94 protein-coding genes and 3 rRNA genes (1 of these 97 running past the window's edge) are annotated in these 115343 nt (G+C 59.7%); 73 read left to right on the forward strand and 24 right to left on the reverse strand.

The annotated features are described in order from the left end of the window. The first annotated feature begins 356 nt into the window (after positions 1-356). The 3 genes from LG373_RS10920 (at position 357) to LG373_RS10930 (ending at position 3931) form a co-directional block, all read left to right on the forward strand. Positions 357-1757, forward strand: a complete 1401-nt coding sequence (locus LG373_RS10920; protein ID WP_216529209.1) for a cytochrome ubiquinol oxidase subunit I — start codon at positions 357-359, stop codon at positions 1755-1757. Positions 1758-1759: 2 nt separating this feature from the next. Then, positions 1760-2797, forward strand: a complete 1038-nt coding sequence (cydB, locus tag LG373_RS10925) for a cytochrome d ubiquinol oxidase subunit II (RefSeq protein WP_216529210.1) — start codon at positions 1760-1762, stop codon at positions 2795-2797. Positions 2798-3004: 207 nt separating this feature from the next. Then, positions 3005-3931: a DUF4190 domain-containing protein gene (locus tag LG373_RS10930; protein ID WP_216529211.1), complete on the forward strand. Its 927-nt coding sequence runs from the start codon at positions 3005-3007 to the stop codon at positions 3929-3931. 58 nt (positions 3932-3989) lie between these two features. Here the strand turns inward: LG373_RS10930 and LG373_RS10935 are convergent, their stop codons facing one another. Next, positions 3990-4433 (reverse strand): GatB/YqeY domain-containing protein, encoded by a 444-nt coding sequence (locus tag LG373_RS10935; protein WP_216529212.1) that lies wholly within the window; start codon positions 4431-4433, stop codon positions 3990-3992. A 46-nt stretch (positions 4434-4479) separates the two neighbouring features. Then, positions 4480-5277, reverse strand: coding sequence for a prepilin-type N-terminal cleavage/methylation domain-containing protein (locus LG373_RS10940; RefSeq protein ID WP_216529213.1), 798 nt, complete (start codon positions 5275-5277; stop codon positions 4480-4482). Positions 5278-5589: 312 nt separating this feature from the next. Between LG373_RS10940 and LG373_RS10945 the strand changes: the two genes are divergently transcribed. The 11 genes from LG373_RS10945 (at position 5590) to LG373_RS10995 (ending at position 17346) form a co-directional block, all read left to right on the forward strand. Continuing rightward, positions 5590-6078 carry a PH domain-containing protein gene (locus tag LG373_RS10945; RefSeq protein ID WP_114567850.1) on the forward strand — a complete coding sequence of 163 codons (489 nt, stop codon included), beginning with the start codon at positions 5590-5592 and terminating at the stop codon, positions 6076-6078. Further along, entirely contained in the window at positions 6078-7916 is a 1839-nt protein-coding gene (locus LG373_RS10950; protein WP_216529238.1) for a PH domain-containing protein, read from the forward strand. Before LG373_RS10945 ends, LG373_RS10950 begins: the two co-directional genes overlap by 1 nt. Positions 7917-8073: 157 nt before the next feature. Beyond that, on the forward strand, positions 8074-8766 hold the full coding sequence (locus tag LG373_RS10955) for a hemolysin III family protein (protein ID WP_216529239.1): 693 nt from the start codon (positions 8074-8076) through the stop codon (positions 8764-8766). A gap of 12 nt (positions 8767-8778) precedes the next feature. Further along, a complete protein-coding gene (locus LG373_RS10960) occupies positions 8779-10119 on the forward strand; it encodes a hemolysin family protein (protein WP_114567848.1) in 1341 nt (446 codons plus the stop codon). Beyond that, complete coding sequence (locus LG373_RS10965; RefSeq protein WP_225749792.1) at positions 10116-11108, forward strand: PspC domain-containing protein; 993 nt, start codon at positions 10116-10118, stop codon at positions 11106-11108. The genes LG373_RS10960 and LG373_RS10965 overlap by 4 nt, the downstream gene beginning before the upstream one ends. A 297-nt stretch (positions 11109-11405) precedes the next feature. Then, positions 11406-12218 (forward strand): CMP-2-keto-3-deoxyoctulosonic acid synthetase, encoded by an 813-nt coding sequence (locus tag LG373_RS10970; protein WP_225749880.1) that lies wholly within the window; start codon positions 11406-11408, stop codon positions 12216-12218. 214 nt (positions 12219-12432) lie between these two features. Then, positions 12433-13092 (forward strand): TrkA family potassium uptake protein, encoded by a 660-nt coding sequence (locus LG373_RS10975; RefSeq protein ID WP_114567857.1) that lies wholly within the window; start codon positions 12433-12435, stop codon positions 13090-13092. A 62-nt stretch (positions 13093-13154) separates the two neighbouring features. Continuing rightward, positions 13155-13832 carry a TrkA family potassium uptake protein gene (locus LG373_RS10980; RefSeq protein ID WP_114567845.1) on the forward strand — a complete coding sequence of 226 codons (678 nt, stop codon included), beginning with the start codon at positions 13155-13157 and terminating at the stop codon, positions 13830-13832. Positions 13833-14041: 209 nt separating this feature from the next. After that, entirely contained in the window at positions 14042-15901 is a 1860-nt protein-coding gene (locus tag LG373_RS10985) for an FAD-dependent oxidoreductase (RefSeq protein WP_114567844.1), read from the forward strand. Between the two features lie 35 nt (positions 15902-15936). After that, entirely contained in the window at positions 15937-16641 is a 705-nt protein-coding gene (locus tag LG373_RS10990) for a succinate dehydrogenase/fumarate reductase iron-sulfur subunit (RefSeq protein ID WP_225749793.1), read from the forward strand. 132 nt (positions 16642-16773) lie between these two features. Next, entirely contained in the window at positions 16774-17346 is a 573-nt protein-coding gene (locus LG373_RS10995) for a TetR/AcrR family transcriptional regulator (RefSeq protein WP_114567856.1), read from the forward strand. Between the two features lie 11 nt (positions 17347-17357). On the opposite strand, the gene LG373_RS11000 is transcribed toward LG373_RS10995, so the two are convergent. Then, the gene (locus tag LG373_RS11000) at positions 17358-17891 is read right to left on the reverse strand and encodes an MOSC domain-containing protein (RefSeq protein WP_216529217.1); all 534 of its coding nucleotides are present in this window, start codon (positions 17889-17891) and stop codon (positions 17358-17360) included. A gap of 199 nt (positions 17892-18090) precedes the next feature. Here LG373_RS11000 and purB point away from each other — a divergent pair, with 199 nt between their 5' ends. After that, the gene (purB, locus tag LG373_RS11005) at positions 18091-19434 is read left to right on the forward strand and encodes an adenylosuccinate lyase (protein ID WP_114567841.1); all 1344 of its coding nucleotides are present in this window, start codon (positions 18091-18093) and stop codon (positions 19432-19434) included. 473 nt (positions 19435-19907) lie between these two features. On the opposite strand, the gene LG373_RS11010 is transcribed toward purB, so the two are convergent. Next, a complete protein-coding gene (locus LG373_RS11010; protein ID WP_225749794.1) occupies positions 19908-21497 on the reverse strand; it encodes a Tat pathway signal protein in 1590 nt (529 codons plus the stop codon). 150 nt (positions 21498-21647) lie between these two features. On the opposite strand from LG373_RS11010, the gene LG373_RS11015 reads away from it, so the two are divergent. The 5 genes from LG373_RS11015 (at position 21648) to LG373_RS11035 (ending at position 29395) form a co-directional block, all read left to right on the forward strand. Next, a complete protein-coding gene (locus LG373_RS11015; protein ID WP_103264709.1) occupies positions 21648-22358 on the forward strand; it encodes a response regulator transcription factor in 711 nt (236 codons plus the stop codon). Positions 22359-22440: 82 nt separating this feature from the next. Further along, entirely contained in the window at positions 22441-24009 is a 1569-nt protein-coding gene (locus LG373_RS11020) for a cell wall metabolism sensor histidine kinase WalK (protein ID WP_225749795.1), read from the forward strand. 98 nt (positions 24010-24107) lie between these two features. Then, positions 24108-24980, forward strand: a complete 873-nt coding sequence (locus LG373_RS11025; RefSeq protein WP_216529220.1) for a phosphoribosylaminoimidazolesuccinocarboxamide synthase — start codon at positions 24108-24110, stop codon at positions 24978-24980. A 50-nt stretch (positions 24981-25030) separates the two neighbouring features. Continuing rightward, positions 25031-25666, forward strand: a complete 636-nt coding sequence (locus LG373_RS11030; RefSeq protein ID WP_114567838.1) for a hypothetical protein — start codon at positions 25031-25033, stop codon at positions 25664-25666. 9 nt (positions 25667-25675) lie between these two features. Next, the gene (locus LG373_RS11035; RefSeq protein WP_225749796.1) at positions 25676-29395 is read left to right on the forward strand and encodes a phosphoribosylformylglycinamidine synthase; all 3720 of its coding nucleotides are present in this window, start codon (positions 25676-25678) and stop codon (positions 29393-29395) included. Between the two features lie 126 nt (positions 29396-29521). On the opposite strand, the gene LG373_RS11040 is transcribed toward LG373_RS11035, so the two are convergent. Together LG373_RS11040 and LG373_RS11045 are read right to left on the reverse strand one after the other, a co-directional pair. Next, the gene (locus tag LG373_RS11040) at positions 29522-30694 is read right to left on the reverse strand and encodes an Mbeg1-like protein (RefSeq protein ID WP_225749797.1); all 1173 of its coding nucleotides are present in this window, start codon (positions 30692-30694) and stop codon (positions 29522-29524) included. Between the two features lie 156 nt (positions 30695-30850). Further along, entirely contained in the window at positions 30851-31246 is a 396-nt protein-coding gene (locus tag LG373_RS11045; RefSeq protein ID WP_114567835.1) for a molybdenum cofactor biosynthesis protein MoaE, read from the reverse strand. A gap of 417 nt (positions 31247-31663) precedes the next feature. Here LG373_RS11045 and lysA point away from each other — a divergent pair, with 417 nt between their 5' ends. From lysA to LG373_RS11065, 4 genes are all read left to right on the forward strand, one after another. Continuing rightward, the gene (gene lysA / locus LG373_RS11050) at positions 31664-33019 is read left to right on the forward strand and encodes a diaminopimelate decarboxylase (protein ID WP_114567834.1); all 1356 of its coding nucleotides are present in this window, start codon (positions 31664-31666) and stop codon (positions 33017-33019) included. Between the two features lie 15 nt (positions 33020-33034). Beyond that, positions 33035-34321 (forward strand): homoserine dehydrogenase, encoded by a 1287-nt coding sequence (locus tag LG373_RS11055; protein WP_114567833.1) that lies wholly within the window; start codon positions 33035-33037, stop codon positions 34319-34321. 213 nt (positions 34322-34534) lie between these two features. Then, positions 34535-35215 (forward strand): orotate phosphoribosyltransferase, encoded by a 681-nt coding sequence (gene pyrE, locus LG373_RS11060; RefSeq protein WP_114567832.1) that lies wholly within the window; start codon positions 34535-34537, stop codon positions 35213-35215. 569 nt (positions 35216-35784) lie between these two features. Next, entirely contained in the window at positions 35785-36462 is a 678-nt protein-coding gene (locus LG373_RS11065) for an HAD family phosphatase (RefSeq protein ID WP_216529225.1), read from the forward strand. 19 nt (positions 36463-36481) lie between these two features. Here the strand turns inward: LG373_RS11065 and LG373_RS11070 are convergent, their stop codons facing one another. Next, on the reverse strand, positions 36482-36700 hold the full coding sequence (locus LG373_RS11070; protein ID WP_225749798.1) for a hypothetical protein: 219 nt from the start codon (positions 36698-36700) through the stop codon (positions 36482-36484). Further along, positions 36693-37634 (reverse strand): homoserine O-succinyltransferase, encoded by a 942-nt coding sequence (gene metA / locus LG373_RS11075; protein WP_114567829.1) that lies wholly within the window; start codon positions 37632-37634, stop codon positions 36693-36695. The genes LG373_RS11070 and metA overlap by 8 nt, the downstream gene beginning before the upstream one ends. A 289-nt stretch (positions 37635-37923) precedes the next feature. Here metA and LG373_RS11080 point away from each other — a divergent pair, with 289 nt between their 5' ends. From LG373_RS11080 to LG373_RS11105, 6 genes are all read left to right on the forward strand, one after another. Further along, the gene (locus LG373_RS11080) at positions 37924-38442 is read left to right on the forward strand and encodes a hypothetical protein (RefSeq protein ID WP_114567828.1); all 519 of its coding nucleotides are present in this window, start codon (positions 37924-37926) and stop codon (positions 38440-38442) included. 135 nt (positions 38443-38577) lie between these two features. After that, positions 38578-40068, forward strand: coding sequence for a hypothetical protein (locus tag LG373_RS11085; RefSeq protein WP_225749799.1), 1491 nt, complete (start codon positions 38578-38580; stop codon positions 40066-40068). A 131-nt stretch (positions 40069-40199) separates the two neighbouring features. After that, positions 40200-41840 carry a molybdopterin-dependent oxidoreductase gene (locus tag LG373_RS11090; RefSeq protein ID WP_225749800.1) on the forward strand — a complete coding sequence of 547 codons (1641 nt, stop codon included), beginning with the start codon at positions 40200-40202 and terminating at the stop codon, positions 41838-41840. Between the two features lie 12 nt (positions 41841-41852). Further along, a complete protein-coding gene (locus LG373_RS11095) occupies positions 41853-42662 on the forward strand; it encodes a molybdopterin-dependent oxidoreductase (RefSeq protein WP_225749801.1) in 810 nt (269 codons plus the stop codon). Between the two features lie 8 nt (positions 42663-42670). Further along, positions 42671-42949 (forward strand): Ig-like domain-containing protein, encoded by a 279-nt coding sequence (locus tag LG373_RS11100; RefSeq protein WP_216529230.1) that lies wholly within the window; start codon positions 42671-42673, stop codon positions 42947-42949. Between the two features lie 192 nt (positions 42950-43141). Continuing rightward, a complete protein-coding gene (locus tag LG373_RS11105; protein ID WP_216529231.1) occupies positions 43142-44422 on the forward strand; it encodes an O-acetylhomoserine aminocarboxypropyltransferase/cysteine synthase family protein in 1281 nt (426 codons plus the stop codon). A 12-nt stretch (positions 44423-44434) separates the two neighbouring features. Here the strand turns inward: LG373_RS11105 and LG373_RS11110 are convergent, their stop codons facing one another. Next, positions 44435-44845, reverse strand: a complete 411-nt coding sequence (locus tag LG373_RS11110) for a hypothetical protein (protein ID WP_225749802.1) — start codon at positions 44843-44845, stop codon at positions 44435-44437. A 123-nt stretch (positions 44846-44968) separates the two neighbouring features. On the opposite strand from LG373_RS11110, the gene LG373_RS11115 reads away from it, so the two are divergent. Next, a complete protein-coding gene (locus LG373_RS11115) occupies positions 44969-45856 on the forward strand; it encodes a GGDEF domain-containing protein (protein WP_225749803.1) in 888 nt (295 codons plus the stop codon). Positions 45857-45893: 37 nt separating this feature from the next. Here the strand turns inward: LG373_RS11115 and LG373_RS11120 are convergent, their stop codons facing one another. Further along, positions 45894-47327, reverse strand: coding sequence for a LuxR C-terminal-related transcriptional regulator (locus LG373_RS11120; protein ID WP_225749804.1), 1434 nt, complete (start codon positions 47325-47327; stop codon positions 45894-45896). Between the two features lie 220 nt (positions 47328-47547). On the opposite strand from LG373_RS11120, the gene LG373_RS11125 reads away from it, so the two are divergent. The 8 genes from LG373_RS11125 to LG373_RS11160 all read left to right on the forward strand — a co-directional run bounded on the left by LG373_RS11125 (position 47548) and on the right by LG373_RS11160 (position 59614). Further along, positions 47548-49215, forward strand: a complete 1668-nt coding sequence (locus tag LG373_RS11125; protein ID WP_225749805.1) for an FAD-dependent oxidoreductase — start codon at positions 47548-47550, stop codon at positions 49213-49215. A 434-nt stretch (positions 49216-49649) separates the two neighbouring features. Continuing rightward, complete coding sequence (gene rplM / locus LG373_RS11130) at positions 49650-50084, forward strand: 50S ribosomal protein L13 (RefSeq protein WP_114567819.1); 435 nt, start codon at positions 49650-49652, stop codon at positions 50082-50084. Positions 50085-50087: 3 nt separating this feature from the next. Beyond that, positions 50088-50480 (forward strand): 30S ribosomal protein S9, encoded by a 393-nt coding sequence (gene rpsI, locus LG373_RS11135; protein WP_114567818.1) that lies wholly within the window; start codon positions 50088-50090, stop codon positions 50478-50480. 483 nt (positions 50481-50963) lie between these two features. Then, a 16S ribosomal RNA gene (locus LG373_RS11140) occupies positions 50964-52474 on the forward strand. Positions 52475-52813: 339 nt separating this feature from the next. After that, positions 52814-55782 (forward strand): 23S ribosomal RNA (locus LG373_RS11145). Positions 55783-55897: 115 nt separating this feature from the next. After that, positions 55898-56012 (forward strand): 5S ribosomal RNA (gene rrf / locus LG373_RS11150). Together the 16S, 23S and 5S rRNA genes form the textbook arrangement of a ribosomal RNA operon. A 147-nt stretch (positions 56013-56159) precedes the next feature. Beyond that, positions 56160-56690, forward strand: coding sequence for a GNAT family N-acetyltransferase (locus LG373_RS11155; protein ID WP_114566139.1), 531 nt, complete (start codon positions 56160-56162; stop codon positions 56688-56690). A gap of 146 nt (positions 56691-56836) precedes the next feature. Then, on the forward strand, positions 56837-59614 hold the full coding sequence (locus LG373_RS11160; RefSeq protein ID WP_225749806.1) for an ATP-binding protein: 2778 nt from the start codon (positions 56837-56839) through the stop codon (positions 59612-59614). A 61-nt stretch (positions 59615-59675) separates the two neighbouring features. On the opposite strand, the gene LG373_RS11165 is transcribed toward LG373_RS11160, so the two are convergent. Further along, the gene (locus tag LG373_RS11165; protein WP_225749807.1) at positions 59676-60029 is read right to left on the reverse strand and encodes an Hpt domain-containing protein; all 354 of its coding nucleotides are present in this window, start codon (positions 60027-60029) and stop codon (positions 59676-59678) included. A gap of 8 nt (positions 60030-60037) precedes the next feature. Continuing rightward, the gene (locus tag LG373_RS11170; RefSeq protein WP_225749808.1) at positions 60038-61777 is read right to left on the reverse strand and encodes a bifunctional diguanylate cyclase/phosphodiesterase; all 1740 of its coding nucleotides are present in this window, start codon (positions 61775-61777) and stop codon (positions 60038-60040) included. Positions 61778-62289: 512 nt separating this feature from the next. Between LG373_RS11170 and LG373_RS11175 the strand changes: the two genes are divergently transcribed. Next, entirely contained in the window at positions 62290-64380 is a 2091-nt protein-coding gene (locus LG373_RS11175; protein ID WP_225749809.1) for a glutamine synthetase III, read from the forward strand. Between the two features lie 87 nt (positions 64381-64467). Here LG373_RS11175 and LG373_RS11180 read toward each other — a convergent pair whose 3' ends face one another. Together LG373_RS11180 and LG373_RS11185 are read right to left on the reverse strand one after the other, a co-directional pair. Beyond that, a complete protein-coding gene (locus tag LG373_RS11180) occupies positions 64468-64842 on the reverse strand; it encodes a multidrug efflux SMR transporter (RefSeq protein ID WP_114566143.1) in 375 nt (124 codons plus the stop codon). 2 nt (positions 64843-64844) lie between these two features. Then, positions 64845-65162, reverse strand: coding sequence for a multidrug efflux SMR transporter (locus LG373_RS11185; RefSeq protein ID WP_114566144.1), 318 nt, complete (start codon positions 65160-65162; stop codon positions 64845-64847). A gap of 104 nt (positions 65163-65266) precedes the next feature. On the opposite strand from LG373_RS11185, the gene LG373_RS11190 reads away from it, so the two are divergent. The 4 genes from LG373_RS11190 (at position 65267) to LG373_RS11205 (ending at position 69277) form a co-directional block, all read left to right on the forward strand. After that, positions 65267-66103, forward strand: a complete 837-nt coding sequence (locus LG373_RS11190) for a MerR family transcriptional regulator (RefSeq protein WP_181792516.1) — start codon at positions 65267-65269, stop codon at positions 66101-66103. A 365-nt stretch (positions 66104-66468) separates the two neighbouring features. Beyond that, positions 66469-67392, forward strand: coding sequence for a branched-chain amino acid transaminase (locus tag LG373_RS11195; protein ID WP_114566146.1), 924 nt, complete (start codon positions 66469-66471; stop codon positions 67390-67392). A gap of 3 nt (positions 67393-67395) precedes the next feature. After that, the gene (gene cimA / locus LG373_RS11200; RefSeq protein ID WP_114566147.1) at positions 67396-68976 is read left to right on the forward strand and encodes a citramalate synthase; all 1581 of its coding nucleotides are present in this window, start codon (positions 67396-67398) and stop codon (positions 68974-68976) included. Position 68977: 1 nt separating this feature from the next. Continuing rightward, entirely contained in the window at positions 68978-69277 is a 300-nt protein-coding gene (locus LG373_RS11205; protein ID WP_114566148.1) for a YerC/YecD family TrpR-related protein, read from the forward strand. Between the two features lie 407 nt (positions 69278-69684). Here LG373_RS11205 and LG373_RS11210 read toward each other — a convergent pair whose 3' ends face one another. Further along, positions 69685-70599, reverse strand: a complete 915-nt coding sequence (locus LG373_RS11210; protein ID WP_114566149.1) for a hypothetical protein — start codon at positions 70597-70599, stop codon at positions 69685-69687. 229 nt (positions 70600-70828) lie between these two features. Here LG373_RS11210 and LG373_RS11215 point away from each other — a divergent pair, with 229 nt between their 5' ends. From LG373_RS11215 to LG373_RS11265, 11 genes are all read left to right on the forward strand, one after another. Next, on the forward strand, positions 70829-71791 hold the full coding sequence (locus LG373_RS11215; protein ID WP_114566150.1) for a DUF5692 family protein: 963 nt from the start codon (positions 70829-70831) through the stop codon (positions 71789-71791). A 259-nt stretch (positions 71792-72050) separates the two neighbouring features. Further along, positions 72051-72602 carry a TetR/AcrR family transcriptional regulator gene (locus tag LG373_RS11220; protein WP_225749810.1) on the forward strand — a complete coding sequence of 184 codons (552 nt, stop codon included), beginning with the start codon at positions 72051-72053 and terminating at the stop codon, positions 72600-72602. 43 nt (positions 72603-72645) lie between these two features. Continuing rightward, positions 72646-73206 (forward strand): NAD(P)H-dependent oxidoreductase, encoded by a 561-nt coding sequence (locus LG373_RS11225; RefSeq protein ID WP_225749811.1) that lies wholly within the window; start codon positions 72646-72648, stop codon positions 73204-73206. Positions 73207-73229: 23 nt separating this feature from the next. Beyond that, on the forward strand, positions 73230-73793 hold the full coding sequence (locus LG373_RS11230) for a cysteine hydrolase family protein (RefSeq protein WP_225749812.1): 564 nt from the start codon (positions 73230-73232) through the stop codon (positions 73791-73793). Further along, positions 73793-74263, forward strand: coding sequence for a VanZ family protein (locus LG373_RS11235; RefSeq protein ID WP_225749813.1), 471 nt, complete (start codon positions 73793-73795; stop codon positions 74261-74263). Before LG373_RS11230 ends, LG373_RS11235 begins: the two co-directional genes overlap by 1 nt. A 623-nt stretch (positions 74264-74886) precedes the next feature. Then, positions 74887-76413 carry an NEAT domain-containing protein gene (locus LG373_RS11240; RefSeq protein WP_225749814.1) on the forward strand — a complete coding sequence of 509 codons (1527 nt, stop codon included), beginning with the start codon at positions 74887-74889 and terminating at the stop codon, positions 76411-76413. A 2-nt stretch (positions 76414-76415) separates the two neighbouring features. After that, entirely contained in the window at positions 76416-77306 is an 891-nt protein-coding gene (locus LG373_RS11245; RefSeq protein ID WP_225749881.1) for a heme-binding Shp domain-containing protein, read from the forward strand. An 11-nt stretch (positions 77307-77317) separates the two neighbouring features. After that, positions 77318-78220: a heme ABC transporter substrate-binding protein IsdE gene (isdE, locus tag LG373_RS11250; RefSeq protein WP_225749815.1), complete on the forward strand. Its 903-nt coding sequence runs from the start codon at positions 77318-77320 to the stop codon at positions 78218-78220. 11 nt (positions 78221-78231) lie between these two features. Then, the gene (locus LG373_RS11255; protein WP_123190988.1) at positions 78232-79224 is read left to right on the forward strand and encodes an iron ABC transporter permease; all 993 of its coding nucleotides are present in this window, start codon (positions 78232-78234) and stop codon (positions 79222-79224) included. Then, complete coding sequence (locus LG373_RS11260; RefSeq protein ID WP_114566158.1) at positions 79214-79999, forward strand: ABC transporter ATP-binding protein; 786 nt, start codon at positions 79214-79216, stop codon at positions 79997-79999. The genes LG373_RS11255 and LG373_RS11260 overlap by 11 nt, the downstream gene beginning before the upstream one ends. A gap of 59 nt (positions 80000-80058) precedes the next feature. Further along, positions 80059-82773, forward strand: a complete 2715-nt coding sequence (locus tag LG373_RS11265; protein WP_225749816.1) for a DUF6273 domain-containing protein — start codon at positions 80059-80061, stop codon at positions 82771-82773. 151 nt (positions 82774-82924) lie between these two features. Here the strand turns inward: LG373_RS11265 and LG373_RS11270 are convergent, their stop codons facing one another. After that, positions 82925-83539: an NUDIX hydrolase gene (locus tag LG373_RS11270; protein ID WP_225749817.1), complete on the reverse strand. Its 615-nt coding sequence runs from the start codon at positions 83537-83539 to the stop codon at positions 82925-82927. A gap of 168 nt (positions 83540-83707) precedes the next feature. Beyond that, the gene (locus LG373_RS11275) at positions 83708-84172 is read right to left on the reverse strand and encodes an Hsp20/alpha crystallin family protein (RefSeq protein ID WP_114566288.1); all 465 of its coding nucleotides are present in this window, start codon (positions 84170-84172) and stop codon (positions 83708-83710) included. A gap of 273 nt (positions 84173-84445) precedes the next feature. On the opposite strand from LG373_RS11275, the gene LG373_RS11280 reads away from it, so the two are divergent. Next, positions 84446-84976, forward strand: coding sequence for a metallophosphoesterase (locus LG373_RS11280; RefSeq protein ID WP_225749818.1), 531 nt, complete (start codon positions 84446-84448; stop codon positions 84974-84976). Positions 84977-85032: 56 nt separating this feature from the next. Further along, on the forward strand, positions 85033-85743 hold the full coding sequence (locus tag LG373_RS11285) for a thermonuclease family protein (RefSeq protein WP_225749819.1): 711 nt from the start codon (positions 85033-85035) through the stop codon (positions 85741-85743). 145 nt (positions 85744-85888) lie between these two features. Here LG373_RS11285 and LG373_RS11290 read toward each other — a convergent pair whose 3' ends face one another. Together LG373_RS11290 and ngr are read right to left on the reverse strand one after the other, a co-directional pair. Further along, the gene (locus LG373_RS11290) at positions 85889-86464 is read right to left on the reverse strand and encodes a carbonic anhydrase (RefSeq protein WP_114566163.1); all 576 of its coding nucleotides are present in this window, start codon (positions 86462-86464) and stop codon (positions 85889-85891) included. 154 nt (positions 86465-86618) lie between these two features. Continuing rightward, positions 86619-87221, reverse strand: a complete 603-nt coding sequence (gene ngr, locus LG373_RS11295) for a nigerythrin (RefSeq protein WP_114566164.1) — start codon at positions 87219-87221, stop codon at positions 86619-86621. A 217-nt stretch (positions 87222-87438) separates the two neighbouring features. Between ngr and LG373_RS11300 the strand changes: the two genes are divergently transcribed. Next, the gene (locus tag LG373_RS11300; protein ID WP_114566165.1) at positions 87439-87804 is read left to right on the forward strand and encodes a delta-aminolevulinic acid dehydratase; all 366 of its coding nucleotides are present in this window, start codon (positions 87439-87441) and stop codon (positions 87802-87804) included. Beyond that, entirely contained in the window at positions 87788-88120 is a 333-nt protein-coding gene (locus LG373_RS12340) for a type II toxin-antitoxin system RelE/ParE family toxin (protein ID WP_216528706.1), read from the forward strand. The genes LG373_RS11300 and LG373_RS12340 overlap by 17 nt, the downstream gene beginning before the upstream one ends. Positions 88121-88306: 186 nt before the next feature. On the opposite strand, the gene LG373_RS11310 is transcribed toward LG373_RS12340, so the two are convergent. Then, positions 88307-91420: an ABC transporter ATP-binding protein/permease gene (locus tag LG373_RS11310; RefSeq protein WP_225749820.1), complete on the reverse strand. Its 3114-nt coding sequence runs from the start codon at positions 91418-91420 to the stop codon at positions 88307-88309. Positions 91421-91669: 249 nt separating this feature from the next. Here LG373_RS11310 and LG373_RS11315 point away from each other — a divergent pair, with 249 nt between their 5' ends. The 3 genes from LG373_RS11315 (at position 91670) to LG373_RS11325 (ending at position 96408) form a co-directional block, all read left to right on the forward strand. After that, complete coding sequence (locus tag LG373_RS11315; RefSeq protein ID WP_216528708.1) at positions 91670-93121, forward strand: aminopeptidase; 1452 nt, start codon at positions 91670-91672, stop codon at positions 93119-93121. Between the two features lie 158 nt (positions 93122-93279). Further along, positions 93280-94671 (forward strand): sodium-dependent transporter, encoded by a 1392-nt coding sequence (locus LG373_RS11320; protein ID WP_114566169.1) that lies wholly within the window; start codon positions 93280-93282, stop codon positions 94669-94671. Between the two features lie 213 nt (positions 94672-94884). Beyond that, a complete protein-coding gene (locus LG373_RS11325; protein WP_225749821.1) occupies positions 94885-96408 on the forward strand; it encodes an IMP dehydrogenase in 1524 nt (507 codons plus the stop codon). Positions 96409-96548: 140 nt separating this feature from the next. Here the strand turns inward: LG373_RS11325 and LG373_RS11330 are convergent, their stop codons facing one another. Next, the gene (locus LG373_RS11330) at positions 96549-97481 is read right to left on the reverse strand and encodes a LysR family transcriptional regulator (RefSeq protein WP_114566171.1); all 933 of its coding nucleotides are present in this window, start codon (positions 97479-97481) and stop codon (positions 96549-96551) included. A 274-nt stretch (positions 97482-97755) separates the two neighbouring features. Here LG373_RS11330 and LG373_RS11335 point away from each other — a divergent pair, with 274 nt between their 5' ends. Then, complete coding sequence (locus tag LG373_RS11335) at positions 97756-99099, forward strand: phenylacetate--CoA ligase family protein (RefSeq protein WP_114566289.1); 1344 nt, start codon at positions 97756-97758, stop codon at positions 99097-99099. 15 nt (positions 99100-99114) lie between these two features. Beyond that, on the forward strand, positions 99115-99768 hold the full coding sequence (locus LG373_RS11340) for a LysR family transcriptional regulator substrate-binding protein (protein ID WP_225749822.1): 654 nt from the start codon (positions 99115-99117) through the stop codon (positions 99766-99768). 87 nt (positions 99769-99855) lie between these two features. Here the strand turns inward: LG373_RS11340 and LG373_RS11345 are convergent, their stop codons facing one another. Next, positions 99856-101571 carry a lipopolysaccharide biosynthesis protein gene (locus LG373_RS11345; RefSeq protein WP_225749823.1) on the reverse strand — a complete coding sequence of 572 codons (1716 nt, stop codon included), beginning with the start codon at positions 101569-101571 and terminating at the stop codon, positions 99856-99858. A 328-nt stretch (positions 101572-101899) separates the two neighbouring features. Between LG373_RS11345 and LG373_RS11350 the strand changes: the two genes are divergently transcribed. From LG373_RS11350 to yaaA, 7 genes are all read left to right on the forward strand, one after another. Continuing rightward, entirely contained in the window at positions 101900-102886 is a 987-nt protein-coding gene (locus LG373_RS11350; RefSeq protein WP_114566173.1) for a 2-oxoacid:acceptor oxidoreductase family protein, read from the forward strand. Continuing rightward, the gene (locus LG373_RS11355; RefSeq protein WP_114566174.1) at positions 102883-104157 is read left to right on the forward strand and encodes a transketolase C-terminal domain-containing protein; all 1275 of its coding nucleotides are present in this window, start codon (positions 102883-102885) and stop codon (positions 104155-104157) included. Before LG373_RS11350 ends, LG373_RS11355 begins: the two co-directional genes overlap by 4 nt. A gap of 2 nt (positions 104158-104159) precedes the next feature. After that, positions 104160-105077, forward strand: coding sequence for a thiamine pyrophosphate-dependent enzyme (locus LG373_RS11360; RefSeq protein WP_114566175.1), 918 nt, complete (start codon positions 104160-104162; stop codon positions 105075-105077). Between the two features lie 178 nt (positions 105078-105255). Further along, the gene (locus LG373_RS11365; protein WP_114566176.1) at positions 105256-105825 is read left to right on the forward strand and encodes a helix-turn-helix domain-containing protein; all 570 of its coding nucleotides are present in this window, start codon (positions 105256-105258) and stop codon (positions 105823-105825) included. Position 105826: 1 nt separating this feature from the next. Continuing rightward, a complete protein-coding gene (locus LG373_RS11370) occupies positions 105827-106597 on the forward strand; it encodes a zeta toxin family protein (RefSeq protein ID WP_225749824.1) in 771 nt (256 codons plus the stop codon). Between the two features lie 106 nt (positions 106598-106703). After that, positions 106704-107918: an amidohydrolase gene (locus tag LG373_RS11375; protein ID WP_114566178.1), complete on the forward strand. Its 1215-nt coding sequence runs from the start codon at positions 106704-106706 to the stop codon at positions 107916-107918. Positions 107919-107923: 5 nt separating this feature from the next. Next, positions 107924-108679 (forward strand): peroxide stress protein YaaA, encoded by a 756-nt coding sequence (yaaA, locus tag LG373_RS11380; RefSeq protein ID WP_114566179.1) that lies wholly within the window; start codon positions 107924-107926, stop codon positions 108677-108679. Positions 108680-108819: 140 nt separating this feature from the next. Here the strand turns inward: yaaA and LG373_RS11385 are convergent, their stop codons facing one another. Next, on the reverse strand, positions 108820-110073 hold the full coding sequence (locus tag LG373_RS11385) for a Fic family protein (protein WP_225749825.1): 1254 nt from the start codon (positions 110071-110073) through the stop codon (positions 108820-108822). A gap of 434 nt (positions 110074-110507) precedes the next feature. Here LG373_RS11385 and leuS point away from each other — a divergent pair, with 434 nt between their 5' ends. Beyond that, a complete protein-coding gene (gene leuS / locus LG373_RS11390; RefSeq protein WP_225749882.1) occupies positions 110508-113081 on the forward strand; it encodes a leucine--tRNA ligase in 2574 nt (857 codons plus the stop codon). Positions 113082-113159: 78 nt separating this feature from the next. On the opposite strand, the gene LG373_RS11395 is transcribed toward leuS, so the two are convergent. After that, complete coding sequence (locus LG373_RS11395; protein ID WP_225749883.1) at positions 113160-114974, reverse strand: flavocytochrome c; 1815 nt, start codon at positions 114972-114974, stop codon at positions 113160-113162. Positions 114975-115212: 238 nt separating this feature from the next. Between LG373_RS11395 and LG373_RS11400 the strand changes: the two genes are divergently transcribed. Then, positions 115213-115343: the beginning of a response regulator transcription factor gene (locus tag LG373_RS11400; protein WP_114566181.1), read on the forward strand. It continues 1273 nt past the right edge of the window; 131 of the gene's 1404 nt are visible here — the first part of the coding sequence; the start codon lies at positions 115213-115215; its stop codon lies beyond the right edge, outside the window.

Below are 115343 nucleotides of genomic sequence, written 5' to 3' on the forward strand. Positions count from 1 at the left end.
GAAGCCGGGGCGGCGCGTCACCATGCCCGCAGATGGATTCGTCATTGCGGAAATCCCGCCAAATACCTACTTGACGGATTCATAGGAACACCCCCCATCCCGCGCCCGCACCCATCCCGCACCCCCCCCCCGAGTTCTACGCTTCCCTTACGAGGTCGAATATCTTACGAAAAGGGGAGTATATTGATGCTGCAAGGCTGTTTCGCCCTCGAAACAAGGCGTCGGCGCGGTATTCCCGTGCAAACGTACTGGCGCTTCTCCGTAAATGATGTTAATATTGTAACAATTAGGGTGTCGGATGGTTTCAGAGGGCGTTCGGCACGAGGGTGCAAGACGAGACAGTAAGGGGGTGTGCGATGGATATCTTCACCGATCCAGCGTTTCTGGCGCGTTTGCAGTTCGCTTGCACGGCGGCCTACCACTTCATTTTCGTGCCGCTGACCATCGGGTTGGGACTTATCCTTGCCATCAACGAAACACGGTACTACCGCTCCGGCAATCAGGCGGATGCGGCGGCTACCAAGTTCTGGGTCAAGATCTTCACCGCGACGTTCGTAGTCGGCGTGGCTACGGGCATCACGATGGAGTTCTCGTTCGGAACGAACTGGGCGGATTACTCGCGCTTCGTGGGCGACATCTTCGGCGCTCCGCTGGCGGCAGAGGCTCTGTTCGCGTTCTTCTTGGAGTCGGTGTTCCTGGGCGTGCTGCTGTTCGGGCGCAATCGCGTGTCGCGTAAGTTCTACCTGGTGTCGGCCTGGCTCGTGTGGTTCGGGTCGTGCCTGAGCGCCCTGTGGATCCTCATCGCCAACTCGTGGATGCAGACGCCTGCCGGAGCCGAGCTTGCTGCGGACGGTTCCAAGGCCGTCATCACGGACTTCTTCGCCGCGGCTTTCAACCCGTCGCTCATGGCGCGCTATTCGCACACGGTGGTCGCGCTGCTTATCGTGGGCGCGTTCGTGGCGATGGCCGTTGCTGCATGGTACCTGCTCAAGGGCAAGCATGCCGACTTCGCCATGAAGACCATGAAAATTGGCGCGGTGGTAGGCATTGTCACTACCGTTGTGATGCTGGGCACGGCCCATTCTTCGGCCGTGGTCGTTTCCGAGGAGCAGCCCACCAAGCTTGCCATGATGGAGGGCATGTACGAGTCCGAGGCTCCCGCATTGTACTTGTTCGGATGGGTCGACGAAGAGAAACAGGAAGTCCTTACCCCGTTCTACATTCCGGGCGGCACTAGCTTCTTGGCAACGGGCACGTGGGACACCGAGTTCCAGGGCCTCAACGATCTTGCCAAGTCCGAGAAGTACGGTGACTTCGACCCGTCGACCGCTCCCGTGAACTTCGTGTTCCAGACGTACCACTTGATGGTGGCCCTGTTCGGCCTGATCGCCATCACGGTTTTCCTGGCGCTGTTCTTCACGCTGCGCGGCGGCAAGATTAAGAACATGAAGTGGCTCCAGCGCTTGATCCTCATTTCCCCGGTGTTTCCGATGCTGGCCATCCAGGCCGGTTGGTTCACGGCTGAGGTCGGGCGTCAGCCCTGGGTAGTCTATCCGTCCGCAACGGGCCCGGATGGCGTGAGCCTGCTGACGAACGAGGGCATCTCCCAGTCGGTTTCCAGCGTCGAACTGCTCATTACCATGGTGCTGTTCCTGGTGGTCTACACGTTCTTGATGGTGGCGTGGGCGCGTGTCCTGGGCCGCTTCATCAAGGAAGGCCCCGTTGTCGAGCCTGCGTTGAAGAAGGAAGGTGAGTAGTCATGGAAATCACGTTCTTCCAGGGGCTGTGGTTCCTGCTGATCTTCGTGCTCATCGCTGGTTATTTCGTGCTCGACGGATTCGACTTGGGCGCCGGCGTGCTGTATCCGTTCGTTGCGAAGAACGATCGCGATAAGGCTATCGTGCGTCGCAGCATCGGGCCGGTGTGGGACGGCAACGAGGTGTGGCTGCTCACGGCGGGCGGCGCGCTGTTCGCGGCGTTCCCTGCGGCGTACGCCACCACGTTCTCCGGATTCTACCTTGCGGTTATGCTGGTGCTGTTCGGTTTGATCGTGCGCGCGGTTTCCCTTGAGTATCGCGGCCACGACCCCCAGTGGGGGAAGGTGTGGGACGGCTGCTTCACGGTGGGCTCGCTGCTTCCCGCGCTGCTTTTGGGCGTGGCCGTGGGCAACATCTACGCTGGCATCCCCATGGACGCCAACGGCGATTACGCGGGTATTCCGCTGCTGGGCCTGATCACGCCGTTCACGCTCCTGTGCGGTCTTTTGGGCTTGGCCATGTTCTTGGCGCAGGGCGCTACGTGGCTGTCGCTGAAGGCTCCCAAGCCAAGCGACCTTCAGGCTCGCGCGGCGAAGCTGCGCCTGCCGTTGCAGGTGGTTGCGCTGGTTCTGTTCGCGGCAGTGTCGGTGTACGGCCACTTCATCATCCAGCCGGCCATGGATCCCGCTCTCGGCGCGCTGCGCTGGATGTTCGCGATTTTGGTTCTGGGCGGCATCGGCGCGTCGATCTTCTTCGCGCTCAAGAAGAACTGCGACCTGGGCGCGTTTCTTGCCCAGTCCGTTTCGGCGGCGATGCTGGTGGGATTGCTGGCTGCTTCCATGTTCCCGAACCTGGTGGTTGCGTCGGCCGGCAGCGTGGGTCCCGCCATCACGGCGATGAGCGCGGCGTCTTCCGAGCTTTCGCTTATGTGGATGACCGGAATCACGTGCGTTGGCTTGCCGCTGGTGCTGGCGTACCACGTTATCATCTACCGCACGTTCCGTGGCCGGGTGACCGAAGAGGATCTGGCACACTACTAGGCAAGCGCCCGCAAGCGGGCATGTTGACCAGGGTGTTCTTGGAGCGGGGCCGTTGCATGCGGCCCCGCTCTTGCTTGTTTGAGAACTGAATCGATCGGTAAAGCATGGCGCGAACCTTCGGCCTGAATCTATTGCATCGGCGGTGCCGTCGGTATAATGCCTAACCAGCCCCTTGGGTTTAACGACACCGAATACGTGAGGACTAGTATGAGTACCGAGAACAATCCCAACCAGCCCCAACAGCCCGTCATGCCGCCAAACCCCGAAGGCAATCAACCTGTTGCGCCGCCGGCTCCTGATCAGCAGCCTGTTCATGCGCCCTCGAACGGCAAAGCGGTAGGTGCGCTTGCATGCGGCATTCTTGCTATCCTGTTCGCTTGGATGCCCTTGCTTGGCGTGGCGCTTGGCGTGGCGGCCATTGTTTTGGCTGGCAAGGCGGTCAGGGAGTCCGGGAAAGACGGCAAGGCTACGGGAGGAAAGGCCTGCGGCATCATCGGAATCGTGCTGGCGGTGCTTTCGCTTGTTCTCTATCTGGTTCTGTTCAGCTTCGGCACCATGGCTTACCTGATGGCGGGATCGACCAGCACCGAGTACCTTTCCTCGCTGTCGACGGGGGACGCCCGCGCGAACGAGGCCGATATGGAGGCCGTTGCCGCGGCTGAATACGATAGGCTCAAGAACAAGGATGCTGCGTTGATTCAGCAGATTGCGGCCAGCGTGGACAAAAGCTTTGCGTCTGCGGCTCATTACGGGCTGGCTGATCTGGGGCTTGATCCTCAAACGTTTGCTGAATGGATGCTGACCGATTTCGATTACAGCCTTGACGGCGCGTACGACAACGGTGACGGAACCGGAACCGTTTACGCGAACGTGACCGTGCGCGATGCGACCGCTTTCGCTAACGCGTTCGTGGCCGACGCCCAGGCGGCGCTCGATTCGGGCCAGCTGGACGGCTTGGACGAGGCTGCCATGAAGGCCAAGCTTGGCGAGATCTACGCTTCCTCCATGGCGAAGTCAACGGGCACTACGACCAGTTACTCCGGGATATCGCTTGTTCAACAGGGCGATGTGTGGAAGGTCGACCAGGATGCCTGGAACATCGAGCTCAAGCGTTTGCTGGGACTGTACTACTAGAACATGAGAAGCGCCGCGGTTCGTTTCAGTACGAACCGCGGCGCTCGATGGTTGCGCGCTAGGACAGCTTCTGGCCCAGCATTTGGGCGGCCGCTGCCTTGTCGAAGTTGCCGCCGGTCTTTCCCGTGAGGGCGCCCATGATGCGCCCCATATCCTTTTTCGACGATGCGCCCGTTTCTGCAAGCACCTCGTCGATCAAAGAGGCCAGCTCGTCGCCTGCCACCTGCTTGGGCAGATAGCTCTCCAGCACGGCGACCTGAGCGGTCAGCGTGTCGGTGCGCTCTTGGTCGTTTCCTGCTTTGATGGATCCGTCGAGCGTTTCCTTCGTCTGCTTGATCAGGCGCTTGAGCATGGCGTCCACATCGGCGTCCGTGATCTCGCGGCGTTCGTTCACCTCGATGTTCTTGATCTCGCCGTGCACTTGGCGCAGGATCGACAGGCGGGGCTTGTCCTTTGCTTTCATGGCTGCTTTGATCTCGTTTTGCAGTTCCTCGTAGTTCATGCGCTTCCTCTTTCGCTTGCGGCCGTCGTTCGTGTCCGAGTATACCTTACTGCGAAACCGCTACGAACTTTTCGTTTTCCAGAGTGACTTTCCTGATGCCCTCTTTTTGCAGAAGATTTCTCAGCGCATTCTCGGCTCCGTTTCCGGACATTGCGATGCTCTCTTCTGCGGGCAGTTCGTACCATTGGCCCTTTTCGCCCACCAGCCCGTTGTTGTCGCAGATGTACTTGGCTTTCCATCGATCTCCTTCGCTTATGCGCTTTTCGGGGCCCGCGTACAGGAACACGTGGGCGGCGGAATTGTCGTAGCTTTTGAACTGCAGGTAGTACGTCTTTTTGTCGTCCGTCGACTGCACCGAAGGCCATTCCGTTATGCCGGCTGCTTTTGCGTAGTTTTGTCGATACTCATCATCCGTCTTTCCGGTCCATGTTTGACCGCCCAGCCAATTGACCATGGCGTCTTCGGAGCTCAGCCCATGCTTGGAGCATTTGACCACCATGTTTCCGGGTTCCTTCCCCAGCGCCAGGCTGTAAGATCCTCCCGCGGGGCACAGATCGTGGTTGCCGTTGCCCTCCTTGAGCTGGGCGACGTATCCGTCCAGCATGCTTTGAGTGGGCGTTTCGTCCGTCAGCAGGTAGTTGTCGGCCACCATGACTTTCAGCGATCGTCGGTTGGCGGCGCAAGCGGCTTCCTCGGCGCTTTGGGTCGCGCCGGTGAACACGGGCACGGCAATGGCCACCAGCACGAGCACGATGGCTACGACTACCAGCAATTCCGCCAGCGTGAAGCCTGCGGTTCCGGCTTGCCGAGAGGCGAAGCGACGTGCGACGGCGTGATTCTCCATGAAGTTCCTTTCCCGATGCGCCCGCGTTCGGCGAGGAACGCGGAGGGAGCAGCGCGATGCAGCGTTCCGAACGAAGATCGCGTAGAGAGATTCCCCAGGCGCATCATAGCTGGTCGAGGTAAAGTTTACAATAAGACGCAGCATTGGCGGCGCCGGCAGCGCTGCCGGTCCTGTCGGCGCTGCATTTCGCGGACGCACCTTGGTGCCTTGTGCAAAAACCTCGTTACAGGGTGGGATATAGCGTCGGAGCCTTTTGACCGCTCTGGTATGATGGATTCCAGTGTTAGAGCTATAACGAGCAAAAGGACCTCCATGAAAGAATTGCCGGTCAATCAACTCAATCCGAAAATCAAGTCGGTGTGGCGGATAAACGACGCAGTGTGGCTTACCGTCGTGTTCCTGTGCTGCTTCGTGCCGTTTGCGATAGCGGCGGTGACGGATGCGTCTCCTTGGATCTTCGTCGTTTTGGCGGCTATCGCCGCCGTGTACGCGGCGTCGCTTATCCTGTGCCTGATCGTCTTGCCGCCCATTCGCTTCATGCGCTGGCGCTACGAGCTGTCGGATGACTATCTGGACATTGCGAAGGGCATCGTCTGGCGCAAGCGCTACATTATTCCGTTCATTCGCGTGCAGAACACCGATACGCGTCAAGGACCCATCCTGCGCGCGTTTGGCTTGGCGAGCGTCACCGTTGCTACGGCTGCGGGGGAACACGAGATTCCCGGCCTTGACGCCGATACGGCCGAGCAGCTGCGCGACAAAGCCGCCGAGCTGGCTCGCTTGGCGCAGGAGGACGTGTGATGTCCGACTTCCAGCAGCAAACGATTCCGTCCGAACCGACGCAACCCCAGCCCCAGGCCGATGAGCCCCAACGCCATCATGTGCACCATAGCTATATCTGGTTGAACAGCATCCAGGTGGCCGTCACGCTGCTCGTAGTCATGGCGTTCACTTCGTTCTCGTCCATTATCGGAGTGCTTGCCGACGGGCAGGCGTTTGGTCCGGGCAGCGTTCCCTTGGTGCTGTTCGTCCTGGGCGCGAGCGTTGTCGGCTTCGTTCTTCTGGTGGGTTTGATAGGGCTTATCCAGTGGTGGTCGTACAAGCATCTGTATTACGAACTGGGGGCCGAGGAATTCAACCTGTATTCGGGCATCTTCAACAAGAAGCGCGTCCACGTTCCTTACCAGCGCATACAGTCCGTCGATCAGCGAGCCACCCTTATGCAGCGCGTTTTCGGCGTGTGCACGGTGAGCATCGATACGGCCGGCGGCGCGGCCAACAAGGCGGTTCAGGTTCCCTACGTGCAGAAAACGCGCGCCGAGGAATTGCGCAGAGAGCTGTTTGCGCGCAAACAGTTCGCGGTTGCCGTGCAGAACGGGGCGGCTCCCGAGGCTGCCGCCCAAGCCGTTGCGGCGGCAACCGGCGTGCTTGTTCCCGGTGCGACGGGAGTTGCTGCGGATCGGCCTGCGTCCAACGTGCTGGATGCTCCTGCCGAGATCTGGCAGGACGTGCGCGGCGTGTTCGGTGGGCAGCACGTCGATACCGGCGCTGTCAGCTACGAATACGGCCTGTCCAACAAAGAGCTTGTTTTCACGGGCCTGTCGAACCACACGGCGTTTTGGGTGGTTGTTCTGGGCGCCTTCGGCGCTGTCAGCCAGCTTGCTTCTTTGTTTTCCGGTGCGGCGGAGCCGATGGTCGATCAAGCGGTCACGCTGGGCACGCATTTGTTCGGGGGCAACTTGATCGCACTGGGCGTTGCTGCGTTCTTCGTAGGGTCCGTTGTGATCTGGGCCATATCGGCGGTTGGTGCTTGCCTTTCGTACGGCGGGTTCCGTGCGTGCCGTCGCGGTAGCCGCATCGAGGTTGAGCGCGGTCTGCTGCAGCATCAGTTCCAGGGCGTTGACGTCGACCGCGTGCAGTCGATCATGGTGAAGCAGAGCTTCATTCGTCGGCTTATCGGCTATTGCGAGATATCGTTGGGCAAGATCGACGCGGCTGCGGAAGGCTCGGACGAGCAGCAGCAGGGGCTTGCCCCGCAGGGCGTCGTCATCCACCCGTTCGTGAAGCTCAACCGCGTGCCGGAGATCTTGGCCGGCATCGCCCCCGAGTTTGCCGACGTGCCGGTTGAGACCACGCCCGTTGCTCCCGTTGCGCTCAGGCGCGCGCTCATCCGACGCTGTCTGTTGCAGGGCACGGGCTTCTGGCTGGCTGTTGTTATTGCTGCCGGACATATCGCCGTCAACATCGCCGCAAATCCGGCGGATCCGGCGCAGGCTGCGTCCCTCGGATTCGTCAACGCGGGTGCGTGGGCGGGCTATGCGCTGTGCGTGGCGCTGTTCGCGTTCGACGTTGCGGGGTCTATCTTGTGGTTCCGCGGCTCGGGATTCGCGTACAACGATCGGTTCATGCAGGTGAGCAACGGCGGTTTGGCGCGCGAGACCATCAGCTTCCCTCGCAAGAAGATCCAGTTCGGCTATACGAAGACGAACCCCTTCCAGCGTCGAGCCGGCACCGCTACGGTTAACGCCCGCACGGCGGCGGGCATCGGAGGGACTACCATTCGCTTGATCGATGCGCGCGTCGAGGATGCGCAAGATTGGCTCGAATGGATCAAGCCCCATGGAAATGTGATACAGTAGAGCCATGGATACCCAAGCGACATCTGACAAACAAAGCCCCCGAAGCACGGAGTCCGGCACTGCCGACGCGCGGCCCGATGCCCCGGGGGACTCTTCCGCGAAGCCTCCGGCTCCCGGTTGGACGCCTTCGCAGTTCAAGCCCGATAATTTCGCCAGCATGCGCCGCGACCGCCACAAGGTTTCGAACACGTCGGCTAGCGCGGTGAACAAGGCTCGCAACGTGCGGGAGTACACGCTTGGCGAGGAAATCGCCAACTCCATCACGCATGGCATCGGCGCTTTGCTGGCCATCGCCGCAATCCCCATCTTGGTGGTGCGCGCGCTCGATGACGGCGGCGGCGTGTATCTGTTCGCCGCCCTTGTGTACACCCTGACCATGCTGCTTGAATACACCATGTCCACGCTCTATCACGCCATTGCGGTCGATCGTGCGAAGAAAGTGTTCAAGATTCTCGACCACAGTTGCATCTACCTGTTTATTGCGGGTTCTTACACGCCGTTCTGCCTGATCTCTCTTGCGGATCACGGTGGCATGTGGCTGTGCTTGTTCGTGTGGGCGGTCGGGTTGGCCGGCGTGGCGTGCGAAGCGTTCTGGGTGTTTCGTCCCCGTTGGATTTCGGCGCTGCTGTATTTGCTCATGGGCTGGTGCGTCGTGTGGTTTTTGCCGGTGCTGGTTTCGGCTATCCCCGCGCAAGGCCTGTGGCTGCTCGTGGGCGGCGGCGTGTGCTATTCCATCGGGTGCATCTTCTACGTCCTGAAGAAGATTCCCTACATGCATTCGATTTTTCATCTATGGGTTCTTGCCGGCAGCGTTTTGCAGTTTTTGGCTATCGCGCTGTACGTCATGTAAACAGGAAGCAGCATGGATATCTGGATAAGCATTATCGTCACATTCTTGCTCGTGCTGGTCAACGGATACTTTTCTATGTCCGAAATGGCGTTGGTGAACGCCAAGTTGGTGCTGCTGCAGCATGAAGCGGAAGCAGGCGACAAACGGGCGGAACGCGCGTACAGCTTGGCGAGCGATTCCAGCCAGTTTTTGGCAACCATCCAAGTGGCCATCACGCTGGTCGGCTTCTTTGCCTCGGCCGCCGCTGCCACGAACCTGTCCGAGCCTTTGGCTTCGTGGTTTGCCAGCTTCAACGTGGCGTGGCTTACGGCTATTGCGCCCGGCTTGGCTCCCGTGGTCATCACGCTGGTGGTGTCGTACCTCAGCATCGTGGTGGGCGAACTTGTCCCGAAGCGCATTGCCCTTGCCGATGCGGAGGGCATGAGCAAAGCGGTGGCGGGCCCGCTTATGGTGTTCGCCAAGATTGCTTCGCCGCTGGTCACGCTCACGTCGGCTTCTGCTAACGGATTGTCCAAGCTGCTGCGCGTCAAGAACGCCGACGAGCGTCAAACCGTGTCCGAAGAAGAGATCAAGTACATGGTCACGGACAACGACGAGCTGCTTGAAGACGAGAAGCGCATGATCCACGACATTCTGAATCTGGGGGACATGAGCGTGCATGAGATCATGCAGCCGCGCGTGGACATGATTCTGGTCGAGGATACGGAAACGGTGCAGCAGGCTCTCGAACGCATGCACGGCACGGGGTACTCGCGCCTTCCCGTGTATCACGAGGACATCGATCACATCGTGGGCATCGTTCATTACAAGGATCTCATGGGTCCGTTCATGGATTCCAAGGGCGCTGATCCGGCCTCTTCTTATGCGTATGAAGCGCTGTTCGTTCCAGAGACGAAAGACATCTACCCGCTGCTTGCGGAAATGCAAACGAACAGGCAACAGATGGCCATTGTCGTGGACGAGTACGGTGGAACGGATGGTTTAATTACCGTAGAGGACATCGTGGAGGAGATCGTCGGCGAGATCATTGACGAGTCGGACCGAGAGAATCCGTTCGTGGAGCAAGCGAGTGGCGACACCTGGGTGGTCGACGGGCGTTTCCCGGTAGAAGATGCCGAAGAGTTGGGGTGGCCGGTCGAGGAGTCCGCAGACTACGAGACCATTGCCGGTTGGTTGATGAACATGCTCGACTCCGTTCCTCAAACCGGCGATGAGTTCGACCACGACGGCTACCGATTCAAGATCTTGTCCATGCGCCGTCGCCGCATCTTGTCGGTGCGCGCTGAACGCCTGAAAGCCCAGCCCGATTCCTCTGAATGCTCATGTGAGGAACTAGGCCGGGAGGAAGCGTGACGCAAGGAAGGCAGCTGTATCGTTCGCGCGATGCGCTTATAGCGGGTGTTTGCGCCGGCGTAGCCGACTATTTTTCCGTGGACCCGCTTGTTGTTCGCATCTTGGCAGCTGCGTTTACGCTCGCTTCCGGGGGCTTGCTTGGCTTGGCGTATCTTGCGATGTGGATCGTGGTTCCCAAGGCTCCTAAAATAGTGAAACCGCTTGAAGTAAAACCCCAATCGGTTCATTCCGACACGTACGGAACGGTGGACTTCGGCAGTCGATACGGTTCGACCGGGCAGGGTCCGTCGCGGTCGAACACGCCGGCCCAGGCAGCGGGTTGGCGCTATTCGGTGCCATCGTATACGGGCGCCGCGCACGTGCCGCCCGAGCCTCCTGCGGCCGCGCCGTTGAAGCGGGTCCCGCAACCGGTGGTCCACCATCCCGTCGATCCTCCGAAGGAGGCGTCTGAAGCGGGCGTTCGAGCCGCTTTGTGGCTGGGCTCGTTTTTGCTGTTTACCGGCATCGTCGCGATGGCGGTGACGTTCGTTCGCGATATCGCGTGGTGGCAATACGCACCGCTCTTCTTTGTCATCTTGGGAATTGTGGGCATGGTTGTTCCGGGAACCCCCGGGCGCCGCATGCGCAAGTTCGTGGAGGGGCTTGCGTGCTTTTGCATAGGCTCGATGGCGTTGACCATGAGTTTGGGCATCGTTGCTTGGGAATCCATTGTTCCCATGCTGGTTTACCTGTGGCCCCTGCTGCTCATGACGCTTGCGTTCGCGGTGTTTTCGGCAACGCTTAAATCTTCCATGATGAATTTGCTTGCGGGCGCTTGCTTCGCGGTGTTCTGCACGGTGGGGGTGCTGTGGTATTCCATCCCCGGCCCTACGACCGAGATCGTGTTCATGGCTCCGTACGGGCGCGAATACCATATTCAGATGCTGTTGAAGGAGCGCGAATTCGATTTGCTCAACGGAGACGTTCTAGAGTGGTCTATTCGGCTTTAGCTAGCAGAGCACTTACCGTTCGCCCGCATCTGCACATTTCGTTCGCTTGTTCGATTTTTCAATCGAACGCATTGCGACCTGCGGTTTTGTAAAGCGAATTTTTGTCAAGCGAACAAATGATGTAGGGTGTCTCCACACTTTTTTGCCCTATAGCCCCCTTGTCCGCTAAAATGTCTTGTACCACAACAGCATATCGCCCTCCAGGCAGCAATCCCTCTTACAATCTACTACGCTGTCAACCGCCTAAGCGGTAAGGGGTCGTGCGCTGTGTAACGAAAGGTTATTGAAGTTTTGACGGTGAAACGCACTAAACAACGGAAGTCGAACATAGCTGCCAAAATCGCTGCGGTTGGCTGCGCATCGTGCGTGCTGGCTGGGTGCATTGGTTTCGGCTTCGCCTCCGCGGGTAGCGGCGCTTCTCATGATATAGATTCGTTCGGGATTGATTCGGTAAGCACGGCTGCGTCTACGACGGACTATGGCTTTTCGTCGGAGGACGCCGATTCTGACGCTCGCGAGTCCACGGTGCTTACCAGCACGGCTTCGCGCGATATATCCCAGGGCATCGCCGCCATAGAGGCGGAAGAGGAGGCTGCTCGCCTTGCCGCCGAAGAGGCCGCTCGGAAGGAAGAGGCGGCTCGCATTGCCGCCGCAGAGGCTGCGAAGGCCGAGCAGCAGGCTCGCGCCGCTCGCGAGGGTGCCGCAGATGCGCTGGCTTCCCTTTCCGACGTTGACTGGTCGGTGGGCCACGAGGCGTTCGTGGCCGAATGGAGCGGCCGCATCGACGCGTATCTGGCCGGTTCTCCCTTGTTTGGGCACGGTGCCACGTTCGCGGAAGCTGCTTGGGTCCATGGCGTTGATCCTCGCTGGTCACCCGCTATCTCCAATACCGAAAGCTCGAAGGGCTCTGCGTGCTTCAAGCCCTACAACGCTTGGGGGTGGATGTCCTCGGTTGCGTGGAGCAGTTGGGAAGAGTCCATCAACGCGCACGTTGCGGGTTTGGCTAGCAACTACGGGTATTCCATCACCGTAGCGAACGCGCAGAAGTATTGTCCTCCTACTTATATGGACTGGTTCAATAAAACGCTTACGCAAATGAAGATGATCTAATCGAAGCGCCGCCGGAAAGGCGGCGTTTCGCTTGTTGCGGGCTCGCGAGCCCGCCCCGTGCGCGAAGCGAGGCAACGATCGAGGCACTGTGCTCGCCCTTCCGTTTCGCTTGCCGCTTCACCTCTTCGCTACCGTTTCGTTCCGTTATCTTGTTATTGCAGTATGCTGGGTGCTTGCAGGAAAGTGCGCCTTGGGCGCAGACGAAAGGACTGGTATGAGCAACGTGATCGTCGTAGGCTGTGGCCGCGTCGGTTCTCAGCTGGCAAACATGCTGTCGGACAACGGCAGCAACGTGTGCGTGATCGATCGCAATGCCGATGCATTTGCGAACCTGGGCCGCAACTTCAACGGTTCCACCGTGCAAGGGGTTGGCTTCGACGAAGAGACGCTGATAAAGGCTGGCGTGGAGGACTGCGACGTTGTGGCGGCGGTTACTCAGTTCGACAACACGAATCTTATGTGCGCCGAGGTGGGCAGCCGTTTGTTCGGCGTGCCTCACGTTATCGCGCGTCTGTACAATCCCGACCACGAACGCGCGTACATGCAGTTGGGCATCGACTACGTGTGCGGCACGTCGCTTGTGGCCGAGGACGTGTTCAGCAAGGTGGTGTCGGGGCACGGCGCGCACCTGGACACGTTCGGGGAATTCGAAGTGCTGCGCTTTTCGCTTGACCTGAGTTGGTCGGATAAACGCACCATTCGCGTGTCCGAGCTGGAGCGCGATCACGACATCCGCATTGTGGCGTTCGAGCGCGGAGACGGATCGGCCAGTTCCATTCCCACGCGCGATTCCATTCTGTATAACGGAGATTCGGTGCTGGCGTGCGTGCGCCATGAGCTAATCGAGTCGTTTTCGAAGTATATTCAAGATTAAGGTGCAGCGTTGGCCTGCAATGAATGCGGGCGGCTTGCAGGGCTGTCGGGAAAGGAAGCTTCATGTACATCGTGATCGCGGGAGGTGGCAAAATTGGCGAGTACCTGGCCACCGTGCTGCTGCAAAGCGGCAACGACGTGGCCATTATAGAGGAGACGCTTTCGACGGCCGACAGGTTGTCGGTGGCGCTGCAGGGCCGGTACCTGGTCATCCACGGCGACGGCTGCGATTCGAAGTATCAGGAAGATGCGGGCATTCGCCGCGCTGACGTGTTCGTGGCCACTACAGGCCAAGACGACGACAATCTGGTGTCGTGCGAGATCGCGCAGCGCGTGTTCAACGTGCCGCGCTGCATTGCCCGCGTGAACAGCCCGAAGAACCTTCGCATTTTCAAAGAGGTGGGCATCGAATGCGTGTCGTCCACCACGCTCATTGCGAACCTCATCGAAGAGGAGACGCTGCTTGGCAGCGTGAGCGTTGCGTCGTCGCTTACGCACGGCAACGTCATGCTGACCGAGATCGTGGTGCCGCGCATGCGCCATCACTCCAACGAGGCGGGTATTCTGGTGTCGTCGCTGCCCATGCCCGAAAACAGCCTGGTTGCCGCCGTCTCTCCTCAAGACGACGACAACGTGGAAGTGGTCAACGAGGAAACCGTGCTCTATCCGGGCGACAAGGCCATCGTCGTGGTTGACAACGAGGTTCTCGACGAAGTGCGAGCTTTGTTCAAAGCGTTGTAGCTTTTTGAAAAAGCTCCTTCGTTATGCGTCGGAAAGGCCGAGCAGAAAACGAAGTTGTTGTCCTTGCGCGGACAACTTCGCTTTTTGTTGCGTTTCTCATACGGTTATCCAGTTCCGTTCTTTGAAAGTTTCCCAGAGCACCTGTGACAATGGGTGCATCGAGCGGACGCTGCTCCGCTGAGAATGGGACGCAACAAGGAGGGGATCGTATGAAAGACGGTTGCGGTAACGGGTCGTTTGGCGAAGCGGGTATATCGAGGCGCACGTTTCTCGGAGGCAGTGCTGTAGCCTTTGGCACGATGGTGCTTTCAGGGGTTATGAGCGGGTGCTCTTCTTCGGGGGAAGGTGGCAAGCAGGGCGCGCAAGGACCCGTCGACGGCGAGCAAGTGCTGTATGAGCTCTATGATACGGACATCCTTATCATCGGCGGCGGCCTTGCCGGCTCTCATGCGGCGCTTCAGGCTTACAAGCAGGGACAAGACGTCGTGGTGGTGGAGAAAGCACCTTTCCATTTCGGGGGAGCATGCGGATACAATTGGTGCAATTGGGTGAACTTCATCCAGACCGATACGCCATGGGACAAGTCCGAAGACTTCGTCCTGAACGAGCTTACGAACAAGAAGATCGCCAAGGCGACTCACGAGGCATTTTCCGTCGAGGATCGCAATCTTCTCTTGCGTTATGCGCAGGAAGGGAACAATCTGTTTATGCGAGACGAGACGGGCGCGTTCGTCCCCGGCCTCGACATGCCCGGGTACCCGCTTTTCGGAACCTTCAATGGCTTTCCTCGTTACTTTACCGACTCGGTAGAGCGATCAGGTGCTCGTATCTTCGATCAAACTATGATTACTGATGTCATTATTGAAGACGGCGCGTGCATAGGCGCTATCGGATTGCATATTCCTACCGGGACGGTGCGCGCGTTTCGAGCCAAGTCGACGATTTCCTGCACAGGCGCAAGCTCGTGGGTGTATGGGTGGAATACAGTAGCGGCCACTTCCATCAACTCACCGGACAATACGGGCGATGTCGATGCCGCAGCTTATCGACGAGGCGCGGCCTTGCAGGATTCGGAGTTCTTCCAGTTCGATCTCATCAGCATGTATCCGACCGGTCTTGCAGCTACGTTCGTAGGCGGTATCGGCGCCGACAACCTATGCTGCGAGTACATTTGCGATGCGAACGACAACTACTTCTTCAGAGGGATGGACTACTCGACGCTCGACCGCATCACGTTCACGCGAACGATTGCCAAGGCTATCCACGATGGCGGAGGGTCGCCCAACGGCGGCGTGTACGTGGATTTCTCGAGCCCTGAGGCTTTCGCGGCTATGGGGGAAGTCTACCGTCGCAACGTTACCTTGTGGAAAGAGGTGTTCGGCATAGACGTATCCTCTTCCAAGCTCGAATGCGCGCTTGAAACGTACGAGCACGGTGGAAATCCGCGTGTGGACGAGAGCCTGATGGTCGAGGGCATGCCGGGGTTGTTCTGCGCCCGCGGCGGCGGCGTCTCGGGTGCTCAAGGGGGCACTTCGGTCAATGTCGCATACCGAGACGGATCCTATGCGATGATGAAGGCGATTGAATACGCCGAAGGACCGGGCAAGAACAAGCCGCAGTCGTTTACCTTCGCTTCGGTTGAAAAGGAAGTCGGGCGGTTGCACGAAATGCGTACGCGCCGATCCGGTGGCAAGCGCCCCCAGGAAATTACGCGCATGATTCAACGCGCCTGCTATCAAGCATGTCAGCCTACGCGGGAAACCGCGGCAATGAAAGAGGCCGTGGCGGAGCTCGAGCGCATCCGTGCGGAAGAACTGCCCAAAATGCAGCTCGGAGACGCCTCTCTGAACTACAACACCGACTGGAAGGCCGCTATCGAAGCTTACAACCTGCTCGACATTGCCGAAGCTAGTTCGAAAGCAGCTCTTATGCGCGAAGAAAGCCGTGGACATAGCTATCGACCTGAATTCCCGCAAGAAGACCCGGCAAAGTGGACGTGCAACATCGTCGCTAAAAACGTGGACGGCAAAATGCAGCTCGAAACCGTTCCCGTTGTCGAATTGGACTAGCTGCTGCTGTTTGCGCGCTTACGAGGAGGTAAGTTATGAAAATCAAGATTCAAAAGTACAATCCTTCGGTGGATCCCGCTCCTCATTTTGAGGAATACGAAATCACGCATACCGAGCATATGACTTTGCTCGAGGCGTTGGTTCAAGTTAACGATACGATAGAGCCCATTGCTTTCGACTACAGCTGTCGTGGACGCGTGTGCGGGCGGTGTGCTATGACGCTCAACGGGGTTCCTTGCCTCGCTTGCGTGACGCTGGTGGAAGATTCAGATAAAAACGAGGTTACCCCTCTTAAGCATTTCCCGGTAGTGCGCGATTTGATCGTGGACAAGACGAAGATTACCGACAGGGTGAGTCGAATTCTTGCGCGCCAGCGTGCTTTCGATCTTACGGTCGAAGAGGTGAAGGCTCCGGTCGACGCATCTTTGCCCAAGAAGCTCGAACCGCTTGAGTATTGCGCTCGTTGCGGCGTGTGCACGGCAGCTTGCCCTGTTGTGGAACAGAAAGGACTTAAATCCTATATTGGACCGACGGGCATGATTGCTATCGCAAATCGATTTTACGATCCGTACGATCAAGGGGACCGTGTGGTGGAGGCTGTGCAAAACGGCTTGTGGGAATGTATAGAATGCGGCATGTGCGATACCGTGTGCAAGGCGCTTGAGATCGATCACCTGTCGGTTTGGAAGGATCTTCGCGAAGCCGCCGAATCAGCCGGGTTGAATCCGCCTCGCTCTTAACGAGCTTCGATGTAGGTTTGAAATAGCCTGTTGATTTCCCAGCTCCGTTTCGCGACGGAGCTGGGTTGTATGCTGGCGCTCATCGTGAGTGTATACTGGAGGGGCCGTATGGGGATGCGGACGGAGGGGGCTATGAAGGCGGATTCTTGGGAGCCGAAAGGGCTTTTTGATGACGAGGATGTGCAGATGAAATTGCGCATCATGCACGCAGTCGATAGATCTCTCGATCAGGTTAAAGTGACGGATCTTTGCGAACGCGCAGGTATATCCCGACAGATGTTCTATCGGCATTTCGACAGTAAGTACAGCTTGCATTGGTGGTGGCCGACGCATGTTCACAAGTTCTATCTTATAGAGGTCGGTCGTACGATAGACTGGGAAACGGGGTATTTCCATCACTTGACCCTGCTGTCGCTTGAAAGCGATTTTTTTAAAGTAGCGACGCAATACACGCTTAACTGCCCGAGCGAGCGCAGCATCATGCCTCATTACAGAAAGTGCGCGTTGCTCGAAACCCTGCAAGATTACCGTCATATGGAGATTAGCGATGAACTTATGTTTTGCCTCGATAGATGGGTGAAAACTGAAACAGAGATACTCACTGAATGGTACCGCATGGGAACCATGCCCTCACCTCAGGAGGCTGCTGAAAAGTTGGCCCTTGCGGCTCCAAGAATGCTCTACGATGCGTTGCTGATGGATTGATCCCCGGTCGACTATCCTTGTGCCGCACGCAGCTCTTCAAGGGCTTCGGGCGGCGTGTAGCCGCACGTTCCGTCGCCTAGAGAAACCACTTCAACGGCGTCGCCTTCCTTGATTTGGCCGTCGGAAAGCGCAACGAAGAAAATTCCTTCGCGCGGGAAAATGCAGTCGCCGGCTAGGTGATAGATGGCGCATTTCGTGTGACAGACTTTCCCGATTTGGGAAAGCTCCAGAAGCACGTCATCGCCGATGCGCACATGTGTGCCCAAGGGCAAAGAAAGCAGATCGATACCTTCGGTGGTAACGTTTTCGGCGAAATCGCCTTCTGCCACGTCAAGGTCCATGGCACGAGCCTTCTCGATGGACTCCCAGGCTAGAAGCGAAACCTGTCGGTGCCAATCGCCGGCGTGCGCGTCGCCCGCCACGCCCTGATGCTCGATGACGGCAATAGGGGAGGTGCAAGGCGTTTTGCGCGTGCCTTTTCGTTTGGAGACGTTGACCGAGCGTACGCGGCCTCGCATGTTTCGATTTCGTTCTGCTTGCTCCATGACGTCCCCCTAAAAACTAGAAACTTACTAGGAAATAGAGTACTGATTTGACGGAAGAAGTCAAGGATGCTTCTTCCGTCCGGCCCACCGCGCCGCCGCGTTCGTCTGCGGCCTCGGCGCTTTCCGTGGAAACCGTCGCTTGGCCGCATGTTTGCGGTATCCTATTGCCATCAGGTACGATTGGGTGAAAGGGACCGGCGTGATCAACCGCTACACGCGCCCCGCAATGGGGGCCATCTGGGAGTTGCAGAACAAGTTCGAAATCTGGAAGGAGATCGAGGTGCTGGCGTGCGAAGCCCAAGCAGAGCTGGGCCAAGCGGGCATCACGAAGGAGGAGGCTGCGTGGATTCGCGCGCATGCCGATTTCACCGTGGAGCGCATCGACGAGATCGAGAAAGTGACGAACCACGACGTTATCGCCTTCACCACGAACATGGCCGAGTACATTGACGCTGACGTGCCGGAGGGCCAGGAACCTCCCAGCCGTTGGGTGCACTACGGCATGACTTCGTCCGACTTGGGAGATACCGCTTTATCGTACCAGGTCACGCAGGCTATCGACATCATTCTTGAGGACATCAAGCAACTGGGAGAAACGTGCAAGCGTCGTGCGTTCGAGTTCCAGAACACGCTGTGCGTCGGTCGCACGCACGGCATTCACGCCGAGCCTATGACGTTTGGCATGAAGTTCGGTAGCTGGGCTTGGGCGCTCAAGCGCGCGCAAACGCGCATGGAAGAGGCGCGCAACGTGGCGGCAACGGGCGCGATCAGCGGTGCGGTAGGAACGTATTCCAGCATCGATCCGTACGTGGAGCAGTACGTGTGCGAAAAGCTGGGCCTCACGCCCGACCCGCTGTCCACGCAGGTGCTCGCACGCGATCGTCATGCGCAGGTCATGGCTGGCCTTGCCGTGACGGCGTCTACGCTCGAAAGCATTGCCATGCAGGTGCGCTTGCTGCAGCAGTCCGACGTGATCGAGGCCGAAGAGCCGTTCACGAAGGGCCAGAAGGGCTCTTCCGCCATGCCTCACAAGCGCAATCCCATCACGGCCGAACGCGTCTGCGGCCTGGCGCGCGTGGTGAAGTCCAACGCGCAGGTGGCTTTCGACGACGTGGCCCTGTGGTACGAGCGCGACATCAGCCACTCCGGTGCCGAGCGCGTGGTGCTGGCCGACAGCTTCACGGCGCTTGACTACATGTTCGGCAAGATGCAGTGGATGCTGGACGGCTTGCAGACCTACCCCGCCAAGATGAAGCACAACCTGTGGCGCACCAAGGGTCTCATCTTCAGCTCGAAAGTGCTGCTTGCGCTGGTGGACACGGGGATCAGCCGCGAGGATGCGTACGTGATCGTGCAGCGCAACGCCATGAAGGTGTGGGAAGACATCCAGAATGCGGTGGACGGCCCCACGTACCGCGAGAACCTCGAGGCCGATCCCGAAGCCAAGTTGTCGAAGGAAACGCTCGACGAGATCTTTGATCCGTGGGACTTCCTTACCCGTAAGGACATCGTGTTCGATCGTCTTCAGGAGCTGGAGTTCTAGCTGATCGCCGGGACGCAAGATCGCATGGTAACGAAGGCCCTTCGCGTACGGAGGGCCTTCGTGGTTCATGGGCTGCCGGCCGGGGTTTGAATGCCTGCAAGTTGCGGAGCCTTCGCGATCGCTTCCGCGCGTTTCTGGCGTCGGATCCAGATGAAGCTGGCACGGCATCCCCGGTCTGCGCTCTCGAGCTAGTGTATAAAGCGGACTCTTTTTGCGCACATGAACAAACAGCGCAGGTCAGAGCTCTGGCGTTTTTCCGACGTCTAAAAGCGACGCACCGAGGGGAGCGCAAGCCCGTCGATTCGTGCCAAAATGCGGGCCGCGAGCCTCAAGTTGCGAACCGCAAGTTGCGAGCCTCAAGTTGCGAGCCTCAAGTCGCCCGCCGCAAGCGGCAAGCCCTGAATCGCATTCGACGGTGCGCCGACCTTCGGCTTCGGAACCGATCTGGGAATCGCTTGCAGCTTGTTCCCGGCTTACGCCGTCGGCGTCCACACGCGCACGCGGCAGCACTTCACGGGTTCGCCGCCAAGCGGAACGTGGTCGATGTTGGCGAACGTGACCACGGTGTCGTGCGATCCGGTGGAGGCAAGATACTCGCCGTAGTCGTCGGCTCCGCTCTCCACGTCGAACGCGAAGTACTCGTTGGTCGCAAAATCAACTCCGCATACGGCGGTCGTGGACTTCACCATGAAGTACTTGCCGCACCACGCTGGCGGGGCGGACGGCGCGCGGCCGAACCAGAACCACGGCGCGTTGCTGTAGTCGGCGTTCGTTGCGGCGGCGGTTGGGGTGTACGTGCCCACTTTGGAGATGCCGTCGCCGTAGTCGTACCCGGCATCGAACGAGAACGTGAATCCGGTTTTGCCGTACCCTGCCTCTAGCGGCTTCATCGAAACGGGAAGGGCTAACGAGTCTTTCACGTTGCCAGAATTTGCATCGATGCAGGTCAATTGATAGTGAATGGACGAGGTGTCGGTGCGGGGCGTGATGATCACGGAGTCGTTCGACGCATAGGGCGGCGTTGCCATGCGTCCGCGCGAGGTGTATACCACCTCGGTGTCGGATGCTCCCATGGTCGCACGCTTGAGCAGGGAGCTTTCCGCCTTCTTTGCGCCTTTCGGCTTGGGAAGCACTTGCCAGAACGCACGATTTCCAACTGCGGCGATGGACGGCGTCTCGTAGTCGGCGTTGCCTTCTTCAACCAGCACGGGCTCGCCTATGCTGGTGCCGGCGGAGCGCGCTGTGTAAATGCGCCAGATGCCGTCGAGGATGTCCGCCTCGGTCCAAACCAGTCCCGAAGACGTTGCGCGTACATCGTAGATCTCGAAGCCCTCGTCAAGGCCCACGGCTCCCTCCAGAACCGTGGTGGAGACGCCTGATCCCAAGGCCAGCAGGGCAACGTGCGTGAGTGGCTTGGCGCTTTCGGCGGGAAGCAGGCAAGCGGCTACGTGTTCGTCGTTCGCCCATACGAGCGTTCCGTAGGGCAGCTCGAAACTGCCGGTCAGGCTCATGCGCGTGCGGTAATCGTCCACGTTCGCGAGCGAGTCCGATGAGGTGACGGCACTAGCGGGGACTTTGAGTACGGTCAGGTCGGCGTCGGGGTCTTTCTCCATCTGCTGCGCGACCACGGCAGCTCCGCCGCCGACCGCGGCCAACGCGCCGATTCCCAGTGCGCCGAACAGGAAGTGCCGTCTTGTCAGCAGGATTTCTCCGCCGCTTGGCGTGGGGATGCGCGGGCCGCTCGTATTGCCGCCGGTGGTTGCGCGGGGAGTTGCGTGGCTTGTGCCGGGAGAGGTCGTGCGTCGATGAGCCCCGCCGGATCTGACGTTGGTGCTGCCGGTTCCGTACCCGGCAACGTTGCCGACGCTCGGGGCTGCTCCGCGGCTGCTGCCCCCGCTTCCGGTGCCGAATCCTGCGACGTTGCCTACATGCCCGCCGCGCGCATTGGCCTTGCCGCCCGCGTAAAGCGGTGCGCTCTCCGAGGCGGCGCGCCTGTTCGCGCGTCGTTTCGATGCCGTGCTGGGTTTGGCGTGATTAGCGTGTGTTGATCTGCGGGTTACCATGGTGTTTATTGTGTCATTTCCTGTACAGGTTCAAGTGCCCTCTCGCGTAATTGCTACAATAAACGCAAACACGACCACCGCGTTTTCACCTGGTCGCTTTAGAGGAAGCGGGCCACGGCGGTGGTAGCCACCGAGCTTGAGGAGTGATCCATGAGCAACGAAACACGACGCATCTTGCTGGTTGAAGATGAAAAGGCCATCCGCGATGCGGTGACCGCGTATCTCGAGCGCGAGAATTACTGGGTAACGGCAGTCGGCGACGGCCAGGAAGCCCTCGAAGAATTTTCAAAGCACCATTTCGATCTGGTTATTCTTGACCTGATGCTGCCTCGCGTTCCGGGCGAGCGCGTCTGCCGCGCCATCCGCGACAATTCCGATGTGCCCATTATCATGCTGACGGCCAAGGGCGAAGTTGAAGACCGCATCATCGGTCTGGAGCTGGGCGCTGACGACTATCTGGTAAAGCCGTTCAGCCCGCGCGAACTGGTTGCCCGCGCTCGCGCGCTTCTGCGTCGCGTGCATGCCGATTCGGAGCCTCAGCGCGAGGTTTTGGAGTTTGGCGAGCTTACCATTGACGTTTCGGGCCACAAAGTGCTTGTCAACAATGAGGAAATCGACCTGACCGCGAGCGAGTTCAAGTTGCTCACAACGCTGTCCCGTTATCCGGGTCGCGTGTATTCGCGCATGGAATTGGTCGAGAAGGTCCTCGGTTACGACTTCGAGGGCTACGAGCGCACTATCGATTCGCACGTGAAGAACCTTCGCGCGAAGATCGGCGACAACCCGCGTAGCCCGAAGTGGCTGCACACGGTGCATGGCGTGGGCTATCGCTTTGAAGACCCCACGAAGGTCTCCCAGTAGCCTGTAGCGCATCGTGAGCGACGCAATCAACGAACAAGCTTCGACCGGAACGTCCGCTTCTTCCGATAGATCGGCAGAACGCGTGACGGTCGAAGCCGATTCCGGTACAACCGGACCTGTTGTTGTGCCCCACACCGGGGCCGGCAGGAAGCGCGGCCAGAAAATCCTTTCGTGGGAGAACCTGACCTACACGACGCGCGTCACCGCCGCCTTTGCGTTTATCGCCGTAATGACGGCGCTTGTCGCCATTGGCGTGCTTTCTTTCGTTTGGGAGCAGCATTTCCAGACGTACTCCCAGGACAACATGAAGTCCCTGGCGGAAAACACCGCTCATAAAATCGAAGAGTCGTACCGCGAAACGGGTACGCTTTACAGCCGGGACGTGCAGGCTATTGCCGAATACGCCCAAAGCTTGAGCAGCGGCGTGGGCATTGTGGTGGTTGACAACATCGGGCAATCGGAAGTTTACAACTCCACGCGCATGAAGATGGGGAACTCCGCCAGTCCTGCTCCGAACGACGGGCCTTCTTTCGATGGCGGTCCGTCGCTTGCTCCGGGCGTGAATTTCAACGGCATGGAGCATGCGAACATCATCGTTGACGGCGTGGCTATCGGGTCCGTGCGCGTATGGGTGTACGGATCGGAGACTTTGGTCACGCAGGCCGACGAGGAGTTCCGCAACAATTCCTACCAGGCGATGGTATTCGCCGCAGTGCTGGCCATCGTGCTGGCCTCGTGCATCGGCTTCTTGTTCGCGCGCACGCTGGTCGGCCCTATCAACCGCATGACCAGTACGGCAAAGGCCATCAAGGAAGGCGACCTGTCCGCCCGAACCGATTTGCACGGCGAGGACGAGATCGCGCGGTTGGGCGAGACGTTCGACGCCATGGCCGATTCCATCGAGCGCGACCGCGAATTGGAGCGCCGCCTGACCACCGACGTTGCCCATGAGCTGCGCACGCCGCTCATGGCCATCCAGTCGACGGTCGAGGCTATGGTGGACGGCGTGTTCGCTGCCGACGAGGAGCGCCTGGAAACGGTGAACTCTGAGGTTCAGCGCCTATCTCGCCTGGTCGATGCCATTCTGCGCCTGTCTCGCTTGGAGAGCCGCTCCACTCCCATGAAGAAAGAAATCGTGGACGTGGGCGAGTTGATCAACGGCATCGTGTCCACGCACGAAGCGTTCGTGTCCGACTCGGGGCTTACGCTGTCCTACGAAATGGAGCGCAACGTGTGCGTGCTCGGCGATGCCGACATGATTCGCCAGGCAACCGCCAACCTCATTTCGAACGCGGTGCGCTATACGCCCGAAGGCGGTCATATCTCTGTACGCGTGAGGCGCGGCGAGATCATGGCGGCTATTCAAGTGGAGGACACGGGCATCGGCCTGTCGCCCGAGGAGGCCAAAATGGTGTTCTCGCGGTTCTGGCGAGCGGACGCCGGGCGCACGCGCGAAAGCGGCGGTTTGGGCATTGGCCTGTCCGTGGTGAAAGAGATCGTGGATCGTCATCACGGATGGGTTCAGGTGGAGGGCGCCAAGGGCAGGGGAGCGTGCTTCACCATTCATATTCCGCTGTATAAGGACGAGGGGCAGCAAAAGGGCCAAAAAGCGCAAAAATCACGTGGAAAGTCCCGTAAAGACCAGAAATAGCCATTGAAATAGACGATAATAACGTAGGTTGAGGGAACTATCGCGCGCGAGCTATCCGGCTCGCGCTGCGTTGTTGAGAGAGCAATGAAAGGACCGGCATGACGGGGATTGACATCAAGCCCGATGCGCAGGGTAAAGTGCGCGATCTGTACGATCTGGGCGACAAGCTGCTGCTGGTGGCGACGGATCGTATTTCTGCGTTCGACTACATCCTGGAAGACGAAATTCCGCACAAAGGCGCGGTGCTCACGCAGCTGTCGTGCTTTTGGTTCGAGCTTTTGGACGGCGTGGTGGAAAACCACCTGATTTCCGCCGACGTCGAGGACCTTCCCGAGCAGTTCAAGCCCTATGCCGACTACCTGCGCGGACGCTTTATGCTGGTCAAGAAGGCCGAGATGTTCCCTTCCGAGTGCATCGTGCGCGGCTATCTGGCCGGCAGCGGCCTCAAGGAGTACCAGAAGCAGGGCACCGTGTGCGGCATCGACTTGCCCGAGGGCCTGGTGAATTCGTCGAAGCTTCCCCAGCCCATCTTCACGCCGTCCACGAAGGCCGAGATCGGCGACCATGACGAGAACATCAGCTTCGATCGCTTGGTCGAGATCATTGGCGAAGACGATGCGACGCAGCTGCGCGATCTGTCTTTGAAGGTGTACACCACGGCGCGCGACCATGCCGAGAAGCAGGGCATCGTGATTGCCGACACCAAGTTCGAGTTTGGCCGCCTGGACGGCAGGATCATCTTGGCAGACGAAGTGCTGACGCCCGACTCGTCCCGCTTCTGGCCGGGCGACGAATACGCCGAAGGCAAGGATCAGCCCAGCTTCGACAAGCAGTTCGTGCGCGATTGGCTGACCGCGAACTGGGATAAGACGGGCAACCCGCCGCGCCTTCCTCAGGACGTTATCGAGAAGACCAGCCAAAAGTACATCCAAGCCTACGAGAAGATCACGGGCCGCGCGTTCGCGTACTAGCCGCGCCCGCTTCGTCGAATCGCAAGTAACCAACAAGGAGCAACAAACTCATGACCCAACGCAATCCCATGAACGACCGGTACCAGACTGACGAGCATCAGGGACAAACGCGCAAGAGCGCTGCGTCCGCGAAGCCCAAGTCCAAGGCCGCGGCTTCGGTGCGCGTGCAGCCCACTCAGAAGACCAAGCAGCAGAAGAAGGCCGAGCAAAAGGCCGCTCGCGCAAAGCAGTCGCAGATCGATCGCCAGTACTACAATCCGCCTACGCCCCAGTACAAGAGGCTGCGCAAGATCTGGTGGGGGCTTTTGATCGGCGCGATCGCCTTGACGGCCCTTTCGTGGGTTGGCCGTTCCTTCCTGCCGGAAGTGGGGACGTACATTTCGTTGGGCTTGGCGTACGCCTGCATCATCGGCGCGCTGTACGTGGACTTCTCGAAGATCCGCAAGGTTCGCCGTGCCTATCAAGAAGAGATGATGAGCAAGAAGTCCAAGGAGATGCGCGCGCAGGAAAAGAAGGCCAAGGCTGCTCAGCGCGCCGCGAAGCAGCAGGAGGCTGAAACGCCGGAGGTTGCCGAAGAGGCTCCGAAGAAGCGCGGGCTGTTCGGCAGCGGCTTCAGGCTGAAGAAGGCCGAGGAGACGAAGGCCACCGAGCAGGATGCGAAGCCTGCGCAAGATTCCAAAAAGTAAGGGGACCCCATGGTTTCTCGTGTCTACGTAGAAAAGAAGCCCGGTTTTGACGTGGAAGCCCAGCAGCTTGCGCATGAGCTGCGCAGCATTTTGGGCGTCGAGGGGCTTGAGAGCGTGCGTTTGGTGAATCGCTACGATGTGGAAGGCGCAAGCGACGAGCTGTTCGCCCAGTGCGTTCCCACCGTGTTCAGCGAGCCTCAGTCCGACACCGCGACGTTCGAGCTTCCGCAGGCTGATGGCGCGCACGTGTTCGCCGTGGAGTACTTGCCGGGCCAGTTCGATCAGCGCGCCGACTCGGCAAGCGAGTGCATGCAGCTGATCAGCCAGGGCGAGCGTCCCGACGTGCGCAGCGCGAAGGTGTACGTGCTGTCCGGCAACCTTTCGAACGAGGACGTCGAAGCTATCAAGCAGTACGTGATCAACCCCATCGAGGCGCGCGAGGCGTCGCTCGAAGAGCGCGACACGCTCAAGATGGAGCAGCCGGTTCCCGGCATGGTGGAGACGATCGAGGGCTTCCTTGATTTGGACGAGGCAGGGCTGGCGGCGTTCATAGCCGATCGCGGGTTGGCAATGGACCTGGCCGACATCGTGTTCTGCCAGCAGTATTTCGCCGAAGAGGGCCGCAATCCCACCATCACCGAGATCAAGATGATCGATACGTACTGGTCGGACCACTGCCGTCATACTACGTTCGGCACCGAGCTCACGAACGTCGAAATCAACGACGCGGCGGTGCGCGCGGCGTTTGAGAAGTACCTGGACATGCGTCATGAGCTGGGCCGCGATCATAAGCCGGTGTGCCTTATGGACATGGGCACCATCGGCGCTCGGTACCTGAAGTCGAAGGGCGTGCTGACCGGCCTTGACGAGTCCGAAGAGATCAACGCCTGCACCGTGAAGGTCAAGGTCGACGTGGACGGCGAAGAGCAGGATTGGCTCTACCTGTTCAAGAACGAGACGCATAACCATCCGACGGAGATCGAGCCGTTCGGCGGCGCGGCCACCTGCGTGGGCGGTGCCATTCGCGACCCGCTTTCGGGCCGCAGCTACGTGTACCAGGCCATGCGCGTGACGGGTGCGGCCGATCCGCTGGTGCCCGTGTCCGAAACGCTGCCGGGCAAGCTGCCGCAGCGCAAGCTGGTGACCACGGCTGCCGCAGGCTATTCGTCGTACGGCAACCAGATTGGCTTGACCACCGGCCAGGTGAACGAACTCTACCATCCCGGGTACGCGGCAAAGCGCATGGAGATCGGCGCGGTCGTGGGCGCTACGCCGGCTGACCACGTGCGCCGCGAAACGCCGGCGCCGGGCGACGTGATCGTGCTTCTGGGCGGGCGCACGGGTCGTGACGGCATCGGCGGGGCTACGGGCTCCTCGAAGGCCCACAACCTTGATTCCCTTGAAAGCTGCGGCGCCGAGGTCCAGAAGGGCAACGCGCCTGTCGAGCGCAAGATTCAGCGCCTGTTCCGCCGCGGCGACGCGTGCCGGCTTATCAAGCGCTGCAACGACTTCGGCGCGGGCGGCGTGTCCGTGGCGGTGGGAGAGCTGGCCGATGGCCTGTTCATCAACTTGAACAAGGTTCCCAAGAAGTACGACGGACTGGATGGCACCGAGCTGGCAATCTCGGAAAGCCAGGAGCGCATGGCCGTGGCGCTGGCGCCCCAAGACGTCGATGCGTTCCTGGCGCTTGCGCGCGAGGAGAACCTCGAGGCTACGCCTATCGCCGAGGTCACTGAAGAAGCGCGCGTGCGCATGGTCTGGAACGACAAGACCATCGTGGACGTGAGCCGCGATTTCCTGTCCAGCAACGGCGCGCCGAAGCATCAGGACGTGCGCGTGGTCGAAGGCGGCCGCTACGAGCGCTCTTGGCCGGGCTCCACGCTGGCCGAGCGCATGCAGGCGCTGGTCACGGACATCAACGTTTGCTCGAACAAGGGCCTGTCCGAGCGCTTCGACTCCACTATCGGCGCGGCTACCGTGCTCATGCCGTTCGGCGGAAAGCACCAGCTTACGCCGAGCATGGCTATGGTTGCCAAGCTGCCCGTAGATGGCGAGACCACCACGTGCAGCGGCATGTCCTGGGGATTCAACCCGTACCTGACCGAAGCGAACCAGTTCACCGGTTCGTACGTTGCAGTGGTGGAGAGCGTGGCGAAGCTGGTGGCTGCGGGCTTTTTGCGCAAGGACATGTACCTGACGTTCCAAGAGTATTTCGAGCGCCTGCGCGACGAACCCGAGCGCTGGGGCAAGCCCGCGGCGGCGGTTCTGGGGTCGCTGATGGCTCAGATCGATCTGGGCGTGGGTTCGATCGGCGGCAAGGACTCCATGAGCGGCAGCTTCGAAACGCTGGACGTGCCGCCCACGCTGGTGTCGTTTGCGACGGCGGTGGGTTCGGTCGAGCGCGCGACGTCGCCCGAATTCAAGGCCGCCGGCAATCGTGTGGTGCGCATTGCCCCGCGTTACGCCGAGGACGGCGTCACGCCGCAGATCGATGGATTGCTGGAGGCTATTGCCCTGGTCGAGCGCCTGATCGGCGACGGCGCGGCTTTGTCCGTGTCTACGCCCGGATATGGCGGCACGGCGGAATCCCTGTTCAAGATGTGCGTTGGCAACGGGATTGGCGTGAAGCTGGCCGATTGCGTGCAGGCCGATCAGCTGTTCGCTCCCGCTTACGGCAGTTTCCTGGTGGAGATGCCCGCGTGCGTCGAACTGCCGGATGCAAGCGATGCCGTGTGCGTGTCCGAGCTGGGCCAGACCGTTGACGAGTACGTGTTCGAGGCTGCTGGCGAATCGATCGACCTTGCCGGTTTGCAGGAGGCATGGGAAGGCGCGTTGGAGCCGGTGTTCCCGTATCGTGCCCAGGGCGAGCCGGTCAAGGCCGTGAGCTTCACGAACGGCGCTCCGCTTGTGTACAACGGTACCATCGCGAAGCCGCGCGTCATCATCCCGGTGTTCCCGGGCAACAACTGCGAATACGACTCCGCCCGCGCGTTCGAGCGCGCAGGTGCTGTGGCCGAGACGTTCGTCATCAACAACCTGACGCCCGAGGCGGTTGCCGAAAGCACGGCGGAGCTGGTTCGCCTTATCAAGAACAGCCAGATCATCATGCTTCCGGGCGGTTTCTCCGGCGGCGACGAGCCTGACGGTTCGGCGAAGTTCATCACGGCGTTCTTCCGCGCTCCGGCAGTGACGGAAGCCGTGCGCGATCTGCTGCAGAATCGCGACGGCCTTATGCTGGGCATCTGCAACGGTTTCCAGGCGCTTGTGAAGCTGGGGCTGGTGCCGTACGGCGATATTCGCCCGATGGACGAGGATTGCCCCACGCTTACGTTCAACAACATCGGCCGTCACCAGAGCCGTTTGGTGCGCACGCGCGTGGCGTCGAATCTGTCGCCTTGGATGAGCCGGTGCGAAGTGGGCGACATCCATACAGTGGCGATCAGCCATGGCGAAGGCCGGTTCGTCGCGAGTCCTGAACTGCTCGAACGTATGGCTGCCAACGGCCAGATCGCCGCGCAGTACGTTGACGATCAGGGCGCGCCTTCCATGGGCTTGGATGTGAACCCGAACGGGTCCGCTTGGGCGGTCGAGGCTATCACCAGCCCCGATGGTCGTGTTCTGGGCAAGATGGGCCATACCGAGCGCAGCGGTTACAGCCTGTACAAAAACGTGCCCGGCAACCTGTACCAGCCCCTGTTCGAGGGCGGCGTGGGTTACTTCACGGATTAATCGATTCCGCGTACAGCGTGTTCGCAGGGGTCGGCGTACTCACGAGGTGCGTCGGCCCTTGTTGCATTGACGGGTCGCTTTTCCTGCCAAATGGGTGAAGTTGTCGGGGCGATCGTCGGCCTCGGTTTACGAGGCGTTCTTCGTTTTCGGCGCAAGCCAGCCCGCAACGCCTCGCGCTGCGTCGTGGGCGATCAGGTTGGTCAGCGTGCCCAGCGCGCTTACCAGAATGTCCCGGTTCGCCTGATCGAGCGCTTTGGCGGCTTCGACCAGCAAGGCTATGGACTTCACCCCGCCCATCAGGATGTCTGCGGCATCGAGCGCGCTCGATGCTTCGATGGCCCTGAACGCGGCCTCGACCACCTGCCGGGTTTTCTCGGGGGAGAACCCGGCCAGCCATTGCTCCATGATCGCGTGGGTCGAGAGGGACGAATCTGCCAGCTGATCAGCGTAGACGAAATCGGTTCCCTTAACTTCCCAGTTCAGCACGCTGTGCTGCATCATACCGTGATCTGCGCTGTGCACCACGTGCAGGGGCAGTTCACGCGGCGTTTCCAGAAGCATTCCCACGATGCACTCTTGCGGCACCGTCTTGTGCACGCGATCGCGGATGATCGAGAACGCGCGGTCGTCGACGGCTCCCGCCCGAAAGCCGGGGCCATCGTGGTCGTATATGCGTTCGATACGCTCTTGGACTTTCGGCGTTGCATGCAGAGCTGCGTATTCGGCCAGGTTTCCGCCTTTGGAATGGCCTCCTAGATACAGCCGCTGCGGCAGGCGGGGCGCGACGGCTTCCAGGTAGCGAACAGCCAGGTCTTGCGCGGGAACAGGGAATTGGTAGGTCATGTTGAAGTTCTCGCGCCATCCAGTGAACGACCGATCGGTGCCGCGAAACCCCACGTAGGCGAACTTTTTGCCGCAAACGAACGTCATGGCGGCGAATTGGGTTTGCGTCGCCTCGTCGAACACGCTTGCGCAGTCCTGTACGGTCATAGTGCGAAAGCGCGGGCTGGCTGCAAGGGCCAGCATGTTGTTTTTCACGGGCTCGGGCACCAGGCCCGTGAACAGGCTGTCGTAATGCTCCGCCCGCAGCGCGTCGGTGAAGCGCACGGGCCGTACGGGACGGAGGCGATCCGCGACGGCTGCTCGAAGGCTCGGAGGTTCGCTCCATGCGCGTTTCATAGGGGCGATGTCTTCCATGCGAACCATGCAGAACTGCGAAAGGGCCGCTGAATCTACCGGGTTGAACGGCTTCTCGTCGAAGGATGCGAATTCCGTTGCCAGGTAATCGAGGATGTTCATGCGCGCTCCTTCAGGGCAGATCGACCGCTTGGTGCCTGCCTCTAGTGTAGCGCACCAGCTTCCTGCACGCGGTGAGGGCCGCTTTTATATGGGAAGGCCCCGACTGCTGAATGAGCTGCGCAGCCGGGGCCTTGAGAAACGTCGAGCACCGTTGTCTTACGCGTAGATTTCCTTTTCCACCACCAGGTCGTTCTTGATCTTGCCGACCAGTTTCTGCAAGGCGTCGATGCAGTTGGGGCGGATGTCGGCGCCGATCAGAACGTACATGATGGAGTCGCCCACGCCCAGCACTCCCTCGTTCAGCCATACGCGCACGTAGTATACGCCCGGCCAGGTCAGAGCTTCCTCAACGGCTGCATCTACGCCAGCGGCGTCGTAGGAGAACTCCACCTGCGCAACGTCGCCCAGCCCTTCGACGCCTTCGCGTACCTGCTGTTTCGGGGTGATGCGCACCACGCCGTTGTGGGTGAGAAACATGCCGCACTGAGCGGCCTTCGGATCCTGCTTCGCTTCCTTGAGCCACTGATCGATAGAGGGTTCCTGCTTGGCCATGAGCGAGCTCCTTTCTGTCTGTGCTGCATAGTATACTCTATTGAGGATTATAGAAGCTATAAAGTCATAGCAAGTTGATAGGGAAAAGTTGCCTTTTTTACGGATGGAGCTCAACCCTACAGAGGTGCGGCGTGCGTGCAAGGCTTCGTGTTTTGCTGCGCATTCCGGTTCGCCTGCGCCCCGTGCGCCGATGCGGGCTTCGCCCGGAAGCGCGGTGGCTGAAGCGACTTGGCGGCGCACGGCTTTCTCCTGGCTTCAGGGTATCCATTCTACGAAAATTTACGCTCTGCACCCGGGGAAATGCAGCAAGGCTGGTAGTATGAACCCCAATCACAACAGCCGGCGACGGGCCGGCTCTGCCGACGGGCAGGTCGGCGACATCAAGGGAAGCAAACAGGCAGAAAGGTAGGCGGACCTATGGCTTTGCCCGCATCCGATTTGAGCAAGCAGCCCGACAACCGTACCACCATGGAGCTGGGCGCGGTGCTGCCGCGTACCGCCGAAGTGCGCGACGACCACTTGTACGTAGGCGGCGTCGACATGGTGGAGCTGGCGCGCGAGCAGGGCACGGCTTTGTACGTCATGGACGAAGCGGACATGCGCAGCCGCATGGAGTCCTACCGCGAGGCGTTCCGCAGCCGCTATCAGAATTCCGATATCGTGTATGCCAGCAAGGCGTTTCTCAATAAAGAAGCGGCTCGCATGGTGGCCGACGAGGGCCTGTGCCTTGACGTATCGGGCGGTGGCGAGCTGGCTATCGCGCGTGCAGTGGATTTTCCGGCCGAGCGCGTGTTCATGCATGGCAACAACAAGACGCCGCGCGAGCTGCGCGAAGCCATCCAGGCGGGTGTCGGCCGCATCATCATCGACAGTCGCATCGAACTCAAGCGCATCTCCGAGATCGCCGGTGAGCTGGGCGTCGAGCAGCCTATCTACATGCGCATCACGCCAGGCGTCGAGGCCGACACGCATCAGTATATTCGCACGGGTTGCGAGGACTCGAAGTTCGGCTTCACCATGCGCGAGGATTTTGCGTTCGGTTGCGTGAAGGACGTGCTGGCTGCGCCGAACGTGCGTTTGGCGGGCCTGCATTGCCACATTGGCTCGCAGATCTTCTCGCTGCACTCCTACCCCGAGGCCGTCGAGGTCATGGTGGACCTTATGGCCCGCATCGAGCAAGAGTACGGTTATCGCATCGAGGAATTGGATGTGGGCGGCGGTCTGGGCATTGCCTATACGGCTGACGACAAGCCGGCCTCCATCGACGAGTTCGCCGAAACGGTGACCTCGTCCGTGCTCGCCGCATGCCAGAAGTACGGCGTGGCTGAGCCGCGTCTGCTCACCGAGCCGGGCCGCAGCCTGGTGGCTACCGCCGGTGTAACGCTGTACACGGTGGGCATTATCAAAACCCTGCCGAACATTCGCAAGTACGTGGCGGTTGACGGCGGCATGTCCGACAACATTCGCACGGCGCTGTACCACGCCGATTACGAGCCGGTCATCGCCAACAAGGCGGGGCAGCCGCGTACCGAGATCGTCACTATTGCGGGCAAGCATTGCGAAAGCGGCGACGCCGTGGTCATCGACATGCCAATCCAGCATCCTGACCTGGGCGATATCGTTGCTGTCTTCGGTACGGGCGCGTACTGCTACACTATGGCAAGCAACTACAACGGCCAGCCGAGGCCGGCCGTCGTGTTCGTGAAGGACGGCGAAGCGCGCGTGGTTACGCGCCGCGAGACGTACGATGATCTGATGAGCCGGGACATTTAGGAAAGGGAGAGCGACATGGCGGTTAAACTTGGCTTGGTAGGCACCGGCACGGTGGGCGGCGGATGCATCGACATCCTGAAGAACCACCGGGAGGACTTCAAGCGCCACTATGGTGTTGACCTGGAACTGGTGCGCGTGTGCTCGCGCAATCCCGAGCAGGCTATCGAACACGGCGTGGAGGATATCTTCACCCAGGATTACCAGGATATTCTCGATGATCCTTCCATCGACATCGTCATCGAGCTGATCGGCGGCACCACCGTGGCGCGCGATGTGGTGCTGGGCGCGCTGCGCGCCGGCAAGAACGTGGTCACGGCCAACAAGGCGCTCATGGCTACGTATGGCGAAGAGGTCATGCACGCTGCGGACCAGGCGAACAAGGAAATCGCGTTCGAGGCGAGCGTGGGCGGCGGCATCCCCATCATCGATCCGATGAAGCACTCCCTTATCTCCAACGAGATCTCGTCGGTCATGGGCATTGTGAACGGCACGACGAACTACATGCTGACCCGCATGGTCGAAGACGGCTTGAGCTACGACGACGCGCTCAAGGAGGCACAGCAGAAGGGCTTCGCCGAGGCGGATCCCACCGCCGACGTGGACGGGTTCGACGCTGCCGCCAAGATTGCCATCCTGGCCTCCATTGCATTCAACTCGCGCGTGACCATCAACGACGTGCACACCGAGGGCATTCGCAACGTAACCACTATGGACTTGGATGCGGCGCGTGACATGGGCTATTGCGTGAAGCTGCTAGCGCTTGCTCACCGTACGGCGCAGGGCATCGACGTGCGCGTGCATCCCACCATGCTGCCGCTGACGCATCAGCTGGCCACGGTCAACGGCGTGTTCAACGCCATTTACGTGACGGGCGATGCCGTGGGCGAGACCATGTTCTTCGGCGAGGGCGCGGGCTCGGGTCCGGCTGCGAGCGCCGTGATGGGCGACGTGCTGGAAGTGGCGCGTCATGTTACGTTGGGCGTGGGGCCGCTTGTGGGCTGCACCTGCACCGACAGCTTGCCCATCGTTCCCATGGAAGAGCTCAAGACCAAGTATTACATCCGCTTCAAGGTAGCCGACCGCTCGGGCGTTCTTGCCTCTATGGCCGGCGTGTTCGCCAAGCATAACGTAAGCGTGTACTCGGTGGTGCAGCGCGGCAAGAAGGAAGGCGGCACGGTGGATCTGGTGTACGTGACGCATACCGCATGCGAAAAGAGCGTGCGCGACGTGCTGGCCGAGATCGCGCAGCTTGACGATATCCTGCGCGAAGAACCCAGCGTCATCCGCGTGGAAGACGAGTAGCGACCGGCTTTTCCAGCTGAGCAAGCTGCGATCCGATTTTCTGACAGCGTATGCAAGCGGCCCCGACGATGTTGATCGTCGGGGCCGCTTCTTGTATCGGAGCGATGCGCGTTGCTCGCGTTTCGAAGCCCTCGTCCGGCTTGATTCTAGTATCATGTTCACCGGAAGATCGTGCGCGGGTGGGCCGCGCCGCATACGGATAAGGAGCCGGGCATGGAGCAGTACAAGCAGGAGTTCATCGAGTTCATGGTAGAGAGCAAGGTGCTCAAGTTCGGCGAGTTCACGCTCAAGAGCGGCCGTAAGTCTCCCTTCTTCATGAACGCCGGCGCCTACGTGACGGGCGATCAGCTGCACCGACTGGGCTTGTACTACGCGCGCGCCATCCATGACAATTTCGGCTTGGACTTCGATGTGGTGTTCGGTCCGGCCTACAAGGGCATCCCCCTGTCGGTGGTTACCGCCATGGGCATTTCCGAGCTGTACGGCAAGGAAGTTCGCTATTGCTCCAACCGCAAAGAGGTCAAGGACCACGGCGCCGATGCGGGCAATCTGCTGGGATCCGACCTGCAAGACGGCGACCGCGTGGTCATGGTCGAGGACGTGACCACCTCCGGCAAGTCCATTGACGAAACGTATCCCGTGCTCAAGGGCGCGGCTGACGTGGACATCAAGGGGCTTATCGTGTCGCTCAACCGCATGGAAGTGGGGAAGGGCGGCGTTGTGACGGCTCAGCAAGAGGTTCAGGAGAAGTACGGGTTCCCCGTGGCGTCCATCGTCAGCATGGCCGAGGTCACCGAGTACCTGTACAACCGCGAAGTGCAGGGAGGCGTGGTCATCGACGACGCCGTGAAGACGGCGCTCGACGCATATTACCAGCAGTACGGCGTGAAGTAGCCAAGTGCCCGCGGTTGCCGGTCCCGGTGTGCAGCGAAGGACGGGGCTCGCTGCTGGACCGCTATCGACAAGGGCCTTGCGCACGAAAAACCGCCCTCGCTGGCAGCTTTTTGCGGTTTGAGGTCGTCGAGCCGGGCAGCGTTTTCATCGTTGCCCGGCTCGCTTTTTGTTTTACCTGGTCACGGCGGCGGATAGCTGAACTGCGCAGATGCAAGCGCTTCTCCTGCGGAGTCAAACGACCTCAAACCGTCAAAACCTGCCAGCGAGGGCGGTTTTTCGTGCGCTGGCAGTCGTAGAACGGCGGGGACCCTTCCCGGCAGCGAGGGCGGGACTTGCGATCTGCGGTTGCTCGCGCGCTTCATGCGTTGCGGAACGCGTGGGCAACGTGCGAACCCGCCATCTTTCAAGCGCCCGAAGGCAGGCGTTGGCTTCGGAGGTAAATATCCTGCAAATTCGCGTTTCCGGTCGCTCGTCCGACGGCGGGGGTTTGCTAAGATTTGCCCGAACAAGAAACCTTGCCGCAGCGACGTGCGTTGGTCGCTCGGCGTATCCGCGAAAGGACCCCCACCATGAACCCATCTTCGATCGGCATCGTGTTCGATTGCGACGGCACGTTGCTCGATTCGATGTGCGTGTGGCGCGAGATGGAAGCCGAGCTTGCGCGCCGCGCGGACGTGACGCTGACTGAGGACGACAAAGACGTGCTGACCACGCTCACCATTCCTGAATGCGGCGCCTTCTTCCATGAGCGATTCGGCTTGGGAGCGTCCGGGAAAGACGTGGAGGACATGGTCGACGAATTCATGCTGGACTTTTATCGCACGCGCGTCGAGGCTCGTGCGGGGGCGCTCGCGTTCGTGCAGGAACTTGCCAGCCGCGGGGTCCGCATGACCGTCGCATCTTCAAGCCCTCAGCTGTATTTGCAAGCTGGCCTGGAGCGTTGCGGGTTTGCTCCGTATTTTGACGCTATCGTGTCGGTGGATGACGTGAACGCGTCGAAGCGCGAACCCGCTGTTTGGGATCGCGCGCGCGAGCTCATGGGCACGCCGCGTTCGTTCACGTGGGGCATGGAGGATTCGGTGTACGCCGTGCACACGCTCAGAAAGGCGGGCTATCGGACGCTCGGCATCTACGACTGCGACGTTTCCGGCACGTACGAAGAGCTCGTCGAATCATGCGATCATGCGGTTCGCACGTTCGACGAGTTGGAGGTGGAAGCGTTCTTGGCTTGGAACGAAGCTCGATAGCAAGTTGCATTGCGGAAGGTTAGCGCCAGGGGTCTTCCTGGTACGTGGGCTCCGGTGCGGGCGGTCGATCGCTGAAAGGGTCGTAGCCGTCGTCGTCTTCAGTTGCCGGGCGAATGAATGGATCCGCCTGTTTTTGGGCGGGGGCGGATCCATCGATCGTCTCCGTGATCGGCGTCGATACCGGTCGCAGCGTGTAGTGCAAAACTCGTTCCTTCGCTTCGTCGCGTTGCTTACTCATGCGAAGAGTCCTCCTCGGTTCCCACTTTGTCCAGATCGTAGGGAGTGGTCTGGTAGACGTAGTAGTTCAGCCAATTCGTGTACAAAAGCTGCGCATGGGCGCGCCATGTTGCCGAGGGCTTTTGCGTTGGGTCGTCGTTGGGGAAGTAGTGCGCAGGCAGCGCCACCCCCATGCCCTTCGCCGCGTCTCGCTCGTATTCTTTCAGAAGCGTATCGTCGTCGTATTCGGGGTGGCCGAACGCGAAAAAGTGACGGCTGTCGACGCTCTTGGCAAGATACACGCCGGCTTCTTCCGATGTCGCGATCAGCTCGAGCTGCGGATGGGCCTCGATGTCTTCGGCTCGCACTTCGGTGTAGCGCGAATGCGGGGCGCGAAACGCGTCGTCGAATCCGCGAACCAAGGGCGACGAGGGCTTGTCCACCTGGTGCTCGAATACGCCTGACAGCTTGTTTTCCAGTTCGTGCTTCTGAATGCCGTAGTGATGGTAAATGCCCGCTTGCGCGCCCCAGCAGATATGGAACACTGAGTGCACGTTGGTCGTCGACCAATCCATGATAGCTGTCAGCTCGTCCCAATAATCCACATGCTCGAAGTCCAGCAGCTCTACGGGCGCACCCGTGATGATCATGCCGTCGTATCGCTTGTCTTTGATCTCGTCGAACGAGGTGTAGAACGTCGATAAGTGCTCGCCGGACACGTTTTTCGCCTCATGGCTGATGGTCTGCAGCAGCTCGACTTCGATTTGCAGCGGCGTGTTCGACAGCTTGCGCATGATTTGGGTTTCGGTGACGATCTTCGTGGGCATGAGGTTCAGTAGCAAGACCTTGAGCGGGCGAATGTCCTGATGCATGGCCCGGTACTCGGTCATGACGAAGATGTTCTCGCCTTCGAGGATGTCGGTGGCGGGCAGGGAATCGGGGATTCTGATGGGCATGATGACCTCGCAATCTCGTCTGCCGCTTCATGCGCTGCGGCGGCGCTCAAGGCCGAGTGTTTTGGCTGAGTGTATGATACCGGATAATCAGATGACCTACCTATCCGAAGAAGAGATAACGCGTTATCGGAACGCCCCATTCCTTTTCCAACCTTCCTCGTTTTTCAGCCATGCCGCGTTCGTCCGGTCGTTCGTCGTGCATTGCGGGGCGAATCCGCCGAGGAAAATGGATACGATAGGGATGCGCTGCGACGTGCGGTGGCAATACGGTGCGAGACGGGAGGAAGCAATGGCGGGAATCGAGACGCTTATTGCGACGAAGGATACCGGGGAGCGTACGCTCTACTGTTTTTTGGCGGGAAGGTTGCGCCTGGAGCCTGAATACGCGCCGTTTGGCTACGACCGGATTCAGCTGTACCTGAACGTGCGCACCGAAAACGATGCGAACGCCGATGCCGCCTCCACCATTATCGCCGACGTCACGCTTACTCAGGGAGATTCCTCGGACGATCACGTGCGCATTATCGATTTCGTTACGCGCAAGGAGGACTTGGGCTGCGGCACGTTCGTACTGGAGGTGCTGTGCCTGATCGCCGATTACTACGGGTGCCGCGGAATCATGGGGGAGCTGTTCGAGGACGACCTGACGCGCAACAAGGAGAAGACGTTCGCGTTCTTCGGCAAACGTGGTTTCGAGGTCTTGTGCCAAGAAGATAACAAGGTTCATCCCTATCGCGTGCAGACCACTACGTATCGCGACCGCTTGCCGGAGGGTATCGTCCTTTCGCTTACGGGGCTGGAAAGCTGATTGCTTCACGTGGTTTCACGGCCCATGATCTGCCCATAGCAAATACTTTCTAGTCCTTCCTCGAACTCTTGAACGCCTGGTTACGCATTTGAGACTATGGCCCAAGAAGGTGATTCTTGAGACGAGGTGAGGATCATGGGGGAGGGTCTTGTGGCAGACGATCGGTCGTTGCTGGGGCGTGCTTTTTCCCTTGCGTCGAGAAAGTCGCAAACGCTCGAATCTATCGCGAAAGCCCTCGACGTTTCTCCCGAGGATCTGTCGTTGTGCTGGATCGTGCTCAATAAGCTGCGCCGCTGCCAGGGCAGAGCGCTGCCCGTTCCCTTCGCCGTGGAACAATCTGCCGCAAGCACTGAAGCGCCGATGACGCAGAATTGGTACGCTCCCACATGGCTTTTGAGCAGCTTGCTTGAAACGTACCAGGTGAACGAAGGTTTGGCTGTTCACTACGCTCGCATTTTGTCGGATCCCGAGGGCGGGCATTACGAGTTGAACCTTGCGGCCGAAGAGGTTGCTGCTGCCGCGCGGTTGGAGTACGGCGCGTCCGACACCTTGCGGTTGAAGCGCGTGTGCGTTCAGGCATGCGAACCTGAAAACGGCGTTGAACTGCTTGTTTCTAATGCCGGAAACATCTTGCTGAACATCGAGGCGTATCGCGGTGAGCCGCTTTCCGCTTCGTTCATCGAGTCTTTGCATGCCAAGCTGGTCGAGGGCATTTCGATCAAAGAGGTATGCGGCGTCGAGTTTCTCGAAGCCGACGTTTCCGAGCGGCGTGCTTTGGCGCTGGAGTCGTTTTGCGCGACCTGCGAAGGAAACCACACGCTGATCAACGCGCTTGTTTCTCTGTACTACTTCAAAACGTTTCGTCTCTTTCCGGCGGGAAATTCCGTGCTCGCCTACATACTGTACTTTATCGTTTTGCATCGGGCTGGATACCACTTCTCCGCCCATATTCCCGTCCTTAAGCTGCTGTACTCCGATGACGAGAACTTCGTCGAGGACCATTGCCTTTCCGGAACGCCCGAAGATCTGGCTGTGGCTTGCGACGGGTACTACGATTGGACGGGTTATTTTGAGCGGGCCGTCGCGCTTGTGGTGGACGAGCAGCGATGGACCATGACCAAGCTTGAGGGGATGCGGCGCCGGCGCGAGCGACTTCGCCTCATTATCGACGCTGACGAGTCGCTGAACTATCGACAAAAGGCGGTCCTGCTCGAGGCCGTTCTGCACAGCAACGCCGAGTTCACGTACGCAATCCACGTCCATCGGTACGGGATATCCTATCCATGTGCTCGAAGCGATTTCGCCCGCCTTCTTGATCTGGGGTTTTTGCGGCAGCATGATGATGGTATTCGGCACTTTTTCGTGGCTTCCGAAAAGTTCCACCTCACGTTTCTGCCTTACTTGCAAGAACACTGCTCCGAGATGTTTCTTCGATACTATCGCGAAGACGGATCGCTCATAGATGAGTTCAAAAGCATCGAGGACGCGTCTCTTGAATACAACCGAGACGTAGGGTTTTACGAAAAGTCCCTGCTGGACAAGACCTATATCGAGCATTACGACCATCGTCGCGCGCAAATCGCAGAATCAGATGGCCCGCAAAGACGCGGACAGTCGAAGGGATAGCTGCGCCAAGCGGCTGCGAACCCATGGCACGAGGGAGGGGTTCGCGGCTTGCTGTGGCGCTGGCCTGCCAAAAGAGGACAACCGGAAGAAAGGAGAATCGGTTTTCGTTTCCCATTGCAAAGGAGGATTTCATGAAGAAAGAAGAATGCGCGGGTTCGCGCCATCGAAGCAAGCCGAAGTTGATCGCCTCCCTCGTGGCAGTAGCTATGGTCGCTTCGTTTGCCGCATGGGGGTGCAGCCCCAAACCTTCGTCGGACGAGCCGGATTCAACCGGGACGAAGGCGGAACCTGCAGCTAGTTCGGGTCCCGATCAGCTTGCAGCCTATAGCGGATTTCCCGAGTCGGGTCGCTTTGTGGACGGCATTGCGTCATTGCCCGAGTTTTACCAGAACACCGAGAAGAACGACGCCAACGCCGAGTCTCGCTCTCCGCGTCGTTACACCGACCGCAACGGTTTTTTGGTGCAGCCGGTTCCTTCCGATGACATCGGATTCAACGACACCTACCTTGACGCAGACAAGCGCGGATGCACCTCGTGCCACACGCTCGAGAACGCGCTCATGAGCTTGCCAACGTACCATCGGCTTATTTTCTTCGGATACAATACCGAGCAGGGATACCAAAATTGCATCGCGTGCCATTCCGAATCCTACTCGGGAAACAAGCTGAGCGACCCCATCCATACGCTGCACATGGGCAGCCCCATGTTCGTCGACAAAGACGGCGGCACGTGCCAGTCCTGCCATTACGTCGATGCGAAAACAGGGACGTTCGAGCGATGGGACGAAGTGAAGTACAACCTGTACAAGGGCATCACCGATTTGAAGGCCGACGAGGCAAAGCCCTCCATCTCGTACGACCAGACCACCATCACACCGCCGGAAAACCGATTCTACAAGACCATCAAAGACGAGCCGAGCCAATGGTTGACCGATGATTCCCAGGTTGACGAATCCATCTACCAGAACTGGGTCGTTTCCATTGACGGCGATTGCGAGAATTCCGTCGAGATGACGCTGCCCGAAATGGAGCAGAAGTTCGGCACCGTGAAGCAGGTCATGAAGATGGACTGCACTATCAACGGCGTGGGCCAGGCTACCATCATGCAGAGCGAGGTGGAGGGCATTCCCGTATCTGCCATCATCAACTATGCGAAGCCCAAAGCGGGTGCCAACATTTTGAGTCCCATCAGCTCCGACGGATACGATTACGCTCAAATGAGCCTCGATTGGCTGCGCGACAACGACGCCATCATCGTGACCAAGATGGACGGCAAGCTGCTCTCCAATTCTCAAGGATATCCTTGCATGATCTGGGTGTATAAGACTTCGGGCGGCAACTTCACGAAGCGCATCTCCAATCTGACGTTCATGACGAAGCCCGCTGACGAACTCAATGACCAGCTGTACGTGGGCCAGTTCACCGACGATCGCACGGGCGAGATCTATTCCAAGCCCAACAGCGGCGTGCTGAACTACCCGACCGGCGTGGTCCTGTCGGGCGATGAGGCCAAGACCGTGCATTTGGAAGGCTTTGCCGATGCATGGGACGAGCCTATCAAGAAGGTTGAATTCTCCTTCGACCATGGAAAAACGTGGACGACGCTCGACACGCCCGACAACAATGCCGATTACTGGACGTATTGGCGCATGGACTTCACGCCGCCGTCTCCGGGTGCGTACCTGCTTGATATTCGCACCACCAGCGTAACGCCCGACGGAGCCGATCGTGTTTGCCAGTACAACACGCAATTCATGTTCACGGTAGAGTAGAGAGGAGTCGACATGAAAACGAAGATGCAGCACGGTCGCACGACGCTCTCCGCTTTGGCCGGTTTGACCATGGTTGCTTCGATGGCGGCCGCGCCGGTTGCTCTCGCGTCCGAGACGGATGCTTCGACATCGCGTCCCGCTGGCGAAAACGAGGCGCGGACCTACGGTGCGCCGATCGAGAACGTGCAGGTCACTGATACTGTAGTCAAGGGCGAATTCTCGTATGACCAGGGTGCCATTACGCCGAACGCCCTCATCAAAACACTGTTTCAACGGGCTACGAACGCCTTGTGCGGAGCATCCGTCGATCTTGCGGTCGACAATCCCCTTGGTTGGCAGCTGTCGGTTTCAGGGGACGTGCAGTCAGCGTTCACCGCTTCGGTTGGCGATCTTGCCAAGGAGGAGTCCACGAACAAGGTGATGTCATGCACCTGCGGCGGGAATCCGGTTGGCGGGCGCGCAACCATCACGGCCGACGTGAAGGGCATTCCCGTGGAGCACTTGCTAAGCCGTGCGTCCGTGCAGCCGGGAGCGAACACGGTGACGTTCGTTTCTTCCGACGGTGCCGAAGTTTCGTTCTCTTTGGGCTACGTGCTGGGGCATCATGCGGTGCTGAGCTATCAGATCAACGACGAAGACCTGTCCGCTTCCGTAGGCGGCAATAACCAGCTTTGGATGACGAAAACGCCTGCAAACTACTTCGTTCGCGACATTGCGAGCATCGTGGTCTCCACGCAGGAGCAGCCTCCTGCGGATCCAGGGCTTTCCGACGCTCACCCCAACAGCCCCAATATTGGCGTGTTGGCAGGCGTTCAGGAATAGGTGGAGCCATGATCGTTCCTATGCAGGTGGAGGCCGGGAAGCCGGTGACGTTGAGCGGATACGCCGAAGACTACGGAAACCAGATTTCATCGGTGCAGTTTTCGTTGGACAACGGTCGGAACTGGACTACGTTCGACGTTTCCGACTCTGCTCCCGAATTGTCCGTTCAATGGAGCTTCTCGTACACGCCGCCTAAGCCTGGTTTCTATCGTCTGCTGGTTCGATCTGTTGCCGAGGACGGGACGGCGAGTCCCCTGGCCGACGTAGCGGAGTTCACGGCTACCTGATGAAATTGCTTGGCGGATTGCCGAAACGGCCCCGGATCGTCCGGGGCCGTTTCTATGCGTTTGAAAACAGATAGCCCGGTTATTCCATAAACAGATTGCAGGTTATCGGAAAGACACGGCTACCAAGCGCGTTGCAGTGCTCGGTATAATGAGCCGGACACATTTCCCGGACCCTTGCGATGAGGAGCCTTTATGAGTGAAAGCATAAGCACGACCTGCGTACAGGGGGGCTACCGTCCCGGCGACGGCGAACCTCGGCAGATTCCCATTTACCAGTCCACCACCTGGAAATACGATACGAGCGAGCACATGGGCAAGCTGTTCGACTTGGAAGAAGCAGGGTATTTCTATACGCGTCTGCAAAATCCCACCAACGATTTCGTGGCGGCCAAGATCGCCGAGCTTGAGGGCGGCACGGCGGCTATGCTCACTTCGTCGGGACAGGCGGCAAACTTTTTCGCGGTGTTCAACATCGCCGGTTGCGGCGACCATATTGTGGCCAGTTCGGCAATCTACGGCGGTACTTACAATTTGCTGGCGGTCACCATGAAGCGCATGGGACTGGAGTGCACGTTCGTGTCTCCCGATTGCACCGACGAAGAGCTCGAGGCTGCTTTCCGTTCGAACACGAAGGCCGTATTCGGAGAAACCATCGCAAACCCCGCCTTGTCCGTGCTTGACATCGAGCGTTTTGCCGCGGCGGCACATGCGCACGGCGTGCCGCTTATCGTGGACAACACGTTCCCCACGCCGGTGAACTGCCGTCCCATTGAGTGGGGCGCCGACATCGTCACCCATTCCACCACGAAGTACATGGACGGTCACGGAGCGAGCGTCGGCGGGGCTATCGTTGATTCTGGAAGGTTCGACTGGACCGCGCATGCTGACAAGTTCCCCGGTTTGTGCGAACCGGACGAAAGCTACCACGGAGTAACGTACACCGAGCGTTTCGGTTTGGCCGGTGCGTTCATCACGAAGGCGACGGCGCAGCTCATGCGCGATTTCGGGTGCACACAGTCGCCGCAAAACGCCTTCCTCGTCAATATGGGGTTGGAAAGCCTGCACCTGCGCATGGCGCAGCACAATGCCAACGGGCTTGCGCTGGCCGAATTCTTGGCGCAGCATCCAAAAGTGGCGTGGGTGCGCTATCCGGGCCTCAAGGGCGATGCCGAATACGAACTTTCCCAGAAGTACCTTTCCCATGGCGCAAGCGGCGTGGTCAGCTTTGGCGTTGCCGGCGGTCGGGCGGCAGCGGAGACGTTCATGAAAAACCTCAAGTTGGCCCAGATCGCTACGCACGTGGCAGATGCGCGGACCTGCGTGTTGCACCCGGCGAACGCGACGCATCGCCAAATGAACGATGCGGAGCTGGCGGCCGCCGGCATCACCGCCGATCTCATTCGCTTGTCGTGCGGTATCGAAGGCACGGGCGATCTTGTCGCCGATGTCGAACAGGCTCTTGCCGCAGTGTAGACGCGCCGCATTTTAGGCAAGCGAGAAGAATTCCAAGCATCGCGAAACGCAGGACGCTCGAAAAACGAGCGCCTGCGTTTCTTTTTCGGCGAGGTAGAGTTCGAAATCGGACGGCTTCTTGCTGAATTCCCCTCCGGTCGACGGCCAAGGCTCGGTATACTGTTTTTCATGGAAAACCGCAAAGAGCATATGGTCGCGCTGTCTGATATCCCCGTCGAGTTTGCCCAGTTGAAGTGCACTGACGAGGGGATAAGGCCACTTGTTGCCAACGATGAGTTTTTCGCTTTGATGGGTTGCGTTCGCGCACCCGGAGAGCTTTATCCCGAAGCCCTGCTTGCCACGTCTGGTTGGGATCAGTTTTCCGAGCGCCTGCGGATTGGCATCGAAGCGGGCGAAACCATAATCGAAATCGAAGTTCCTCAAGAAACCCTTGATGGATCTGTCCTCCGGGTTCGAACGCGTTGCAAGTACGACCCCGATCGACGAATCGCCTCATGCAGCGTACTGGACGTGACGTCGTGGTTGGAGACGCGCAGACGCTTGCGCATGAGCGAGGATGCTTTTCGGGTCGCCGTCGAAATGAGCGGCAAGATCATTGCGGTTTTCGACACCGTCGAGCGAGCGCTGCTTTTGCAGAATGTTTCCGGCGGAAGGCTGATCGAGCCTATCCGCTACGAGGACGTTCCCGATAGTCTGGTAACGCGAGGGCTGGTTGCCCCCGAAGGGGTCGATGCGTTTTTGGGGCTGTACCACGATATCGATAGGGGCGTTCCTCATGGAACGGCGGTCATCCGCATGCGCAGGTCTGTTTCCGGCGATTTTCGGTGGTATCAGGTTGATTATACGCTGGTGACCGATGATGAGGGCAATCCCGCTTCAGCGGTTATCTCGTTTTGGGACGTGACCGAGCGGCGCGAGCTCGAGCACGCGCAGAAGACGCGCGCGGAACGGGATTCCTTGACAGGCGTTTTGAACCGGGCTACGTTCGAGGCGCTGTCCTCTCAGCTTATCCGGGAATCAGAAGACCAGGTCAACCATGCTTTCATTATGGCCGATCTGGATGGCTTCAAGATGACGAACGATTCGCTCGGCCATGCGGTGGGCGACCTTGTGCTGGTGTGGTCGGTAGAGGCGCTTTCCGAGGCCGTTCGTCATGGCGATATGGTTGGGCGCATAGGCGGCGACGAGTTCATGGTGTGCTTGCGCGGCATTTCGTCGCGCGAGGTCATCGAGGCCATTGCACGGCGCATGTGCGCGGCCGTGTCGGAGATGGCCTCCAACGATCCGCGACGCCGAGACTATCCTACCGTGAGCTTGGGCATCGCTCGGTTCCCGCGCGACGGCGCCACATACGAAGAGCTGTACCGCAACGCCGATGCGGCCATGTACCGAGCCAAGCGCAGCGGCGGCAATACGTGGGAGTTCTTCTCGTAAATCGTTCACCCTCCCAGGCGCAGCCAGGCTTGCGGTCCTATTCCCAGCCCGGCTTTCCAACTCCTCCTTGCTCGATGGTGTCGAGCAACCCTTGACGATCGAATACGCCCACCTTGCGGTAGATATTGCTTACATGGTGCTTCGCGGTGCCCTGGGCGATGGACAATTCGTCGCAGATATAGCGGACCGTACGTCCGCGCGCCAGCAGGACCAGCACTTCTCCTTCGCGGTTCGTCAGTCGGCACATTGCCGCGATGCGCGCGCATTTTTGCTCAAGGCTCGTGTCGGTCGCTGTGCGCGGCGTGGCATACAGTCTCTGCACGTCGGTCTGCGTGAAAAACAGCATGCCCACCAATGTCAGAATGAGCACGCCTACAAGGAACACGTCGGTTCTCAAGGCGCCGGACCATATCGATGGCTGTTGCAGCACGTCAGCGGCGAACGATCCCGCAAGCGTGCCCGTTCGCGCGCAGAAGATGACCAGCCCGAACGAAAGCGCCACGGGAATGCGCGCGCGGAAAGCAACGTCGGTAGATACCAGCATCATGAACATATCCAGGCAGTACACACCCATGATGATGAGCCCCGCTCCTATAAAGCGATAAGGGGCGGATAGAAGAAGCAAGAGGACAAGGCCTGCGACCATGGCGGGAATAACGGGACGGTACAACGCGATGGGCTCGGCGAACGACGGTGCCGCCACCATGGAAAGCGTGATGGCGCCTATGCCGCCTCCTGCCAAAATGAGCGCTTTCGCGATGAACGAAGCGTCTCCGTCGGCAAACGTGTTGGCCATTCCCTGCGACATGCCGTACACAACGCTTATGATAAGGATGCATGTGAGGACCCGAGGTACCGGTATTGTTTTTATATCAAGCGGCAGCACGGAAGGCTCTCTGCGCGGTTCCTTTTTACAGGCTTTCAAAACGGCTGCCGACACCAGGGGCATTGCGGCGTTGAAGGCTACGGCTGCCCACTGCGGAAGCGCGTATGCTGCGAAAAACAGCGCGAAGGCAAACGTGTACGACACGTATAGATGACGCCCTACGCGGCCGGTGGCAAGCGCGCTCCATAATTCTCCCCACATGACAAGCAGCAACGCATTGCCGAACGCTACGGCGAGCGCCCCTGCTAAAAATGCAGAGAAGCCAATCGGACCGACCCCGAACGTCAGGGCGAGGGGGATGACGACCGATCCTGTTGCGGTCAGCCCTCCTGCGGCTGCAAAGCAGCTACGTCGGGTGAGAAACGGGGCGTGCCACCGAGCTGCGAGCATTACGGCTAGGTATCCCATCGCGGTAAGAGCGAGTATCCATAGCAAAGCATTGCCGGCGAAAGAGAATCGTTCTGCATCGGGAATGAGCGTGGCGGTGCACATGCTGATCATTTGCCAAGCCTGCCAGAATCCCAGGCCCAGCAAACGCCATCCTGAGAATCGCTCGCCCTCTTGGTTCAACCGTGCTTCGCCCATGCGTACTCCGTTTCGCTTCCCCCTGGCCTCCCTCTTCAAAGCTAGCAAAACCGTGGGACAGGTGCAAGTTGCGTGCGGGAAATCCTATGGTCCGATGTGGCCCATAAGCCGTTTTCCTGCGAAAATGGGCCGCTTTGTTCGATGACTGCGCATCCCGGAAGACCCATGATGACCTCAAGCGCAGACGGAGGGATCTGCGAATGAATCGAAAGGGGTTCGTATGTCCGAGCATGTGAAAAGCGGCCTATCGCGCCGTGCGTTTCTAGGCCTGGGTGCTACGGCTGCCGTTGCGGCGGGCGCAGCGGGTCTTGCTGGTTGTGCGCCTGCGGCGGGCGGGGCGTCAGACTCGAAGGCTTCTACGACGGATGATTCCGCCGCAGGGAAGTCTGCGTACGCTTGGGAAGTTGCGCCGGAGCCCATTACCGATATCGCGTCCACGGTAGACACGGACATCTTGGTTATCGGCGCGGGCCTGGCCGGATGCGCGACCGCTGCGGCGGCTGCCGAAAAAGGCGGCAAGGTCACGGTGGTCGAGAAGACGTCCAGTTGGAACGGCCGCGGCGGCGGCTTCGGCGCCATCAACTCGCACTACATGGACGAACTGGGCATCAAGGTCGATCGCGTGAACGCCAAGCAGCACTGGATCGCGCAGTGCGCAAGCCGTGCGAACGAAGATTTGATTTCCAAGTTCTTCAACCATTCCGAAGAAGCATCGAACTGGCTTTTGGCCAAGGCTGAAGCGTTGGGCGGCTCGGCCATGGTGGGCGCGTTCTACAGCCATGACGACGTGTACGCCGAGCAGCCGGGTTACCACATGCTCCGAATCCCCGAGGAAGCCGGCCTCAAGTCCACCGGGTTCGCCGGCGCCGAGCTGTGCTACAACGACGCCGTGCGCGATGGCGCCCAGTTCGTCTTCGACGCGCCGGCCGTGCAGCTGGTAAAAGACGGCTCTCGGGTGACGGGCTGCATCTGCGAGACGAAGGACGGCTACGTGCAGTACAACGCAAGCAAGGGCGTAGTGCTGTGCACGGGCGACATCGGCGGCGATGCGGAGATGGTCAAGGCGTACGCGCCGATCTGCGCCGAGTACGGACAGCCGCGCAGCCAGTACACCCCGATGGGCGTGAACACGGGCGACGGCCACAAGATGGGCATGTGGGCCGGTGCGCAGCTGCAGGACCTACCGCTTCCCACGATGATGCATCCGCAGGCGTTTTGCTGGTTCCACGGGCCGTTCCTGTTCGTGAACGACAACGGCGAGCGCTTCATGTGCGAAGATACCTGGGTGCAAGGCAAGTCGCTCGCCATCAATCGCCAGCCCAACGGCGAAGCGTGGTCCGTGTTCGACGCCAACTGGAAGACCGACCTGGTGAACGGTCTGCCCTACGGCGGCGGTATGTTCTGGGATTCGTTCCGCCCCTACGGCAGCGACCTGGAGCTGGCTCCGCAGTACTTCGAGACGCAAATCCCCAAGTACATCGAGCAGGGCATTGCCTATCAGGCAGACACTCTGGACGACCTTGCCAAGAAGATCGGCTGCGACGCCGCTGCGCTCAAGGCCACGGTCGATCGCTACAACGGCATGTGCGAAGTGGGCGAGGACACCGACTACTACAAGAAGCCCGTGTTCCTGACCCCCGTGAAGGAAGGCCCGTTCTACGCGCTCAAAGTCGGCCCGGCATTGCTTGCCATCCCGGGCGGCCTGCGCACGAACGTCGACTTCCAGTGCCTCGATGCGGAAGGCAAGGCCATCGAAGGCCTTTACGCGCTCGGCAATGTGCAAGGCGACATCTGCGCGGTTGACTATCCCATCAACGTTGCCGGCAACAGCCACGGTCGCTGCATCACGTACGGTTACGTTTTGGGACACGAGTTGGCTCAGGCATAGGCCTTTCCGTCAATCCGATTTCCCGGCCCCTCCCTCGGTCCCTCGCGCTTCGGCGCGGGGGACCGCTTGCGTGTCCGACGTCGCCCTGCAGAGCGGATCGTTGCCCGCGTTGCCTGCCCAGGGGCTCGGCCGTTCTTTCTTTATGCAAATAGCGCGCAGCGTCATGATTATTCGTTGACTTCTGGGGTATTCCCTGTTTACAATGCAAAGGTTCGCTTTCGAAAGCCCCGTGCATGCAGTAAGAAGCGGAAGCGCGAACCAGGGAGTCCAGACCTTAGGTTGCGCGTCGGCGTAGGAACCCGACATCCGATCTACCTGCACTTTTGAAACCGATCATTCGCCGCGAAGCGGTTGGTTCGCTTTGCCGAGCCGCTGAAGAGCGACGGAAATCCCGCCCCGCACGGCGGGGTAGGACAGGATTTTGGAGGAAGATAGTGAAGACGTATTACGCGAAGCCCAACGAAGTTGAGCGCGAGTGGGTCTTGATCGACGCAGAGAACCAGGTTCTCGGTCGCGTCGCTGCAAAGGCTGCTCATATTCTCAAGGGCAAGCACAAGCCGCAGTACACGCCGCATGTCGACACCGGTGACTTCGTGGTCATCATCAACGTGGACAAGATCCGCGTGACGGGCACGAAGGCTCAGTCCAAGAGCTATTACCGTCACAGTGGTTTCCCCGGCGGGCTGAAGTCCGAGACCTTTGAAGAGGCCATGGCAAAGCATCCCGAGCGCGTTATCGAGCATGCTGTCAAGGGCATGCTGCCGAAGAACACGCTTGGTCGCGCCATGGGCAAGAAGCTCAAGGTGTACACGGGTGCGGAGCATCCGCACATGGCTCAGCAGCCCCGCAAGATCGAGATGGAGGGTTAACCCATGGCAGGTGAAGCTTTGTACTACGGCACCGGCCGTCGCAAGAACGCTGTTGCGCGCGTGCGCCTCGTTCCCGGCACCGGCAAGATGACCATCAACGGCCGCGAAGCTGCGCAGTACTTCGGTCGCGAGGCTTTGGTCGATTACGCCAAGACGCCGTTCAAGGTTACGGACACGGTGGACCACTTCGACGTTATCGCCATTCTGAACGGTGGCGGCATCTCGGGTCAGGCCGGCGCTCTGCGTCACGGCATCTCCCGCGCGCTGCTTTCCGCTGGCGATTATCGCGCCGAGCTCAAGAAGGCTGGCTTCCTGACGCGCGACTCCCGTATGGTGGAGCGCAAGAAGTACGGTCTCAAGAAGGCCCGCAAGCGCCCGCAGTTCTCGAAGCGCTAAGTCGTATTTGCGAACAGCATGTCTTTGCAAAGCCCGTCTCGTTCGAGGCGGGCTTTTTCTGTATATAGGTAGGGCGAGACTGCGGACGGGTGAAGCTATGCGATTTCGCGCGATTCCCGAAAAGGGCCTTGCGTCGCGTCCCGGCTTCCCGTAATATGCTCCCTCCGCGCTTCCCGAGGGGAGGGCGCGGCTGCAACCCGCGGTTCCTCGCAAGGCGGACGAAGCCTCGACGGGAACGGGCGAAGAACTTTTTCGAAAAAAGTTCTTGACGCCGGGCGGGGGCACGGGTAGTATGTCTCCTTGCGCTTCGGGCTTCGGCCCCAGGCGGAGAACCTTGAAAACCGGATACTGAGAAGCAGAACAAGCGAGAAAAAAGCCAAGTGAACGGATCCGCATGAGACGGACCCCGGCCGGCCGCGGACCCCTCGGGGGAGCGGGCGGCGGGAAACCAAGATCGAACGCGGCAGCGATGCCGCACTCTTTTAAACGGAGAGTTTGATCCTGGCTCAGGATGAACGCTGGCGGCGTGCCTAACACATGCAAGTCGAACGGTTAAGCCACCTTCGGGTGGGCATACAGTGGCGAACGGGTGAGTAACACGTGACCAACCTGCCCCTTGCTCCGGGACAACCTCGGGAAACCGAGGCTAATACCGGATGCTCCGGCCCCTCCGCATGGAGGGGCCGGGAAAGCCTCGAGCGGCAAGGGATGGGGTCGCGGCCCATCAGGTAGACGGCGGGGTAGCGGCCCACCGTGCTTTCGACGGGTAGCCGGGTTGAGAGACCGACCGGCCACATTGGGACTGAGATACGGCCCAGACTCCTACGGGAGGCAGCAGTGGGGAATTTTGCGCAATGGGGGCAACCCTGACGCAGCAACGCCGCGTGCGGGACGACGGCCTTCGGGTTGTAAACCGCTTTCAGCAGGGAAGACCGACGACGGTACCTGCAGAAGAAGCCCCGGCTAACTACGTGCCAGCAGCCGCGGTAATACGTAGGGGGCGAGCGTTATCCGGATTCATTGGGCGTAAAGCGCGCGTAGGCGGCGCGCCAAGCGGAACCTCTAACCTCGGGGCTCAACCTCGAGCCGGGTTCCGAACTGGCGCGCTCGAGTTCGGTAGAGGCAGGCGGAATTCCCGGTGTAGCGGTGGAATGCGCAGATATCGGGAAGAACACCGATGGCGAAGGCAGCCTGCTGGGCCGACACTGACGCTGAGGTGCGAAAGCTAGGGGAGCGAACAGGATTAGATACCCTGGTAGTCCTAGCCGTAAACGATGGACGCTAGGTGTGGGGAGGATCGCCTCTCCGTGCCGAAGCCAACGCATTAAGCGTCCCGCCTGGGGAGTACGGCCGCAAGGCTAAAACTCAAAGGAATTGACGGGGGCCCGCACAAGCAGCGGAGCATGTGGCTTAATTCGAAGCAACGCGAAGAACCTTACCAGGGCTTGACATGCGAGTGAAGCCGGGGAGACCCGGTGGCCGAGAGGAGCTCGCGCAGGTGGTGCATGGCTGTCGTCAGCTCGTGTCGTGAGATGTTGGGTTAAGTCCCGCAACGAGCGCAACCCCTGCCGTATGTTGCCAGCATTGAGTTGGGGACTCATACGGGACTGCCGGCGTCAAGCCGGAGGAAGGTGGGGACGACGTCAAGTCATCATGCCCTTTATGCCCTGGGCTGCACACGTGCTACAATGGCCGGTACAACGGGCTGCGACCTGGCGACAGGAAGCGAATCCCTCAAAGCCGGCCCCAGTTCGGATCGGAGGCTGCAACCCGCCTCCGTGAAGTCGGAGTTGCTAGTAATCGCGGATCAGCATGCCGCGGTGAATACGTTCCCGGGCCTTGTACACACCGCCCGTCACACCACCCGAGTCGTCTGCACCCGAAGCCGCCGGCCGAACCCGAAAGGGGCGGAGGCGTCGAAGGTGTGGAGGGTAAGGGGGGTGAAGTCGTAACAAGGTAGCCGTACCGGAAGGTGCGGCTGGATCACCTCCTTTCTAGGGAGACACTCAGGTGTCCGACGAGGTCGAGCGAAGCTCCCTCGCCTGGATGGAAAAGAAACAGAAACGGAAGACCCGTCCGCGGGCCCGTCGCGAAGGCCCTCTCGCATCCCGCTCTCTCAGCATCCGGCTTCCGAGGCTCTCGAAGCCTCGGGAAGGCGAGCGCCTTCCCGCGCACCTTGACAGTTGCATAGCGTTTAAAGTGACAAAGAAGATCTTCATCACATGCATATCACCGATTCCATCGGGTGGTCTGTCAAAGTAATGGAGCATCTATCACGATCGCGAATACATCGATATGGATACCCAAAAACCATACTGAACGAGATCCGAAGAGACGAAGATACTAAGGGCGCACGGCGGATGCCTTGGCACAGGAAGTCGACGAAGGACGCGGCAAGCTGCGATAAGCTGCGGGGAGGGGCAAACACCCTTTGATCCGCAGGTCTCCGAATGGGGGAACCCAGCAGGGGTCATGCCCTGCTATCCCCGCCTGAACGAAATAGGGCGGCGGAAGGCAACCCGGGGAACTGAAACATCTAAGTACCCGGAGGAAGAGAAATCAACCGAGATCGCGGGAGTAGCGGCGAGCGAAACCGCGCGAGCCCAAACCCATGCATGTGTAAGCTTGAGGGCGTTGCTGCATGAGGGGTTGCGGGACCGAGCATCCCATGGGCCTCAGACCATGGGCGGAGTGACAAAGGGGCGCGGCAGCGGAACGGCCTGGGAAGGCCGGCGGAACAGGGTGAGAGCCCCGTACGCGAAGCCCCGCCCCCTCCGAGCGCGGCACCCGAGTAGCGCCGGGCACGTGAAACCCGGTGCGAAGCTGGGGGGACCACCCTCCAAGGCTAAACACTCTCCTGTGACCGATAGCGAACCAGTACCGTGAGGGAAAGGTGAAAAGCACCCCGAGAGGGGAGTGAAACAGTACCTGAAACCGTGCGCCTACAAGCAGTCGGAGCAGCCTATGCGCTGTGACGGCGTGCCTTTTGTAGAATGAGCCAGCGAGTTGCGGTATGCGGCGAGGTTAAGCTTTTAAGCGAGCCGCAGTGAAAGCGAGCCTTTAAGATGGCGTTTTAGTCGCATGCTGCAGACGCGAAGCCGGGTGAGCTATCCATGGGCAGGCTGAAGCGGGGGTAAGACCCCGTGGAGGGCCGAACCCACTTCGGTTGAAAACGGAGGGGATGACCCGTGGATAGGGGTGAAAGGCCAATCAAACCCGGAGATATCTCGTTCTCCCCGAAATAGCTTTAGGGCTAGCCTCGGACGTTCAATGGCGGCGGTAGAGCACTGGATCCTCGAGGGGGCTTCACCGCCTACCGACAGGAACCAAACTCCGAATGCCGCCATTTCAGAGTCCGGGAGTCAGAACATGTGGGCTAAGCTGTGTGTTCGAGAGGGAAACAGCCCAGACCGCCTGCTAAGGTCCCCAAATCCATGCTGAGTGGCAAAGGATGTGCGTTTGCCTAGACAACCAGGATGTTGGCTTAGAAGCAGCCATGCATTTAAAGAGTGCGTAACAGCTCACTGGTCAAGTGGACATGCGCCGACAATTCACGGGGCTAAGCATGGTACCGAAGCAGCGGACTAATTTCATTAGTGGTAGGGGAGCTTTCCACGGGGGGCGAAGCCGCAGGGCGACCTGCGGTGGACCGCGTGGAAGTGAGAATGCTGGCATGAGTAACGAGAGCGGCGCGAGAAACGCCGCCGCCGTAAGCCTAAGGGTTCCTGGGCAAGGCTAATCCTCCCAGGGTCAGTCGGGAGCTAAGGCGAGGCCGGAAGGCGTAGCCGATGCACAACAGGCGGACATTCCTGTACCGCCGATGGACCGTCATCACCGATGGGGCGACGGAGAAGGGTAGCCGAGCGGGGTTCTGGACGTCCCCGTGAAAGCGCGTAGGGAGCGCGGCATGGAAACCAGCCGCGCATGCATCCCGAGACGCGAGACGAAGCCTTTTGGCGAAGTCGGCGAGCCCATGCTTCCGAGAAAAACCTCTAGGAAGGGACATCGGCGCCCGTACCAAAACCGACACAGGTGGGCGGGTAGAGCATACCGAGGCGATCGGGAGAACCATGGTTAAGGAACTCGGCATACTGACTCCGTAACTTCGGGAGAAGGAGTGCCCCTGGCGGTGAAGGACCTCGCGTCCGGAGCGGCCGGGGGTCGCAGCGAAACGGCCCAAGCGACTGTTTATCAAAAACACAGGACTCTGCAAAGCCGCAAGGCGACGTATAGGGTCTGACGCCTGCCCGGTGCTGGAAGGTTACGCGGATGGGTCAGCCGCAAGGCGAAGCCCTGAAGCCAAGCCCCAGTAAACGGCGGCCGTAACTATAACGGTCCTAAGGTAGCGAAATTCCTTGTCGGGTAAGTTCCGACCTGCACGAATGGCGTAACGATTTGGGCGCTGTCTCAACCATGGACCCGGTGAAATTGTATTATTCGTGAAGATGCGAATTACCTGCGGAAGGACGGAAAGACCCCGTGAACCTTTACTGCAGCTTGACATTGATCGTTGGCTCGGCGCGTAGAGGATAGGCAGGAGGCTTCGAAGCGGGGACGCCAGTTCCCGTGGAGCCGGCCTTGGAATACTGCCCTCGTCGCGTCGGCGATCTAACCTGCGGCCGTGATCCGGCGCAGGGACCGTGTCAGGCGGGTAGTTTGACTGGGGCGGTCGCCTCCTAAAGAGTAACGGAGGCGCGCAAAGGTCCGCTCAGGACGGTTGGCAATCGTCTGCAGAGCGCAAGAGTGCAAGCGGGCTTGACTGCGAGACGTACAGGTCGAGCAGGGAGGAAACTCGGTTCTAGTGATCCGGCGGCCCAGAGTGGAATGGCCGTCGCTCAACGGATAAAAGGTACTCCGGGGATAACAGGCTGATCTTGCCCAAGAGTCCACATCGACGGCAAGGTTTGGCACCTCGATGTCGGCTCATCGCATCCTGGGGCTGAAGTCGGTCCCAAGGGTATGGCTGTTCGCCATTTAAAGCGGTACGCGAGCTGGGTTCAGAACGTCGTGAGACAGTTCGGTCCCTATCCTCCGCAGGCGCAAGAGGATTGAGGAGGTCTGCCCCTAGTACGAGAGGACCGGGGTGGACGGACCTCTGGTGCAGCAGTTGTCGACCAACGGCACGGCTGCCTAGCTACGTCCGGCACGGATAACCGCTGAAAGCATCTAAGTGGGAAGCCGTCTCCAAGATGAGTCCTCTTTTCGGTAAGGGCCCAGGCAGAACACCTGGTCGATAGGCCGCAGGTGCAAGGCGAGCGATCGCCTCAGCCGAGCGGTACTAATAGCCCGAGCTCTTCGTCTTCACACATTGGAGCTTGTTCGCGGTCCGTCACGACCGAACGCTGTGCAACCGCCAGGGTGGCGCGGAGAGCGCGCCCTGCGGCATAGAAGCCGCGCGGAGCCCAAGCGCCCTGCGCGAGCGCGACCTTGGAGGCGGGGATCACCCGGTCCCATTCCGAACCCGGAAGTTAAGACCGCCATCGCCGAAAGTACTGCAGCGCAAGGCTGTGGGAGGATAGGACGTCGCGCTCGCGCAGGGCGCTCGGCGTATTCCGCCGAGACCCAGGGGCCCCGGAGCCGTAACAGGTTCCGGGGCCCTTTCTGCGCTTGAGGGGATGGGCGCGATGCTGCGCGCACCGCGCCGGGAAGGCCGCGAACGTGAGAAGGAGGAGTGTGCGCATGCTGCAAGCGAGGACGGCTCGGTCGGACGAGTTCGATCGCGTCATGGCGTTCTACACCAGAATGATCGACGAGATGCGCGGCACGGATTTCGACGTGCGTTGGAAGCACGGAGAGCATCCGTCGCCCGCGTTCTTGCGCGCATCGGTCGATGCGGGCGAGGTGTACCTTGTCGAGGCTCCTGAAGACGGCGCGATCGCTTCCGCCATGGTGCTGAACGGGAGCGGGGCTTCAGGTTACGAGAACGTTCCGTGGCGCGTATCCGCCGACCTGAGCGAGGTCTCGGTAATCCATGTGCTGGCTACCCTGCCCGCGTACCATGGGCGAGGATGCGCCCGCGCTTTGCTGAACGGCGGTATAGCCGCCGCGCGGGCGCACGGGAAGAAGGCCCTGCGCTTGGATACGTTTGCGGATAACGAACGATCTCATCGGCTGTACGAATCATGCGGGTTTCAGAAAGTGGGAATCCATGACCTTTTCTATGACGACTTGGGTACGGTAGGGTTCGTTCTGTACGAACTTGCGCTGTAGTGCGCTCGATTGAACTCTGCTACCTCCAATTGCGCGTTGTTGCCGCGGGGCCGGCTTTGCGGGAGAATGGTCTGCGTGTATACCATGAAAGCGTGGGAGGGCGTCTCTCGGCTAGGCTCGCAGCCTGATCGCGGAAGGCAACGGAGATGAAAAAACTCGGGTCGATCATTCTTGCATGCGCCTTTGCGTGCGCATTGACGGCGATGGGCGCAGGGCTTGCGTTTGCAGATGAATCGCCCGATCGTGCTCCTTTGCGCGTGCTGTTTCCTCAAGTTGAAGGATTCTCCATGACGGACGAGGACGGCTCTCATCGCGGGCTGGTTGTTGACTATCTGAATGAAATCGCGAAGTACACCGGCTGGGAATACGAGTACGTGACCGTTTCGGACGATTTCGCATTAAGCAACTTTACGTCGGGCGAGTACGATCTTTTAGGCGGCACGTACTACGTTGCTGCGGCTGCGTCGCGGATAGCCTATCCTGAATACAGCTGCGGCCCTTCGAAATCGGTGCTGTTCTCGCGATGGGATGACGGGAGTATTCGCGGATACGATTATGCTGATTTGAACGGCAAAACGATTGCCGTGTCGGCTCGAGCTACAGAAAACGTACGGCGGTTAGAAGGCTTTCTGGCTACGGAGAATATCGACTGTACGATTAAGAAGTACACGATTGATGAGTTCGTCGACGGGTCCCTGGAGTACCTGCTTGATAGCGGGGAGGTCGACTTGCTGTTGGGAAACGCCGTTGACAATACGGGTGCTTATCGCCCTGCTGCGATTTTTGATGGGCAGCCTCATTATTTGGTGACGACCCCCGAAAACCAAGACGTGCTAGATGGTCTGAACTGGGCCCTGGAGCATATTATGGAGGCGAATCCTAACTTCGCGGAAGAGGCGTACGCTAGAAACTTTCCCGACGCAGACATCAACATGTATCGCGTTAACCATCAAGAGCGCCTGTACGTAGAGAAAAAGAAATCGATAACAGTGGCGCTTCCTTGCGACTATAGCCCTTTGAGCGTAGGCGGCAACTCGGAGGACGGTCGGGTTGGGGGCGTGGTCTATCGATTCCTCGATAGGATCGAGGCGTTTTCCGGCTTGAACGTTGATTGTCTGTACGTCGAATCGTACAGTGCTGCTCTCGACGCGCTGCGCAGTGGCCAGGTGGATATGCTGGGCTTTTTCTTGGGCGACGAAGACGATGCGGCACAAGCCGGCTTGGCTCTGTCCTCCTCGTATGCGACATTCAGCAATCTGGTTGCTCGCAACAAGCTTGTTGCGTATCCTTCTGAGAATTTGCGCTATGTCGCGCTTGAGGGTACGCAGATTCCCAGCGATGTGCCGACGGGGGATGTGCGCTACGTCAAGAGCGAGCACGAAGCGCTTAATATGGTGGATAAGGGTCAGGCTGACGTTGTGTTCGGTTTGTCCGTTCAAATCGAGGGCGCGATGCAGCAGGGGGTGTACTCCAACGTCGTCCCGGTCTCTTTAACGGGCAGCGCGACCGATATCTGCTTCGCACTGCCGCGTCCGGCAGATCCCGATCTTCTGACTATCGTGAACAAGAGCCTTAACAGCATGTCCGTCAACGAAAAGGCGGCGGCGGTTGAGGAGAATCGAATAACTGCGGGGTACGGTACCCTTACGCTGGTTGACTACTTGAGCGCAAATCCAATGCTGGTTGCCGGCCTGGCTGCTGTGACGGTGCTTCTGATTCTGGCTATTGCCGTTGGCGTAACGCGATCGAGGGTGCGTGCGGCCGATATGCGCGTTGAGGCCGAGCGGGTGGCTGCGGAGGGCCGTGCAAAAAGCGAGTTTCTTTCTCGAATGAGCCACGAGATACGAACTCCTATGAATGCCGTTGTGGGCATCACCGATGTTCTGGATATGCAAAAAGACGATCCGGAAGCCTTGCGCAAGAACATAGCGCGACTTCGAGCGTCGTCGGACTATTTACTGAGTTTGCTCAACGACGTTCTTGATACCAGTCGTGTGGAGAACGGCATGATGGATATTGCCTACGAGCCCTTTTCATTGACGGAAAACGTTGCCGAACTTCAGGATATGATGCAAGCGCAAGCTGATGCCCGGATCATCGATTTGCAGGTGGTAACGAAGGTTTCTCATGAAGGCGTCGTGGGCGATTCTCTGAGATTGAAGCAGGTGCTTTCGAACCTGTTGTCGAATGCCATCAAGTTCACGCCCGAGGGCGGCGTCGTGAGGCTTGTCGTTGAGGAGACGGGTTTCGACGGGGAGCGGGCGACGTTCTTTTTCGGCGTTGCTGACAGCGGCGTGGGCATTTCCCCTGAAGATCAGAGGCGCATATTCAACGCTTTCGCCCAAGTGGGCTCAGCTGCTTCGAAGAGCCAAGGGACTGGTCTCGGTCTGCCGCTTTGCCAGAGCTTAGTGCGTCTTATGGGCGGTGAACTGCAGGTTCGCAGCGAACTTGGTTCAGGAAGCGAGTTCAGCTTCTCCCTTGTCTTTGCAATGGGAGATCCTGAACCCAGGCGGGATCGTTCAGTGGATCGGGAGCTATTCAAGGGATTCCATATTCTGCTTGTGGAGGATGGGGCGGTAAACGCAGCTATCACGACGAATGTGCTGGAGTTGCATGGTGCTCGGGTGACCTGGGCGATTGACGGCCGGCAGGCGGTAGACCTGTTTGCTGCAAGTCGGCTCGGCGAGTTCGATGCCGTGCTCATGGATATGAGGATGCCCGTTATGGACGGCGTGGAAGCCACGCGTGCCATTCGGCTTCTGCCTCGGTCCGATGCGCGTGAAATCCCCATTGTTGCGATGACGGCAAATGCGTTCAAAGAGAGCGAGGACGCGGCGCGTGACGCGGGGATGAACGAGTTCGTTACCAAGCCTTTGGATATCGACGAGCTGTTCGACGTGCTGGGTCGTTTGCTGAAAAGATAGCTTTCGGCAGGAGCGCGGCGGGGTTCAAGCGCAGGCTTGCTTGCGCGATTCCGCGGCCGCGCTAAGAGAGCGCGTTGATGTTCGCTCGCGCCGTCCGGTAGCTTTCAAGCGCCGCCAGGGCCAGATCGTCGACATTGTGCAGATGATTCGCCCGTATTGCTTGTACCAGGGCATCGCATCGCGTGCTGAGGGATGCGAGCCCCAAGTTCGCAGCCGTTCCTTTCACGGCGTGAGCGATGCTTTCCGCAGCTTCGTAGTCTTTCGCGCGCATCGCTTCGGGAAGCTTCTCAAGGGTGTCCTCCCGAACGAACACCTCAAGCATGGACATGAGCAGGTTCGCATTGCCGCAAAACCGCTTGAGGGTGGTTTCGACGTCGATGCCCAGTGTTTCGAGTTGTTGAAGCCGATTATCCATAAAGTGCCTCAGGCTTTCTGCTTCAGGGCGTTTTTCGCGGTTTCGCGCACTGCGAGTGCCAAGAATTCATCTTTCGGTATGGGTTGCGCGTACAGGTATCCTTGCACGAGGTCGCATCCGACGCTTTCGAGCAGCGATGCCTGATCGCGGGTTTCCACGCCTTCCGCGATAACCGGGAGGCCGAGGGATTTTGCCATGGGAACTATAGCTCGCAAGATGCTTTCTTCGCGGGCACGGTTCCTGCTTTCCCCGCCGAGGAAGCGCATATCGAGCTTGATCATGTCGATGGGAACGTCGCGGAGCATGCTCAACGACGAATACCCCGTTCCGAAATCGTCCATGAGCACGGTGAATCCGAATCGTTGCAGTTTTCCCATTGCCTGCAGCAATTGCGGAAGGTTGTCGGCGTACGCGCTTTCGGTGATTTCCAGTCGCAATCGCGAGGGCGGAAGTTTATACCGTTTTACCAGGTCGACAAGATTGTCGCAGAGGTGCGGGTCGTAGAATTCCAGACGCGATATGTTGACCGACAGGGGGACCGGGGCAATCCCGCTGCTTTCCATGGAAGCGAGAAAGCAGCAGACTTCTTCTCGGATGTGGCTATCGAGGCGGACGATGAAGCCGCTGTTCTCGAAAAAGGGAAGAAACTGTCCCGGCGGGATAAGGCCTTTGTCGGGATGGCGCCAGCGGACGAGGGCCTCGCCGCCGACAAGAGCGCCCGAGGCAAGGTTGAAAATGGGCTGGATGAACGGTTCGAACTCCCTCTTTTCGAGCGCACGTTCCCCTTCGGCTTTCATTGTGTGCTTTGCGATGAGCGACTGGTGCATGTTGGAGTCGTACAGGGCGAATCGGGTGTTGTAATTTCCTTTGATGGAACGCAGCGCAAGCGTCGCGCGGTCGCACATGATGTCGACCGGCATCGTGCGGTCCGTTATTTCGTACATGCCGAAGTAAAGCACGATCTCATGTTCCGCCTCCGCGTTGGCGAGGGCAAGTTCCAGCTGCGTTGCCAGATTGTCGCTCAGGGCCATATCTTTGGGCAGGCATAGCGCGAAATGATCCGCCTCCATGCGTCCGTATACGCCGCGATCTCGTATGGTCTTGTCGAGACATTGCGCGATGGCCTTCAGAACCTCGTCGCCTCGGGTGCTGCCGTGCAGCTCGTTGAATATCTTGAAACGTTCGATATCGAACTGCACGATGGCGAACGCTTCATGGGGACGGGACTTGAGCAGTTCGGCGGTTTTGCGGCAGAACGCAGCACGGTTGTACAAGCCCGTGAGGCCGTCGTGTTCTGCCGCGTAAAGGAGCTCTTGCGCGCGATGGGCGGCAAGGAGCTCGGTTTCGCGCAGCGCTGCTTGCAGCTGCTCCCGTTCAAGCACGTGCTTCGTGACGATGTTGTCGACGCGTCGGCGGGCGACGGTCGTGTTGAAGGGCTTCGCTATGAAGTCATCTGCGCCGCGCAAAAGCGCCGGCTCCTCGTGAGCCGATTCGCCGGTTTCCACGATGATGGGTATATCTGAAAGCGACGGGTCGGCCTTCATCGCGTCGATGAGCGCAAATCCGTTCATGCCTTTCATGTCTATGTCGAGTACGACGACGTCGACCTTGCGTTCGGCCATGGCGGCGAGAGCTTCCTGCCCACTGGTTGCTTCCAGGATGGAGTACGATTCGGCGAACATATTGGCCAAAAGCGTGCGATCGATTCTGGAGTCGTCGACAATGAGCATGGAGCAGAGGGCGTCCATGTAGCGTGCTCCTTTCCAATGCGCGGCGCCGCTTGCGATTGCGTTGCGCGGCGCGCAAAACGCAAGCATATTGTATTGCTCGGCGGCGGCGCTTGCAATGACGTATGGTTGCGGGGAGACTCCGGCTTTTGGCTGCGGGGAGGGGCGGCCGAGCTTGGCATGTGGACGCGAATTGGCACCTACGACGCTGCGGAGGGGTTTCGAGGGCTTGCTTGCGCGTGGTTCACGGATAAAAGGCCTGGTCGTAATTCAAGATGCGGCCAACAGGGAGGTTCGGACTCACCGAAAATTGTCACGGGTGCCGATTCGCGCCCAAACCTACGGCTTCGGCCGTAATTCCGAGGTTCGAAAACTTCTTGAAACATTTCGCCGTTAATTTGAATAAGGCAAGATGAAGGCGCGTTTTCCCCTGCGGCCGTGCTATCGTATGCGGATGACTCAACGGGGGTGTGGCGGATTGCGCGCAGGGGAAGGGCCACGCCTTGAATGCGACAAGTTAGGAGCGCACGCCGATGGCGATGATTTCGGATATCTATGGCTCGATGGTGTTCAACGAGCATACGATGCAGGAGCGATTGCCTTCCGCAACGTACAAAAGCCTGCTCAAGACCATCAAAGAGGGCAAGCCGCTCGAAATCGAGGTTGCGAACGTCGTGGCTCACGCCATGAAGGAATGGGCTATGGAGAAGGGCGCTACGCACTTCACGCATTGGTTCCAGCCTCTTTCGGGCATTACGTCGGAGAAGCACGACAGCTTCCTCGACCCGTGCAGCGACGGGCGCGCCATCATGAGCTTTTCTGGAAAAGAGCTGATCCAGGGCGAGCCGGACGCATCGAGCTTCCCTTCCGGCGGCTTGCGCGCTACGTTCGAAGCGCGCGGCTACACGGCCTGGGATCCCACGTCCTACGCCTTCATCAAGGACGAGGTGCTGTGCATTCCTACGGCGTTTTGCAGCTACACGGGCGAGGCGCTTGACAAGAAAACCCCGCTGCTGCGTTCGATGAGCGCCATCGACGAGCAGGCGAATCGCGTGCTGGCCCTGTTCGGCGAGCCGCACGAGCGCGTGGTGCCCACCGTGGGCTCCGAGCAGGAGTACTTCCTTATTTCCGAGAAAGACTACGCGAAGCGCCAGGACCTTATCATGTGCGGGCGCACGCTGTTCGGCTATGCGCCGCTGAAGGGGCAGGAGCTGGAAGAGCATTACTTCGGCGCCATTCGCCCTTCGGTCAACGAGTTCATGAAAGAGCTCGACAACGAGCTGTGGGCTTTGGGCGTGTCGGCGCGCACGAAGCACAACGAGGTGGCCCCCGCTCAGCATGAACTGGCTCCCATCTTCACCAACGCGAACCGGGCGATCGACGAAAACCTGCTGACCATGGAGAAGATGCGCCTTCTGGCCAGCCACTACGGTCTTGTATGCCTGCAGCACGAGAAGCCGTTCGCGGGCATCAACGGGTCGGGCAAGCACAACAACTGGTCGCTTTCCAAGGGCAAGACGAACCTGCTCGAGCCCGGGGAAAGCCCCATGGACAACCTGCGCTTCCTGGTGTTTTTGACGGGCGTCATCCAGGCGGTCGACGATTATCAGGAATTGTTGCGCATGTCGGTGGCGTCGGCGGGCAACGATCATCGCCTGGGGGCGGACGAGGCTCCCCCGGCCATCATCTCCATTTTCTTGGGCGACGAGCTGGACGCCATCGTGGATGCGCTTGTTGACGGGCATGAGTACACGAATGCGGAAAAAGTGGCCATGGATCTGGGCGTTGCCGTACTGCCGAACTTCCTCAAGGACAACACCGACCGCAACCGCACCAGCCCCTTCGCGTTTACGGGCAACAAGTTCGAGTTCCGCATGCCCGGCTCTGCGGTTAACCTGTCCGATTGCAACATGATCCTCAACACGGCCATGGCGAAAAGCCTCAAGGAATTCGCCGACGCCATGGGGGGCAAGTCGGGCGAAGAGTTCGAGGCGGCGGCTATCGCGTACGTGAAGAAGACGCTCGCGAAGCACCAGCGCATTATCTTCAACGGGAACGGGTACTCCGAGGAATGGCAGGTCGAGGCCGAGCGTCGCGGGCTGGCGAACTACAAGACCACCGTCGACGCGCTTCCGTGCTTCGTCGATCCGAAGAGCATCGCGTTGTTCGAAGAGTTCGGCGTGCTGTCGGAGATTGAGGTTCGCAGCCGCTACGAGGTGAAGCTGGAGAAGTACACCAAGCTGCTGAACATCGAGGTGCGTACGATGAAGCGCATGGTGCGCCGCGCGTTCTTGCCGGCTATCAACGCGTATGCGGCCGAGATTGCCGACAGCATCACGGCGTTCAAAACGGCGGCTCCTGGCGCCGAGACCAGCCAGCAGGAAACGTTGCTGCATAAGTTGCTGGGCGGCATCAAGGAGATCGACACGCATCTGCAGAAGCTTGACTCGATGCATCACGCTGCACAGAAGATGGAGAACGAGCAGGAAAAGGCGAACGTATACGCCCACGAGATCGTTCCCGTCATGGAGGCTTTGCGCGCGGCTGTGGACAGCATGGAGATACTGGTGGATCGCGATATGTGGCCAGTTCCCACATACAACGACATTCTGTTCTACGTGTAAGGAAACGAGCAGCGCTCCCGATTCGCAAAACGAATCGGGAGCGCTTTTTTGTCCTGCGTCTTTCGGGGGCTGGCGCTCTGCATCGGCTTAGGCTTGCTGCGCGTCCTTCGCCGCTTTGCGCGCATCTTCCAGTTCTTGCGTTCCTTGGTTCAGTAGCACCACGCCGCCGACGACCAGCGCGATGCCCACGCACGTGATTACGTTGAAGGGATCGCCCCAGGCGATAATGCCGATGGCGGCCGTCAGCACGGTGCCCACGCCGCCCCAGATGCCGTACACGAGGCCGAGCGGCAGGTGCTTCAACGTGAACGTGAGCAGCGTGAACGACACGAGATAGCCCGCAAGGGTCAGCGCGGTGAACAGCGGTACGGAAAATCCTTCCGACAGCTTCATCATGGTAGTGCCGAACACTTCGAGGATGATGGACACGCTGAGCAGCGCATAGGGATGTACACGGTCCATGATTACACTCCCATCTTCAAAACGACCACGCCGGCGATGATGGCTATAAGGCCCACGATCTTCTTCGCATTGAGGCCCTCATGCCAGAACACGGTGCCCACCACGGCAGTGAGCGCAATGCCGAGGCCGGTCCATACCGCGTAGGCGAAACCGAGCGGTAGTTGCTCGAGTGTTTGCGCGATCAGGTAAAACGCAACGATGTATCCAATGACGATGCCAATAATGGGCGCTTTTCGCGTGAAGCCGTTCGAGAGCTTCATCATGGAGTCGGCAAACACCTCGAAGATGACGGCGATGCCGAGCAGCACGTAGGGCGACATGATTCCTCCTATTCGCTTGGCTCCTATTGGCCAAGTTCTGATATCCTAAAGTATCCCCTAAGGGGAGAGTCAATTGCTTTGTATGCAGAATGCAGAGGAGCGCCATGAGAAACGACCTGCTGTCTATCGGCGAAGTGGCCCACCTCAAGGGCGTGGGCGTGAAGGCGCTGCGCTATTACGAGCGCATTGGCGTTTTGCGCCCCGCGTACGTGAACCCCGATACCGGCTATCGCTACTATGCGCTGCGTCAGATGAACGAACTGGACGTGATCGTGTCGTGCGTGCAGCTGGGCGTGCCGCTGAAAGAGCTGGCCGACTACGTGTCCGACTGCGGCGCGATGGATATATCGTCCCTGTTGGAGCGCGCGTACATTTTGGCAAAGGAAAAGCTGCGCGACACGCAGGCCATTCTGCTGGAATTGGACGGGTATCGTCGCGAGATTGCCGTACAGCATGCGTTGCGCACCTCGCCAGCCCCGTACGAGCGTGTGCTGGGAAAGCGCACGTTTTTGGCGATGCCCTGGGGCCACGCTGCGTTCGATGCGAAGCGCTATACGAGGGCTATGTCCGAGCTGTACGGCGAAACGAAGCGCGCATCTATGGCGCCGTTGTTCTTGCAGGGCATGATTTGCCTTCCGGGCGATGGCGGGAAGGAGGGGGCCGAGGCTCCGGAGCCGTCCTGGTACGTTGCGCTTGAGGTGCAGGCACTGCCGGGAGAAGAGCTGGCTGCGCCGCCGCAGGAGCGCGGCATGCGCCTGCTTGCGCTGCCGGGCGGCACGTTTTGCGGCCGGCGGGTCGAGCGCGAAACGTTCGAATTGTGCTATCGCGAGGTTTTCGAGGAGGCGCGAACTGCATCCGGTATCGACACTCTGCTGGCGTTCGAGATTTGGGATGCCGAGTTGAGGACCGACCGCACTATCGTCGAGGTTTTGAGAGGATAGTTCCTATCGCTTGCCAGCGGCCGGTTTCGTTCTGCCTCCGGTTTCAGGGGGCTGGGCGCGTTTCGGCGGTGTTTTTGATGCTCTTGGGCGCAGCGCGGGAGCGCGGAAAGCGCGGAGGTGCCGCCCGGCTGCTTTGGGCGGCGACGCGCTCGGTTTGCCTTTTCTGTCCCTTTCGTCGAATCGGCGACCCTTTGCCGGAACCGGTGCGTTCGCTTTAGCGCATTGGAGTACAATAAACGCGGTAGCTTAGACGAAATCTGCACGTCAAACCGTATGGACTCGCCCTTTTGCCCATTGCGGTCAAACCGCAGCGGTGTGACCATTGCAGACGGTAACGGTTCCGGTGTCAGCGAGAAGGGATGAATATGGCAGGCATCACAGAAGTCGAGTACATTTGGAAAAACGGGGAGCTGGTCCCCTGGGCGGATGCCACGACGCACATCCTGTCCCATTCGCTGCATTACGGCTCCGGCGTGTTCGAGGGCATTCGCTGCTATCAGAACCCCGACACCAAGAAGAGCTACGTATTCCGCCTGCGCGACCACATGGAGCGCCTGCATCGCAGCTGTAAAATTGCCTGCATCGATCTGCCGTACACGGTTGACGAGTTGTGCGATGCTACGCTTGAAGTGATCCGCGCGAACAAGCTTGAGAAGTGCTACATCCGCCCCATCGTGTATCGTGGCTACGGCGTGATGGGCGTCGACCCGACCGGATCGACGACCGACGTGGCCATCGCTTGCTGGCCTTGGGACAGCTACTTGGGCGCCGATGCGCTCGAGCAGGGCGTGGCCGTGGGCGTGTCGTCTTGGCGCCAGCGCTCCAACAACGCCATTCCTCCTGCGGTGAAGAGCACCGCTTCCTACATGAACTCCATCCTGGCGAAGCTGGAGGCCAAGGAGCACGGCTACGCCGAGGCCATCATGCTGAACGAGGCGGGCTTGGTGTGCGAGGGAACGGGCGAGAACCTGTTCATTGTCCGCGACGGTATCCTGTCGACGCCGCCGCTGTCCGACGGCCTGCTGGAGGGCATCACGCGCGACACGGTGCTGTGCTTGGCCGATGACCTGGAGATTCCTGCTATCGAGGAGAGCCTGACGCGGGCCGACCTCTACGTGGCCGACGAGGTGTTCATGACCGGCTCCGCCGCCGAGCTTACGCCGATCGGATCTGTGGACGGCCGCACCGTGGGCAAGCCCGGGCAGGTTACGCGCGCTTTGCAGGAGCGCTTCTTCGACGTTGTCTATGGCAATATCGAAGAGTACGCCGAATGGGTAGCGGAAGTATAGCCATTGAAAATCCTCACGTACGACAGCACGTTGCGCGACGGCGAGCAATGCGAAGGCATCACGCTGTCGCTTGAGGACAAGCTGCGCATCGTCGAGCGGTTGGACGCGCTGGGAATCGACTTCATCGAAGGAGGTTTCCCCGCGTCCAACCCTAAAGATATAGCGTTTTTCCAGCGCGTGCAAACCCTCCCGCTTCGCCACGCGCGCATAGCGGCGTTTGGGTCCACATGCAAAAAAGGCGTTGCTGCCGAGCAAGACCAAGGTCTTGCTGATTTGGTGGCAAGCGGGGCTCCGGTTGCCACTATCGTGGGAAAAACCTGGGATGCCCAGGTTACGCGCGCGCTTCAGACGACGCTTGAGGAAAACCTGCGAATGATTCGCGATTCCGTAGCGTTTTTGAAGCGTTGCGGCTTGCAGGTGGTGTTCGATGCCGAGCACTACTTCGACGGCTATGCTGCCAACGCCGAGTACGCGCTTGCTTGCGTGCGTGCTGCTAGCGAAGCCGGCGCCGACTCCGTGGATTTGTGCGAGACCAACGGCGGCGCGCTGCCGTTTCAGGTGGAGGAGGTCGTGCGCGCGACGGCTGCTGCCGTTCCCGGTCAGCAACTGGGCATTCACTGTCACAATGACTCCGGGTGCGCGGTGGCCAACGCGCTTGCGGCGGTTCGTGCGGGAGCGGTGCAGGTTCAGGGTACGGTGAACGGCTTCGGCGAGCGCGTGGGCAACACCGATCTGCTCACGGTCATTGCCGATCTTGAGCTCAAAATGGGCATGACGTGCGTGGGGAGGGACAACCTGCGCCAGCTGACCAGCGTGGCGCAGTTCGTGGCCGAGTCGTGCAACATGGCCCTGCCGACCCATCATCCGTACACGGGGGCTTCGGCGTTCGCGCACAAGGGCGGCTTGCACGCCAGCGCTATCGCCCGATTCCCCGAAGCGTACGAGCATGCTTCGCCGGAAAGCGTGGGGAACAATGCTCGCATGCTGGTAAGCGAGCTTGCGGGCAAGGCGTCTCTTATGGCGAAGGCGCGCGGGCTGGGCATTGACCTAACGCCCCATCTTGACAAGGTCCAGGGTATTTTGGACGACATCAAGCAGCGCGAGGCGGGCGGGTACTCGTACGAGGTCGCCGACGGTTCGCTGGCATTGCTGCTGCAGCGGCATTTGGGCGCGTATCGCCCCCATTTCACGCTGGAGAGTTTTCGCGTTATCGTGGACGACCATGAGGATACGGGCGCTCTTGCGAAGGACGCGATGTCCGAAGCTACGATCAAGATTCACGTAGGCGATCGGCGATTCGTGGCCACCGGCGAAGGCGCGGGTCCCGTTGGCGCTTTGGATAATGCGCTGCGCATGGCTATCGTGGCCTTTTATCCCCAGGTAGCAGACATGGAGTTGGTGGACTACAAGGTGCGTATCCTGGACGAGAACGTGGGCACCGACGCCATCACCCGCGTTGTCATCACCACAAGCGACGGCTCTGGCAGTTGGGGAACCGTGGGCGTGTCGGAAAACATTATCGAGGCTTCGTGGAATGCCATCGTGGATTCCATAGAGTACGGCCTCATGAAGATGGGAGAGTAGCATGAGCGATCTCAGGACGCCCGAAGTTGAAGATCTGCTGCACGTGTTCGCTGCGCTCGACGACGAAGACACCATTTTCGCCCTGTTGGAAGACCTGTTCACTATTCGAGAGATCAAGGATACCTCGCAACGATTGGCTGTGGCTCGACAGCTTGATGCGGGGAAGTCGTACGCGGCCATCGAAGAAGCTACCGGTGCGTCGGCCACGACCATCGCGCGCGTGTCGAAGTGCTTGAGCTACGGGTCCGGCGGCTACGGTGCCGCTCTTGCTGCGCTTGGCGATACCTCGAAGCGCGGGTAGGGTTTTACGAGGACGGCTTTGCGGTCCAAGGGTTGCGGCCTGCAAGTTGAGTTCTGCTCGCAGTGCGCTCCTGTTGGCACGGCGCCGATGCGTCCAATTCTGCCGTTGAGCTGTTGTCGACGCGCGGCGGCCGCAGAGCGTGGCGCGAAATCGCGGGTCTGCGCTTCTGGACACGCGCCTTCGACAATCGTTGAGGGTACTGCACTTTGCTGGCCTGGACCGTTGATGCAAGCGCACAAAACAACCGCGCCCGACAAGCCGCGCAAGGAGCACAGACCCGCGATTTCGCGCCACGTTCCACGTCGTTTTCGGCGTTGTCGTCGAAGGCCCGGACGGCTCGCGGGGCGAGTCCGACCGGGCCTTCGTGCGTTCTGGACGAAACCTTCTTGAGCAGCTGGTGTCTACCTCTATGCGCCGGTTGCCGTTGCGGGCGGCGCTACCGGGTCGCCGTATTCGTCGATAGTGCCGTTTGCGCGGCCTTCCAGGTACTTCTGACGCGCGGCGCCGCGACGAAACGTTACCGGCGCCTTTCCGCTGTTGAGCTGGTAGCAGTACCAGAATACGAATGGGATGCCGATGATGCCGTTGACCATGCCCCACCAGTACATGACTTCGGGGTTGAACCAGGAAGCACTGTTCATGATGGTGGGGAACAAAAGCGGGAAGCAGCTGCGCAGCAAAAGGTGCGCGCCAAGCGTGTAAATACGCCCGGTGATGTAGAGTTCCGGCCTTCGCATGACGATGGGATACAATTCGGCCGCTGCCAGGATGCAGCAGGTGGAAGCGAAGAACTCATGGCCCTCGGCGTACACGAAGCAGGCGTTCCAGGTGGTGTAGAGGAAGTTCCACATGGGTACGGTGTAGGACAGGATCTCGCCATGGCTGGAAGTGTCGTATTTCCAGAATTTGTCACCGAAGGGCATGGTAATGCACAGGATGAATCCAGCTAGGGCGTTCATTGTATTGCCCATCTGCACGTCGCGCAGCGTGGCTTCGGCAATGTTGCAGAACACGATTCCGTACAGCACCCATCGAACCCAGCGTTTGCGCATGAGCCGCCAGAAAGGAGTGTCTTTCTGCTCGACGGCGGCGATGCGTCCGAGCCCCGCGAAGATGAGCGGCAAAATGACGGACAGGTTTTTGGCCCAGCGGAACCAGTCGTCGCCCGGAATGTTGGCGATCCAAAGCGGAACGGTAATCAGAGAAATTACCCATACCCACATTGACGTGCGGTAATGTCGCCTCATGAACTCGGTGAGCAGCATGAGCAACACGGTGTAGACAACCATGGAGACGGGTGTGACCCAAACGGGCACGGTCATGGCGAATCCCCTTTCTGCCGAAACGACCTGGCCGTCTTTCGCGACGGCATTCGCGCTCTTTTCCCAGGTGGCGCGCTTGGCGCCAGTCTAGCATCGTCTGCGATTCGGCTTCTTTCACAAAAGGACCCCTTGTGTGAAAGACTTCCTTGAAAGCCCCTCGTATACTGCGGGGCGTATGGGTGGCGACGGAGGGGTTCGCCGCAAGAGAGTTTGCAAAGGGGCGATTCTCGTGGGCATTCTGTATCAAGCGGCCGATCCGCTGTACTGGGCCATTTGGCTGTTCATCCTGTTTGCGCTTATGGCGTTCAACGAACTGGGCCGCACGTCGCTGTGGGCGGGCATTGCGCTGTTTGCCGTGGTGCCTATCGTTTTGACCGTGTTCGTGTGGCCGACTACGGCGGCGCCTGGCAACGAATACGGTACGGGCACGTGGTTCAACTGGGTGAAAACGTACTCGGCATTGGCCGGCTGCCTGGGATTCATCGCGCTGCGCTTCGTGAAGTGGCGCGGCAAGGACGGCAAGGTGCACCATCTGTACGAAAAGAAGTGGGCCTTGTGCTTCCCGCCTCTTATTCTGGCGATCAATATTGCCGAAGCGGTCATCCGCGATTTCCAGGTGTTCAGCTTCGGGCTATGGCAGGGCGGTATCGTCGAGAACCTGTGGACGATTTCGGGTCCGTGGAACATCATGAACGGCATTGCGGGCATTTTGAATATCGTTACCATTTGCGGTTGGTTCGGCATCTTCATCTCGAAGGACTCGTCTAAGGACATGATTTGGCCCGACATGATTTGGGCATGGATCATCGCGTACGATCTGTGGAACTTCGCCTACACGTACAACTGCATTTCCGACCACTCCGCCTACTGCGGCTTGGCGCTGCTGCTGGCATGCACGATTCCCACGTTCTTCATCAAGAAGGGCGCTTGGCTGCAGCATCGTGCTCAAACGCTGGGCTTGTGGATCATGTTCGTTATGACGGTGCCCCAGTTCGCCGATGTGCTGGCTCCAATTCCGACCACGCATAATCCGGCTGCGTTCTTCGCGGTGAGCTTGGTGGCGCTTGCGTCGAACGTGGCGCTTGCCGTCTACCAGTTCCGCAAGATTCGCCGCTGCAAGTTGAACCCGGTGAAGGACGAGCTGTACGCCGATACGAAGGCGTACCAGCGGGTCGCCCAGGAAAACCGTTAGCATGCGTCGGCGCGAGGGCGACTGCGCCCCGCGTCGGCAGCCGCTTGACGCGCAACGCATCTTCGCCATGACTGAACAGAGTCATCTTTCGTATAATGGACGCGCACAGGATCGCCCTGTGCGCGTCCATGCGCGTTTCGGCGCGAGGGGAGATGCAATGCGGTTGGGCACCCGACAGACCAGATACGAGCCGGCGCGGCGCGATTGCGGGCGTTCTTTGATCGAGCGCAAGCGACTCGATGGCCCGGCGGGGGATATCATGGCCGCGGCCCGTTCGCTGTTCGAGCGGCAAGGCGTGCGCGCGACTACCGTGAAGGACATTGCGGCAGAGGCGGGCGTCACGCGTGAACTGGTCTACTATTACTTCGAAAACAAGCAAGCCGTCATCGATGCGGTGCTGGACGACTACGTAGAAGACCTGGTGGAAAGCGTAGTCGTGTGGAACGAATCGCGCGCGTTCGGCGATACGCCCGGATCCCTTAAAACCTGCATCGCCACGTTTCGGCGCGCACTGTACGACGCGGAGGGCAATCAGCGTCCGATGATTCGCGTGCTCGAAGAGCTGGGGATGCGCGACTCGTTCGACGTGCGCGCCGTGCGTGAAACGGTGGACTGCATTCACGACCACATCGTAGTGGAGTACGCGGAATACCACCATATTGAAATAGACCTGGTGTACGAGATGTTCTGCGTGGTCATATTCGGCTTGGTGGGCCTTGTCAAAATCAATCCCGACATATCCGACGAAGCTCTTATGAAGGTGGTTGAGCAGGCGTTGCGCCTGGACATGGATCCAATTGCGGTATCATGAGCGAACGAAAGCCGATGAATCGTTCGGGGCGATAGGAGCCGCAATGACCACATTGTTCGTGAATGCCTGCATGAGGGGGCATGATTCCCGTACACTTACGTTGTGCCGCGAGTACCTTGCGCGGAAGCAGGACGTCGTCGAAGTTGACTTGGCGGCGCTCGCGTTGAAGCCTTTTGACGCCGATATGGTGGCGGATCGCGTGGAGAAGCAGACTGCGGGTGCGTGGGACGACCCGATATTCGTGCTGTCGCGCCAGTTCGCCGAGGCGGATGACATTGTAATTGGCGCGCCGTACTGGGACCTCTCGTTCCCGGCTTCGCTCAAGGTGTATCTGGAGCATGTCAGCGTGTGCGACAGCACGTTTCACTTTACCGAGGATGCGCGGTGCGAAGGCTTGTGCAAGGCGGCGACCCTCACGTACCTTACGACGTCCGGCGGCTTCGTGGGGGATGCGAACTTCGGATACGACTACCTGTGCGGCATTGCGCGCATGTTCGGAATACCGGAAACGCGTTTCGTGGCGGCGGAGGGCTTGGACATCGTGGGCATTGACGTTGAGGGTCAGATGGACAAGGCGCGCGCTCAGATGGCAAAACTCGGGTGAGTTGGCGGTAAGGCAGAGGAGGAATGCACGTGAGTCGCTTGCTGATTGTGGTGGACTATCAGGTTGACTTTGTAGATGGTGCGTTGGGCTTTGCGGGAGCGGAAAAGCTCGCGCAGCCTATTGCGAACAAGATTTCGGAGTACCGGAAACGGGGGGACGACGTTGTATTTACGTTCGATACGCACGGATCCGACTACCTAAGCACCCAGGAAGGGCGCAACCTTCCGGTTGAACACTGCATCGAGAATACGCCTGGTCACAAGCTGTACGGAGCGGTTGCTTCGGAACTGCTCGACTCTGACAAAGTGTTTTTCAAGCCCGTTTTCGGCTCGGTCGAGTTGTTCGATTGGTTGAGGTCGGCCCAGCGCGCAGCCGACGAAGCGGGAGCGCTGCCGTTCGAGGAGATCGAGTTGGTGGGGTTGGTGTCCAATATATGCGTGGTGGCCAATGCGGTGCTGGTGAAGACCGCATGTCCCGATGTGCCGGTTACGGTTGATGCTGCATGCACGGGTTCGTTCGACGCCCGCTTGAACGAGGCTGCCCTCGATACGATGGAAAGCCTGCAGATCAAGGTGGCCAATCGCTGATGGATCACCTGAAATCCAAGCGATTCACGATTCTGAGCTGGTTGGCGGTTGCTGCTTGGGCGGTGTTCATCTTTTGCATGTCGGCGAACACGGGCAGCGATCTGAATCAAGGCACGGGACTCCTTTCGCACCTGTATCAGGCGTTGAAGGAGCTGCAGGCGCACATCTTGGGACCCGAGGCCGATGCCATCAACTCGATTGCTCATTTCTGCGAATACACCGTGTTCGGTGCGTTGTGGGCGAATGCGCTGCGTTGCCACATGCCTCTTCGACGTGCTTGCGCGCTGGCTGTTGCGTGTGCCAGCCTGTACGGCGTGACCGATGAGTTCCATCAGTTGTTCGTTCCTGGTCGCATGTGCGATCCCGTGGATTGGGCGGTTGACACCGCGGGTGCCGCGCTGGGCTCGGGGATTGCGTTCTTCCTGCTGAGCCGGCGCCTTGAGGGGCGGGCTCCGAACGACGCGCGGTAGCCTTTCCTGCTTGTTCCGCCGCAGAGATTGCGTGCCAGGTTGAGAAAACGATTTGGCTGAGGAATGCGAGGCGGCCGAAGACGCGCGCAGCCGCCCGGCGACGGCTGCGCGCGTCTTCGGCCGCCTTGTTTTGCACGTGGGGTTCGTAAAAGCTTGATGGCTGGCAGGTTCTTGCGGTTTGAGGTCGTCGAACGGGGCGCTGCTTCTCTCGTCGTCTGATTTGCATTCTGTTTTGCCTGATCACGGCGTTGGGTCGCTGCGTGATGTCTTCGGGTGCGCGCGATTCGCCGGCTTCGACGACCTCAAACCGTCAAAACCTGCCACGGAAAGCGATTTTTCGTGCGCGCGCCTTCTCTGCATAGGAAACGCTGTCACCCATTTGATGAGACTGCCGCTTCGAGCGAGCGAGGCGCGTGGCAAAACGGCGCCTTCGAGCCGTGCCGACTTTGGCGTAGCGGCAAAGTTCGGAAAAACTTTTGCATAGGAATTTGTAAAGTTCTGTGGTATCGTGTCAAAAAGTTAGCCTTAGATAACATATTACTACTAAGCTAATAATATATTTCGCATGCATGTAATGCAGGGGAAGCCCTTTGAAGCGGGCGGTTCGACACGAAAGGATATCCATGGAACATTCGATGAAGGCGGGCGTTGTCGCGCGAGGCTCCGCTGTTGCGCTGGCGTTTGCTTTGGCGGCGGGCGCAGTGCCGGCGCAGGCCATGGCTGTTGGCGCAGCGCCGATGCCGACTGCAGAGGCAGCGACGGGAAGCTCTGTCTCCTTGGACAAGGATAATCTTGCGAACGGAACTTATGCGGTTCCGGTGCGCATGCTGCAGGCTTCCAACTTGAGTTCGTCTCAGGGTTCGATTGCAAGCAGTGCGCTGGATCCGATTGGTTTGCTGACGGTACGTCATGGGGCGTACACGCTCAGCCTCAATATGAGCGGGCAGGTCCTGGGTCAGTACTGCAACTACCTGGGATATTTCGGGTCGTATCACGTGGATGGGAACGCGCTTGCCACCAACGGATCCGATGTTGCAGTTGTGGACTTTGGCGGCGAAGCCGGTAGGCCGTTCGTGGCGGATGTTCCTTTGGGCGAGGTTGCCAAGACTTCCGGTTACGTTGCATTGCGACTTGGCGCGCAGGCCATGGGCGACAATCGCCAGACCGCTGCGGTCCTGATCGACTGGAGCGGCTTGACGGTTGACAGCCTTGACGGCGAGGGCCGACCCTTGGAGACCCTTGTCGATGAAGCCGCCGCCATCGTGCAGGGTGGCAAGAGCGACGAGGCGTATCGATCTTTGCAGGATGCTATCGCGCGCGCCCGTGCCGTTGTCGAAAAGGGCGCCGCTGCAACGCCGGAGGAGATCGTGTCTGCCGAAGCGGATTTGGCGTCGGCTATCGAGACGTTCAACGGCTCGCCTGATGCGGTCGACCCCGTTGTTCCGGAGGGTCCCGGAACCGAACAGCCTGCTCCGACGCCTGAAAAGCCGGATACCGACGCCTCGAACGGAAACGGGAACTCGACGACAACTCCCTCGCAGCTTCAGCAGCCGAGCACCGCTTCTTCTCGCGCCGAATACGTTGCCGGGCATACGTATGCCGTGCCTATGAAGTTTTACAAGGCGAATTCCGGCGAGCTGTCGATGGCCGATCAGTATTTCGGCGACACCGCTTACGTGGTTCCTCGTTCCGATGGCATGTTCGAAGTGCGCTTCACGACGAACAGGTCGGACTACGTCGAAAAACTCTCGTACGGTGGATACGTGGCCTCGGTGGTGAGCGAAAACGGCGCAAGCCGTACGTACAGCGTGGTGATCGCAGCTTCGAAGGATACCGTGGTGCTGCCCATCACGATGACCATCAAGCCCATGCGCGAAATGGGCGGCGGCGACGTGTCTGCCGACCTGCATCTGTATTTGGGAGATGCAAAGGTGAAGGATTTGGGGTCGGGCGACGCAGGTGTTCCGACCAGCGGAAAGACCGGCAATAGTCCCGCTTCCGGCGGTGCGCAAGGTTCGTATCTGCCGAAGACCGGTGACGACGGCTTGTCTGTTGCCGCGGGAGCCGCTGCGGTTGCGGCGGGAGCGGTTGCGGTCGGCGCGGCAGCGCGGCGACGCTTTTCGCTGCAGGGGCGAGGGGAAGGTCGTTGAACGTGCGGTCATCGTTCGCCGTGAAGTCCTCGCGCGCGTTTGTCGCCGTTGTTGCCCTGGCGTTCTCTGCTGCGCTTTCCGTTGGCGGTTCTCCTGCTCATGCGGTAGTTTCATCGGTTTCGACAGCTGCGGTTCATGCGAGCTACGCTAATCCCGACACCGGCGTGATCGAGGATTCGGGCGGGCAGGCAAGCGAGGCTTTGGGGACGTCGATGAGCCAAGGCATTACCGGATCCTCGGCGCTTGTCGAGAAAGATGCGGACGGAAGCGAGTTCGTGACCATCAGGCTTTCCCAAGCTGACCAGATCGGCGAGGTCAGCATTGCCTCCGACGTCGATCGTACGGGCGTTTATGCCGAGGACGTTGCGGCCGAGATAATGCAGCGCGATGCCGAGCTCAATACGGCGGACTATCGTGCGCAGGTGGCATCGGCGCAGGCTACGTTGCGCATTTCGATGTACGTGCATCCCATGGGGCGCTCGGTGGTGTACTTCGTGCAGTTGTCCGATGCGGCTCCCGGAAACTCTGAAGGCTTTGTCGAAAGCATCGTTGCTGGCCAGGGGTCCGAGCAGGGCCAAGCGCCGGACGGTGGAACGGCTCGGGGATCGAGCGAAGCGTTGGAGGGCTCTGCCGCTTCAACTGCCGCGTCCGGCGATTCCGCAGGCTCGGGCGTGAGGGAGTTCGACGGCGAGGGTCGCGAGGTGACGGGCTCTGCCGCCCCGATCTTCGCTTCTCCCCAGACGTATGCGATTGCCGCGGTTGCAGCTACGGCGGCGATCGCGGCCGTGGCTGCGACGTACTACCTGGCGTACGGTCGCAAGCGCAAGGCGCGAAGCGATAGCGCTGCCGCAGCGGCAGCGGGGCATGGCGGCAGCGCGCCGCCCGAGGCTTAGGGCTTCGTTGCATGAGCAGGAAGACGTTTGCCCGGGCTGGGCTTGCGGCGCTGTGCCTGGCTGCGCTGTGCGCCCTTTCCTCGTGCGTGGACCAGCATCCTGCGCGCGACGGCGGGGACGAGCGATCGGGAAAGCGCATCGTGGCCACTTCGCCGGCCGTTGCAAGCATGTGCGATCGGCTTGACCTTGACCTGGTGGGCGTTCCCGCTACGTCGCGCGCATTGCCGCAGCGATACGGCGATGCGGAGGTGGTAGGCCCTCCTATGGGACCCGACCTGGAGAAATTGTCGATGTTGCGGCCCGATTGCATCGTGGCGCCCGGATCGCTGCTGAACGACTTGCAGCCGAAGTTCGCTCAGATAGGAGCGCCTTCCATGTTCGTTGACCTGAACAGCGTGGAGGGCTTGCATCGCTCGATGGATTACCTGGGCATCGCTTTCGGGCGCGAAGCCGAGGCGCTGAAGGCGCGCGCTGAATACGAAGCGTTCATGACTGCGTATCGGCAGGGAATAGAAGGGCTTGTCCGCCCGCGCGTTCTGGTTCTCATGGGCGTTCCCGGGTCGTATTTGGTGGCGACGCCGCGAAGTTACGCGGGCAGCCTTGTGCAGCAGGCCGGTGGCGAAAACGTGTACGCAGATGCTGCGGACGCATTCGTTAACGTGAGCGTCGAGGACATGCTCGATCGCGACCCGGATGTCATTTTGCGTACGTCACATGCTCTTCCCGACCAGGTCATGGAGATGTTCGCTCAGGAGTTTTCCTCGAACGACACGTGGAAGCACTTCCGTGCCGTGCGTGCGGGGCGCGTCTACGACCTTTCGCATGAGCGATTTGGAATGAGCGCGACGTTTGCCTATCCGGAAGCGCTCGAAGAACTTAAGCCGCTGCTGTACGGCAACGGCGAAACCGTTTAGGACAAGGAGCTATGCGTAAAGCCAGAAATATCGCGGCATTCGCGCTTACAGTAGGTGCCGTGGCAGCGCTGTTCGCGTTCGCCGTCAATGCGGGCACGCTCAAGGTGCCTGTCGACGAGCTGCTTGCGGGCTTGTTTGTGGCCTACGACGATCGGGTTGCAACCATTTTCGACCTGCGCTTCCCCCGTATATTCATTGCGCTTGTGGCCGGCGCGTCCTTGGCTGTGTCGGGCGTGCTGCTGCAGGCGGCCGTGCGCAATCCTTTGGCGGATCCGGGCATTATCGGCGTCAATGCGGGCGCGTCGTTCGCTGCTATTTTGGTGACGGCGTTTGCGCCCTCGTTGTTCTTCTTCATGCCGATTGCCGCGTGCGCAGGGGGCCTTCTTGCGTTTGCGCTGGTGTACGCGTTGTCGTGGAAAGGGGGAGCGCTCGCGCCTGTGCGCATCATCTTGACCGGCATCGCGGTGAGCGCTCTGTTCGCCGGGCTGTCTTCGGCGTTCAGCACGGGATCGGGCGGGGTGTTGACGGGTGTTGCCAGCTTGGTTGATGCGAACATCTCGGCTAAAACGTGGAGCGATTTCTTCACGCTTGCGGGGTATGCGCTTGCCGGGTTGGTTCCGGCTCTGTTTGTTGCCAGGCGTTGCGATCTTTTGTCGCTGAGCGACGAGACGGCTGCTTCGCTTGGCGTGGACGTGACGAAAAACCGCCTGGTGGTTTCCGCTTTTGCCGTTTTGCTGGCATCGGTTGCCACGGCTATCGTGGGGCCGATCAGCTTTTTGGGTTTGGTGGTCCCGCATTGTGCGCGCATTTTGGTGGGGTCGGGACACCGGCTGCTTATTCCGTATTCCATGGTGCTCGGCGCGTTTTGTCTGCTGTTGGCCGACACCGTGGGACGAACCATTGCCGCACCGTACGAGATTAGCGCCGCTGTCGTCATGTCGGTAGTGGGCGGCCCCGCGTTCATTTTGCTGCTGAGAAGGGCGCGTGATACGTATGGCGGGTAACGCGTTCACCCTTGAGGGCGTTGGATTTTCGTACGGGTCGACCCGCGTGTTCAAGGGACTGGATCTTGTCGTGCGCGAAGGGGCGGTGACCACGCTGCTCGGAGCGAACGGTTCCGGAAAGACAACGCTGTTCAACGTGATGACCAAGCGCCTCAAGCCGCAGGAAGGCCGGGTGTTCTTGCGCGCCGGAAACGTTGCGGACGTGCGTCCTGCGGACTTCGCCAAGTTGGTGTCGGTTGTGCATCAGCACAATATGGCTCCGGCTGACGCGGAGGTGCGAACTTTGGTCGGCTACGGGCGTTCTCCCTATCGAAAGCTGGGGGTGCGACGGTCTTTGCCCGATCGGGAGCAGGATGCTCGCATGATCGAGTGGGCTCTTGCTACCTGCGATTTGAAGGATGTCGAGCATCGCGTCATTTCGTCGCTTTCGGGCGGACAGCGCCAGCGCGTGTGGATGGCCATGGCGCTTGCCCAGGGGGCGAATGTGCTGCTGCTTGACGAGCCTACCACGTTTTTGGATGTGCGCTACCAGCTGGAAATACTCAAGTTGGTGCGCATGCTCAACGAAGAGCACGGCATGACCGTGGTCATGGTGCTGCACGATATGAATCAAGCCATCGAGTACAGCGATGAGATCGTGGCCTTGGTGCAGGGGCGGATTGTTGCGCAGGGAGCGCCGCACGATGTGGTGACCCCCGCTTTTCTAAGCCAGGTGTACGGAGTTGACCTGGACGTGGTGCGCGTACGGGGCAAGCCGTACGTGTTAGCGGTATGAAAGCGGCTTTCCGCAAAAGGACAAGCTATACGAAGAATCATGAGAAAGGAGCGAACGATATGACAAGTACGTTGCAACCGGTTCGCCGGGTATGCGCGGCTGCGTTGGCGCTTATGATAGCGCTGACGGGGTTGAGCATTACGCCGAGCGTGGCTCGAGCGGAGGGCGTCGCGCCGCCGCTCGATGCAGGGTCAAGCTATACGGTTTCGGTTGACGTCCATGACGCCGGCAATCCTTCCGAGCCGTCGATGTCTGCCGGCATGTTGGCTAAAAACGCCGAGATCGACGTGGACGGTTCGGGTCGGGCGCGCATCACGCTGCACTTCGTGCCCGCCCAGATCATGGGCCTTGATGTGCATGCGAGCGACCTTGGCGTGTATGAAGAGGGTTCCCAGAGCAACTTCATCGAAGGGGTTTCGTTCAAGTTGGGCGAAGACAACTCCGCTATCTGCCAGTTCGTCTTGCCGTATGTGCCCAATGACGGCTTGTATCGCGTTGAGATGCGCTCTGACATCATGAACAGAGACGCGCTGTTGTATGTGAAATGGCCCACGTTGAAGAAGACGGGCGGCTTGGGCGATACGCTGGCCGGTTTGGTGGAAAGCGCCAAAAAGTACTCCGCGAACGACTACACCGAGGATTCTTTCGGTAAGTTGAAGGCCGCGATTGCGGATGCGGATGCGGTTCTTGCCAATCCTGATTCGACGCCCGAACAGTTCCAGGCGTCGATCGACGCCGTCAACAACGCTGTTCAGGGGCTGAACGCTGCGGCGAAAAGCCCCTTTGAAGCGGGTCGTACCTACTATGTCGACGTGACCGATCAGGACCCCACGGGAAGTCGAGCGCTTGACCTTGAAGCCCGGTTCGACGTTGACGAAGCCGGCACCATCAAGGCGACGCTGCGTTTCAACCCGTACTCTGATTTTCTAGGAGCCTATCAGGTGTCGGCGGCAACGCTTCTCGATCGCGAAGGGGAGGCCGCTGCGAACAATGCGATCGAGCAGCATGACGACGGCGGGGCAACCTGGACGTTCGATCTGCCTTACTTCGCAAGCACCGGTCTGTACAAGGCGAAGGTGACGGCAACTTCGGCCAGTCCCGACAAAATACATACCCTGGCATTCGACTGGAGCACGATTCGCACCACGGCAGACTTCCGCAAGCTTGCCGCGGCCATAGAGAAGGCCTCCGGTCTTGCCGCGCCGGCCTACACGGCGTCGAGCTTCGCCGTGCTTTCCGAGGCGCTTGCTCGAGCCAAGGACGTGGCTGCCGACACCTCTCACGCGCAGACGACGGTCAACGACGCGCTCGCGGCGTTGACCGAGGCGATGGATAAGCTTTCCATTGCGGAGAATGCGGGTAGCGGCAATACGGTTAACCTGGGTATTTCCGGATTTAACGCCCCGTTTTCGGACGAGAGCGCTCCGGGCAAGCCCTGGGCTGGCAGCCGTGTATACTTCGGCAAGGACGACCAAGGGAAGCCGATTTCCTGGAGGGTTCTGCAGACTTCCAAGGATGGGGTCCTGCTCAATTCGGAGCACACCGTTACCGGTCAGGCATGGAACACCGATATGTCCATTCCTGCCAGCGAGTTGTTCTGGAATACCGCCACGCTGCGTACGTACCTGAACGACGAGTGGTTCAACAAGACGTTCGACGCACTGTCCAAGGAAGCGGTGAAGACCACGGAAGTGAAGTCGTTGTCTTTGGCGGACGCATCGAAAGAGGTGGCGCCTGCCACGCAGGACAAGGTTTTCGCGCTTTCGATACAGGATTACCGGAACAAGGCTTACGGGTTCGTTTCCAATGAATCGCGTGCGGCGAAGGAGATATCGCTTTTGACTCGCACGACCGACGAAAGCATGTCGTTCATGACGATGGTCTTGATTGTTCTGCCAGACGGAGACCTTGAAAGCGGCTTCAACACTATGATGCCCTATACCCCCAATCTGGGAGTTCAGCCCGGTATCACGCTTGATCCGAGCAAGGTTTTGTTGACTACACCGGCGTCTGCGGCGGTTCCTTCGGGCATTCAGAAGCCTTTGGCCACCGAAGATAACGCTTGGAAACTCACGCTGATCAACGATGCTTGGAAGTTCGATGCAAGCAGCCCTCGCGTTGACGGCGAAAAGATCTCCGTAGAGTATGCGGCCAACGCCTCCCCTTCTGGTCGAATGTCGCGAAGCGCTGCCCTCGATCAGGATGATCGCGTAGTGTCCGCCCTTGTGGTGCGCGGCGGCGATTGGAGGACCGGTACCCCTGTCGGCTATGGCACCGTGGGCAAGGTTTCGGGCGAGAGCGGTTCGGTCTCATTTGAGCTGCCCGCCGATTTCAATAAAGAAACCGACAAGCTTTACCTGTTCGCAGAGCGAATTGGCGAAGGTGCCGAGAGCAATATCGCAACGATGCCCGTAGAAGTGAGCGTTCCCGATGTCGAGGAGCCTCCGGCTCCGGAGCCGAACGACCCCAGCACTCCGGGCGGGGACGCCCCGGGAAATTCCAACGCGTCTGACAAGCCTGTTCCATCGAATCCTGGAAATGCCGGGACGTCCGGGTCCTCGCCTGCGCTGTCTGGCGGCCAGGGCCAGGCCGCCGGGTCGACTGATGCGGCGAAGGTCGTTGCTGCAAAAACGGACAGCCGTGCAGCGGCGCAAGCTATTCCCAAGACGGGAGACGCTGTTTTTCCCGCTGCGGCATTTGCCGGCATTGCCGGTGCGGCGGCAGCGTTGTCGCTGATTGCGGTGCGCGCCTATCGTCGTAAGTTGGAGGGTTAGCAGCTGAAGCGTGCGATGTGCGTTTTTCCGTGATACGTGCGGGCCTCGCCTGGCTTGAAAACCGAAGGCGAGGCCCGTGCTGGTTTGCTTGCGGCGTGCGAAGGCGCGAAGTCGCGTGGGCCGCTGATGTGGGGCGTCTTTGCGCTGGCGGCTACCGTCTGCGCGCGAAGGCTTCCAGCACCAACTGGACGCGGGTGCCCAACGGGGTGGTGTTTTCTGCAAGGAATCGCGGGACGTCGGCAATGTCAAGCAGGAACGGCTCGATGAGCTCGGCGGGTTCCGGTTGCGCGTCCGCCGCTTTCTCGACCTGGGCGAACACAACGTGCACGGTCTCGTCGGTTAGCCCCGTGGACGAGAAGCCGGCTTGCGGCAGCGGGTCGATTGCTTGAGCGCCCAAGTTGGTTCGCAGCGCGTACCCTGTTTCTTCGCGAAGCTCTCGATCGACGCATTCCGCCAGGCTTTCTCCCGGCTCCATGAGGCCGGCCGGAAACGCGATGCACCAGCTGTTCAGCGGATAGCGAAATTCCCTGATCAGGAGTAGTTTTCCGTCGGGGGTTTGAGGCACGATGGATACGGCATCGGGAGGAGTTGGGTTCCCGGCGGCATTTGCTTCGAGTGCGCGACGGTAGGCGTCTTCTCCTTTTCTGGATGCGCTTTCGTATTCGTACAGCGATCCGTCCGGCATGGTGTAGGTGAGCACGTACTTCTTGATCCATCCGTCTGCTACCAGTCGGATGTCTTTGAGGCGGGGCGCGGTTGCGGTCACGGGGTCTCCTTAGGCGATTGTTGCATTTTGTATAGTGTAGCAATGAGGCGAGAGGGCGGAGTCGATGACTCCGCCCTCTCGCCTCATTCGTAGAGCAGGGCGGCTTTGGGGCCGCCCTGCTCGTTTCTTTTGCTGCCGTCCGCGTTTTCAGTGCGGTCCGATGCTGTGCTAGCCTTCGATCGAGATGGTCTTTTTCTCCTCGATCTTGGGCTGCTCTTGCTTCTTGGGCACGGCGATCTTCAGCACGCCGTCTTCGAATTTAGCCTTGATGTCGTCTTCTTCGATATCGTCTCCCACGTAGAAGGTGCGGCTGCATTTTCCGCTGAAGCGCTCCTTGCGCACGTACGTGCCCTTTTCATCCTTGTCCTCGGATTCGGATTGCGTTTGCGCGGTGATGCTAAGGTAGCCGTCCTTGAGCTCTGCCTGCACGTCTTCCTTCTTGAAGCCCGGAAGGTCGATGGTCAGCTGGTATGCTTCGTCGGTTTCCTTGATGTCGGTGCGCATGAGGGCGGGCGACATCTTCTGCATTGCCTGCATTGGCGCGGCTGCCGTGTTGAGGAATGCGTCAAAGGGGTCGGTCATCAGCTCGCTGAGAAGGTTGCGGTTCCTGCGCATGGGTACCATCATTGCCATGTTCATCATCTCCATTTCGTGCGGCTTGCGTGCACGTCATGCAGGTACGTCGTCGCATGGGCGTGACTCAAGCCTCGGTTGCGTCGCTTGTTTGTACGATTCATTTATAGTACGCGTTTTAGCACTCGTCAAGCGAGAGTGCTAAAACGTAACATTCTCGTTGACCTTAGGGGGTTTGCGGCATGCCTTTGCGGTTTTGGCGCTTCGCTGAAGGAGGGGCTTGCTCTTGGCAGATGGCCTATACTGGTGCGCATTCGAGGAAAGGATGCGCACATGACGGTAATTGGCCTTATATCCGACACTCACGGGAATCTGTCCGACGATGCGCTGGCGGCTATGGCCGACGTTGACCACATCATTCATGCGGGAGACATCGGCAACCCTGATATCTTGCGTGCTCTGGAGGCGCTTGCCCCCACAACGGCAGTATTGGGGAACAACGATTTCGATGAGTACGGATCGCGCGTGAGTCGGTTCGCGCATCCGGTTATCGATGGCGTACGTTTTCTGGTCGCGCATTACCCGCGCGATGTTCGCATAGGGTTCAACGGGTGCGCGGGGCTTGCTGCGGGCGATCCCATTCCGCAGGTGTGCGTTCACGGGCACACGCACGTTCCGGAATTGCTGACCGGCGCAGACGCTCGTCCCGCGGAGTATTTTCTGTGTCCGGGAGCTGCATTTCGCCCGCGCGGCGGGTTTCCTCGTTGCACGGGGCGGATGGAGGTTGAGAACGGGCGCGTGTTGCGTGTGCGCATCATGTCGTTGAGCGGCGACGTGATCATGAGCGCAGGGGAGCGGGCGTGAGCGACGGGCGCTTTCCGCCGGTGAAGGAGCGGGACGTTCGGCGAGCTGCGCGGCGCATGGCGAAGCGGCTGGGAAAGAGTCCGGCGGGCAGGATCGCAAGCGGTTTGCTGCTGCTTGCGCTGGCGGTTGCCGCATGGGCGGGGCCGCAGCTTGCTTCGTCGGGAGGGGGTTCGCCTGACGGGTCGGGTGCGCGTCCGACTGCGTCTGCCGGGTTGGAGGCCGCGCATGTAACGGAAGATGCGCGCCGCGCTGCCGAGCAGGACGCGAAGCGCTCGACCGACGTTCAGCGTGCGAACGCGGATCCTGCTGCGTTCGACCAGGTGACGGTCCGGCACGTTGTGGACGGCGATACGCTGGCGGTGCTTTTTGCCGATGGCGAGCGAGCGTCGGTGAGGCTTATCGGCATAGACACGCCCGAAAGCGTGGCGCCGCAAAAGGAGCGTAATCGCGAAGAGGGCGTATGGGCGTCCGACCATATGAAGGGGCTTGTGGGCGAGGGCGACACGTTGTGGCTGCAGTACGATACCAGCCAGGTTGACAAGTACGGTCGTCCGCTTGCCTACGTGTGGCGAACCCTGCCCGCCAGTGCCGCCGAGGCCGACGATCCCGCTGTCATCGCGCAGTACATGTTGAATGCCATTCAGGTGATCGACGGCTACGGTCAGCCGAAAACTTATCGTCCCGACACGTATCACGACGGCTTGTTCGCCCAGTGGGGGATCGAGGCCGCCGCGGAAGGGCGCGGGGTGACGTACTTGTGGGCGTAGCGCTGCGAGGTCGCCGACGTCATCGTACGCGCGTCGTCGTGCGCACACTGCTGCAAGCACATTGTCGCCCGAAACGTACGGTTTTCGCGGCAAAACCGTACGTTTCGGGCGACAATGCGTTCTTCGTTGCGCGCGGGGCTTACCCTTAGCAGATGATGGCGAGCTCTCCGGTTTCCGAATCCATCACGCAGCCCGTGACGCGCACGTGCGGCGGCATGACGGGATGCGCGCGCACCATGTCGACGCTCTTCCGTACGGCCTCCTCGGTATCTCCGAAGCCGGCGAGCCAATGGTCGAAGTCGATGCCGCAATGGCGTGCGAAATCAATGCGCTCAGAGGATACGCCGAGCCGTTTCATGTTCTCTACCATGCTCGCGCCGCTCATGTGTTGCGCTCCGCAGTTCGTGTGCGCAACCACCATGACGTCTTCCACGCCCAACTCGCATACGGCTATCAAGAGCGATCGCATCACGCTGCCGAACGGGTGGGAAACTTCGCCTCCTGCTACCTTGATGATCTTCGCGTCGCCGTTTTTCAGGCCGAGCGCAGCGGCCAGCAGCTCGGTCAGGCGCGTATCCATACACGAGACGATCGCGAGCTTTTTGTCAGGGTATTTGTCGGTGACGTAGCGCTCGAATTCGCGCTGCTCGACGAACGAGCGGTTGTGAGCGAGGATGTCCTCGACGGTGGAGGATGCGGTAATGCATTGACGTTGGTTCATGGTGCCCTCTCTTGTTTGAAGGGTAGTATGATAGCGCAACGACGGGCGTTTGCCGGGCTTTCGCGTTGTCCGTGTTGTTGGTCGAACGGCATGAAACAATGCGAAACGACCGCCCGATGGGGCGGCCGTTTCTTGCGCAGGTGAAAAAGTTAGCTTAGAACGCCTTGAAGGAAGCCTTCGGGCAGAAGCAGATGGGGCACTTCTCAAAATCCTCGCCCTTGTGGATATAACCGCAGATGGGGCACAGATAGAAAGCGTCGTCGTCGGCAGCGTCGAGGTCGTTGTATGCGGCCAGGTAACGCTCGGCATGCACGGACTCAGCCAGCTTGGCGCGCGTGAACACCTGCACGGCCTTGGCGTTGCCCTCTTCCTGAGCCTTCTTGATGAATGCCGGATACATGTCGGAGGTCTCGAAGATCTCGCCCTGCGCGCCGGAGATCAGGTTCAGGTCGGTCTGAGCGCCGGAGCAATCAGGAGCTGCGGGCTTCTCGTAGCCGGGCTCCATGTCGGCGACCAGGGCGTACTCCAAGCCGATGTGGATTTGCTCGGCGGCTGCGGTTGCCTCGAACAGACGCGCGATCTGGTCGTACCCCTGCTCCTTGGCGGCCTTGGCGAAAGCGGTGTACTTCGCGGAAGCGCCGGTCTCGCCGCCGATGGCAGCCTTCAGGTTGTCGAGGGTGGAGCCAACTTCGCACGTGCCGAAGCCGTTCATGTTCGTGGAATTCTCAGCGGTGGGGATTTGCGCGCGCACTTTCATGGATGCATGCTCCTTCTCGTCTTAGTTCGTCTTCTCATCTTAATGAGAACAAATCTCATTAACTGAAATACTACCCTGAACGCCAGGTGCATGCAAGAGGGTAATCGAAACGGATGACAAGGCTTCGCACAAAGTTCATACGGCTCTAATATTGCGAACAGATGTACCCTTATGGTATACTATTACCAAGAACCAAGCGCTTGGTAAGGAGAAGGATATGAACGTTGCGGTTTTGGAGAAGCCTCAAGCTATCAAAATATCGAGCAAGCGGCAGATCACCATCCCGGCGAAAATATACGAAAAGGCTGGCTTTGGGGATTACGCCTTGTGCACTTGGACCGACAAAGGGATGTTCCTTCAGCCGCTTGAGGTGGAAGACGAAGACGTGACGGTTGATATCCTGCGCCATTTGATCTCGGAAGGCTACGAGGGCGAGGAGCTGATCGAGCAATACTGCTCTTTGAAAAAGAAAGTGGTCTCGGTGAGGGAAAGGGTTGAGGAGGCTGAGCGCGATATCGAGGAGGGGCGCTATATGACGTACGAAGATATGCGCGCTGGGATTCGGAATGAATACGGATTTTAGTATTTGCGTAGCAGATGCATTCGATGATGATCTTCGAGATGTCCTGTCGTACCTGATGGTTGATTGCGGTTCGCCGAATGCTGCTGAACGTATGGTGCGTGCCGTGGATCGCGCAAAGGAACTTTTAGCATGTAGTCCGTTTATAAACGCTGTTTCCAGCAGACCTCGTTGGCTCGGTCGTTCCTATAGGGAGCACTACGTTCTCAAGTACGTCATCGTGTATCGCATAGACGGCGAGGTGGTTTGGTTCTTGCGGCTCTTTCATCAGGCGCGACTGTACGAACGGTTCGTGACGGAATGGGGTGGTTCGGAGTAAGGGGCGAGGAGCGGAGCGCGGGCGCGGCGCGAGGGCTGCGGCAGGGGGACGAAAGGCCGCGGTGCATGCCCTTGTTCTGCCCCTTCGCCGCGCTGCGTTCCGCATAAAAAAGCGAGCGACCTGTTTGGGCCGCTCGCTCGAAAAGGCGGTGCGAAGCGTTAGCGTTCGTGGGCGAGGGCTGTCGTACTACTCGCTTCTTAGCGCTTCCACGGGGTCTTTGCGGCTTGCGGCGCTCGAGGGGATGAGGCCGGCCAGGAACGTGAGGAACACGCTGATGGCAACCAGGATAACGGCGGCTTGCCACGGCAGCGACGCTACGTCGGCTACGTTGAACAGGGAATACACGATCGCGTTGACGGGGATGCAGGCAAGCGCGGTGGTGCCGATGCCGATAAGCCCGGCCGTGAAGCCCACGATGATGGTCTCGGCGTTGAACACGCGGCTGATATCGCCCTTGCTCGCGCCTATGGAGCGCAGGATGCCGATTTCCTTTTTGCGTTCGAGAACCGAAATGTAGGTGATGACGCCGATCATGATGGACGATACCACAAGCGAAATGGCCACGAACGCCACCAGCACGTAGCTGATCATGTTCACGATGTCGGTAACCGAGGACATGAGCGTTCCTACGAAATCGGTGTACGTGATCACCTTGTCGTCCTGGCCTTCGGTGGTCATGCGATCGTTGTAGGCGTCCAGAATCTCGATGACCTTTTCTTTGCTTTCGAAATCGACAGGATAGATGTCGATAGCGCCTGGTTTGTTGAGGTCGGCGTAGCCCAGTTTCTTGAGGTTGTTGTCATACGAGGCGTCTTCGCTGCTCATGAGCGACATCATAAGCTCGCCCAATTCCTCTTCGCTCATGTTCATCTGGAACGCGTCTTTGAACTTGTCGGGATCGATGGACATGGCGGAGGCCATGTTGGCGGCCATCTGGTTCATCGATTGCTGCAGCGCGGCGGTGACCTGCGTTTGCAGCTCGGTTGCCATGGCTCCCATGTACGTGGTCATAGTCGTTTGCATATAGCCTTGCAGGGCGGTGGCGATTTGAGCTTGCAGGTCGCTTTCCGTCGCAATGCCCGCTGCGGATGCGACGATGATGGCTTGGGCTTCGGGCGTCGCCATGTAATCGGAGAAGCTCTTGTTGAACGCGTCGGGATCGCTAGGGTCGATCGGATGGGTGAGCAGGTACTTTTTGTATCCGGCCATGACGTTATCGACGATGTCGCGGGTTTGCTCGGGCGTGACCTCGAACTTGATCTTCCCGGCGATCTCGTCCATGTTCGGCTCGGGGACCGCTGGCATGTTCTGAAGCCCGGACGACAGGTTGAGCGCATTGGACATGTCGACCGAGAGTTTGCTTTGGTCGATGGTGAATGCCGCTTGCAGGGCGTCGCCGTTAATGGTGAACAGCGAATCCATGGCGAAGCCGCCGTCGTTTTCATCCTCTTCGCCGAAGGGCTTTCCAGTGAACACGTTGGTGCCGGGGTTTGCCAACTGGTCTTTCACGATGGTGCTGTTGGCTGCCTGCTCGATCACGTGGTTGGTGAGGGACGCGGGGTAGTTGATGCCCGAACTGAGCATAGTGGCGGTTGCGTCTTCGCGCGGCTGGACAATGCCTACGATTTTGACGTCCTCGCCTTTCGACGCCAGATCCAGCATGTAGTTGGTGTCATCGGTTTTATCCTTCCAGACGCCGAACTCGTTGTCGCGGACGTAATAATCGGTGGCGTTCACCAGTTTGAACGACACGTCGAGAATTTGATCGTAGGAGGGCTGTTCGATGTCGGTAGGAGCCGTTATCTCTTCTTCTGCGGCAAACTTCTTCACGATGTCGTCAAGTTCGGCCGAGTCGCGAAGGCCCATGGTGTACAGCATGAGGTCGCTGATGGCTCCGTTCCCCGTTAGCACGAGTACGACCTCGTTGTAGTTGCTGGGCCATCTGCCCGCTTTCACGTCGTATTGGCTTTCGTACAGGTCGGGATCGCTGGGCATTTCGTAGAACGTGTCGGTGCTCATGGACATGGACATGAGGCTGTTCGAGCTGGTGGTCGAGCCCAGCCCCAGCGCCGAGAACGATTTGTCCGGGTTCACCTGGCGGAGCTTTTCGGTGTTCGAGCTGTATATCTGCGGCGCGACGTTGTACGTGTACTCGATTGCGTTCGTGTACTGATCGATATCGCTTTCGCCGCTGTCGAAGTACGCCTTGAGCGACGCCAGGTCGTTCGATCCAATGCTTGAAACCATGTTGGTGATCATTTCAGCCACGCGGACAGTGTCTTCTCCGTCGCTTTCTGCGGCTTCCTGACCTGCTGAAACGTCACTCTCAACGCCGGCGGCTCCCAGCATCATCGACGTCATGTCGAATCCGGTGCTTTGGATTTGCAGCGGGTATTCGGACAAGGTTTCTTCTTCGACGTTCTTAATGTAGTTGTTCACGCCGTTGGCAAGCGAAAGGATGGCCGCAATGCCGATGATGCCGATCGACCCCGCAAACGCCGTCATGAGCGTGCGACCCTTTTTCGTCATGAGGTTCTTGAACGACAGTGCAAGTGCGGTCAGGAACGACATGTTCGTTCGGCGTACGGGCTTGTCGCTGACGCGTAGATCCTCCGAACTGGGGTCGAAGGGATCGGTGTCCGCGCGGATAACGCCGTCGGCAAGGGTGACGATGCGGGTAGCGTACTCTTCGGCCAGCTCGGGGTTGTGCGTGACCATGACCACAAGGCGGTCGTTCGCGATTTCAGTCAGCAGGTCCATGATCTGCACCGACGTTTTCGAATCGAGCGCGCCGGTAGGCTCGTCGGCAAGAAGAATTTCGGGGTCGTTGATGAGTGCGCGCGCGATGGCGACGCGCTGCATCTGGCCGCCGGACAGTTGGCTGGGCTTTTTGTTGACGTGATCTCCCAGTCCTACTTTGCGCAGCGCTTCGACCGCCCGATCATGGCGTTCTGCGCGAGAAACGCCTGATAGCGTAAGCGCCAATTCCACGTTGGCAAGCACCGTTTGATGCGGGATCAGATTGTAGCTTTGGAACACGAAGCCGATGCGGTTGTTGCGATAGGCGTCCCAATCGCGGTCTTTGTACTGCTCGGTGGATATGCCGTCGATGATAAGGTTGCCGGAGTCGTAGTGATCCAGGCCGCCCACAATGTTCAGCAGGGTTGTTTTGCCCGAGCCGGAAGGACCCAGAATGGCGACGAACTCGTTATCGCGAAAGGACACCGATACGTTGTCGAGGGCGGTTTGGGTGAAATCGGCTGTAGTGTAGGACTTGCAGATGTTCAGAAGTTGCAGCATGGGGCGCCTTTCAATGCGCGACTCGTTGCCGGGTGCACGGCGCGCAATGTGCGTTTGCAATTAGTTTAGTTTCTATAGTAAATTTTCTCGCTTCGAATAAACCGCGAATTCCCAATCTCCACCGAGTTACCGAACGGTTACCTTGAACATCCTACCTTGGTTTCTTCAAGAAATTCCTTGCGAGGCCCTTCATACACGGCGTCAGCAGCGATAATGACCCTGAACTAACGGACGTGCGAAAGGAAGCGTATGGAACACGAGACAGCCTGGAAAAAGTACGACGAAGCTGACCTGGAAGCTCTTGAGCATCTAGCTGCCGAGTACATCGATTTCATTTCCGAAAACAAAACCGAGCGTGCGTGCGCGGCAACTGCTGTGACCATGGCCGAGGCCGCTGGCTACCGGCCTTTGGCGGCTGCTGTGAGCGAAGGTCGGACGCTCAAGCCGGGCGACAAGGTATGGGCGCTCGCCCATGGCAAGGCGCTCATTTTAGTGCAGTTGGGTGCCGGTTCGCTGACGGCCGGTTTGAACATTCTGGGTGCGCACATTGATTCGCCGCGCCTTGACGTCAAGCAGAATCCGTTGTACGAGGCGAACGACTTCGCGCTTCTGGACACGCATTATTATGGCGGCATCAAGCACTACCAGTGGGTTACGCTGCCGCTTGCTTTGCATGGCGTGGTGGCGAAGACCGACGGTTCCGTGGTGGACGTGCAGGTGGGCGACGATCCGGGCGACCCGGTATTCTGCGTGACCGATTTGCTCATTCACCTGGCGAGCCAGCAGATGGGCAAGAAGGCGTCGGAAGTCGTTGAAGGGGAGGCTCTTGACCTGCTGGTGGGAAACCGTCCGCTTCTGATCGAGCGGGAAGGCAAAGGCGAAGCGACGTCTGAAGCGGCGGACGACAGGCCCGCTTTCGAAAAGCTGGCGGAAAAGGAGCCGGTGAAGGCGTTCGCGCTCAAGCTGCTGGCCGAGAAGTACGACATCGCCGAAGAGGACTTCCTTTCGGCTGAACTGGAAGTGGTGCCGGCCGGTCGTGCGCGCGACTTGGGCTTCGACCGCAGCATGGTCATCGGCTATGGGCAGGATGATCGCGTATGCGCGTTCACGTCCCTGGCCGCGCAGCTGGCCATGGCGGATCAGATGCTCGACAAGGCCGCGGTATGCGTGCTGGTGGACAAAGAGGAGATTGGCAGCGTGGGCGCTACCGGTATGGCCTCGCGATTCTTCGAGAACACGATAGCCGAGGTCATGGAGCTTGCTGGCGAGGGCGGTCCTTTGCCGTTGGCTCGCGCGCTGGCTTCGTCGAGCATGCTGTCCTCCGACGTGTCCGCAGGATTCGATCCTGCATACGCGAGTGTTTTCGAGGCTAAGAATTCCGCTTTCTTAGGTCGTGGCCTGGTGTTCAACAAGTACACCGGCGCGCGCGGCAAGAGCGGTTCGAACGACGCAAGCGCCGAATACATGGCGCGCATCCGCCGCATCATGGGCGATGCCGGCGTGTCGTTCCAGACGGCCGAGCTGGGCCGCGTGGATGCGGGCGGTGGCGGGACCATCGCCTACATTCCCGCCGAGCACGGCATGGACGTTATCGACTCGGGCGTGCCTGTGTTGTCGATGCACTCCCCGTGGGAGGTTACGAGCAAAGCCGACATCTACGAGGCGTTCAAGGGCTACGAAGCGTTTTTGAAGAACGCGTAGCGCGTCGATTCCAAAACTCGTGCGCACGTGGTCGATCGCGTGCGCACGAGTCGATTATATTGCTGGTGCTTCGGCCCCCTTTCCGCTACACTGCTCGCATTGTACGTGCGCGCCCGAGCCGCTGTCCGGTTCGGGCGCTTTCAGATAGCGAGGCGCTTATGGCTCGGGAGCAGTTTGGATCAAGGTTGGGGTTCATCCTCATCAGTGCGGGATGCGCTATTGGGTTGGGCAACGTTTGGCGTTTCCCCTACATTACCGGCGAGTACGGTGGCGCGGCATTCGTGCTGCTGTACCTTCTTTTCCTGGTTATTTTCGCGTTGCCCATTTTGGTCATGGAATTCGCCGTCGGCCGCGCGAGCCAAAAAGGCGTCGCGCGCAGTTTCGACGATCTGGAGCCGCAGGGGTCCAAATGGCACCGGTTCAAGTGGGCGGCTTTGGCGGGCAACTACCTGCTCATGATGTTCTACACCACCGTGGCCGGCTGGATGCTGGCGTTCATGCTGCTCACTGCAATGGGCACGTTCAACGGCATGGACGCTTCCGGCGTGGAAGGCGTGTTCAACGGGCTGTTGGCGAATCCCTTGGAGATGACGGCGTTCATGCTTGCGGTGGTCGTCATTGGCGTGCTGGTGACGCGCGCCGGATTGCGCAACGGCGTCGAGCGCGTTACGAAGCTCATGATGGTTGCCCTGTTCGCCGTGTTGGCCGTGCTGTGCGTCCGCGCGATCACGCTTCCGGGAGCCGAGGCTGGCCTCGAGTTCTATCTCATGCCCGATTTCGGAAAGCTGTTCGCAGGCGGGTGGGGAACGTTTGCCGATGCGGTGTTTGCCGCCATGGGTCAGGCGTTCTTCACGGTTTCGGTGGGCGTAGGGTCCATGTCCATCTTCGGCAGCTATATTGACAAGCGTCATCGGCTGGCGGGCGAAGCCGTGCGCATCGCGGGATTGGACACGCTGGTTGCGCTTATGGCGGGTCTGATTATCTTCCCGGCATGCTTCGCTTTCGGGGTCGAGCCCGGAAGCGGCCCGGGCCTCGTGTTCATCACGTTGCCCAGCGTGTTCGAGCAAATGCCGTTCGGTCAGCTGTGGGGCACCTTGTTCTTCCTGTTCATGAGTTTTGCCGCCCTGTCGACCGTGATCGCGGTGTTCGAGAACATTATGAGCTTCGGCATGGATCAATGGGGCTGGTCCCGTAAGAAGTCCTGCCTGGTGAACGGCATTGCGCTGGCGCTGCTTTCGCTGCCTTGCGTGCTGGGCTTCAACGTGTGGGCCGGCGTGGAGGTGCCGGGCATCGGTAATATCCAGGCCATCGAGGACTTCCTCATGTCGAACAACGTGCTGCCGCTGGGCGCGCTCGTGTTCCTTTTGTTCTGCACGAGCAAGCGCGGATGGGGTTGGAAGGCGTTCGTGGCCGAGGCCGACACCGGCAAGGGCCTTGGCTTTCCCCGGTGGGCTCGAGGATACATGCGGTTCGTGCTGCCCGTTCTTATCCTGGCCGTGTTCGTGATGGGCTACGTGCCTATCGTTCGCACGTGGATGGGGCTTGGATAGCGTCTTTCGCGAACTGCGACGCGAATATTTCTTCATATTCGGAGTTTTCCCGGGCGGAACCTCGCGTTTCCGGCTTTCCCGTGGCTATAATAGCGGATAACACTTGAGTAACGGTTGCTATGCGGGGCGTTCGCGCACGTCGTCCCCTTGCCGACCGTCGCCCGCGCCGGCCGCGCGAGCGAAGCGACATGCCGACAGCAGATGGAGGAGTTCATGGCCTATTATTTCGACGAGCCGTCCCGTACATTCAACGAGTACCTTTTGGTTCCCGGCTACTCGCCGTCTACGTGCGTTCCGGCTGCCGTCAGCCTGAAGACGCCGCTGGTCAGGTACCGCAAGGGCGAAGAAGAGTGCCCCATTTCGCTGAACATCCCCATGATTTCGGCTATCATGCAGGCCGTGTCCGACGACGGCATGGCCGTGGCGCTTGCCACCGAGGGCGGCATGTCGTTCGTGTACGGTTCTCAGTCCATTGAGAGCCAGGCCGCGATGGTGTCGCGCGTGAAGGACTACAAGGCTGGTTTTGTCACGAGCGACGCCAACCTGTCTCCCGACATGACGCTGGCCCAGGTTGTAGAGCTGAAGGAGAGGCTTGGCCACTCCACCATGCCCGTGACCGAGGACGGCACCGCTACCGGCAAGCTGCTCGGCGTGGTAACCGAGCGCGACTACCGCTTGTCCCGCATGTCCTTGGACGAGAAGGTCGCCGATTTCATGACTCCGCGCGAGAAGCTGATCGTGGCCCCGGTCAGCACGTCCCTGAAAGTGGCGAACGACATTATCTGGGATCACAAGCTGAATTCGCTGCCTATCGTTGACGAGGACGATCACCTGGTCAGCCTGGTGTTCCGCAAGGACTACGATTCCCATAAGTCCAACCCGAACGAAATGCTGGACGACCACAAGCGCTACATGGTGGGCGCCGGCATCAATACGCGCGACTACGCCGAGCGCATTCCCGCGTTGGTGGAAGCCGGCGTTGACGTGCTGTGCATCGACAGCTCCGAAGGCTACTCCGACTGGCAGAAGTTCACCATCGAATGGGTGCGCGAGCACTACGGCAACACCGTGAAGATCGGCGCGGGCAACGTGGTTGACGCCGAGGGCTTCCGCTTCTTGGCCGATGCAGGTGCCGACTTCATCAAAGTTGGCATCGGCGGCGGTTCAATCTGCATCACGCGCGAGACGAAGGGCATCGGCCGCGGCCAGGCCACGGCCACCATCGAGGTTGCCGCTGCGCGCGACGCGTACTTCAAGGAGACGGGCGTGTACGTGCCCATCTGCTCCGACGGCGGCATCGTGTACGATCACCACATCTCGCTGGCGCTGGCCATGGGCTCCGACTTCGTCATGCTGGGTCGCTACTTCGCACGCTTCGACGAGAGCCCGTCGAACAAGGTGATGGTGAACGGTTCGTACATGAAGGAGTACTGGGGCGAAGGCTCGGCGCGCGCTCGCAACTGGCAGCGCTATGACCTGGGCGGCGACAAGAAGGGCATGACGTTCGAAGAGGGCGTCGACTCCTACGTGCCGTATGCCGGCGCTTTGAAGGACGGCGTGGCGCTTACGCTTTCCAAGGTGCGCTCCACCATGTGCAATTGCGGCGCGCTTACCATTGACGAGCTGCAGGACAAGGCGAAGCTGACCATCGTGTCCAGCACGTCCATTGTGGAAGGCGGCGCGCACGACGTTCTGCTGAAGGACAAGACCCCCTACGTGAGCAACACGAGCCACTAGGGCGCGGTCGGAAAAACGGATTCGCGAGCGGGGCGGCCTTCGGGTCGTCCCGCTTTTTTGACGCGCCGAGCACGGTGCAAAGGGAGTGCTCGGCGCGTCGGGCAGGGTGGGCGTTTCGGAGTCGGGCGCGAATCGCTCGATCAGTCTTCCCGGGCTTCCACGCTGGGATTCGCGTGAATGATGGCATGGAGTTCTTCGATGTAGCGCAGCAGCAGCGGGCTGGGGCGTCGCTCGTTGTGCATGATGTAGCCGACTTGCATGCGCTCGCCTTCGTCGGTATCCAAGGGGATGCTGGCTATGCCGGATTGCATTTCGGCCGAAAGCACGCCGGTGGACAGTGTGTAGCCATTATGGCTGGTCAGCAGGTTAGTGAGCGTGCCGCGGTCCGAAATGCGGATATTGCGCGCGTGCGGAAGATAGCTCAGGGGCTCTTCGGAATAGTAGAACGAGTTGGTGGTTCCCTGCTCGAACGAGTAACGCGGGAAGGGTGCCAGGTCGTCGGGCGCGATGCGGTCGCGCTTCGCAAGCGGATGGTGCTCGCCGACGAACACGTGGACGTCGGCGTCGAAAAGGGGCGCGTACGCCACATCGGCGTCGTCGAAGGCTTTTTGCAGGACGCGTCGGTTGAAGCTGTCGGTGTAGAGGATGCCTACTTCGCTGCGAAACGCCCGCACGTCGTCGATGATCTCCGCCGTGGTGCTTTCTCGTAGGATGAATTCGTAGTCGCAGGCATCGCATGCTTCCACTACGTTCACGAACGCCTGCACGCTGAACGCGTAATGCTGCGTGGACACGGCAAGACGCAGGTGCGCGGCTCCCTTGTTCTGGTAGCGCGCCTCCAGCATGTCGGCCTGTTCGACCACTTGGCGGGCGTACCCCAAAAGCTCCGTGCCGTCATTGGTGAGGGTGACGCCGCGGTTGCTGCGCGTGAACACGGTGATGCCCAGTTCGCTTTCCAGTTCTTTTATGGCGGTGGACAGGTTCGACTGCGAGGCGTACAGGTTTTGCGCGGCGGCGTTGATGGATCCGTATTCTGCGATGGCTATTAAGTAGCGGAGCTGTTGAAGCGTCATAAGGACCCCTTTCTTCGTTCTGGTCGCTATTCTACCGGGTTATCGTCAATATCGATAGCAAAGCATCAAAACATTGAATGACTTATATGGTTGTATTGAGCGGCTGTTCGTGGTTTCATGCAATACGCTGCTTCGCGCGCAAAACGATTCGGCGCATGCGGGCGTTTCTTTCTTCAGGGAAGCGCGCGCCGCGCAACTCGGCGAGTCGTTTGAGCGATTTCGGTCGACGGTGCGCGGCGGCAGCGCGAAAGACGAAACGAACAAGGAGCATTTCATGGCGAAGGACATCCCCTACGATCAGAAGTACTACGATCCGGAGATCGAGTGCATGCCGCGGCCCCAGCTGGAGGAGCTGCAGCTGCAGCGATTGCAGGATATGGTGGCCTACGCGTACGAGAATACCGTGTACTACAAGCGCGCGTTCGACGAGGCCGGCGTGAAGCCTTCCGACATCGAAACGCTTGAGGACATTGCGAAGTTCCCGTTCATCGACAAGAAGACCGAGCGTGAAACGCAGCACGTGGGAAGCTTCTTCGGCGAGATGTGCTCGGTGCCCGAGGAAGAGGTCATCTTCATGGCCACGTCTTCGGGTTCCACGGGCGTGCCCACGGTGAGCCCGTTCACGCAGGAGGACTTCGACCTGTGGCAGGACACCGAGGCGCGTCTGTTCTGGCAGGCTGGTATGCGCCCGAACGATCGCTACGTGCACGCGCTCAACTTCGCGCTGTACGTGGGCGGCCCCGACGTCATCGGCGCGCAGCGGCTGGGCGCGCTGGCCATCTGGGTGGGCGCGGTGCCGTCCGACCGTCTGCTGTTCGTGCTGAAGCAGTACCAGCCGACGGTTATCTGGACATCGCCTTCGTATGCATGGCATTTGGGCGAGGTGGCGAAGGAGAAGGGATACGACCCGCGCACCGACTTCAACATCCACACCATCATCGTTGCTGGCGAGGCGGGCGGTTCCATCAAATCCACGCGCGAAAGCATCGAGGACTTGTGGGGCGCGAAGGTTGTTGACTTCTACGGCCTGTCCGACATTTACGGTGCATGCGCTGCGGCGTGCGAGGCCCACGACGGCCTGCACATCGTGGAGGACCAGATTCTGGTCGAGACGGTGAACCCGAACACGGGCGAGGTGCTGGCTCCGGGCGAGACGGGCGAGCTGGTGTACACCACTTTGAGCAAGAAGGCGCGCCCGATGATTCGCTTCCGTACGGGCGATATCGGCTACGTGAGCACCGATACGTGCGAGTGTGGCCGCACGCTTGCACGTATTCACATTACGGGCCGTAAGGACGAGATGTTCATCGTGAGCGCCGTCAACGTGTTCCCGAGCGATATCGAGTTCGTGGTGCGCGGCCTGGAAGGGCTGACGGGCGAGTATTCCATTCGCGTGTACGAGCAGGACTTCACGTGCAAGTACGAAGTGTCCGTGGAGCGTGCGCTGGGTAGCGACGAGCCTTACGACGAGGTGGCGAAGCGCACGATGGCGGCCATCAAGGCGCATGTGGGCGTGCGTCCGCAGAAGGTCATCGTGTATGATGCGGGTAAGCTGGGAACGTCGTCGGAGCACAAGGCGTCGCGCTTCGTTGACGAGCGCAGCTGCCAGACTCGATAGGGAAGGATTCTACCCATGGCTAACACCTTTGCAGTTTCCGGTCAGCACTATCTGTTCAACGTGCAGACGTTCGCCCATGTGGTTCTGGCTTTGGGCGGCGATGCGTACGCGTATGCGCTGCGCGATCGCAGCACGCAGGGCGTCATCGATGATGTTGCGTCGGGGAAAAGCCAGCTGGGCGTGCTGTTTCAGACGTCGGCTTCCGCTGAAACGCTGAACGCTGCGCTTGACGAAGCGGGTCTTGAATTCGTGGAGCTTATCGAGTCGGCCCCGCGCGTTGCGCTGCCGGCCAGCCACCCCATGGTGAACGCTGCCAGCCTTACTCTGGAGGATATGGAGGACTATCCCTACTTGTATTTCGAGCAGGACGAGGATTCTCCGGTTGCCTTCGCCGAAGAGGCGCTTGCGGGCGTGCCGCGTGCCAAGAGCATTGCCTGCACCGACCGCGCGTCGCTTTCGGAGCTGATCGTGGCACTGAACGGCTATACGGTGACGAGCGGCATTTTGGTGGGTATTTCCGACGGCGCCGGGCTGAACACCGTGCCGCTTGATACCGATGTGTCGCTGCACTTGGGCTACGTGGTGCGCAAGGGCGAGCAGCTGGATGAGAATGCCCAGCGTTTCGTGGACACGTTGAAGAAGAACCTGGTCAAGTACGCTCGATTCTAAGTAGGTTGCCGTCGCGTGTAGGCGAAACGGCAGCTCTTGAAACGAGGGGGACGGGGGCGGCGATGCCGCGCTCGTCCCCCTCGTTGTTTACTCGTTGTCGTTCGGATGGCGCCTGCCGGCCAGGTCGCGAGCCTCTTCGCTCACGACGGGTCCCGCGTGCGCGCCGCGTTTTTCCAGCACGCGTTCGCGCCGCGCTCGTTCGGCGCGTGCTTCGCTGGGGCGCGGACGGTCGGCTTGCTGCGGGGCGGTTTCGCGCGGGGCTTCGGCTTTGGAGAAGCCCATGCGGATGCCGATGTATTCGCTGACCAGCAACACGAACAGGATGCACATCACAATGAGGTAGCCGATCACCGCGCCGGGCAATCCCGTGAAGTTCACCAGCAGGATGGGAACGAACAGTGAGAATCCGAACGTGATCAGGTACAGGCGCGTGACGGCCTTCTGGCGGCGCAGCACGGTGATCACCTGGTACAGGAAATCGATAGCTGCCGTTACCCCGCCTGCGGCCAGCATGATGAAGCACAGGCCGCGGAATTGCTCGAAGTCAAGGCCGTACATGAAGCTCATCAGGGGAATGCCGATGGTCGCCATAACGCCTGCCACCACCAACGTGATGGCAACGATGACGGCCAGCGCGGCCACGATGGTCAGATCGAACCGCTTCCGCTTGCCGGGGTCGGCCCACGCTTCGGCCATGCGGACGAGCATCGGCTTGTAGATGAGGCCGATGGTCAGCAGGATGGCCTGGGCGGGGAAGTACAGCGCGTTGAAGTACAGCTGGTTGTCGTAGCTGAGCACGCCTTCCATCACGAATTTCGGCATGTTGTCGATGAGCGCGTACATGAACAGCGCTGCGAACAGAGGGAAGCACTGCTTGAACAGCGCACCCACGTTGCCCATGCTCACGCGGCGCGATTTCGGCGTTTCGAACAGGGCCAGCGGAAACGTGAGGAACAGGAACGTGGCGGCGGCCACCACGGCCATGGCGATGCAGGCAACGCCGAGGTTGCGGGTGATCAGCAGCACCAACGAGAACACGATGAACACGGCGACCGAGCGAAACGCTTGGGAGATTCCGGCAAGGTAGAGCTTGTCCACTTGCTGCAGGCGCCCCTCGTACACGTCGGCTAGGCCGTCGATCATCTTGTAGAGGTACACGCCCAAGCTGATGGTCAGCATGTGATCGGTGTATCCGCGAATCGAGCAGTACGCCACGCCGACAACCACCATGAGCGCGCACGTGATCCAACGGTTTACCTGGTAGTCCGCGAACGAGTGCTCTTCGGCCAGGTCGGACACTTGAAAGGTTCGCACGCCGTAGTTGGCAAGGATCATGAGCAGCGTGCCGGTGACGAACGCCAGCGAGAACATGCCGGCTTGCTCGACGCCCACCAGCTGCGTGACCACGATGGTGAGGAAGGGAAACACCATGCCCCACGTAGCGATGCCCAGCGTGTTGCACACGTAGTCGCGCGTGGTGCGTCCGGCGGCGTATTCTTCTTGCTGCGCCGAGAGGGAGCGTTCGGATACGGCCCCCAGAAGCCGGTTGCACCAGTGGTTGACGGCGCGCGTGATGAAGCTGGGCTTGCGAGGCTTTTTCGCCGCGCGACGTGCGCGGTTCCCGCGCTGATCGGAGGCGCTGTCGGGCTGTGTTTGCGGGTTCGGATCTTGGGCGCTGCGCCTGGTTGCGTGCAGCGGCGCGCGCTCGGTCGCCTCGTGCTCGGGCGCGGTGCGTTGATGGAGCGCCCGGGTGGGCTGGCTGCGCTGTTCTTGTTCGGAGTTGTTCCGCGGCATGCGGTCCATAAGCTGCGTCGAGCTCCTTCGCTGCGTGTGTCGTTGTCTCTCCTTGAGCATTATAGGGGTCGTGCGCAGTTGGTCCCCTAAGATTCATAGCAGCAGCAAACGAGGGCGTGCGCGTCCTTGCGCGCTTGCGTCTGGCCGTGCTGGGCGCGGTTGGAGGTTCCGCGCCTGTTGCGACACGGGCCGGGGCGGCTCCGTTCGAGACTGTCCCCCTGTTCCCCTGTTCCCCAATCGGGGGAGTTTGACGGCTGGTCGTCTGCGCGCGCCCGCGAACGCGCGAGGGCAACGCTATACTGGCATGATCAAGACGTGACACGAATGGGAGAGTTCCATGATCGAGGTACTGTGGCATGGGCGCGGCGGTCAAGGCGCGTTCACTGCGGCGCGACTGCTGGGTGCGGCCGCATCGCTTTCCGAGGGCCGCTACGCGTTGGCGTTTCCGTCGTTCGGACCCGAGCGACGCGGCGCGCCGATGCGCGCGTTCACGAAGATGGACGATGCGCCTATCGGCGATCGGAGCGCGGTGGCGCGCGCCGATTACGTGGTGTATCTGGACGAGACGCTGCTGGGGTCTGGCTGGGAGCATGAGCTGAAACCTGGAGGACGCGTGCTGGTGAACAGCGCTGCAACCTTCGATGACGAGCGCATCGTGGCTATCGATGCCGACGGAATCTCCGCTTCTTTTTTGGGGCGCCCCATTCCTAACACGGTGTTTCTTGGGGCGATCGCGGGCCTGTGCGATCGGGTGTCGCTCGAGGATCTGGATGAGGCGATTCGCCAGTACATGCCGGAAAAACTGCACGGTAAGAACCTGGCAATCGTGGAGGAAGCGCTCCGGCGGATGGCCGATGCTTCCGATGCCGAAGCAATCGATCGGCCGCCTGTTGCGGGGATTGCGGTTGAATCCGGCGAAAGCGATCTGCGCGCGGAAAACTTCGAGGCGGCCGAAGGCTTGGATGGCTCGCCCTCGGAATCGCCCGCTCGTCCGCCCGCGCGCATCTGCACCTTGCGCAGCGGGGACGCTTTGGACCCCGCCGTGTTCGCGCGCACCACGTGCTTCGAGGCAGGTTATCTGACCGCGAAGAACGCTGGCTGGCGCAACGTGCGCCCCGTGATCGACTCTTCTGCGTGCACGGGATGCCTCCAATGCTACTGGCTGTGTCCGGACGGCACGGTGTTCAAGGTTGACCAGGCTGCGTCCGTCGGCGCTCCTGTTGCCATCGACCTGGACTTCTGCAAAGGCTGCGGCGTGTGCGCGAAGGCTTGCAAGTTCAATGCGATTGCCATGATTCCCGAAAGCGAGGCGGATGCCCGATGAAGAGGTTCCTTTCCGGCGACGAAGCGCTGGCGGAGGGCGTGCGCCTGGCGCGTCCGCAGGTCATCAGCGCGTATCCCATTACGCCGCAAACGGTGGTGGTCGAGCGTTTGAGCGAGATGGTGGAAGAAGGCACGCTTGCCGCCGAGTACGTGCACGTGGAGTCCGAACATTCGGCGCTGTCGTGCGCCATCGGCGCGTCGGCTACGGGCGCCCGCACGTTCACGGCTACGTCGAGCCAGGGCTTGCTGTACATGGCAGAATGCCTGACCTATGCATCGGGCGGGCGGTTTCCCATTGTCATGATGAACGCGAACCGTGCAACCGCGCTGCCGTGGAACATCTACGGCGACCAGCGAGATTCGCTCGCCTTGCTGGATCACGGTTGGATTCAGGTGTATGCGCAGGACAACCAAGAGGCGCTCGATCTTGCGCTTATGGCGTATGCGTTGGCGGAGGACCCGGCGGTTATGACGCCGGTGATGGTGAACCTGGACGGTTTCGCGCTCACGCATACGTACGAGACCGTGGACGTGCCTTCGGCGGAGCAAGCGGACGCGTTTCTGCCGCCTTACGAGCCTGCTGGGAATCACTTCGATTTCGAGCATCCCGTGAACATCGGGTTTTCGGCAGGCCCTGAGTACAACCGCTATTTCAAGTACTGGGAGCATCGCGACATGCTGAACGCTCCCGACGTGGTGGAGCAGATCGAGCGGCGCTTCGCCGAGGTGTTCGGGCGCCAATACACCGGCATGATCGAAACGCTGAACTGCGAAGATGCCGACGTTGTCCTGGTCACGCTGGGGTCGGCTGCAGGCCTTGCGCGCTCCGTGGTGGAGCAGCTGCGCGCCGAGGGCGTTCGCGCGGGCATGCTGCGCATTCGCTACCTGCGCCCCATGCCCTCGGAGCTGATTGCCGAGGCGCTGCGAGGCGCGAAGGCGGTGGGCGTTCTGGAGAAGGATATCTCGTTCGGTTCGGAGGGAACCGTGTTCACGAACGTCAATTCGGCGCTGCAGCAGGCGGGCGTGTGCGTTCCCACGTACAACTTTGTAGGAGGTTTGGGCGGCGACGACATTTCCGAATCGCAGACGATCGGTATGTTTCGCGCTCTCCAGCAGGTGGCCGACGGCGCGGGGTCCGGCAGCTTGCCGCGCGTGTCGTTTTTGGGCGTTGATGACGTTCCGCCGACCTGCCAGCCGACGGAAGCAGCCGACGCTGCGGCTTCCGTCGCTGATTCATGCGAACCTGCGAGCTGCGACGAAAGGGGGCGATAGGAATGGCTCTCAATGCGAAGACCATAGCCAACGACGAGTTTTTCTTCGGTCACAAGGCATGCGCGGGGTGCGGCGGTTCCCTTGCCCTGCGCGCTGCGCTTAAGGTGCTGGGCCCGAACGCTGTGGCCGCGCTGCCGGCGGGCTGCATGAGCGCTGTCGGCTTCAATTTCCCGCAGCTTTCCTTTGCCAACAACGCAATGATCACGCCTTTTGCGGCTACGGCAAGCGTGCTGACCGGTATTGAGGCCGGGCTGCGCGCGCAGGGAAAGAAGCCCGACGATTGCACCGTGGTGGGCTTTGCGGGCGATGGCGGCACGGCTGACATCGGCATCCAGGCGCTGTCCGGGGCGATCGACCGCAACGACGACGTGTTGTACATTTGCTACGACAACGAGGCGTACATGAACACGGGCATCCAGAAAAGCTCGCTGACGCCTTTTGGCGCCAAGACCACCACGACGCCTGCCGGCCGCAACGTGCACGGCTGTCTGACGCAGAAGAAGAACATGTTCGAAATCGTGGCGGCGCACGGCATTCCGTATGCGGCCACGGCAAGCGTTGGCTACCTGAACGACTTCGTCCGCAAGGTGGAGCGCGCCCGGGACATCAAGGGCACGCGCTACATTCACGTGATGGCTCCGTGCCCGACAGGGTGGGGCTGCGGCGTGGACGAGATGGTGGACATCGCGAAGGATATCGTGGATACGGGCTTGTGGTACCTGGCCGAGTACGAAGGCGAAGCGGTGTGCGGCCAGTACGGAGGCCGCTTCAAGCTGAACAGGAACCCGAAGGATTTCGCCAGCGTTGAGGCGTACCTGCGCAGGCAGGGCCGCTTCAAGGCGCTTTCCGATGACGAGATCGCCAGCGTTGAAGCCGGTCGTGACGCTGCTTGGGAGGCCATGCGCCGAGATTGGGCGTGAGTGGGGCTTTAAGGATGCGAAAAGACGCCGCTTGAACAGCGGCGTCTTTTTTTCGAGGCGGAGGGACGGGCTGCTGGCCGCGTCCCTCCGTCTCGTTTTTTGCCTCGCTCTCCCTATACAGTAAAGCAATCACATGATATAGTGTAATCTATCAAAAGATAGTAAAAGGGAGGTAATCATGTCGCATGATCTGACTTCGCAGGATATTAAGAGGATTCGGGAAAAGTACGGGCTGACGCAGCAAGGGTTTGCGCGCTTGTTGGGACTTGGCGAGGCTAGCGTGGTTCGGTACGAAAACGGACAAACTCCCAGCAAGGCGAATGCGAACCTCATTCGTGCTGCGGATGATCCGAGGTTTCTTGCGGATTGCCTTGAGCGCGACGGGGCTTTGCTTGCGGACAGCCAGCGCGAGAAAACCGAGAAGATCGTGTATGCGCTGGTTTCTTTCGACGAGGATGGAGACGTCATGGACATCAACGAACTGTACGAAATCACGCTTCAGCAGGAGGTTCTTAACGAGCAGGCTGCGCAGCTGATGGGGGAGATCTCGCGACTGCTTATCGCTGCTCGCAATGGAGGGGATGTCGCTTCTGCGGCGGTCTATGAAGACGTGTATATGCAGCTTGCCATGGTCAAGCCTCGCATTATCAGTGAAGGTCATTTGGACAAAGTGAAGCTTTTGGAATTGAAGGCGCAGATCGAATGCTTGGGGCGCGTGGCGGAAAGTCGCAAAGTGAAAGCTGCGTAACATGGCAGGTATTGAAGAGTACTCGAATGAGGAATTTCAGAACGGGTTTCAAGGGATCGTCAGCGCCCTCGTGGCAGATGGGAACCTGGCGCCCCTCAGCAGCCCGCGGGCTGTTTTGCTTGGCGGGCAGAGCGGTGCGGGAAAAACAACGCTGCACAACATCTTTCTTATCGCCCAGAAGGGCAATGCGATCATCATAAATGGTGACGAGTACCGGTCTCATCATCCGCGATTCAGGGAAATCAGTGCGCGGTATGGAATTGATGCTCCGTCGTATGCGGCAGCATGGGCTGGAAGCATGGTGGAGGCGCTGGTTGACGCCCTTTCAACTGCAGGGTACAACCTGATCATCGAAGGAACGCTGCGGACATCCGAGGTCCCACTCAAGACGGCAAGGCTCTTGCGCGATCGGGGATACGACGTTTCGCTGGCACTGATGGCGGTGAAGCCGGAACTATCGCTGGTAAGTTGCCAGCTGCGATACGAGCAGATGCGTATTGCGGGTACAGAGCCTCGGGCGGTCGACCCGAACCATCATCTTTTGATCGTTGAAAGCATCGTCAGTAACTTGAAAGTGCTTGAGGAATCCGGGTTGTTCGATACCGTAAGCTTGTACGATCGCGCCGAGCGCCGATTGTTCTTCAGCAAAGATGACGGCGGGTATGCGTGCGATGCGCTCGAGCGAATCTTGTTCGGTGAGTGGAGCGACGAAGAGCGCTTGCACTTGGCGTATCTGGAACGAAAGCTGGCTGAGCTGAAAACTCTTGGCTGATCGCCTTGCTTTCGGCGTTTGTGCTGGCGGGATCCATCCTGGTCAAACCCGTGCGGGCTGGAATATGGTACCCTGCTGAACACAGGGAACGGCGAAAGGGATCCATATGGGGACGGCCAGCACGACTGAGCGCATCCGCGAAATCGGGGCGGATATCGAATCCGAGGTCATCGCACTCAGGCGCGAGTTGCACAAGCATCCCGAGTTGAGCGGCAAGGAAACGCGGACGCAAGAAGCTCTTTGCATCGAGTTGGGCAAGCTGGGCGTGGAGTATCGCCGTGCAGCAGGGACGGGCGTAATCGCCACTATTCGCGGTGAAGCGAAGGGTGCGTACGACGCCGACGGTAATCCTGCCAAGCGCGTGGCGTTGCGCGCCGACATCGACGCTCTTCCCGTGACCGAGCAGACGGGCGCGCCTTACGCTTCGCAAAGCGAAGGGATCATGCACGCATGCGGCCATGATTGCCATATGGCTATGATGCTGGGCGCCGTTCGCATTCTGAACGGCTTGCGCGATCGGCTTTGCGGCGAGGTTCGCGTGCTATTCCAGCCTGCGGAGGAGATATCTATCGGCGCGCTCAAAATGATCGAAGACGGTGCGCTCGACGGGGTCGACGCGATCTACGGGGCTCATATTTGGAGCGAAGTGGATGCCGGGAAGATTTCGTGCGAGCCCGGACAGCGTATGGCTCATACCGATTGGTTCCGCATCGATATCGAAGGCGTTAGCGCACATGGATCCATGCCGCACAAGGGTGTGGACGCCGTGGTGGTGGGTGCTGAAATGGTGACGGCTTTGCAGATTCTGGTCAGCCGAGACGTTTCGCCGTTTGAACCCGTGGTGGTTACGGTGGGGGAGTTTCATGGCGGCGAAGCGCGCAACATCATGGCGGGGACGGCTTACCTGACCGGCACGGTGCGTACCTGGAGCGATAAGCTGCGCGCCGAAGTGCCTGACCGTTTGGAGCGCATTGTGGGGAAGATCGCTCGTGCGTTCAACGCTGAAGCTCGGTTCACGTTCGAGCCGGGCAATGCGGGCTTGGCGAATGACGTTCAGTGCGCGGAAGCGGCGCGGCGCGCTGTTGTCGAGGTGCTGGGGGAAGAGGCCGTCGGCAGTTACGAGGGTACGCTTTCCGGCGAAGACTTCAGCGAGTACCTGCGTCTGGTTCCCGGAGTCATGGCGTTCGTGGGTACGCGCAATCCTGCTGTGGGCGCCGAGCATCCCCAGCACAGTTGCTACTATGAAGTGGACGAAAGCGTGCTGGTCAAGGGATCCATGGTGGCTGCTCAGTGGGCGGTCGACATGTTGAGAGAAGGGTAGGAGTCGTGCGCTTCATTATCTCGCCCGCCAAGAAGATGAACGTAGCGGACGATATGTTCGCATGGCGCGAGCTGCCGGCGTTCGTTGACCGTGCCGAGCAGCTGGTCGAAGCTGTGCGGGCTCTGACGTATGAAGAGGCGAAGGCGCTGTGGCAGTGCAGCGACGCGCTTGCCGAACTCAATTTCGATCGCTTCCGCACGATGGACGTGTCCGGTGGCGCGGGCTCGCTTGTTCCGGCGGTACTTGCGTACGAAGGCATCCAGTACCAGCATCTGGCTCCGCACGTTATGACCGCCGCGCAGCTGGAATACGTGCAGGAGCATGTGCGCATCCTGTCGGGCCTTTACGGCGTGCTACGTCCGTTCGACGGCGTGGCGCCGTATCGTCTTGAGATGCAAGCCAAGTTGGCGGTGGGCCCGGCGCGCACCTTATACGAGTTTTGGGGCGATTCGCTGGCGCGCGCGTTGGCTTCGGAGGCTGACGTTGTGGTGAACTTGGCTTCGGTCGAATATGCGAAAGCGGTGCTTCCGCATGCGAAGTGTCTTGGCTTGCAAACCGTCACGTGTTTGTTCGGTACGATCGATGCGCGCGGCCGCTTGGCGCAGCGTTCGACGGCTGCCAAGGCGGCTCGCGGTTCCATGGTGCGCTGGTGCGCCGAATGCGCCGTCGAGTCCGTCGCTGATCTGCGCGCGTTCGACGTAGCTGGCTATGCGTTCGACAAGGCGCGCTCTACTGACGACTGCCTGGTGTTTGTGCAGTAGGGAACAGAAAGCGTTTGCGGCGATCCTCACTTTGCGAATCAGCGTTGGGCCGGCGGGTGAGCGTCTGATGTCCTTGACGGCTCGCGGATTTGGGCGCCCTCTTTCGGCTCGGCTAGCTCCTTTTGCAGTTTGGCGTACGGCTAACGGATCCCGGCCGCGTTCGCCACGCCGAACGTCTCTTCACCTTGGCTGCTCAGTTTGAACTTGAGCGGTCGGCGGCTTGTCGTTTCAACAAGATCGGTCCGTTCTAGCTCGGATGCGTATTTGCGAGCGCTTTGGGCTGTGACTTCAAGGTGCGTCGCGGCGTCCTGCAGCGTCACGTCCGCGTTCGCGCCGAAAAGCGACACCTGCACCACTTGGTACAGCAAATTACATGCCCGCTCCGACAAGTCAAACTCAGCGCGCACGCTGCCGAGTTTTTCTTCGGCTTTCATCAGCGCTTCCCGCTTTGCCTGCAGCTCGGCTACCAGTTCGTCTTGAGCCGTCCTGATCAAATTCATCATTTGCAGCACGAAGAACGTGCCCTCGGCATGGTTAAGGGGGTGCTCAGTTACCGAAAACGCCTGATAGTACACTCCTTTATGCTCGGCGATAACGCGCGAAAGCGATAGCGTGGTGGGTAGGGACAGCGGACTGCTCAAGTGCAGCGCCAGCAAGAATCGGCCCGTTCTCCCGTTTCCGTCATAAAAGGGGTGGATGTGCTCGAACAGGTAATGCGAAAGCAACGCACTGTACAGTTCCGGCACTTCCTCGGAATTGACCAGCCTGATCATAGCGTTGAGATACGAGATTATGGCGGATTCGGGTTGCACGCCACGATGGACTATCCGTTGCGAGGACGCCTTGACGTCCACGCCATCGGCGCGGAACAGCTGGCCGTCAAGCGCGTCGCCCGAGTCGAGCGTACCCGCCACGACGGCGTCGTACAGCGCACGGATGTCCTCAGGAGTCTTGGGCGGCACGACGTCGCCGCTCGTCAGGCCAAGGTACAAGTGAGCGAATTCCATGAACTGCTTTGTCCGCCGATTCTCCCCGACAGGCTGCTCGATGCTGTCGATAGCCTCCCTAATCTGCTTGCGCGTGCTGCGAACGCCTTCCATTTCGTTCGTGCATACCACTTCGTCGACGATGAGGTTGCGTACGTAAGCGCCCTGCGCAATGCCGGGTAAGGCACTCCATGATCTTGACACCTTGCGCTCGGCGCGAAGAACCTGCTCCGTGACAAGAGACAGCTCGCGCGGCACGGCAAGAAAAAGCTCGCCTGTCTCTACGTTGATCCCGGTCCTGAATGACGAAGCGGCCGTGAGGCGCTTGCGGGCTTCACGCTCGTTTTCGCCCTTGCGATCGCTCGAAGCGTCTTCGTAAAAGAGCCTGTCCATTCTTTTGTATGCCATACCGTAAGACCTTCTTTCGAATGCTTTTCACGATTTTAACGCATGTTAATACTATCTAATAGTGAAAAATCTCAATATTTCACTATTAGATAGTATTGCAGAATACTTTATGATGAATACGCCTGTCCGGTAGCGGTTGGCTAACAACTTAAAACACAGGCCAACGCGAAGGGGCTCTCGACGACGTCGAGGAAGCTTGCGAAGGGGGCGCGGCTTCGATCTGCTGACGCAGGAGAGGCCTTGTTCGTCCGCTTGCGATTAAAACGATCGAGGTCTGCGCGCAAGAGTTTGATTGCCCCTGCGAAGTCGTGAAGTCGATCGATAACGCTTCGCTTTCGCGCCGCAATCACTATAATGGGAGCATTCGCGAATAAACGACCCTCTGCGCGGACGCGCGCGGGCGGTGCCGACCTGACGAGGAAAGCAACATGACCATGAAACCTTACAATCCGCACGAGATCGAACCCCGTTGGCAGCAGGTATGGGCCGACACTGACCTCAACAAGGTGACCGAGGATGCCTCGAAGCCTAAGAAGTACGTGCTCGAGATGTTCCCCTATCCTTCGGGCGACATTCACATGGGTCACGTGCGCAACTACACCATCGGCGACGTGATCGCCCGCTACTCCAAGATGCGCGGCTTCGACGTGCTGCATCCCATGGGCTGGGACGCGTTCGGCCTGCCGGCGGAAAACGCGGCCATCAAGCACAACAGCCACCCGGCTACGTGGACGTACGCCAACATCGAAACCCAGAAGGCCAGCTTCAAGCGCATGGGCTTCTCGTACGACTGGGACCGCACCGTGGTGGCGTGCGATCCTGAGTACTATCGCTGGGGCCAGTGGATTTTCCTCCAAATGTGGAAGAAGGGCCTGGTCGAGCGCCGCAACAGCCCGGTGAACTGGTGCCCGAACTGCGAAACCGTGCTGGCGAACGAGCAGGTGACCGAGGGCGAGTGCTGGCGTTGCCACGGCGCGGTGGAGAAGCGCGACCTGACGCAGTGGTACTTCAAGATTACCGACTACGCGCAGGAGCTCCTCGACGACTTGGATCAGCTGGACGGTTGGCCCGATCGCGTCAAGCAGATGCAGGCGAACTGGATCGGTCGCTCCGAGGGCGCGGAAGTCACGTTCACGTTGTGCGGTGCCGACGGCGAGGTTCCGGCCAACCCGACCGATGACGATCTGATCACCGTCTTCACCACGCGTCCTGATACGTTGTTCGGCTGCTCGTTCTTCCTGCTGGCCCCCGAGTACAAGGGCCTGATGAGCTTGGTCGAGGGCACGGAATACGAACCTGCCGTCCGCGAGGTGGTCGAACAGGCGTCCAAGGTGAGCGCTGTCGAGCGCGCGCAGGGCGATCGCGAGAAGCACGGCGCGTTCACCGGCCGTTACATGGTGAACCCCATCAATGGCGAAAAGGTGCCGGTGTGGGTTGCCGACTACATCGTGAGCGATTACGGCACCGGCGCGGTCATGGCTGTTCCGTGCGGCGATCAGCGCGACTTCGAGTTCGCGCGCAAATACGACCTGCCCATCATTCCCATCATCTTGGGCGAGGACGACCCGCTGTTCGATCAGCTGAACGGGGTGCAGGATCGTCGCGTCACCTCGGTCGATTGGGACCATGCCTACGATGCCGAAGGCGTGCTGGTGCAGTCCGGCAAGTACACGGGCATGGTGGGCGGCAAGCACAGCCCGGCGGTTGACGCGATCATCGCCGACCTCGAAGCGGCCGGAAAGGGCCGCACGAAGGTCGAGTTCCGCCTGCGCGATTGGCTTATCAGCCGTCAGCGCTATTGGGGCAATCCCATTCCTGCCGTTCACTGCCCGACCTGCGGTTTGGTGCCCGTGCCCGAAGAGGATCTTCCGGTGCGCCTGCCCGAGGACATCGATTTGGCTGCTGGCGAGACGCTGGCTACCCACGAGGGCTTCGTGAACACGACGTGCCCCGTGTGCGGCGGCCCGGCTAAGCGCGAAACCGACACCATGGACACGTTCACGTGTTCGAGCTGGTACTATCTGCGCTACACCGATCCTCATAATGACGAGCTGCCGTTCGATCCTGCGAAGGCGAACCGTTGGATGCAGGTTGATCAGTACATCGGCGGCATCGAGCATGCCATCCTGCACCTCCTGTACAGCCGCTTCTTCACGAAGGTGCTGCGCGATTTGGGACTGCTGAACGTGGACGAGCCGTTCGCGAACCTGCTGTGCCAGGGCATGGTAAAGGACGAGCACGGTGAGACCATGTCGAAGTCGAAGGGCAACGTGATTGCGCCTGAGGACATGATCGCCGAATACGGAACCGATGCCGTGCGCGCATACATCCTGTTCATGGCTCCGCCTGACAAGGATCTGCTGTGGGACGAAGGCGGCTTGGCTGGCATCTACAAGTTCATGAACCGCGCGTGGCGCATCGTGTGCGACCTGATGGGCACCGCCGATGAAGAAACGCTGTTCCAAGCGGGATCTTCGGAGGACGAGGGCAAGAAGGCTCTTGAGAAGCTGGTACGCGAGCGCCATCGCGTGGTGGGCAAGGTGGCCGATGACTTCGATCGCAACAACTTCAACACGGCGCTTGCCGCCATCATGGAGCTGACGAATGCGGCGAGCGATTACCTGCGCAAGTGCTCCGCGGACGAGCGCGCCGCAAGCGCGTTCTCACAGACGTTCGATCGCGAGGTTGCCGAGGTTATCGTCAAGCTTATGGCTCCGTTTGCCCCGCATTGGGCCGAAGAGCTGTGGCATGACGCACTGGGCAACGAAGGCTCGGTGCATGTGCAGCTGTGGCCCGAGTTTGATCCCGAGCAGGCGAAGGCTGACGAAGTGGAGCTTGCAGTTCAGGTGAACGGCAAGGTGAAGGCGAAGATCACGGTTGCTGCCGATGCCGCCGAAGACGATATCAAGGCCGATGGTTTGGCTGCCGTCGAGGCTGCTTTGGCAGGCAAGGACGTCAAAAAGGTTGTCGTGGTTCCCGGTCGCTTGGTCAACATCGTAGCGAAGTAGGGCGGCAGGCAAGATGGATAATGCGAAAGCGGCTCGGGTATCCGAGCCGCTTTCGTTGAGGGGGGGGTCGATGAGGCGTTATCCCACGTAGTCGGCGGCGTTGTTTCCCGCTACACGACCAAACGTGTAGATGTCTGCCATGGATGTGGATCCTAGGCGGTTTGCCCCCATCTTGTGGCCGGCCACTTCGCCTGCAGCGAAGAGTCCGGGAATGGGATTGCCGTTCGCGTCGAGCACCTCGGCGTTCGCGTTGATGTGCAGGCCTCCCATGGTGTAATGCACGGCCGGCTTGTACGCCATGATGTAGTAGGGCGGCGTATCGATCTTATGCATGGTTCCGCGGTAGGCGAAATCGGGATCGGATCCTGCGTCTACGTAACTGTTCCATTGCTCGATTGTCTTTGCGAGCGCGGCGGCATCGATGCCGAAAGGTTTGCAGGCTTCTTCAAGCGTATCTGCTTTCGTACAAAGATTCCGTGAAACGAGGTTTTCAAATTCGTCTGCATGGATGTCGACCACTTTAGTCTCGTCTGCAGCCGCCTGATCCCAGATTTCGTAAGCGCGTTCGTCGGTCTGTTTGAGAATGGCTTTGGACAAAACGTCTCGTCGGCCAAGTTCTTCGACGAAGCGTTTTCCTTCCTTGTTAAACATGACCGTGCGTTCGTCCAGGCGCATGTCGTCCAAATACAGCAGCGCTCCGGTGTTTACATCGCAGATGGGATAGGTTTGGATGAGTTCCATATCTACGAGCTCGGCACCGATAGCGGATGCCATGGTAAGTCCGTCTCCCTGCGCTCCTACCGAATCGGTTGAATTGAATTGCTTCCCAAACTCAGGATTTGCCTGCTCGCGCATTTCGACGTTTGCGCCAAACCCGCCGCATGCCAGTACGACGGCTTTACATTCGAAGGAGTATTCGTTACCGGTGACGGTATTCGTTGCCTTGATGCCGCCAATGCCTCCATTCGCATCTTGCACGAGCGCGGTTGCTTTCGTGTTGTCGATGAGCGTGATGTTATCGATTGACTGGGCCCGGGCGGTCAACTTGGTCGTCATGGCGTTGCCTATGTGTCCCGAAGGAATGATGGAGCGCTTGACCGAGTGGCCGCCGAAGAACAGAAGGTTGTGCTCCCAAGATATTCCTCCTTCGTAAGTGAGCCATTGCGCTGCGTCGTACACGCCGTTTGCGATGACGTTCACTAGGGCAGGGTCGCCGCGGTGGTCCCCGCCTTCTAGCATGTCATTCGCCAGCTGTTCGGAGCTGTCGCTTAATCCTGAGTTTTGCTGGATCCAATTGCCGGGCACGGCCATCTCTCCTCCGGACAATGCGGTGGAGCCCCCGAATACTCCTAGCTTCTCCATGAGCAGTACCTTCTGGCCCTTGTTGGCCGCGCTAATGGCGGCAGTAAATCCTGCGCCGCCTGTACCCACGACTACAATATCAAACGCTGTGGGTATATCGCTCTCTGGCTGTTGCACGGCTCTGTCGCGTTTCTTCCATTCGGATGACTTCTCTCCTGCCTTGTCAAGTGCTTCAGCAACGGCGGTGAGGTACGCCATGCTGGATAGCGAGGCGCCCGTCACGACGTCAACGTTCAACGTTTGATTGTCGACGATGAGCTTGCCCAGCTTTTTCATGCACACATCGCCCAATCCTGCGGACTCGCGAGAATCTAATACATCAATACGTTCGATAGCGCCATCTTTCGAGACAACCTCGATCTGTATGGCGCCGTGCTTTCCCATGCCGCTGCCGACGGTTGCGATGCTTGCGTCGGCGGACCGCTCTTTCGCGGCGCTTCCTGATGACGTGCATCCGCCCAATGTCAACGCGCCTCCTGCCGTCGCTAACGCAGCACCCGTAAGAAACTGTCTACGTGAAAGTCCTGCCATCTTGTTCATCCTCCTTGTTGTATCCGGTCCCGCCTCCCATGGTGCGCCACCTTTTTTGGTCGCGCTGTTCGGGACGACGAGAACATAGCACCGCAGTACCGCATCGGATGGACGCCGAAGGGGTTCAATGTGTAACCCAGCCTTGGTTTAAATAGGTAACCCTAGGCAAAACGCTCGGTGCATCATGCTTTTTCAGGGTAAGATGAAAACCCGAAATTGCAGGAAGGGGAGGTTCTGCATGAAGGAGTTGTGCGGTTGTTGGAAGAATGTGTTTACGCGCATCGGGACTATGCCCGTTGCGTTTCTCGGTATTGGATTGTACCGTGCGTGGCTTGCAACTTTTTTTCGGTACGATGCATTTCCGACCGT

It is taken from the genome of Paraeggerthella sp. Marseille-Q4926, from assembly GCF_916618935.1.
Taxonomy (GTDB): Bacteria; Actinomycetota; Coriobacteriia; order Coriobacteriales; family Eggerthellaceae; genus Paraeggerthella; species Paraeggerthella hominis.

What these genes read in the sequence shown, in the direction of transcription:
- LG373_RS10920 (WP_216529209.1), top strand. Translation starts at nt 357, where the DNA reads ATGGATATCTTCACCGATCCAGCGTTTCTGGCGCGTTTGCAGTTCGCT.
- cydB (WP_216529210.1), top strand. Translation starts at nt 1,760, where the DNA reads ATGGAAATCACGTTCTTCCAGGGGCTGTGGTTCCTGCTGATCTTCGTG.
- LG373_RS10930 (WP_216529211.1), top strand. Translation starts at nt 3,005, where the DNA reads ATGAGTACCGAGAACAATCCCAACCAGCCCCAACAGCCCGTCATGCCG.
- LG373_RS10935 (WP_216529212.1), bottom strand. Translation starts at nt 4,433, where the DNA reads ATGAACTACGAGGAACTGCAAAACGAGATCAAAGCAGCCATGAAAGCA.
- LG373_RS10940 (WP_216529213.1), bottom strand. Translation starts at nt 5,277, where the DNA reads ATGGAGAATCACGCCGTCGCACGTCGCTTCGCCTCTCGGCAAGCCGGA.
- LG373_RS10945 (WP_114567850.1), top strand. Translation starts at nt 5,590, where the DNA reads ATGAAAGAATTGCCGGTCAATCAACTCAATCCGAAAATCAAGTCGGTG.
- LG373_RS10950 (WP_216529238.1), top strand. Translation starts at nt 6,078, where the DNA reads ATGTCCGACTTCCAGCAGCAAACGATTCCGTCCGAACCGACGCAACCC.
- LG373_RS10955 (WP_216529239.1), top strand. Translation starts at nt 8,074, where the DNA reads ATGCGCCGCGACCGCCACAAGGTTTCGAACACGTCGGCTAGCGCGGTG.
- LG373_RS10960 (WP_114567848.1), top strand. Translation starts at nt 8,779, where the DNA reads ATGGATATCTGGATAAGCATTATCGTCACATTCTTGCTCGTGCTGGTC.
- LG373_RS10975 (WP_114567857.1), top strand. Translation starts at nt 12,433, where the DNA reads ATGAGCAACGTGATCGTCGTAGGCTGTGGCCGCGTCGGTTCTCAGCTG.
- LG373_RS10980 (WP_114567845.1), top strand. Translation starts at nt 13,155, where the DNA reads ATGTACATCGTGATCGCGGGAGGTGGCAAAATTGGCGAGTACCTGGCC.
- LG373_RS10985 (WP_114567844.1), top strand. Translation starts at nt 14,042, where the DNA reads ATGAAAGACGGTTGCGGTAACGGGTCGTTTGGCGAAGCGGGTATATCG.
- LG373_RS10990 (WP_225749793.1), top strand. Translation starts at nt 15,937, where the DNA reads ATGAAAATCAAGATTCAAAAGTACAATCCTTCGGTGGATCCCGCTCCT.
- LG373_RS10995 (WP_114567856.1), top strand. Translation starts at nt 16,774, where the DNA reads ATGAAGGCGGATTCTTGGGAGCCGAAAGGGCTTTTTGATGACGAGGAT.
- LG373_RS11000 (WP_216529217.1), bottom strand. Translation starts at nt 17,891, where the DNA reads ATGGAGCAAGCAGAACGAAATCGAAACATGCGAGGCCGCGTACGCTCG.
- LG373_RS11010 (WP_225749794.1), bottom strand. Translation starts at nt 21,497, where the DNA reads ATGGTAACCCGCAGATCAACACACGCTAATCACGCCAAACCCAGCACG.
- LG373_RS11015 (WP_103264709.1), top strand. Translation starts at nt 21,648, where the DNA reads ATGAGCAACGAAACACGACGCATCTTGCTGGTTGAAGATGAAAAGGCC.
- LG373_RS11025 (WP_216529220.1), top strand. Translation starts at nt 24,108, where the DNA reads ATGACGGGGATTGACATCAAGCCCGATGCGCAGGGTAAAGTGCGCGAT.
- LG373_RS11030 (WP_114567838.1), top strand. Translation starts at nt 25,031, where the DNA reads ATGACCCAACGCAATCCCATGAACGACCGGTACCAGACTGACGAGCAT.
- LG373_RS11035 (WP_225749796.1), top strand. Translation starts at nt 25,676, where the DNA reads ATGGTTTCTCGTGTCTACGTAGAAAAGAAGCCCGGTTTTGACGTGGAA.
- LG373_RS11040 (WP_225749797.1), bottom strand. Translation starts at nt 30,694, where the DNA reads ATGAACATCCTCGATTACCTGGCAACGGAATTCGCATCCTTCGACGAG.
- LG373_RS11045 (WP_114567835.1), bottom strand. Translation starts at nt 31,246, where the DNA reads ATGGCCAAGCAGGAACCCTCTATCGATCAGTGGCTCAAGGAAGCGAAG.
- lysA (WP_114567834.1), top strand. Translation starts at nt 31,664, where the DNA reads ATGGCTTTGCCCGCATCCGATTTGAGCAAGCAGCCCGACAACCGTACC.
- LG373_RS11055 (WP_114567833.1), top strand. Translation starts at nt 33,035, where the DNA reads ATGGCGGTTAAACTTGGCTTGGTAGGCACCGGCACGGTGGGCGGCGGA.
- pyrE (WP_114567832.1), top strand. Translation starts at nt 34,535, where the DNA reads ATGGAGCAGTACAAGCAGGAGTTCATCGAGTTCATGGTAGAGAGCAAG.
- LG373_RS11065 (WP_216529225.1), top strand. Translation starts at nt 35,785, where the DNA reads ATGAACCCATCTTCGATCGGCATCGTGTTCGATTGCGACGGCACGTTG.
- LG373_RS11070 (WP_225749798.1), bottom strand. Translation starts at nt 36,700, where the DNA reads ATGAGTAAGCAACGCGACGAAGCGAAGGAACGAGTTTTGCACTACACG.
- metA (WP_114567829.1), bottom strand. Translation starts at nt 37,634, where the DNA reads ATGCCCATCAGAATCCCCGATTCCCTGCCCGCCACCGACATCCTCGAA.
- LG373_RS11080 (WP_114567828.1), top strand. Translation starts at nt 37,924, where the DNA reads ATGGCGGGAATCGAGACGCTTATTGCGACGAAGGATACCGGGGAGCGT.
- LG373_RS11085 (WP_225749799.1), top strand. Translation starts at nt 38,578, where the DNA reads ATGGGGGAGGGTCTTGTGGCAGACGATCGGTCGTTGCTGGGGCGTGCT.
- LG373_RS11090 (WP_225749800.1), top strand. Translation starts at nt 40,200, where the DNA reads ATGAAGAAAGAAGAATGCGCGGGTTCGCGCCATCGAAGCAAGCCGAAG.
- LG373_RS11095 (WP_225749801.1), top strand. Translation starts at nt 41,853, where the DNA reads ATGAAAACGAAGATGCAGCACGGTCGCACGACGCTCTCCGCTTTGGCC.
- LG373_RS11100 (WP_216529230.1), top strand. Translation starts at nt 42,671, where the DNA reads ATGATCGTTCCTATGCAGGTGGAGGCCGGGAAGCCGGTGACGTTGAGC.
- LG373_RS11105 (WP_216529231.1), top strand. Translation starts at nt 43,142, where the DNA reads ATGAGTGAAAGCATAAGCACGACCTGCGTACAGGGGGGCTACCGTCCC.
- LG373_RS11115 (WP_225749803.1), top strand. Translation starts at nt 44,969, where the DNA reads ATGAGCGAGGATGCTTTTCGGGTCGCCGTCGAAATGAGCGGCAAGATC.
- LG373_RS11120 (WP_225749804.1), bottom strand. Translation starts at nt 47,327, where the DNA reads ATGGGCGAAGCACGGTTGAACCAAGAGGGCGAGCGATTCTCAGGATGG.
- LG373_RS11125 (WP_225749805.1), top strand. Translation starts at nt 47,548, where the DNA reads ATGTCCGAGCATGTGAAAAGCGGCCTATCGCGCCGTGCGTTTCTAGGC.
- rpsI (WP_114567818.1), top strand. Translation starts at nt 50,088, where the DNA reads ATGGCAGGTGAAGCTTTGTACTACGGCACCGGCCGTCGCAAGAACGCT.
- LG373_RS11155 (WP_114566139.1), top strand. Translation starts at nt 56,160, where the DNA reads ATGCTGCAAGCGAGGACGGCTCGGTCGGACGAGTTCGATCGCGTCATG.
- LG373_RS11160 (WP_225749806.1), top strand. Translation starts at nt 56,837, where the DNA reads ATGAAAAAACTCGGGTCGATCATTCTTGCATGCGCCTTTGCGTGCGCA.
- LG373_RS11165 (WP_225749807.1), bottom strand. Translation starts at nt 60,029, where the DNA reads ATGGATAATCGGCTTCAACAACTCGAAACACTGGGCATCGACGTCGAA.
- LG373_RS11170 (WP_225749808.1), bottom strand. Translation starts at nt 61,777, where the DNA reads ATGGACGCCCTCTGCTCCATGCTCATTGTCGACGACTCCAGAATCGAT.
- LG373_RS11175 (WP_225749809.1), top strand. Translation starts at nt 62,290, where the DNA reads ATGGCGATGATTTCGGATATCTATGGCTCGATGGTGTTCAACGAGCAT.
- LG373_RS11180 (WP_114566143.1), bottom strand. Translation starts at nt 64,842, where the DNA reads ATGGACCGTGTACATCCCTATGCGCTGCTCAGCGTGTCCATCATCCTC.
- LG373_RS11185 (WP_114566144.1), bottom strand. Translation starts at nt 65,162, where the DNA reads ATGTCGCCCTACGTGCTGCTCGGCATCGCCGTCATCTTCGAGGTGTTT.
- LG373_RS11190 (WP_181792516.1), top strand. Translation starts at nt 65,267, where the DNA reads ATGAGAAACGACCTGCTGTCTATCGGCGAAGTGGCCCACCTCAAGGGC.
- LG373_RS11195 (WP_114566146.1), top strand. Translation starts at nt 66,469, where the DNA reads ATGGCAGGCATCACAGAAGTCGAGTACATTTGGAAAAACGGGGAGCTG.
- LG373_RS11205 (WP_114566148.1), top strand. Translation starts at nt 68,978, where the DNA reads ATGAGCGATCTCAGGACGCCCGAAGTTGAAGATCTGCTGCACGTGTTC.
- LG373_RS11210 (WP_114566149.1), bottom strand. Translation starts at nt 70,599, where the DNA reads ATGACCGTGCCCGTTTGGGTCACACCCGTCTCCATGGTTGTCTACACC.
- LG373_RS11220 (WP_225749810.1), top strand. Translation starts at nt 72,051, where the DNA reads ATGGCCGCGGCCCGTTCGCTGTTCGAGCGGCAAGGCGTGCGCGCGACT.
- LG373_RS11225 (WP_225749811.1), top strand. Translation starts at nt 72,646, where the DNA reads ATGACCACATTGTTCGTGAATGCCTGCATGAGGGGGCATGATTCCCGT.
- LG373_RS11230 (WP_225749812.1), top strand. Translation starts at nt 73,230, where the DNA reads ATGCACGTGAGTCGCTTGCTGATTGTGGTGGACTATCAGGTTGACTTT.
- LG373_RS11235 (WP_225749813.1), top strand. Translation starts at nt 73,793, where the DNA reads ATGGATCACCTGAAATCCAAGCGATTCACGATTCTGAGCTGGTTGGCG.
- LG373_RS11240 (WP_225749814.1), top strand. Translation starts at nt 74,887, where the DNA reads ATGGAACATTCGATGAAGGCGGGCGTTGTCGCGCGAGGCTCCGCTGTT.
- isdE (WP_225749815.1), top strand. Translation starts at nt 77,318, where the DNA reads ATGAGCAGGAAGACGTTTGCCCGGGCTGGGCTTGCGGCGCTGTGCCTG.
- LG373_RS11255 (WP_123190988.1), top strand. Translation starts at nt 78,232, where the DNA reads ATGCGTAAAGCCAGAAATATCGCGGCATTCGCGCTTACAGTAGGTGCC.
- LG373_RS11260 (WP_114566158.1), top strand. Translation starts at nt 79,214, where the DNA reads ATGGCGGGTAACGCGTTCACCCTTGAGGGCGTTGGATTTTCGTACGGG.
- LG373_RS11265 (WP_225749816.1), top strand. Translation starts at nt 80,059, where the DNA reads ATGACAAGTACGTTGCAACCGGTTCGCCGGGTATGCGCGGCTGCGTTG.
- LG373_RS11275 (WP_114566288.1), bottom strand. Translation starts at nt 84,172, where the DNA reads ATGGCAATGATGGTACCCATGCGCAGGAACCGCAACCTTCTCAGCGAG.
- LG373_RS11280 (WP_225749818.1), top strand. Translation starts at nt 84,446, where the DNA reads ATGACGGTAATTGGCCTTATATCCGACACTCACGGGAATCTGTCCGAC.
- LG373_RS11285 (WP_225749819.1), top strand. Translation starts at nt 85,033, where the DNA reads ATGGCGAAGCGGCTGGGAAAGAGTCCGGCGGGCAGGATCGCAAGCGGT.
- LG373_RS11290 (WP_114566163.1), bottom strand. Translation starts at nt 86,464, where the DNA reads ATGAACCAACGTCAATGCATTACCGCATCCTCCACCGTCGAGGACATC.
- ngr (WP_114566164.1), bottom strand. Translation starts at nt 87,221, where the DNA reads ATGAAAGTGCGCGCGCAAATCCCCACCGCTGAGAATTCCACGAACATG.
- LG373_RS11300 (WP_114566165.1), top strand. Translation starts at nt 87,439, where the DNA reads ATGAACGTTGCGGTTTTGGAGAAGCCTCAAGCTATCAAAATATCGAGC.
- LG373_RS12340 (WP_216528706.1), top strand. Translation starts at nt 87,788, where the DNA reads ATGAATACGGATTTTAGTATTTGCGTAGCAGATGCATTCGATGATGAT.
- LG373_RS11310 (WP_225749820.1), bottom strand. Translation starts at nt 91,420, where the DNA reads ATGCTGCAACTTCTGAACATCTGCAAGTCCTACACTACAGCCGATTTC.
- LG373_RS11315 (WP_216528708.1), top strand. Translation starts at nt 91,670, where the DNA reads ATGGAACACGAGACAGCCTGGAAAAAGTACGACGAAGCTGACCTGGAA.
- LG373_RS11320 (WP_114566169.1), top strand. Translation starts at nt 93,280, where the DNA reads ATGGCTCGGGAGCAGTTTGGATCAAGGTTGGGGTTCATCCTCATCAGT.
- LG373_RS11325 (WP_225749821.1), top strand. Translation starts at nt 94,885, where the DNA reads ATGGCCTATTATTTCGACGAGCCGTCCCGTACATTCAACGAGTACCTT.
- LG373_RS11330 (WP_114566171.1), bottom strand. Translation starts at nt 97,481, where the DNA reads ATGACGCTTCAACAGCTCCGCTACTTAATAGCCATCGCAGAATACGGA.
- LG373_RS11335 (WP_114566289.1), top strand. Translation starts at nt 97,756, where the DNA reads ATGGCGAAGGACATCCCCTACGATCAGAAGTACTACGATCCGGAGATC.
- LG373_RS11340 (WP_225749822.1), top strand. Translation starts at nt 99,115, where the DNA reads ATGGCTAACACCTTTGCAGTTTCCGGTCAGCACTATCTGTTCAACGTG.
- LG373_RS11345 (WP_225749823.1), bottom strand. Translation starts at nt 101,571, where the DNA reads ATGGACCGCATGCCGCGGAACAACTCCGAACAAGAACAGCGCAGCCAG.
- LG373_RS11350 (WP_114566173.1), top strand. Translation starts at nt 101,900, where the DNA reads ATGATCGAGGTACTGTGGCATGGGCGCGGCGGTCAAGGCGCGTTCACT.
- LG373_RS11355 (WP_114566174.1), top strand. Translation starts at nt 102,883, where the DNA reads ATGAAGAGGTTCCTTTCCGGCGACGAAGCGCTGGCGGAGGGCGTGCGC.
- LG373_RS11360 (WP_114566175.1), top strand. Translation starts at nt 104,160, where the DNA reads ATGGCTCTCAATGCGAAGACCATAGCCAACGACGAGTTTTTCTTCGGT.
- LG373_RS11365 (WP_114566176.1), top strand. Translation starts at nt 105,256, where the DNA reads ATGTCGCATGATCTGACTTCGCAGGATATTAAGAGGATTCGGGAAAAG.
- LG373_RS11370 (WP_225749824.1), top strand. Translation starts at nt 105,827, where the DNA reads ATGGCAGGTATTGAAGAGTACTCGAATGAGGAATTTCAGAACGGGTTT.
- LG373_RS11375 (WP_114566178.1), top strand. Translation starts at nt 106,704, where the DNA reads ATGGGGACGGCCAGCACGACTGAGCGCATCCGCGAAATCGGGGCGGAT.
- LG373_RS11385 (WP_225749825.1), bottom strand. Translation starts at nt 110,073, where the DNA reads ATGGCATACAAAAGAATGGACAGGCTCTTTTACGAAGACGCTTCGAGC.
- leuS (WP_225749882.1), top strand. Translation starts at nt 110,508, where the DNA reads ATGAAACCTTACAATCCGCACGAGATCGAACCCCGTTGGCAGCAGGTA.
- LG373_RS11395 (WP_225749883.1), bottom strand. Translation starts at nt 114,974, where the DNA reads ATGGCAGGACTTTCACGTAGACAGTTTCTTACGGGTGCTGCGTTAGCG.